General features: G+C 63.9%; 106 protein-coding genes and 1 pseudogene (1 of these 107 only partly in view). 49 read left to right on the top strand and 58 right to left on the bottom strand.

Features of this window, described 5'->3' with window-relative positions; genetic code table 11:
• The 3 genes from UB31_RS15935 to UB31_RS15945 form a co-directional block, all read right to left on the bottom strand.
• On the bottom strand, positions 1–231 hold a 231-nt coding region (locus UB31_RS15935; protein ID WP_045011530.1), incomplete at its 3' end, for an IS110 family transposase.
• Between the two features lie 318 nt (positions 232–549).
• Positions 550–978 carry a SufE family protein gene (locus UB31_RS15940; protein WP_045006463.1) on the bottom strand — a complete coding sequence of 143 codons (429 nt, stop codon included), beginning with the start codon at positions 976–978 and terminating at the stop codon, positions 550–552.
• Positions 979–1045: 67 nt separating this feature from the next.
• The gene (locus tag UB31_RS15945) at positions 1046–1480 is read right to left on the bottom strand and encodes a DUF5330 domain-containing protein (protein WP_045011531.1); all 435 of its coding nucleotides are present in this window, start codon (positions 1478–1480) and stop codon (positions 1046–1048) included.
• 384 nt (positions 1481–1864) lie between these two features.
• On the opposite strand from UB31_RS15945, the gene UB31_RS15950 reads away from it, so the two are divergent.
• Genes UB31_RS15950 through UB31_RS15960 form a run of 3 tightly spaced genes read left to right on the top strand, consistent with a single transcriptional unit; the run spans position 1865 to position 4843 of the window.
• Positions 1865–3745 (top strand): PAS domain-containing sensor histidine kinase, encoded by a 1881-nt coding sequence (locus UB31_RS15950; RefSeq protein ID WP_156175365.1) that lies wholly within the window; start codon positions 1865–1867, stop codon positions 3743–3745.
• The gene (locus UB31_RS15955; protein ID WP_045011533.1) at positions 3738–4442 is read left to right on the top strand and encodes a peptidoglycan-binding domain-containing protein; all 705 of its coding nucleotides are present in this window, start codon (positions 3738–3740) and stop codon (positions 4440–4442) included. Before UB31_RS15950 ends, UB31_RS15955 begins: the two co-directional genes overlap by 8 nt.
• A gap of 56 nt (positions 4443–4498) precedes the next feature.
• Entirely contained in the window at positions 4499–4843 is a 345-nt protein-coding gene (locus UB31_RS15960; RefSeq protein ID WP_045011832.1) for a DUF1491 family protein, read from the top strand.
• Here the strand turns inward: UB31_RS15960 and UB31_RS15965 are convergent.
• Positions 4840–5817 carry a DUF2336 domain-containing protein gene (locus tag UB31_RS15965; protein ID WP_045011534.1) on the bottom strand — a complete coding sequence of 326 codons (978 nt, stop codon included), beginning with the start codon at positions 5815–5817 and terminating at the stop codon, positions 4840–4842. The genes UB31_RS15960 and UB31_RS15965 overlap by 4 nt on opposite strands.
• Before the next feature lie 253 nt (positions 5818–6070).
• Here UB31_RS15965 and UB31_RS15970 point away from each other — a divergent pair, with 253 nt between their 5' ends.
• A complete protein-coding gene (locus UB31_RS15970) occupies positions 6071–6259 on the top strand; it encodes a hypothetical protein (RefSeq protein ID WP_045006458.1) in 189 nt (62 codons plus the stop codon).
• Between the two features lie 14 nt (positions 6260–6273).
• Positions 6274–7035 (top strand): hypothetical protein, encoded by a 762-nt coding sequence (locus UB31_RS15975; protein ID WP_045011535.1) that lies wholly within the window; start codon positions 6274–6276, stop codon positions 7033–7035.
• Here the strand turns inward: UB31_RS15975 and UB31_RS15980 are convergent.
• Positions 7019–7894, bottom strand: coding sequence for a LysR family transcriptional regulator (locus tag UB31_RS15980; RefSeq protein WP_045011536.1), 876 nt, complete (start codon positions 7892–7894; stop codon positions 7019–7021). The genes UB31_RS15975 and UB31_RS15980 overlap by 17 nt on opposite strands.
• A 91-nt stretch (positions 7895–7985) precedes the next feature.
• On the opposite strand from UB31_RS15980, the gene UB31_RS15985 reads away from it, so the two are divergent.
• Positions 7986–8813: an MBL fold metallo-hydrolase gene (locus UB31_RS15985; RefSeq protein ID WP_045011537.1), complete on the top strand. Its 828-nt coding sequence runs from the start codon at positions 7986–7988 to the stop codon at positions 8811–8813.
• Positions 8814–8878: 65 nt separating this feature from the next.
• Here the strand turns inward: UB31_RS15985 and UB31_RS15990 are convergent, their stop codons facing one another.
• On the bottom strand, positions 8879–9958 hold the full coding sequence (locus UB31_RS15990) for a Cj0069 family protein (protein ID WP_045011538.1): 1080 nt from the start codon (positions 9956–9958) through the stop codon (positions 8879–8881).
• Positions 9959–10212: 254 nt separating this feature from the next.
• On the opposite strand from UB31_RS15990, the gene pdxR reads away from it, so the two are divergent.
• The 8 genes and pseudogenes from pdxR to UB31_RS16025 all read left to right on the top strand — a co-directional run bounded on the left by pdxR (position 10213) and on the right by UB31_RS16025 (position 17554).
• Positions 10213–11715, top strand: a complete 1503-nt coding sequence (gene pdxR / locus UB31_RS15995; RefSeq protein ID WP_045011539.1) for a MocR-like pyridoxine biosynthesis transcription factor PdxR — start codon at positions 10213–10215, stop codon at positions 11713–11715.
• A 62-nt stretch (positions 11716–11777) separates the two neighbouring features.
• The gene (locus tag UB31_RS16000; RefSeq protein ID WP_045011540.1) at positions 11778–12407 is read left to right on the top strand and encodes an FMN-binding negative transcriptional regulator; all 630 of its coding nucleotides are present in this window, start codon (positions 11778–11780) and stop codon (positions 12405–12407) included.
• 33 nt (positions 12408–12440) lie between these two features.
• Positions 12441–12889: pseudogene (locus UB31_RS40445) on the top strand (DMT family transporter).
• Between the two features lie 209 nt (positions 12890–13098).
• Entirely contained in the window at positions 13099–13299 is a 201-nt protein-coding gene (locus tag UB31_RS42575; RefSeq protein ID WP_082078531.1) for a GDCCVxC domain-containing (seleno)protein, read from the top strand.
• A gap of 91 nt (positions 13300–13390) precedes the next feature.
• Complete coding sequence (locus UB31_RS16010) at positions 13391–13708, top strand: ArsR/SmtB family transcription factor (RefSeq protein WP_045011833.1); 318 nt, start codon at positions 13391–13393, stop codon at positions 13706–13708.
• Between the two features lie 51 nt (positions 13709–13759).
• Positions 13760–15130: an NAD(P)/FAD-dependent oxidoreductase gene (locus tag UB31_RS16015; protein ID WP_045011542.1), complete on the top strand. Its 1371-nt coding sequence runs from the start codon at positions 13760–13762 to the stop codon at positions 15128–15130.
• A complete protein-coding gene (locus UB31_RS16020) occupies positions 15127–16347 on the top strand; it encodes an MFS transporter (RefSeq protein WP_045011834.1) in 1221 nt (406 codons plus the stop codon). Before UB31_RS16015 ends, UB31_RS16020 begins: the two co-directional genes overlap by 4 nt.
• 28 nt (positions 16348–16375) lie before the next feature.
• Positions 16376–17554: an MFS transporter gene (locus UB31_RS16025; RefSeq protein WP_045011543.1), complete on the top strand. Its 1179-nt coding sequence runs from the start codon at positions 16376–16378 to the stop codon at positions 17552–17554.
• 331 nt (positions 17555–17885) lie between these two features.
• Here UB31_RS16025 and UB31_RS16030 read toward each other — a convergent pair whose 3' ends face one another.
• The 3 genes from UB31_RS16030 to UB31_RS16040 are packed head-to-tail and all read right to left on the bottom strand — an operon-like array spanning position 17886 to position 21346.
• The gene (locus UB31_RS16030) at positions 17886–18470 is read right to left on the bottom strand and encodes a DUF1254 domain-containing protein (RefSeq protein ID WP_045011544.1); all 585 of its coding nucleotides are present in this window, start codon (positions 18468–18470) and stop codon (positions 17886–17888) included.
• A complete protein-coding gene (locus tag UB31_RS16035) occupies positions 18467–19045 on the bottom strand; it encodes a DUF1214 domain-containing protein (protein ID WP_045006445.1) in 579 nt (192 codons plus the stop codon). The genes UB31_RS16030 and UB31_RS16035 overlap by 4 nt, the downstream gene beginning before the upstream one ends.
• A 9-nt stretch (positions 19046–19054) precedes the next feature.
• Entirely contained in the window at positions 19055–21346 is a 2292-nt protein-coding gene (locus UB31_RS16040) for a transglycosylase domain-containing protein (protein WP_045006444.1), read from the bottom strand.
• 293 nt (positions 21347–21639) lie between these two features.
• On the opposite strand from UB31_RS16040, the gene UB31_RS16045 reads away from it, so the two are divergent.
• Entirely contained in the window at positions 21640–22155 is a 516-nt protein-coding gene (locus tag UB31_RS16045; RefSeq protein ID WP_045011545.1) for a YcgN family cysteine cluster protein, read from the top strand.
• Between the two features lie 156 nt (positions 22156–22311).
• Positions 22312–23898 (top strand): MDR family MFS transporter, encoded by a 1587-nt coding sequence (locus UB31_RS16050; RefSeq protein WP_045011546.1) that lies wholly within the window; start codon positions 22312–22314, stop codon positions 23896–23898.
• A gap of 6 nt (positions 23899–23904) precedes the next feature.
• Here the strand turns inward: UB31_RS16050 and UB31_RS16055 are convergent, their stop codons facing one another.
• The 8 genes from UB31_RS16055 to ku form a co-directional block, all read right to left on the bottom strand.
• Positions 23905–25605, bottom strand: a complete 1701-nt coding sequence (locus UB31_RS16055) for an alpha/beta hydrolase (protein ID WP_045011547.1) — start codon at positions 25603–25605, stop codon at positions 23905–23907.
• Between the two features lie 20 nt (positions 25606–25625).
• Positions 25626–27593, bottom strand: coding sequence for a GAF domain-containing sensor histidine kinase (locus tag UB31_RS16060; protein ID WP_045011548.1), 1968 nt, complete (start codon positions 27591–27593; stop codon positions 25626–25628).
• A 95-nt stretch (positions 27594–27688) separates the two neighbouring features.
• Positions 27689–29323: a thiamine pyrophosphate-requiring protein gene (locus tag UB31_RS16065; RefSeq protein ID WP_045006439.1), complete on the bottom strand. Its 1635-nt coding sequence runs from the start codon at positions 29321–29323 to the stop codon at positions 27689–27691.
• A 584-nt stretch (positions 29324–29907) separates the two neighbouring features.
• Positions 29908–30318 (bottom strand): hypothetical protein, encoded by a 411-nt coding sequence (locus UB31_RS16070; RefSeq protein ID WP_045011549.1) that lies wholly within the window; start codon positions 30316–30318, stop codon positions 29908–29910.
• Positions 30319–30748: 430 nt separating this feature from the next.
• A complete protein-coding gene (locus UB31_RS16075; RefSeq protein WP_045006437.1) occupies positions 30749–30913 on the bottom strand; it encodes a Flp family type IVb pilin in 165 nt (54 codons plus the stop codon).
• A gap of 237 nt (positions 30914–31150) precedes the next feature.
• A complete protein-coding gene (locus UB31_RS16080) occupies positions 31151–31294 on the bottom strand; it encodes a hypothetical protein (RefSeq protein ID WP_245305995.1) in 144 nt (47 codons plus the stop codon).
• Positions 31295–31521: 227 nt separating this feature from the next.
• Positions 31522–31758 carry a ubiquitin family protein gene (locus tag UB31_RS16085; protein ID WP_045006435.1) on the bottom strand — a complete coding sequence of 79 codons (237 nt, stop codon included), beginning with the start codon at positions 31756–31758 and terminating at the stop codon, positions 31522–31524.
• Between the two features lie 59 nt (positions 31759–31817).
• Complete coding sequence (gene ku / locus UB31_RS16090; protein WP_045011551.1) at positions 31818–32816, bottom strand: non-homologous end joining protein Ku; 999 nt, start codon at positions 32814–32816, stop codon at positions 31818–31820.
• 234 nt (positions 32817–33050) lie between these two features.
• Between ku and UB31_RS42185 the strand changes: the two genes are divergently transcribed.
• The 13 genes from UB31_RS42185 to UB31_RS16150 all read left to right on the top strand — a co-directional run bounded on the left by UB31_RS42185 (position 33051) and on the right by UB31_RS16150 (position 48975).
• Positions 33051–33206 (top strand): hypothetical protein, encoded by a 156-nt coding sequence (locus UB31_RS42185; RefSeq protein WP_195799075.1) that lies wholly within the window; start codon positions 33051–33053, stop codon positions 33204–33206.
• Positions 33207–33454: 248 nt separating this feature from the next.
• Positions 33455–34126 (top strand): response regulator transcription factor, encoded by a 672-nt coding sequence (locus UB31_RS16095; protein WP_045006433.1) that lies wholly within the window; start codon positions 33455–33457, stop codon positions 34124–34126.
• 91 nt (positions 34127–34217) lie between these two features.
• On the top strand, positions 34218–35594 hold the full coding sequence (locus UB31_RS16100; RefSeq protein WP_045011552.1) for an ATP-binding protein: 1377 nt from the start codon (positions 34218–34220) through the stop codon (positions 35592–35594).
• Positions 35595–35755: 161 nt separating this feature from the next.
• Positions 35756–37159 (top strand): hypothetical protein, encoded by a 1404-nt coding sequence (locus tag UB31_RS16105; RefSeq protein ID WP_045011553.1) that lies wholly within the window; start codon positions 35756–35758, stop codon positions 37157–37159.
• Positions 37160–37257: 98 nt separating this feature from the next.
• A complete protein-coding gene (locus UB31_RS16110) occupies positions 37258–37527 on the top strand; it encodes a hypothetical protein (RefSeq protein ID WP_045011554.1) in 270 nt (89 codons plus the stop codon).
• 171 nt (positions 37528–37698) lie between these two features.
• A complete protein-coding gene (gene ccmI, locus UB31_RS16115) occupies positions 37699–38811 on the top strand; it encodes a c-type cytochrome biogenesis protein CcmI (RefSeq protein ID WP_045011555.1) in 1113 nt (370 codons plus the stop codon).
• Positions 38812–38848: 37 nt separating this feature from the next.
• Positions 38849–39358, top strand: a complete 510-nt coding sequence (ccmE, locus tag UB31_RS16120) for a cytochrome c maturation protein CcmE (protein WP_045006429.1) — start codon at positions 38849–38851, stop codon at positions 39356–39358.
• Complete coding sequence (locus tag UB31_RS16125; RefSeq protein WP_045011556.1) at positions 39355–41337, top strand: heme lyase CcmF/NrfE family subunit; 1983 nt, start codon at positions 39355–39357, stop codon at positions 41335–41337. The genes ccmE and UB31_RS16125 overlap by 4 nt, the downstream gene beginning before the upstream one ends.
• A 5-nt stretch (positions 41338–41342) precedes the next feature.
• The gene (locus UB31_RS16130; RefSeq protein ID WP_045011557.1) at positions 41343–41825 is read left to right on the top strand and encodes a cytochrome c-type biogenesis protein; all 483 of its coding nucleotides are present in this window, start codon (positions 41343–41345) and stop codon (positions 41823–41825) included.
• A gap of 209 nt (positions 41826–42034) precedes the next feature.
• Positions 42035–43609, top strand: coding sequence for a Do family serine endopeptidase (locus UB31_RS16135; protein WP_045011558.1), 1575 nt, complete (start codon positions 42035–42037; stop codon positions 43607–43609).
• A 272-nt stretch (positions 43610–43881) separates the two neighbouring features.
• The gene (locus UB31_RS16140; RefSeq protein WP_045011835.1) at positions 43882–44562 is read left to right on the top strand and encodes a response regulator transcription factor; all 681 of its coding nucleotides are present in this window, start codon (positions 43882–43884) and stop codon (positions 44560–44562) included.
• Entirely contained in the window at positions 44546–46006 is a 1461-nt protein-coding gene (locus tag UB31_RS16145; RefSeq protein ID WP_045011559.1) for a sensor histidine kinase, read from the top strand. The genes UB31_RS16140 and UB31_RS16145 overlap by 17 nt, the downstream gene beginning before the upstream one ends.
• Positions 46003–48975: a bifunctional [glutamine synthetase] adenylyltransferase/[glutamine synthetase]-adenylyl-L-tyrosine phosphorylase gene (locus tag UB31_RS16150; RefSeq protein WP_045011560.1), complete on the top strand. Its 2973-nt coding sequence runs from the start codon at positions 46003–46005 to the stop codon at positions 48973–48975. Before UB31_RS16145 ends, UB31_RS16150 begins: the two co-directional genes overlap by 4 nt.
• Here UB31_RS16150 and UB31_RS16155 read toward each other — a convergent pair.
• From UB31_RS16155 to UB31_RS16180, 6 genes are all read right to left on the bottom strand, one after another.
• A complete protein-coding gene (locus tag UB31_RS16155) occupies positions 48972–51287 on the bottom strand; it encodes an FdhF/YdeP family oxidoreductase (protein WP_045011836.1) in 2316 nt (771 codons plus the stop codon). The two genes, UB31_RS16150 and UB31_RS16155, sit on opposite strands and share 4 nt — an antisense overlap.
• A gap of 159 nt (positions 51288–51446) precedes the next feature.
• Positions 51447–51662, bottom strand: coding sequence for a formate dehydrogenase subunit delta (locus UB31_RS16160; RefSeq protein ID WP_045006424.1), 216 nt, complete (start codon positions 51660–51662; stop codon positions 51447–51449).
• A complete protein-coding gene (gene fdhD / locus UB31_RS16165) occupies positions 51649–52479 on the bottom strand; it encodes a formate dehydrogenase accessory sulfurtransferase FdhD (protein ID WP_045011561.1) in 831 nt (276 codons plus the stop codon). Before fdhD ends, UB31_RS16160 begins: the two co-directional genes overlap by 14 nt.
• Before the next feature lie 3 nt (positions 52480–52482).
• Positions 52483–55356: a formate dehydrogenase subunit alpha gene (gene fdhF, locus UB31_RS16170; protein WP_045011562.1), complete on the bottom strand. Its 2874-nt coding sequence runs from the start codon at positions 55354–55356 to the stop codon at positions 52483–52485.
• A 10-nt stretch (positions 55357–55366) separates the two neighbouring features.
• Entirely contained in the window at positions 55367–56923 is a 1557-nt protein-coding gene (locus UB31_RS16175) for a formate dehydrogenase beta subunit (protein WP_045011563.1), read from the bottom strand.
• Positions 56920–57408, bottom strand: a complete 489-nt coding sequence (locus UB31_RS16180; protein ID WP_045011564.1) for a formate dehydrogenase subunit gamma — start codon at positions 57406–57408, stop codon at positions 56920–56922. The genes UB31_RS16175 and UB31_RS16180 overlap by 4 nt, the downstream gene beginning before the upstream one ends.
• Positions 57409–57633: 225 nt before the next feature.
• Here UB31_RS16180 and UB31_RS16185 point away from each other — a divergent pair, with 225 nt between their 5' ends.
• Positions 57634–58527: a LysR family transcriptional regulator gene (locus UB31_RS16185; protein WP_045011565.1), complete on the top strand. Its 894-nt coding sequence runs from the start codon at positions 57634–57636 to the stop codon at positions 58525–58527.
• 1 nt (position 58528) lies between these two features.
• Here the strand turns inward: UB31_RS16185 and UB31_RS16190 are convergent, their stop codons facing one another.
• From UB31_RS16190 to UB31_RS42190, 15 genes are all read right to left on the bottom strand, one after another.
• Positions 58529–60859, bottom strand: coding sequence for a PAS domain-containing sensor histidine kinase (locus tag UB31_RS16190; RefSeq protein ID WP_045011566.1), 2331 nt, complete (start codon positions 60857–60859; stop codon positions 58529–58531).
• Positions 60860–61085: 226 nt separating this feature from the next.
• Entirely contained in the window at positions 61086–62459 is a 1374-nt protein-coding gene (locus UB31_RS16195) for a cation diffusion facilitator family transporter (RefSeq protein WP_045011567.1), read from the bottom strand.
• A 109-nt stretch (positions 62460–62568) separates the two neighbouring features.
• A complete protein-coding gene (locus tag UB31_RS16200; protein ID WP_245305996.1) occupies positions 62569–63576 on the bottom strand; it encodes an alpha/beta hydrolase family protein in 1008 nt (335 codons plus the stop codon).
• A complete protein-coding gene (locus UB31_RS16205) occupies positions 63576–64544 on the bottom strand; it encodes a zinc-binding dehydrogenase (RefSeq protein WP_045011568.1) in 969 nt (322 codons plus the stop codon). The genes UB31_RS16200 and UB31_RS16205 overlap by 1 nt, the downstream gene beginning before the upstream one ends.
• Positions 64545–64569: 25 nt before the next feature.
• Positions 64570–65565 carry an NAD(P)H-dependent flavin oxidoreductase gene (locus tag UB31_RS16210; RefSeq protein ID WP_045011569.1) on the bottom strand — a complete coding sequence of 332 codons (996 nt, stop codon included), beginning with the start codon at positions 65563–65565 and terminating at the stop codon, positions 64570–64572.
• Positions 65566–65896: 331 nt separating this feature from the next.
• Positions 65897–66547 (bottom strand): hypothetical protein, encoded by a 651-nt coding sequence (locus tag UB31_RS16215; protein WP_045011570.1) that lies wholly within the window; start codon positions 66545–66547, stop codon positions 65897–65899.
• A 53-nt stretch (positions 66548–66600) separates the two neighbouring features.
• The gene (locus tag UB31_RS16220; RefSeq protein WP_045011571.1) at positions 66601–66804 is read right to left on the bottom strand and encodes a hypothetical protein; all 204 of its coding nucleotides are present in this window, start codon (positions 66802–66804) and stop codon (positions 66601–66603) included.
• Positions 66805–66977: 173 nt separating this feature from the next.
• Entirely contained in the window at positions 66978–67694 is a 717-nt protein-coding gene (locus tag UB31_RS16225; RefSeq protein ID WP_045011572.1) for a hypothetical protein, read from the bottom strand.
• 48 nt (positions 67695–67742) lie between these two features.
• Positions 67743–69182, bottom strand: a complete 1440-nt coding sequence (locus UB31_RS16230) for a coiled-coil domain-containing protein (RefSeq protein WP_245305997.1) — start codon at positions 69180–69182, stop codon at positions 67743–67745.
• A 233-nt stretch (positions 69183–69415) separates the two neighbouring features.
• Complete coding sequence (locus tag UB31_RS16235) at positions 69416–70189, bottom strand: fumarylacetoacetate hydrolase family protein (protein WP_045011838.1); 774 nt, start codon at positions 70187–70189, stop codon at positions 69416–69418.
• A gap of 11 nt (positions 70190–70200) precedes the next feature.
• Positions 70201–71220, bottom strand: coding sequence for a 2-dehydropantoate 2-reductase (locus tag UB31_RS16240; RefSeq protein ID WP_045006560.1), 1020 nt, complete (start codon positions 71218–71220; stop codon positions 70201–70203).
• Positions 71221–71325: 105 nt separating this feature from the next.
• Entirely contained in the window at positions 71326–71751 is a 426-nt protein-coding gene (locus UB31_RS16245; RefSeq protein ID WP_045006410.1) for a CBS domain-containing protein, read from the bottom strand.
• 192 nt (positions 71752–71943) lie between these two features.
• Positions 71944–73260 carry an oxalate/formate MFS antiporter gene (gene oxlT / locus UB31_RS16250; protein WP_045011839.1) on the bottom strand — a complete coding sequence of 439 codons (1317 nt, stop codon included), beginning with the start codon at positions 73258–73260 and terminating at the stop codon, positions 71944–71946.
• Positions 73261–73520: 260 nt separating this feature from the next.
• Positions 73521–74810 (bottom strand): oxalate/formate MFS antiporter, encoded by a 1290-nt coding sequence (gene oxlT, locus UB31_RS16255; RefSeq protein ID WP_045006408.1) that lies wholly within the window; start codon positions 74808–74810, stop codon positions 73521–73523.
• A gap of 248 nt (positions 74811–75058) precedes the next feature.
• On the bottom strand, positions 75059–75199 hold the full coding sequence (locus tag UB31_RS42190; protein WP_197087376.1) for a hypothetical protein: 141 nt from the start codon (positions 75197–75199) through the stop codon (positions 75059–75061).
• A 260-nt stretch (positions 75200–75459) separates the two neighbouring features.
• Here UB31_RS42190 and UB31_RS16260 point away from each other — a divergent pair, with 260 nt between their 5' ends.
• Entirely contained in the window at positions 75460–76785 is a 1326-nt protein-coding gene (locus UB31_RS16260) for an Hsp70 family protein (RefSeq protein ID WP_045011574.1), read from the top strand.
• Between the two features lie 146 nt (positions 76786–76931).
• Here UB31_RS16260 and UB31_RS16265 read toward each other — a convergent pair whose 3' ends face one another.
• The 3 genes from UB31_RS16265 to UB31_RS16275 form a co-directional block, all read right to left on the bottom strand.
• Positions 76932–77375 (bottom strand): SRPBCC family protein, encoded by a 444-nt coding sequence (locus tag UB31_RS16265; protein WP_045011840.1) that lies wholly within the window; start codon positions 77373–77375, stop codon positions 76932–76934.
• 157 nt (positions 77376–77532) lie between these two features.
• Entirely contained in the window at positions 77533–78222 is a 690-nt protein-coding gene (locus UB31_RS16270; RefSeq protein ID WP_045011841.1) for a hypothetical protein, read from the bottom strand.
• A 199-nt stretch (positions 78223–78421) separates the two neighbouring features.
• The gene (locus UB31_RS16275; protein ID WP_045006405.1) at positions 78422–78619 is read right to left on the bottom strand and encodes a hypothetical protein; all 198 of its coding nucleotides are present in this window, start codon (positions 78617–78619) and stop codon (positions 78422–78424) included.
• Between the two features lie 393 nt (positions 78620–79012).
• Here UB31_RS16275 and UB31_RS16280 point away from each other — a divergent pair, with 393 nt between their 5' ends.
• From UB31_RS16280 to UB31_RS16285, 3 genes are all read left to right on the top strand, one after another.
• Complete coding sequence (locus UB31_RS16280; protein ID WP_045006404.1) at positions 79013–79222, top strand: cold-shock protein; 210 nt, start codon at positions 79013–79015, stop codon at positions 79220–79222.
• Between the two features lie 94 nt (positions 79223–79316).
• A complete protein-coding gene (locus UB31_RS40455) occupies positions 79317–79559 on the top strand; it encodes a transcriptional regulator (RefSeq protein ID WP_082078533.1) in 243 nt (80 codons plus the stop codon).
• Between the two features lie 54 nt (positions 79560–79613).
• Complete coding sequence (locus UB31_RS16285; protein ID WP_045011575.1) at positions 79614–79838, top strand: hypothetical protein; 225 nt, start codon at positions 79614–79616, stop codon at positions 79836–79838.
• A gap of 15 nt (positions 79839–79853) precedes the next feature.
• Here UB31_RS16285 and UB31_RS16290 read toward each other — a convergent pair whose 3' ends face one another.
• From UB31_RS16290 to UB31_RS16305, 4 genes are all read right to left on the bottom strand, one after another.
• Entirely contained in the window at positions 79854–80036 is a 183-nt protein-coding gene (locus UB31_RS16290) for a hypothetical protein (RefSeq protein ID WP_045011576.1), read from the bottom strand.
• Between the two features lie 328 nt (positions 80037–80364).
• A complete protein-coding gene (frc, locus tag UB31_RS16295) occupies positions 80365–81642 on the bottom strand; it encodes a formyl-CoA transferase (RefSeq protein WP_045006401.1) in 1278 nt (425 codons plus the stop codon).
• A 65-nt stretch (positions 81643–81707) separates the two neighbouring features.
• Positions 81708–83441 (bottom strand): oxalyl-CoA decarboxylase, encoded by a 1734-nt coding sequence (gene oxc, locus UB31_RS16300; RefSeq protein WP_045011577.1) that lies wholly within the window; start codon positions 83439–83441, stop codon positions 81708–81710.
• Between the two features lie 67 nt (positions 83442–83508).
• Positions 83509–84201 (bottom strand): GntR family transcriptional regulator, encoded by a 693-nt coding sequence (locus UB31_RS16305; RefSeq protein ID WP_502691261.1) that lies wholly within the window; start codon positions 84199–84201, stop codon positions 83509–83511.
• Positions 84202–84548: 347 nt separating this feature from the next.
• On the opposite strand from UB31_RS16305, the gene UB31_RS16310 reads away from it, so the two are divergent.
• The 8 genes from UB31_RS16310 (at position 84549) to UB31_RS16345 (ending at position 94736) form a co-directional block, all read left to right on the top strand.
• Entirely contained in the window at positions 84549–86678 is a 2130-nt protein-coding gene (locus UB31_RS16310; RefSeq protein WP_045011578.1) for an acetate--CoA ligase family protein, read from the top strand.
• Between the two features lie 89 nt (positions 86679–86767).
• Positions 86768–87607, top strand: coding sequence for an IclR family transcriptional regulator (locus tag UB31_RS16315; RefSeq protein ID WP_045011579.1), 840 nt, complete (start codon positions 86768–86770; stop codon positions 87605–87607).
• Positions 87608–87715: 108 nt separating this feature from the next.
• The gene (locus tag UB31_RS16320; RefSeq protein ID WP_045011580.1) at positions 87716–88510 is read left to right on the top strand and encodes an NYN domain-containing protein; all 795 of its coding nucleotides are present in this window, start codon (positions 87716–87718) and stop codon (positions 88508–88510) included.
• An 85-nt stretch (positions 88511–88595) separates the two neighbouring features.
• Positions 88596–90398 (top strand): adenine deaminase C-terminal domain-containing protein, encoded by a 1803-nt coding sequence (locus UB31_RS16325; RefSeq protein ID WP_045011581.1) that lies wholly within the window; start codon positions 88596–88598, stop codon positions 90396–90398.
• A gap of 151 nt (positions 90399–90549) precedes the next feature.
• On the top strand, positions 90550–92340 hold the full coding sequence (gcl, locus tag UB31_RS16330) for a glyoxylate carboligase (RefSeq protein WP_045011582.1): 1791 nt from the start codon (positions 90550–90552) through the stop codon (positions 92338–92340).
• Between the two features lie 11 nt (positions 92341–92351).
• On the top strand, positions 92352–93137 hold the full coding sequence (hyi, locus tag UB31_RS16335) for a hydroxypyruvate isomerase (protein ID WP_045006392.1): 786 nt from the start codon (positions 92352–92354) through the stop codon (positions 93135–93137).
• Positions 93138–93351: 214 nt separating this feature from the next.
• On the top strand, positions 93352–94239 hold the full coding sequence (locus tag UB31_RS16340; RefSeq protein ID WP_045011583.1) for a 2-hydroxy-3-oxopropionate reductase: 888 nt from the start codon (positions 93352–93354) through the stop codon (positions 94237–94239).
• A gap of 113 nt (positions 94240–94352) precedes the next feature.
• Entirely contained in the window at positions 94353–94736 is a 384-nt protein-coding gene (locus tag UB31_RS16345; RefSeq protein WP_045006390.1) for a DUF1236 domain-containing protein, read from the top strand.
• Between the two features lie 40 nt (positions 94737–94776).
• Here the strand turns inward: UB31_RS16345 and UB31_RS16350 are convergent, their stop codons facing one another.
• The 3 genes from UB31_RS16350 to UB31_RS16360 all read right to left on the bottom strand — a co-directional run bounded on the left by UB31_RS16350 (position 94777) and on the right by UB31_RS16360 (position 96417).
• Complete coding sequence (locus tag UB31_RS16350; protein ID WP_045006389.1) at positions 94777–95154, bottom strand: VanZ family protein; 378 nt, start codon at positions 95152–95154, stop codon at positions 94777–94779.
• A 77-nt stretch (positions 95155–95231) separates the two neighbouring features.
• Positions 95232–95828: a thiamine pyrophosphate-dependent enzyme gene (locus tag UB31_RS16355; RefSeq protein ID WP_045011584.1), complete on the bottom strand. Its 597-nt coding sequence runs from the start codon at positions 95826–95828 to the stop codon at positions 95232–95234.
• 22 nt (positions 95829–95850) lie between these two features.
• Positions 95851–96417 (bottom strand): thiamine pyrophosphate-binding protein, encoded by a 567-nt coding sequence (locus UB31_RS16360; protein ID WP_045006387.1) that lies wholly within the window; start codon positions 96415–96417, stop codon positions 95851–95853.
• A 258-nt stretch (positions 96418–96675) separates the two neighbouring features.
• Here UB31_RS16360 and UB31_RS16365 point away from each other — a divergent pair, with 258 nt between their 5' ends.
• Complete coding sequence (locus UB31_RS16365; RefSeq protein ID WP_045011585.1) at positions 96676–97725, top strand: hydroxyacid dehydrogenase; 1050 nt, start codon at positions 96676–96678, stop codon at positions 97723–97725.
• Between the two features lie 14 nt (positions 97726–97739).
• On the opposite strand, the gene UB31_RS16370 is transcribed toward UB31_RS16365, so the two are convergent.
• A complete protein-coding gene (locus UB31_RS16370) occupies positions 97740–98021 on the bottom strand; it encodes a helix-turn-helix domain-containing protein (RefSeq protein ID WP_045006385.1) in 282 nt (93 codons plus the stop codon).
• Positions 98022–98220: 199 nt separating this feature from the next.
• Here UB31_RS16370 and UB31_RS42195 point away from each other — a divergent pair, with 199 nt between their 5' ends.
• Positions 98221–98433, top strand: a complete 213-nt coding sequence (locus tag UB31_RS42195) for a hypothetical protein (RefSeq protein WP_045006384.1) — start codon at positions 98221–98223, stop codon at positions 98431–98433.
• Positions 98434–98436: 3 nt separating this feature from the next.
• On the opposite strand, the gene UB31_RS16380 is transcribed toward UB31_RS42195, so the two are convergent.
• The 3 genes from UB31_RS16380 to UB31_RS16390 all read right to left on the bottom strand — a co-directional run bounded on the left by UB31_RS16380 (position 98437) and on the right by UB31_RS16390 (position 101965).
• The gene (locus UB31_RS16380) at positions 98437–99015 is read right to left on the bottom strand and encodes a GNAT family N-acetyltransferase (protein WP_045006383.1); all 579 of its coding nucleotides are present in this window, start codon (positions 99013–99015) and stop codon (positions 98437–98439) included.
• 6 nt (positions 99016–99021) lie between these two features.
• A complete protein-coding gene (locus UB31_RS16385; protein WP_045011586.1) occupies positions 99022–101379 on the bottom strand; it encodes an Orn/Lys/Arg family decarboxylase in 2358 nt (785 codons plus the stop codon).
• A 106-nt stretch (positions 101380–101485) separates the two neighbouring features.
• Positions 101486–101965 (bottom strand): Lrp/AsnC family transcriptional regulator, encoded by a 480-nt coding sequence (locus tag UB31_RS16390; RefSeq protein ID WP_045011587.1) that lies wholly within the window; start codon positions 101963–101965, stop codon positions 101486–101488.
• A gap of 142 nt (positions 101966–102107) precedes the next feature.
• Between UB31_RS16390 and ald the strand changes: the two genes are divergently transcribed.
• Positions 102108–103223: an alanine dehydrogenase gene (gene ald / locus UB31_RS16395; protein WP_045011588.1), complete on the top strand. Its 1116-nt coding sequence runs from the start codon at positions 102108–102110 to the stop codon at positions 103221–103223.
• Positions 103224–103235: 12 nt separating this feature from the next.
• Here ald and UB31_RS16400 read toward each other — a convergent pair whose 3' ends face one another.
• On the bottom strand, positions 103236–105146 hold the full coding sequence (locus UB31_RS16400) for a flavin-containing monooxygenase (RefSeq protein ID WP_045011589.1): 1911 nt from the start codon (positions 105144–105146) through the stop codon (positions 103236–103238).
• A gap of 281 nt (positions 105147–105427) precedes the next feature.
• Between UB31_RS16400 and UB31_RS16405 the strand changes: the two genes are divergently transcribed.
• Together UB31_RS16405 and UB31_RS16410 are read left to right on the top strand one after the other, a co-directional pair.
• The gene (locus UB31_RS16405) at positions 105428–105646 is read left to right on the top strand and encodes a hypothetical protein (protein WP_045006378.1); all 219 of its coding nucleotides are present in this window, start codon (positions 105428–105430) and stop codon (positions 105644–105646) included.
• A gap of 111 nt (positions 105647–105757) precedes the next feature.
• On the top strand, positions 105758–106816 hold the full coding sequence (locus UB31_RS16410; protein ID WP_045006377.1) for a YeiH family protein: 1059 nt from the start codon (positions 105758–105760) through the stop codon (positions 106814–106816).
• 174 nt (positions 106817–106990) lie between these two features.
• Here the strand turns inward: UB31_RS16410 and UB31_RS16415 are convergent, their stop codons facing one another.
• The 5 genes from UB31_RS16415 to UB31_RS16435 all read right to left on the bottom strand — a co-directional run bounded on the left by UB31_RS16415 (position 106991) and on the right by UB31_RS16435 (position 111628).
• Positions 106991–107863, bottom strand: a complete 873-nt coding sequence (locus tag UB31_RS16415; RefSeq protein ID WP_045006376.1) for an ABC transporter ATP-binding protein — start codon at positions 107861–107863, stop codon at positions 106991–106993.
• Entirely contained in the window at positions 107860–108771 is a 912-nt protein-coding gene (locus UB31_RS16420; protein ID WP_156175373.1) for an ABC transporter permease, read from the bottom strand. The genes UB31_RS16415 and UB31_RS16420 overlap by 4 nt, the downstream gene beginning before the upstream one ends.
• Positions 108768–110189 carry an ABC transporter substrate-binding protein gene (locus UB31_RS16425; protein WP_045011591.1) on the bottom strand — a complete coding sequence of 474 codons (1422 nt, stop codon included), beginning with the start codon at positions 110187–110189 and terminating at the stop codon, positions 108768–108770. The genes UB31_RS16420 and UB31_RS16425 overlap by 4 nt, the downstream gene beginning before the upstream one ends.
• Positions 110190–110354: 165 nt before the next feature.
• Complete coding sequence (locus tag UB31_RS16430) at positions 110355–111131, bottom strand: Crp/Fnr family transcriptional regulator (RefSeq protein ID WP_045011592.1); 777 nt, start codon at positions 111129–111131, stop codon at positions 110355–110357.
• Positions 111132–111322: 191 nt separating this feature from the next.
• Complete coding sequence (locus UB31_RS16435) at positions 111323–111628, bottom strand: gamma-butyrobetaine hydroxylase-like domain-containing protein (RefSeq protein ID WP_045011593.1); 306 nt, start codon at positions 111626–111628, stop codon at positions 111323–111325.
• Between the two features lie 204 nt (positions 111629–111832).
• Between UB31_RS16435 and UB31_RS16440 the strand changes: the two genes are divergently transcribed.
• On the top strand, positions 111833–112606 hold the full coding sequence (locus UB31_RS16440) for a ferredoxin--NADP reductase (RefSeq protein ID WP_045011594.1): 774 nt from the start codon (positions 111833–111835) through the stop codon (positions 112604–112606).
• Between the two features lie 104 nt (positions 112607–112710).
• On the top strand, positions 112711–113067 hold the beginning of the coding sequence (locus UB31_RS16445; RefSeq protein ID WP_045011842.1) for a fumarate reductase/succinate dehydrogenase flavoprotein subunit. The gene runs 1386 nt beyond the window's last position; only the first 357 of its 1743 coding nucleotides appear in the window; the start codon lies at positions 112711–112713; its stop codon lies beyond the right edge, outside the window.

A 113067-nucleotide genomic window follows, 5' to 3' on the forward strand; every position in this document is an offset into this window, starting at 1 on the left:
GACGACCACAAGCCGCTTGCGTCGCAGTTCGGCAACCACCGCCTGCTCATAGCCGCCGCTCGCCTCGATCCCAACCCGCTTGACCTTGTGGCGTTGCAGCCATTCCAGCAGCTCCGTGTAGCCTTCCGGTGTGTTCTCGACCTGGATCCGCTCGGAACTGCCATCGAGCGCCACATCGAGCTTGTGTTTGCCGGTATCGATCCCGGCACAGATCATGATACGCTTGGCCATCTTCCTCGACCCTCCCTTGTGAATGCGAACCTGAAGTTCGTTCAACCATGCGGGTCCCGATGAAGTGCCGACCGCGATCTTGCTACGAAACGCAGCCCTCAAGGCTTCGGTGGGCATCGATCCGATCGATCGGCGGCCCAGCTCGGGCGGCCACCCGGGCTGGGCCATTCCTCACGGAACGAGGCCATTCTAATCCGGCGCGCTAATACAAGGGTGGGCAAAGGCGCACTTGCGCCGTGCCCACCAACTTTCTTCGATCGCACTCGGAATGGTGGGCACGCTTCGCTTTGCCCACCCTACGCAGCTGAAGTTAGCGCTTCACGAGGCTTCCGCGAGCGCCTCTTTCGCATCGGTCTTGATACGTTCGACCATCGAGCGCAGGCCGTTGGAGCGCTGCGGCGTCAGATGGTCGCGAAAGCCGAACTCGTCGAACACCGCGAGCGCGTCGGTCGCAAGGATCTGCTGCGGCGTGCGGCCGGAATAGAGCGAGAGCACGATCGCGACCAGCCCGCGCACGATATGCGCGTCGCTGTCGCCGCGATACTTCAGGATCGGCGCGCCGTTGCCGCGGTCGACATGCTTGGACAGCCAGACCTGGCTGACGCAGCCCTGCACCTTGTTCTCGGCGGAGTGTTCCGCCTCGGGCATCGGTTCCAGCGTGCGACCGAGTTCGATGACGTACCGGTAGCGGTCGTCCCACTCGTCCAGAAGCTCGAAATTGTCCCTGATTTCGTCGATCGTCGTCATGATGGCCCGTGTTCCCGTTCAGGCCAATATAGGGACGCAAGGTCTCGAAATCGATAGGATTTGAACCCTAATTGGCGATTTGCGGACCGTGCCATTCCAGCGCGAGGTCGTCCTGGGTCAGGGTGTCGCGCACCGCCTCGCTCGCAGAAGTATCGCCTTCACCGGCGACCGCGATCGAGCCGGTGTGGTCGGGCACCTTCTTCTCGCTCTTCTCGTTCTTCTCGTTGGTGATCTGCTCTTTTTTGTCGTTGATGATCTGGTAGATCTTCTTCGCGCCGTCCTGGGCGCGCTGGCCGATGATGGTCGCGGCCTGTCCGCCGACCTCGCAGGCCGCCGGCTGGCGTTTGCAGAACTGGGTCATGTCGGAGACGGCCGCGGTCGCAGCCTGCACCGCGTCGGCAGCGCCGATCTGCGGCAGCTTGTCCGATTCGGGCGTCTTGTCCCGCGGCAGGAGCACCAGTACCAGCCCGAGCCAGAATGTGATGCGGAGCAGAAAGCGCATCTTGCGAACCTGTATGTTAGATCCCGCCACGGCACTCCCGCGCGCGTCGGACCTAGCAACTCTCGATAAATCGCAAGTGATTGCCTTCCGCTTAATTCGCGGAAAATTTACGCAAAAATCTTCGCAAGTCGCGGTCTCGTAAATTTTCGATTGACGCCCATGCCCGTGATGTTCCGGCCCCGCGCATCCACCAATTCGAAACCATGAGGGGGAAGGCGAAACCCTGTGTTCACCATCACCAATGATGACATCGCCAAATCGCCTAAAAATCTCTGCGATGACACGGTGTCCGGCAGCGGGCCGGGTCGCCTTAGCACTCGTTTAAGGTCGCTCTGACACGGTGGCTCAACGATAAGGAGGCGTTCCGGCGCGTCTTTTCGACGAATGAGCCGAAGCGCGAGACCCGTGACAGTTTTGAGTATCATCCGCGATTGTCTCGATGCGCTGCTGCATCCCTCCGCGCGTTACGATGCGCTGACGCGAGCGCGCCATCGTGCCTTCATGGCGCCGCGGCTTCTGGGAAGCCTGGCTGCCTTTGCCGCATTTCCCGTTTATCTCGCCATGCGTGGTGCGCCGAGCGCGATCGAGGTCGCTGCCTTCGCGTGGCTGATCGCGCCGATCCTTCTGTCCTGGTTCCTGTCGCGTACCGGACGTTACGAGGGCGCACATGTGCTGTCCTCGCTGGCGCTCGCCGGCCTGATCATGGCGATCGCGGCCACGACCGGCGGCATCGAATCATTCGCAGCAATCTGGCTTGTCGTGGTTCCCCTGGAAGCCGCGCTGTCGGCCTCGCGCCGCGTTGCGGCATTCGCGTCACTGCTCGCGTTGTCCTGCGCGGGAATCCTGATCCTCGTCAGCCAGCTCGGCTGGCTACCGCCCGAACATGTCAGCGCGGCGCAACGCGGCGTGTTGATGGCTTTCGGCGTTGCCTCGGCGACGCTCTATGCTGCGGGCCTCGCCTTCGGCGCCGAGTCGCTCGCACGCACCAGCGTCGCGCTGCTGTCACGCGAAGAGGAACGCTATCGCCTGCTGGCGCGCAACATGAGCGACGTGATTTCGCGGCATCAGCGCAACGGCGCGGTGCAGTTCATCTCGCCTGCGGTGGAGGCGATGCTCGGCATGCCGTCCGCGCAACTCCATGGCCACGGCCTGTTCGATCGCGTCAATGTCGCCGATCGTCCGGCCTATCTCACGGCGCTCTCCGATGCCGCGCGCGGTGACGTCCGCAGCGTCGAGTTCCGGCTGCGGCGGGAGCCGACTGGCTCCGAGCGTGGCCAGGTCGACTTCATCTGGGTCGAGATGCGCTGTCGGCCGCTCGATCAGGACCAGCGCCGCGACGTAACCGCCGAGCTCGAAGTCGTCGCCGTAATGCGCGACGTCACCGATCGCAAGTTCCAGGAGCAGGCGCTCGATCAGGCCCGCAGTGATGCGGAAGCCGCCGACGCCGCCAAGACGCGCTTCCTCGCCACCATGAGCCATGAGCTGCGCACTCCGCTCAACGCCATCATCGGCTTCTCCGAGATGATCGCGCAGGAGCAGACCCTGATGTTGGGGGCGGCCCAGCGCAAGGAATATGCAGAGCTCATCAACGATTCCGGCCAGCATCTGTTGTCGGTCGTCAACGGCATCCTCGACATGTCCAAGATGGAATCGGGCAATTTCGAGATTGCGTCGGAGCCGTTCGCGCCGCGCGCCGCACTGATGCACTGCTGCAACCTGCTGGCGCTGAAGGCGCGGGAGAACGGCGTCGATCTGATCACCGATGCGCCGCAGGATCTGCCGGTCATGACCGGCGATCCGCGCGCGTTCAAGCAAATCGTGCTCAACCTCGTCGCCAATGCCGTCAAGTTCACCGAACGCGGCGGCCAGGTTACAGTGACCGCGTCCGCGTCCGCCTCGCAGCTCACGCTGCGCATCAGCGACACCGGCGTCGGCATCGCGCCGGACGATCTCAAGCGCATCGGCTCGCCGTTCTTCCAGGCCGGCAAGACCTACCAACGCCGTCACGAAGGCACCGGTCTCGGACTTTCAATCGTGAAGAGTCTTGTAGCGTTGCATCTCGGCGAATTGACGGTACAAAGCAAGCTCGGCGAGGGCACCACCGTCACCGTCAAGCTGCCGCTCGTCTACACGCCGGCGCAAGCCAAGCCTTCCGGTAGCAGGCCTTCCGATAGAATGGCGGCGGAGAGCAAGATCGCGACGCTGACGCCGGTGCTGCGCCAAGAATCTCAGGACCAACCTGCTCTGGTGAAGAAAAGTGCCTAGAAAGTCTGCAAAGGACGAAACCGCTCCGCGCCGCCGTGGCGCCAAGGCCGCGGTCGTGGATGTCGAGACCGAGCGCAATCTCGTGATGCGCGTTCTCCTGCACAGTCCCAAGGACACGCTGGCCGGGCTTGTCGCCGTCGCGGCCATCAGCGCGATCGTTGCGAACGCGCTGTTCCTCCAGACCGGGCGGCATCCGGCGCCGATGTTCGGCACCGTGATCGATCTTCCCGCGCCGTCGGCGATGCCGCTGTCGAATCCCATGCCGCGCCCGCGCCCCGTCGGCGCCGATACGTCGCCGCTTGAGCCGAAGGCAACCGAGTTTCGCGTCGAGCCGAAACCTGCCGAGAAGGCGCCGGAGAAGCCCGCCGAGACAACCGCATCGACGCCGCGCGCGAGCGATCCCATGACCAATCTGGTCATAAAGGCCACGACGCCGGCACCGTCAGCGATCGCCGTCGCGCGCCCGCCGGCGCCGATTCCGGTGCAGCAAACTCCCGCGGCGCGCCGTCTCTCCGGCGTGCAGCGCGCGTTGTCGGAATACGGCTATGGCCAGTTGAAGATCACGGGCACGATGAGCGGCGAGACCCAGTCCGCGATCCAGAAGTTCGAGCGCGAGCACAAGATGGCGGTCACCGGCCAGGTGTCCGATCGCCTGCTGCGCGAGCTCGGCGCCGCGATCGGCCATCCCGTCGAATAATCGTCACGCGTGCGTAGAGGCTGGTGCTGATTGCGGCACTGGCCTATCGTGCGTCCATGCGGTTGAAATCAAACATATGGGTCGCGGCGTATTTGCGCCGGTGTCAGACCGAGGGCGTGTACGGTGCCGTGCGCCGTCGCGGCGCCGAAGAGGCCGGTGCGGTGTTCGTCAAAGTCGCGCTGCTCGACGGCAATGCGATGCTGTACGTGCCGGCGCCGCAGACTTCTTATGACGACGGTCGCCCGGTCGATCGCTTCTTCGTGCCGCTTGCGCCGCAGCCGATGCCAGAGCCGGTGGTCGAGGAGCGCCTGACCAAGGAGGTCCGCTTCGATCCGGACGCCTGGATCGTCGAGACTGAAGACCGCAAAGGCCGTCACTTCCTCGAACTGGCGAAAACCTAGCGGTCCGACGATCCGTCGGTGCCTGTCCGCACCGCTGGGCTCGAGCCCGGCTGCACGCCCGGCCGCGACTGGCTTGCGCCCGCGCGTGCGCGCTGCCGTTCGTTGTCATGCAGCGACGACTGATACTTCGCGCGGGTGACGGCGAGCGTCGAGCCGCGCCAGGCCGCCAGCATCACCAGCGCGGAGCGGTCGTTGAGGCGGTCATAGAGCCGCGACAGCCGGTAGACCATGTCCACGGACGTGCCGATCTCCGGCTTGAAGAACAGCAGGATGCGCTGGAAATTGGGGCTCGGCATGTCGAGCGCGCGGGCCGCAACCGCGAGCGCCTCACCGCCGGGATCGTCGACGATCTCTGTCGCGACGCGCGAGGGCAGGATCAGGCTGTCGCCGAGTTCGTATGTAAAGTTCTCGACATCGCCTGCGATCGCCGCCATCTCCAGGATCTGGATGGCGCGCTTGGCGCGCACCGTGGGAATCCGCGGCGCGGCCTTGAGCGGCGTCTGCGACAAATTGTGCAGGATCAGAGCGCGCTCGCTTGAGCTGGCGCGGAAGAACATGTCGTGGATCTCGGCCGCGTCCTTTGGCTGCATCGCCATGTTCGCGGCCATGCGCTGCTGGGCGTCGGTCGGCGCGCGGACCGGGGAGGGAGCCTGCGGAGCAACGGGAATCTCGCGTGCGAGCGGAACCCTGCGGCCTTCCTGGGCTGCGACCAGCCCGAGCTTCTGCAGGATCGGGACGGGCGTCGACGGATAGATCGCAAGCTTCGCCTTGACGGACGCGCGCGTCGCATCGTCGACCTGGTCGATCAGTCGCGTCGCAAGCTCGACAAACTGGCGCTGCTCGTCATCGCTGTGGACGCGCGTCTGCACATAGAGGTCGGTCAGCACGCGCAACAGCGTCGGACGAACATCGACGCCCTCGCGACGGGAGAGTGTCATCAGCCCGTCGAATCCGGGAAACAGCGACTTGGTCATGGAGAGGTACGCGACCTGGAAGAGATACTCACCGCGAGCCTAGCGCAGGGTCCTTTAAAGGCTCGTTAAGGAAAACGAGGTGTGAAGCGGACCGTGGAATTCTGCCCTGGCCGTGCCGCAACGGGACGTCCCCGGCACGGCCCGTGCGGTTACGGTCCGATCGCCGCGTTTACACCCCGTTAACCATAAACTGATCCTAATGCCCTCATGTTGCTGGGGCGCGCTTGTTCGCGCGGCAATTGAGAGAACTGACATGGGGACCATCATCGAATTTCCGGCCGGTCGCCGGGTGGGCTCGTCGGGGGACGTCACACCGCGCGCGGACATGGGGATGATCCTGATCCTTCCCGTGATCCGCATCGAGCGCGAGGCGGACGAAACCAGCGGCGATCGTGGACCGGAAGCGGGCACTGCGCCGGGGCGCCGTCGTCGCCGCCGCTAGCATCCGGCTTTGCAATGCCGGACACCATCCGCCAGATCCGGCCTTTTGTATCGGCCGTCCTGCTCGCCCTAATGGGCGCGAGCCTCGCCGCCTGTAGCGGCGGCGATTTCGGCCGCACCCGCGCCGACATGCGCAGCGACGACATGCATCGCTGGCTCGGCACCGAGGTCACCTCCAGCGTCGGTCTGAAACCGTCGCAATTCCAGCTCACCGACGAAGAGCGCCAGCTTCGCGACCTCGCCTATCCCATGATCGAGCCGCCGCTGTCGCGGCCGGCCTGGAAGAGCGTGTTCGGCGATTACAAGACGATACCCTCGCCCTGGCACCAGAAGATCGTGTTCGACCGCACCATGTACGGGCGCACGCTGATCGACGAGCCGCATCGCTCGTTCTCCTCGCGCTATGCGCAGCTGATGGAGGACGTGCGCAACGACATCACCCGCTTCGAGCCGTTCTTCGGCTCCGCGATCCGCGTCATCGATCTCGACAAGAAGCGCGAGGCCAGCATGGCGCGCGTCTCCGAGATCTCGCCGAAGGAGAAGGCGGATGCGGTCGAGCGCATGCAGGAGAACTCGCTGATCATCCAGTGGGTGCAGCAATCGCTCGAGCAGCGCGTCTCGTCCTATCGCTGGGCGCTCGAGCGCCTCGTGATCCAGGCGCCGGACAACATGGCCGCGGATGCCGATCGCCTGATCGGCGAGCTCGCATCCCAAACCACCAATCCGCCGGTCGCGGCCCAGCCGTTGTACCAGCGCCCGGTCATCTCGAAGGGCTAGGCGTTTTGCGCGCACTGCGCCGGCGCGGAGTCTGATCCGGCTTGCGCCGCTGTTTCTGAAGCTTCGCCACAAAATCCTTCAACGCATCCGGCAGCGGCGCGGACGTGCGGTAGGCGAGCCCGACCTCGCGCTTGACCTTGACCTCGATCTCTCTGATAGCGACGTCCGGATTGGCCTTGGCCACGCCTTCCGGAACGATGGCGATGCCGATTCCGGCGGCGACCAGCGCCATGGCCCAATCCTCCGATTGCGCGATCGCTGCGGACTGATGCCGCTTCGAAGCGCGGCCGAAGAATTCGCTCTGCTCGCAATGGCAGCGGTCGATCATGGGGACATTGGCGAGATCACTGACGCGGAGCCTGTCCTTCAGTGTCAGCGGATGCGACGGCGGCAGTGCCGCGACGTAGCGTTCGCTCCACAGCGCGACGAAGTGCTCGTCACTGCGCAGCATGCTCTTCGAGATGATCCGTGCATCGGCGCGCTCGTCATGGCCGACGAGGCGAAGCGCGATGTCGGCACGCGCCGTCAGCGGCTTCAGCAGCGCGATCGTCCGCGGCACGTCGAGCGTGCGCATCAGGCCGAGCGTCAGCGCGGTCCTCGTGCTCGGCTTCCTGAACAGGCTGCGCGCGGCATCGGTCTCGTCGATGATGCGGCGGGCCAGCGCATGAAACTGCTCGGCCGAAGCGGTCGGCGCGACGCCCTTCTTGTGCCGGATGAAGAGCGTGGTGCCGAGCTCGGCCTCCAGATGGGTGATCGCGGTCGAGATCGAGGGCTGCGACACGAAGCATGTGCGCGCCGCGGCGGTGAGGTTGCGCTCGCGGTAGACGGCGGCGAAGTAGCGGAGCTCGCGGATGTCCATAGGGTAAACCTAGAGATGCTATCAATAGTCGGTATTTTACCTATGGATCGGATGATGACAAGAATGCTCGTCACGAAAGGCGAGGTCATCCATGAAAATCCAGCATCTCAACACCGGCACGATGTGCCCGATGGGCCGCCGCCTGGTGAACGGCACCGGCAGCCTGTTCCAGCGCGCCCGCATGGTCTGCCACTGCCTGCTGATCGAAACGGGTGACGGGCTCGCTTTGGTCGATACCGGCATCGGGCTCGGCGACATCGCCACGCCTGACCGGCTCGGGCGGCGGTGGCTGCGGCAGACCGCACCCAGGCTCGATCGGTCCGAGACAGCGGTGCAGCAGGTGCGCGCGCTCGGCTATTCGCCAAGCGACGTGCGTCACGTGCTGCTGACGCATCTCGACCGCGACCACGCCGGCGGCGTGCCGGACTTTCCTCATGCCAAGATCCACGTCCACCGCGCCGAATACGACATGGCGGTGCTGCGAAAACCCGCGCCGCCCGCGGGGCGCTATGTCACCGAGCAGTGGAGCCACGGACCAAGCTGGAAATTCTATGAGGACGCCGGCGAAGACTGGTTCGGCTTCAAGGGCGTGCGCGCATTGGGTGACCGGGAAGGGGACATCCTGATGATCCCGCTCGCCGGCCACACGCTCGGCCATTGCGGCATCGCGGTCCGCTCAGGCGACACATGGCTGCTGCATGCCGGCGACAGCTATTTCTTTCACGGTCAGCTCGATGCATCGCCGCGCATGCCGCTGGTGCTCAGCTATTTCCAGCGCAAGGTCGACATGGATCGGAAGGCGCGGATCGCCAACCAGGCCCGGCTGCGCGCGCTGAAGCTCGACCACGGCGACCGCGTGAGGATCTTCAATAGCCATGATCCGGTTGATTATGAAAGCTGCCGGTGTGGAAGGCATTAGTCGCGTCTGAGCACCGTCCGGATCGTGCGAGCGCGCCTTTGTGTTTGCGCGCTCACGATGGTCGTCTATGTGCCGGATGCAGCCCTTTGAGTCCGCAGGAGGCGTTGCTTCACTATCCGCGCGATCGCCGCCGGAGCCTCCTCTGGAAGCGCAAAGCAGGAGCTCGCATTGATCTCGCACAGAACGTAGGTGTCTGCACCGGCTGCGTCGCGCGGCCCGTACAGGAAGTCCGCGTCCCAGATGACCGGTAGCGAGGATTCATCGATGTCGAGCGTGTCCATCATCCGCGGCGTCCATTCGTCCTCCATCGATCGTCGCAGCGCCTGAAATTGCGGCGCATCGGGCCCGTGCATGATGCGCGGGCCCGGCTGCGCCTCGGGCGCGTCCGGGCCTTCCGGCGGCGGAGGAATCAAGGCCTTGATCAATTGGTGCCCAAAGCCCGCAACCTCTGAGCCGCTCATGTAGCAGCGGATCATTCCGTCGGGCAGGCGAGGCTGAAACGCCTGGTCGATGATGCAGCCGCCCCAGCCGAAATACGGTTCACATCGCGCGATCAAGGCTTCGAGCGGCATGTCCTCGGGCATGCTGCCGCGTTGCGCATGGAGCACACGAACCTTGGTGGCCTCATTCGGCAGTGCCTCCACCTTCCAAACGCCCTGGCCTCCGTTGCCGCGATTTTGCTTCAGCACGCGGGGACCGTTCGTTTGAAGACGCGGTGGAAATTCGGCGCGGAAGCTTGCGGCGGTGTCATAGCGATGTGTGTCGGCGCCCCAGCCGAGATGACGTGTTCGGTAGAGCACCTCCTTGACGCCCATCTTCAGAATGACATCGGGGTGCGCGCTCACCCACGGCCCCTGCGCCGCAACGTCGCGAAGCAGGACATCGAGCTCGGCGCGCGTCTTGCCCTGATGGATCGGATCGACCCAGACGAGCACGCCGTCGACTGCGCGCAATTGATCGCGGACGGCGTCGGCGAAGGTCTCGTCGTAGATGACCGGCCGGGCTTCGATGCCGGCAGCAGCGAGTGCTTCGAAGACGCGGACGAAGCGGCTGTTTTGCGCCGTCACATCCCGGCGCGCGGCAGCGTCTCCGCGTGAGAGAACGGCGACAGCATTTTGGAGAGAGGAGTGTCGTTCGGTGTCCATGCGCAAGCTCCACGAATGGCGTGCTGCGCAGAGCTTGGACCGAGGTCTCACGGGGAGTCTGCTTTGTCCCCATGGGATGAGTTTACGTGAGGTGGCGCCCACATTTCAAGACGGTGATTGGCGAGGTTTCGTTCTGGCGGCGGAGGGGCGACTGGGCGCGGGTGTCCTTTGCCCATCTCGACACGCACCACTTGGCTTTCGATCCGCGTCGCAGCACACTGGCACAGGAGATCAATGGTTTTTGCGGATATCGAATGGTCCAGACAAGACGTCGCTCGGCGCGAATGGGCGCTCGGCAAATCTACGATACGCTCAAGGACCAGATCATGGCGCGGGTGTACGGCGTTGACGGCCTGCTGCCGTCCTCCCGCGCCCTTGCCGGCGAGCTGGGCGTCTCGCGCACGACCGTGACGGTCGCCTATGAGCAGCTCGCGGCGGAAGGATTCATTGACATTCGCCACGGCGCGCGGCCACGCGTTGCCCGTGCCGTCGTCGAGAGAGGACAAGTTCGCACCATATCCAGGCCGTCGTCGCGCAATCTGCGGCTTTCGAAATTTGGCGAGCGGCTGCAGCAAGACCTGCCGCGCTGGACCGAACCGCCGCGCGGCCTCCTTGCAAACTTCAGATACGGCGATCTGTCGCCGGCGGACTTCCCAATCCTCGCGTGGAAGCGAGCCATGGTTGCGGCGCTGAACCGCAGGTCCGAGAGATTGGCCTACGGGGACCCCTGCGGATCACTGCGGCTCCGGACGGCGCTCCAGGGCTATCTCTGGCGTTCGCGGAGCGTGCGTTGCGACGTCGAGCAGATCATCATCGTGAACGGATCGCAGCAAGGGCTCGACCTGTGTGCGCGGCTGCTGCTCGACGCCGGCGACCGCTTCGTCATGGAGGATCCGGGCTACCTGATGGCGCGGCACGCCTTCTCGGCCACCGGTGCTGTCGCCGTTCCGATTTCGGTCGACCGGGACGGTCTGGAAACCGAGCGCCTTGCGACGGTCGAGGCCCGGCTCGCTTACGTGACGCCGTCGCATCAATATCCGCTGGGCGGAGTCTTGCCGATCGGACGCCGGCATCAGTTGCTCGCTTGGGCGGCACGGGCAGATGCCTATGTGATCGAGGACGATTACGACAGCGAGTATCGATACGATACCAAACCAGTGCCGCCGCTTCATGCGCTGGAAGGCAGTGGCAACGTCGTCTATCTCGGTACTGTTTCCAAGACGCTGTCGCCGACGTTGAGGATCGGCTATTTGGTGGTGCCTGCGGGATTGCGACCCTTGTTCGCCGCGGCCAAGCAGACCATGGATCGGCACACGCCTCAGATCGAGCAGGAGGCGCTTGCCACGATGCTGGAGAGCGGCGCCTACGAGCGCCATGTCAGGCGCGTCCGCCGGCGCAACGCCGAACGCCGGCAGGCTCTGCTCGATGCGTTGCATCGCTGGTTCGGCGATCGGGTCCAGATCGACGGCGCGGATGCCGGCTTACACATCGTCGCCTGGTTTCGCGATCTGACCCGCGACCACGAAGCAGCATTGGTCGAGGCCGCTCGGTCAAAAGGCGTGGGCGTCTACCCTGTCTCGGCGCTGTTCGACCCGCGCGGGCAGGGGCGGCGCCGCCGTCTGGAGGCCGTCGGTCTCGTCATGGGGTTTGCGGCGCTCGACGTGCGGCAGATCGAGCGGGGCTGCAAGCTTCTCGCCCAGGCTGTCGACGACATCGTACCGCGAAGGCTTCGAAAACTGGACCAGAATAAAGTCTGAAAACTGGCAGTTCTTCGTATGCCAGATTCAGGCTATCTCCGGGGCAAGAACGGAGACAAGCGATGTACATCCCCCCTGCCTTCAAGGACGACGATGTCGAGAGCATCCGGACGACCATCCGCAACGCGCGGCTGGCCAATCTGGTGACGGCCACTGCCGATGGCCCGGTGGCGACGCCGATGCCGCTCTTCCTCGACGACACCGAGGGCGAGCACGGGACGCTCTACGGGCATCTGGCAAGGGCCAACCCGCAGTGGCGGCTGCCCCCGATCGGAGACGCCCTTGCGATCTTCTCGGGTCCGGAATCCTATGTGACACCGTCCTGGTACGCGACCAAGCAGGAGACCGGAAAGGTGGTGCCGACCTGGAACTACATTGCCGTGCACGCCTACGGTCCGGTCGAGTTCTTTCAGGAGACCGAGCGTCTGCTCGATGTGGTGACGCGCCTGACCAACAAGCATGAAGGATCGCGCGCGAAATCCTGGGCCGTCACGGACGCTCCCGCCGATTTCATCGCCGCGCAGCTGCGGGGCATCGTCGGCGTGCGCATCCCGGTCGTGCGGTTCCAGGGCAAGCGCAAGATGAGCCAGAACCGCCCCGAAGCCGATCGCGTCGGCGTCGCGGCAGGGCTTGCGGCGAGTGACAGCCCGCAGGACCGGCAAGTCGCGCCTTTGATTCCGGTCCCGGTGTGACGTATCTCTGCGCCGGAGAACGCGGGGGATGAGATGTTGAAGCTGGTGTTTCCGATGATGCTGGCCGCCGCGGCCGGGATCAGTCTGGTCGTGCAACTGGCCCTCAACGCGAACCTCCGGACGGCACTGGGCTCGGCGGCCTGGTCGGGCTTCATGAGCTACTTCATCGGCGTCATCTGCATGGCCGCGCTCGCGCTCCCCTTGCAGGATCCCGTCCCATCGGCATCGATCGCTGCCCGCATCCCCTGGTTCGCCTGGAGCGGCGGCCTGTTCGGCGCGCCATCTTCATTGGGCTCGGAATCTTCCTGGTCCCTCAGCTCGGCGCCGCGACCTTCTTCGCGCTTCTCATCGCGGGGCAGATGCTCGGCTCGATCGCATTCGACCATTTTGGCTTGCTGGGTGTTCCCGTTCACCCGATCAGTGCGGTGAGGGTCGCCGGCGCAGCATTGCTGGTGGGCGGAGTCATCCTGATCCGGATGTAGAAGATCAGAATGTCTCAGATCCATCGCGTCCGCCATCCTTGTCCTCCCCGAGGATCGTGTCCGACGGCAGCGCAGCCGCTTTCTGGAGTGGAGCGATAAACCGATCCCAGCTCTTATCGGTCGGCGGAGGTGTCTTTTCGTCAGTTTAATTTCCGCGTTGGCGTTGAATAGCTAGAATGGGTCTTATCTCGCGATCGAGGAAGCCGGCCATGCAAACGCAATCGGTCATTACGTGTCCGGTCTGTCATCACGCATCAGCCGAAACCATGCCGACTGACGCCTGCCAATTCTTCTATGATTGCAAGGGGTGCGGGACTCGGCTCAAGCCCAAGTGCGGCGATTGCTGCGTCTACTGTTCATATGGGTCAGTTGCTTGTCCGCCGATCCAGCAGAACGGAAGGTGCTGTTGAGGCCAGCATGAGACGGCGTCGACTCAATCTGTATTTCCAATATTCTAGAATTACGGTTGACAGCGAGGACGGCCCGGTGCAATATGTGGTCATGAAGATCGACGACGCAGCAACACGTTTGGAAGCCTTGGGTAACCGGACACGGCTCCAGATCTATCGGGCCCTGGTCCGGGCTGGGCGATCGGGCATGCCCGTCGGTCGTTTGCAGGAAAAGCTGAAGATCCCGGCATCGACGCTGTCCCACCACATCAAATCTCTGGTGGCTGTCGGGCTCGTCAGTCAGGTCCGGGAATCCACGACGCTTGTCTGCCATGCGAACTACGACTCGATGCAGGGTCTGGTGGACTTCCTGGTGTCGGAATGCTGCGCAGACGAAACCGAATGCAAGGATACTAAATCGGCGGCCTGATCTTTTTTTGGCCAAATAATTCGATGATTCTAGAATGATGGGATAAATGAAATGAGCGATAAGAAGACGGTTGCCGTCATCGGGGCGGGGCCCGTTGGCCTGGCAGCCGCAGCGCATGTGCTCGAACGCGGAATGCTGCCCGTTGTGCTGGAGGCCGGGCCCGAAGCAGGGCACGCGGTTCGTCAATGGCAGCACGTCCAGCTCTTCTCGCCTTGGGAATACAACGTCGACAAGGCCGCCGCACGCCTGCTCGCGCCCACGGGATGGAATTCGCCAGACCCTCAGACCTATCCGACCGGCGGCGAATTGCTCGATGGATACCTCATGCCGCTTGCGACAAGAACGCCGCTGCGCGAGGCGATCCGGACGTCAAGTCGCGTCTCGGCCATCAGCCGCGTCGGCTTCGACAAGGCGAAGACCAGGGGCAGGGCGCTGGCGCCTTTCGAAGTTCGCTACCAGAACGGCAAAGGACCCGAGGTCCTGCGTGCCGACGCAATTATCGATACGTCAGGCACATGGTTCTCCGCCAATCCGGCCGGCGGCAACGGCTTGCCCGCGATTGGCGAGCGTGAGTGCGTTGAACGTGTGGCCTACGGCATGCCGGATGTGCGAGGTGCCCGTCGTGCCAGATATGCCGGCAAGACCGTTGCTGTCTTGGGCGCCGGCCATTCCGCGGTCGGCACGCTGATCGAACTCGTACGTCTCGCCGACGAGGTGCCCGGTACGCAACCCGTCTGGCTCTTGCGTGGTGCCGATCCTGCGAAGGCTTTCGGCGGTGGCCGCAACGATAAACTCGCCGCACGCGGTGAACTTGGCGCCGTCTTTGCTACGCTTGTTACGTCGGGTAAGATCAAGGTAGAGACCGAATTCGGCGTCACGGATATTTCGGAAGCCGAAGGTCGCCTGAAGGTCGCGACCGGCTCGTGCTGCGGTGCTCGAAGCGTGGTCGTGGACGAACTGATCGTGTCGACGGGTTTCCGTCCCGACTTTTCGTTTCTCTCCGAACTGCGACTGCGACTCGATCCGGCCATCGAGGCGCCGGTCGCCCTCGCGCCGCTCATCGATCCCAACGAACATAGCTGCGGGACGGTGCGCCCGCACGGCGCGCGTGAGCTCTCGCATGATGAGCCGGGCTTCTACCTCGCCGGCATGAAGTCGTACGGTCGTGCTCCGACCTTCCTCATGATGACGGGCTATGAGCAGGTCCGATCGATTGCCGCCGGTATCGCGGGCGACAGGGAGGCGGCTGCGAGAGTCGAACTTGTGCTGCCGGAGACGGGCGTGTGTACGCGCGGCGGGGTCGAGTCTGCCGATACCGCGTCAGGATGTTGCGGCGGCCCGGCAAAGGAGGAACCATCGGCATGCTGTGCCGCCGACGAAACAGCCAGGAAGGCCGGCGCTTCGGGCTGTGGCTGCTCATGAGGCAAGTTCTTACGGGCGGAGCTTCGGGTTCGCTCGCCGTCGTGCTCGCTCTCGGCACCACCCAAACCATTGCGTGGGCGTCGAGCTACTATCTTCCGGCCGTGCTTGCCATTCCGATTTCGCGGGATCTCGGTCTCGCGCCGACCTACGTATTCGCCGTGCTGTCCGGTGCGCTCGTCATCTCCGGACTTCTTGGCCCGCGTGTCGGTCATGCGATCGACAGGTTTGGCGGGCGTCGGCTGCTTGCTGTATCGAACGCCATCTTCGCAGCAGGCTTGCTGATGCTGTCCGCTGCCCATGGCGTGGTGTTGCTGATCGCCGCGTGGATGGTGCTCGGAGTCGGCATGGGCATGGGTCTTTACGAGGCGGCGTTTGCGACGCTTGCGCGCATCTACGGAACGCGCGCTCGAAAGTCGATTACGGGCATTACCTTGATTGCCGGCTTCGCGAGCACCGTCGGCTGGCCGCTCACGACATGGTTGGATGCTGAGTACGGCTGGCGCGCGGCCTGCCAGCTCTGGGCGGTCGTCCACGTCTGCCTCGCTTTGCCGCTCAATCTTTTGTTGCCGCGTGCCACAGCGCTTGAAGAGGTTTCTCGACCGTTGTCAGGAATGAGCCCGCATCCCGAACGCCAGAGCGAAACGTTTGCGATGGGCGTTCTGACTTACATGTTTGCGGCAACGAGCTTCGTCAGTTCGGGTGTGTCGGCAATTCTGCCGTCGATGCTGGTCGCGTTCGGCGCGACCCCGGCCGAGGCCCTGGTCGCAGGAACACTGGTCGGCCCCGCCCAGGTCTGCGCCCGCCTTCTCGAGGCAGGATGGCTCAACCGGTTTCATCCGCTGTTGTCGGCGAGGCTCGCCGCGCTGATGAATCCGATCGGTGTTGTCGCGCTGATCGCTGGAGGCTCATTGTTTGCGCCGGTTTACACCGTCCTCTACGGGGTGGGTAACGGGATCATCACGATCGCACGTGGCACGCTGCCCTTGTTTTTGTTCGGGCCGGTGGGGTTTGGAAAGCGCGTCGGCATGATTTCGCTCCCCGCCCGGCTAACGGGGGCCGCCGCACCGCTGGCACTGGGGCTGATGGTGGAGCACATGGGGCGCGGTGCGCTGTGGATCAGCGCGCTGGTCTCTGTCTCTGCGTTCTTTGCGCTTCTCCTTCTTCGCGCGGACCCGTCATCATCAGCGCCCCTCCATGTGGGAGAGCAAAATTCGTAGCTTGAACGGTCGGTCTCTGATTGTGGTGATGTGCATCGGACAGGTCGGTAACCTGCTGCCGCATGTGACGTTGTCCGCAAACCTCGCGCAGCACCTGATGCCAGCGTGGGGACTCTCTGCGGCCGAAGGCGGGTTGATGGCGAGTGGTTATGCGTTCGGCTACATGCTTGCCGTGCCATTGCTGACGACGTTGACCGACCGGATCGATGCGCGGCTCGTGCTTCTCTGGGGCTCAGTCGTCAGCGGGCTCGCGACCGCGGCTTTCGGCATCTTCGCTCAAGGGTTCTGGTCGGGTACGGCGATCTGGTCCCTTGCAGGACTTGGATTTGCTGGCGCCTACATGCCGGGATTGAAGGCGCTGACGGACCGGTTACCCGCCGGCGATACGTCACGGGCCGTCACTCTGTACACGTCGAGCTTTTCGGTCGGTGTCGGCCTCTCGTTCCTGGTGGCGCAAGTCATTGCTGACAGATGGGGGTGGCGCAGCGCTTTCCTTGTGACCGGATTCGGTCCCATCGCAATGGTCGTCGCGTGCCTTCTGATGGCGGGGCAACGTCCTGTGCCGAAGGCGGGGCGAATGCTGGATTTCGCTCCCGTCTTCGCCAACCGCGAGGCGCTCGGATACATCTTCGGCTATGGCGCGCATTGCTTCGAGCTCTATGGCATCCGCACCTGGCTGGTAGGCTTCTGGACGTTCGTCATCGCTCATCAAAGCGCGCCCCCATGGTTGAGCCCTGTCGTGATGAGCTTTTGCTTTGCGGTGATCTCGATGCCCGCAAGCATCCTCGGCAACGAAGCGGCGTTGAAGTTCGGCCGCCATCGCGCGATCACGATTGTCATGATTGCGTCGGCCTGCGTAGCGCTGATCATCGGCCTCAATGCGACAGCCCCGGCCTGGCTGCTGGCGCTGCTGCTGATCATCTATGGCCTGACAGTGCCGGCGGATTCAGGGGCGTTGACCGCTGGCATGTCGGCTGCGGCTGTGTCCGAACATCGCGGTGCAACCCTGGCCCTGCATTCGACGATTGGCTTCGGGCTGTCAGCGCTCGGGGCCTGGGGAACAGGTGCTGCGCTCGACGCGGCCGGCGGCCCGCAGAGCGCGACCGGCTGGCTGCTGGTTTTCATAGTGCTTGCGGCGGGCATCGCGGTGGGACCGCTCGCGTTGCTTTGGGCACGGAGGGCTCGTTCGAAGCACCAATTGTCGTGAGGGCGAAGCGCCTCAAGAACGCGACGGCACGCGACTTAGAATTCGTACGCTCGCGGGCGGCATTGCTTGCCACTGCGGGCGACGGCGATCCTTTGATCATGGCTCTCTGTGCTCCGGCATGAAAAAACCCGCGGCGGATGGCTCCGCGCGGGTTTTACGAACTTTCGATGTTGCCATTCTGCCAGTGTTTTGCCCGACGGGTCAAACGCACACACGCGCAGCCGATCCGTCTCGCCGAGCGAAGAGAGTTAATCCAACAATTTCAATGCCCCCGCTACTGTGCATGGGGTTGTTTTTTCAGGTTGTGTTTTGAGCTCGCCGAAACGCCCGCTCACCGCCGGCCGCGCGGCGCCTCGGCCTTGGCCGGCTGCTCGGTCTGCGGCCCGCAGCTCGCAGCCGCGAGCGAGGCCTGTGCCTGCGGCATCAGGCCGGGCTCGGCGGCGAGTGCCTTCATCACGATCAGGCCGGTGGTGCTTGGGGAATCGATGATCAGGCGGTCGGCCGCGGTGATCTCTTCGTCCTCGGGCAGCTCGTTGTGCTGCGGCTCCGTCATCAGGTCGAGCTCGATCACCTTCTTGCCCGCCGAACGGTCGTTGATCGCGTAATAGGCGATCTCGTTGCGGGTGTAGAACGACACCGAGGTGTAGGCCTGGCTCACCGGCACCATCAGCTTGATCGGCCCGCCCGACAGATCGTAGCGGCAGATCGCGAGCGCAAAGGCCGGGTCCATGAACGGCATCGGCGAGGTGTTGGGGTCGGCGAGGGGAAGCTGGGTGACGCCGTTGAGCTTGGTCATCGGCGTCAGCCGCGAATAGGCGTCCTGCGTCGCGATCCGCGGCAGCGCCAGCACGCTGACGAGATGGACGACGAGGCCCAGCACGACACCAGCGACGATGGTGAACAGCAGCCGGATCATGAGCAGCCCACCGTCGTGATGGTGGGCATCGGCGCGTCACGCTGGGTGCGCGTCGCAACCCCGACGGGGGTGTCGTAGAGGCGCAGCATCAGCGCGTAGCGCTCGATGCCGCCGGTCGGCAGCCAGTTGCCGGCGCGCGAGCGCGAGGCGATGCGGATCTCGAACGAGCCGTCGGACTGGCGCAGGATCTCCTGGCTGGTGAAGCCGTAGCGCTGGAGCGAATTGGCGACAAGATGACCCTTGCGGTCATAGAGCGTCAGCGTCCAGAACCGCGCCGGCGGGGTCACGCCGGAGACCACGATGTCGCAGCGGCCGTCGAGCGCCTTCTTCTTGTCGTCGGCGGTCGCCGTGAAGGCGACGCCGTCACCGGTGCCGATCGGCAGCTCGCCGTTGCGCACGATGGTGGCGCGCGAATAGGGATCGACGTCGGCGGTGCCGGTGCGCGGGCGCGCGGTCCAGGGCCCGATCGTCAGCGCGCCGATCTCGGTGCCGCGCGTCGTCGTCATCCAGGTCGCGCCGACGCCGACCACGCTCGCGAGCAGAAGGGCCGTCAATGTGATCAGGATCAGCCGCACGGGATACGATCAGTTCTTGCGAGGGCCGGACGAGTTCGCGTTGTCCTCCGCCGCATAGTTCTGCGGGAAGGCGAGCGCGCTCGATGCCGCCGTCGGCTTGGCTTGCTTTGAATCGTCGGCGGCCGACTTGGTCGCGGTCTTGGCCGCATCATCCAAAAGTTTCTCGACGCGCACCAGGATGTCGGCGCCGCGCTTGGTCAGCACGGGCGGCGGACCGGGCTTGGTCTCCAGCACCTTCGGCGCCGCATTGGCCTGGGCGTTGGCAACGCGTTCCGGCGGCAGCTTCTGGCCCATGCCGATGCCGGCAATTTCCCGGACCTCGACGCCCTGATGCGCCGCGACCATGATGTCGTGCCAGGTCTGCGCCGGCAGCGAGCCGCCGGTCATGCGGTTGGTCGGCGAATAGTCGTCGTTGCCGTACCAGACCGCGCAGGTGAAATTGCCGGTGTAGCCGACGAACCAGGCGTCGCGATACGCATTGGTGGTGCCGGTCTTGCCCGCGGTCGGAATGCCGTCGAGCGCTGCGCGGCGCGCGGTGCCCTCGCTGACGACGTGGCTCATCATGCCGGCCATGTCGGAGGCAACGGAGGCCGGGATCGCCTGCCGCGGCTTCGGGCCGTCGCGGTCCCAGCGCCAGACCAGATCGCCGGCGCCGGTGCGCACTTCCAGCACCGAATGCGGTGTCACCGACTTGCCCCGGTTGGGGAAGGTTGCGTAGGCGACGGCGTGCTCGATCACGGTGACTTCGTCCGAGCCGATCGGCAGTGACGGCGTGTCGGGCAAGGGCGCCTTGAGGCCGAAGCGGCGGGCGACCTCGACGATCTTGGCGCGGCCGATCTTGGCCGGGTTCGGCGCCTTCGGCTGTTCCTTCTGGCCGATCGCGATCGACAGCTTGACCGGCACGACGTTGATCGAGCGCGTGATCGCCTGCGTCAGCGTCACCGCGCCGGAATAGGAATGACCATAGTTCTGCGGACACCAATTGCCGATGCAGACGGGACCGTCGACCACGATCGAGTTCGGCGTGAAACCGTTCAGCAGCGCGGTGGTGTAGACATAGGGCTTGAACGACGAGCCGGGCTGGCGATAGGCGTCAACCGCGCGGTTGAACTGGCTCGCGCCATAATCGCGGCCGCCGACCATGGCACGGATGCCGCCGTCGAGATCGGACACCACGGTCGCGGCCTGCGTCGCGTGATAGTCGCGGCCGAACTGGCGCAGCTGGTTCTCGATCGCGTCTTCGGCGGCCTTCTGCACGTTGGCGTCGATCGCCAGCCGTACCACGAAGACGCGCTCGGTGTAGGATTTCGGGAAGGTGTCGACCAGCTTGCGCATCTCGTCGAAGGCATAGTCGAGATAATAGTTCGGCGAAGCCTCGTCGCGGCGGTCGACGGCGAAGGCAGGATTACGGCGGGCGCCGAACACCTGGCCCTCGGTCATGAAGCCGGCATCGACGAGGTTGTCCAGCACGACGTTGGCGCGGGCACGCGCCGCAGGCAGGTTGATATGCGGCGCGTATTTGGTCGGCGCCTTGAACAGGCCCGCGAGCATTGCGGCTTCCGCGAGCGTCACGTCGCGCGCGGATTTGTTGAAGTAGAAATGTGCCGCGCCATCGACGCCGAAAGTGCCGCCGCCCATATAGGCGCGGTCGAGATAGAGCTTTAGGATCTCGTTCTTGGTCAGGCGCCATTCCAGCCAGACTGCGAGGAAGGCCTCGTTGATCTTGCGCTCGATGGTGCGCTCGTTGCTCAGGAACAGGTTCTTGGCGAGCTGCTGGGTGATCGAGGAGCCGCCCTGGCGGACACCGCCGGCCTGGGCGTTGGTGACGAGCGCGCGCGCGGTGCCGGCGATGTCGATGCCGAAATGCTCGTAGAAGCGGCGGTCTTCGGTGGCGAGCGTCGCCTTGATCAGCACGTCCGGAAAATCTTCCAGCGGGATCGAGTCGTTGTGCTTGATGCCGCGGCTGCCGATCGGGTTGCCGTAGCGGTCGAGGAAGGTCACCGCCAGATCGGACTTCTTCAGCCAGTCCTCGTCCGCGGTCTCGCGGAAGGCTGGAATGGCGAGGATGAGCATCAGCACCATGCCGCCGAGGCCGAGCGTTGCGGCTTCCGACAGGGGCTCGATGAACACCCAGCGCTTCCACCGTCCGACATAGAAGCGGTCCATGAAGGTCGAGTAGCGCTCGTAGAGCTCGCGGATGCCCTTGGCCGAGGAGAACAGCGAGGAGTCGATGCGCGCATCGAGGTCCAGGAAGAAATTCCGGACCCTGGCCTTCCAATGCGGTGGTATGATCTGGCGCACCTAGAACCCTTGAGGCTCGGTTCGAAAGCGTTCAAGCACCCGGCCGGGGCGGCATCGAGACGTCTTGCGGGAATGTTGCGGCAAACCCAAGGCGCCCGGTTCGCGTCCGAGGGGACTTGCTGTTTCTTCTAGCCGAGCGGGGCCTATAAACCAATGGTCACGCTCGCGATTTTGAACGACAGGCCTAATTGACCCCGGTTCATTACGGGTCTCACGGGGGCGTTGCTTGCAGCTTCACCGCTGCGCGCCCTAGATGGCGTTAGCCGTAGCTCTTTCGAATCTTGTTGAGGCGCATGACCGCAGCTCGCAAACGACCTTCAGGCCAGGAGGGATTCTTCTGGAAAACCAAGACGTTGGAAGAGATGTCTGGGGACGAATGGGAAAGCCTGTGCGACGGCTGCGGCCGCTGCTGCCTGAACAAGCTCGAGGAAGAAGACACCGGTGAGATCTATTTCACCCATGTCGGCTGCAAGCTGCTCGATGGGGCGACCTGCGGCTGCAAGGACTATGCGAATCGCTCCGCCAAGGTTCCGGACTGCGTCCGGCTGACCCCTGCCAATGTCCGCACCCTGAACTGGCTGCCGCCGAGCTGCGGCTACAAGCTGGTTGCCGAGGGGCGCGACCTCTATTGGTGGCATCCGCTGGTATCCGGCGATCCCGACACCGTGCACGAGGCCGGCGTCTCCGTGCGCGGTCGGGTCGAGGGCAGCGAGATCGAGATCCCGGATGAGGAGCTCGAGAACCACATCGTGCAATGGCCGGCGCAGCTGCCGAAACGGGCACGCCTGAAGCGACGTCCGAAGGACTGACCCGCCTACATTTTCAGTCAATTGTTCGGGATGACCCGGGGGTGGGATGCACCCATGCGCCGCGGTGCCTGCCTGAGAAGAACTTTGCTGTCTAAATTGGACTGCATAGAACGAATCCTTCGCGGCATTGCGCCCGCCCCACCACGTCCGATCGAGATGAACAAGTTCGAACGGCAGAGCGAAACTGCCGACACCCAGACATTGTCTGACGACATCGCCGAGGAATTGTCCCGCCTTCCGTCCGAGGTCTTGAGCGTCGATGACGCACCCTCGCTCGCGCCGCCGGCGCCACTGTCGCAGGACGAGGTGCGGACCATCGTGATCAGCCTGATGCTGACGATGTTCCTGGCCGCCCTCGACCAGACCATCGTCGCCACCGCGCTGCCCACCATCGGGCGTCAGTTCCATGATGTCTCGAACCTGTCCTGGGTCATCACGGCCTATCTGCTCGCCTCGACCGCGGTTGCACCGGTGTTCGGGACGCTGAGCGACATCTACGGCCGCAAGGTCATGATCATCGTCTCGTTGAGCCTGTTCATCGCGGGCTCGGTGCTGTGCGCGATCGCGCCGAGCATGCCGATGCTGATCCTGGCGCGCGGTCTCCAGGGGCTTGGCGGCGGCGGCATCATGCCGGTGGTGCAGACCGTGATCTCCGACGTCGTGAGCCCGCGCGAGCGCGGCCAGTACCAGGCCTATTTCTCCAGCGTGTGGATGGTCGGCGGCATCCTCGGCCCCGTCATCGGCGGCGTGTTCGCCGAGCATCTGCACTGGTCGATGATCTTCTGGATCAATTTGCCGCTCGCAGCCGCAGCCCTCGCGCTGCTGCTGCCGAAGATGAGCAAGATCCCGGTGTTCCACCGCAAGCGCAAGGTCGACTGGCTCGGCGGCGTGCTGCTGATGGCCTCCGCGGTGGTCTTCATGCTGGTGCTGACCTGGGGCGGCACGCGCTTCCCGTGGCTCTCGCCGACCGTTCTGGCGATGGTAGGCGGCGCTGTCGCGCTCGCGGTGACCTTCGTCTGGCACGCGCTGCGGGCGGATGAGCCGTTCCTGCCGCTGCCGCTGCTGAGCGGAAAGATCGCGCCCTTCGCGTTGACCGCCGGCGGCTGCGGTCTCGGCGCCATGACCGGCCTTACCGTCCAGCTTCCGCTCTATTACGAGTCGGTCTATCACCTCAGCGCCAGCGAGGCGGGGCTTGCGCTGATTCCGCTCGCGGCGGTCTCGACCTTCGGCGCGGCGATTGCCGGCCGCACCATGGCGCGCGCCAAGCACTACAAGCGCGTCGCCATCATCGGCACGTCCTGGGCCGCGTTATGCGCGCTGGGTCTCACGCTGACGACGCTGCCGCTGTGGGGACTGCTGACGCTGATGGCCGCGTTTGCGCTCGGGCTCGGTACGACCTTTCCGGTCTGCGTGGTCTCGCTGCAAAATTCGGTTGCCCGTCCGCAAGTCGGCACCATCACCGGCGCGATGAATTTCTTCCGCTCGCTGATGTCCTCGTTCACGGTGGCGGCGTTCGCGGCCATCTTGCTGATCGCGCTCGGCGCCGACGTCCCGCTCGCCGGCGAGCATCACGCCGCAGGCAGCATCCCTGCGATTCCCGCCGACGACATGCGGCACGCGTTCCGCTACGTCTTCGGCGCCGCCACCGCGTTGATGACCACTGCCTCGCTCTGCCTGATCGCGATGGAGGAGCGGCCGCTGGCCGGTCCGTCCGTCACCCAGCCGGTCGAGATGGCGGAGTAGCGGCCTCTAGCCGCCGCGGTCGGGGTCGTCGTCGGCACTGCCCTGAGTTGGCTTCCGTGCCGCCGCCGCAAGATGGCTCTTGAGCTGCGCGAGTGCATCGGCGGACCAGTCATTGACATCGGTGACGGCGACCCAGGCATCGACGTAATGCTCGGGCGCGTAGACATGGCCAAAGCCCATCGGCGTATTGGTCGCCACCGCCATGTCGAGAGCGAGCTGGAGCATCGTCACGATTGGATACCATCGCAGCTCCGGTGATACGTCCGGCCCGCGCGGCGCATTCATCCAGGCCGGGGCCCGGTAGGCGTCGCGGTAGGCGAAGAAGGTGATCGCGTCACTGGCATATTGCAGATAGACCACGCGCATCGGGCCCCAGGGCGTATCTGGCGGCACCGTCGGCCCGTTCTGATTCATGAAGCGGACGAAACGCCCGTCGCGGAATTCCGGCAGCCAGGCCGGCGAGCCCGGATTGCGGTTGTCGGTGATCGAGCGCCAGATGCGGCTCTCGAACGGCGCCCCGCTCCACAGCGCGCCGGCAATCGGATCGCCGATCGTCTCGAATAGCTCCGCGGACTTTTCCGAGTTCATCGCGCCGAGGCTGAGCCCGTGCAGATATAGCTTCGGCCGCTTGTCCTTTGGCAGCGTGGTCCAGTAGCCGTAGATTTCCGCGAACAGCGCGCGCGCAGCTTCCGCGCCGTACTCAGGCTGAAACAGCAGCGACAGCGGGCTGTTGAGATAGGAATACTGCATCGCGACGCTCGCGACGTCGCCGTGGTGGAGATATTCAACTGTATCCATCGCTGACGGATCGATCCAGCCGGTGCCGGTCGGCGTGATGACGATCAGGACCTTGCGGTCAAAACCGTGCTGACGCTTGAGCTCGTCGAGCGCAAGCCTGGCGCGCGACTGCGCCGTGTCGCTGCTGCCGAGGCCTACATACACACGCACGGGGTCGTGCGCGGGCCGTCCCGTGACGGCGCCGATCTCCGCTCCGGTCGGGCCCGAGGCAACGAACCGGCGCCCCATGCGACCGAGTTCCTTCCACTTCACCAACGATTCCGGGCTTCCCGTTCGACCGGGAGCGGTCGGCGCCGGCCGCTCGGGCTCGTGCAACGCGTTAAGCTCGCGGAAGGACGAATCGAGTGCGCGAAATGCCGAGCTGATCAGGACATTGCTGGCAATGGACCAGAACAGCAGGCCCGCAACGAGCACGCCGATGACGTTCGCGATCTTCCGCGGAATGAGCCGCCTCGTGCGCGCGGCGAGGAAGCGGGCGACAAGCACAAACAGCCGCCCCAGCACCAGCAGCACGACGAACGTAACCAGGGCGATGGCGCAGACCTTGAGCGGATGCGCGGTCTCGACCGGCGCCATCTTCATCACGGTGCGGATCGAGTTCTGCCATTCGGCCGTGCGCCACAGGAAGACAATGACGACGAGCAGGCAACCGGCTGCGGCCAGCGCGTTCGCGATCGATCTCGCACGCGCCGAAGGCTCAGGCAATTCGAGATAGTGCCACAGCCGGCGCCACAGCACGCCACAGAGGTAGCCGATCGCAAAGCAGCCGCCGGCGAGGACGCCTTGCGTGAGATAGCTCCGCGGGATCAGCGTCGGCGTCAGCGCGGCCGCGAAGAACAGCGCGCCCAGCATCAGGCCGACGCCGGACAATGAGAGCAGTTGTCGCCGAATGAGCCGCGCCAGATTCATGAAGCACCCACCGCGTGAGGCTAACCCTTGTCTATGAAACTACTCTTGCGAGGTAATCGGATCGTGAACTCGGTGAATTCACCGGGACGCGTATCGACGTCGATCGTGCCGCCGTGCTGTTTCACGATGATGTCGTGGCTGAGAGAAAGGCCGAGCCCGGTGCCTTCACCGGCGGGCTTGGTCGTGAAGAAGGGATTGAACATCTTCTCCTTCACGTCGGGGGGAATGCCGGTGCCGTTGTCGCGGATCCGGATCTCGACTTCAGTGCCGCGGTCGTGCGTCGTGGCGCTGAGCAGGGGAGCGGAGCCGTTGCCGCGCCTGGCCAGCGCATAGAAGCCGTTGGAGATCAGGTTCAACAGCACCCGTGTGATCTCCTGCGGAAACAATTCCGCCGTGCCAGCCTTGGGATCGAGCTCGCGCTTAACGGTGACGTCGAACTGCGGCTTCTCGGCACGCGCGCCGTGATAGGCGAGGTCGAGGCTCTCCTCGACCAGCGCGTTGATGTCGGTCAACCGGTGCTCGCCGGTGCCTGCGCGCGAATGCAGCAGCATGTTCTTGACGATCGAGTCGGCGCGCCTTCCGTGCTGCACGACCTTGCCCAGATTGTCCTTCAGCAGCCCGGTCAGTTCGTCGACCTCCGCGCGGATATCGTCCGCGAGCGGAACGGGCGCGAGGGCCTCGTTCAATTCGTCCGTCAGATCGGCGGACAGCGCAGCGAAATTGTTGACGAAGTTGAGCGGGTTCTTGATCTCATGCGCGATGCCGGCGGTCAGCTGGCCGAGCGAGGCAAGCTTCTCGGTCTGGATCAGCCGGTCTTGCGCTGCGCGCAAATCGTCGAGCGATTTGGTCAGCTCCACCGTGCGGGTCTGCACCTCGTTGAACAGGCTGACATTCTTGATGGCGATCACGGCCTGGTCAGCAAAAGTTTGCAACAGCCGCACATGATGCTCGCCGAACGCGCCAGTCGTGCTGCGTGTGACGATGATGACGCCGATCGCCTCGCCCTCGCTCATCAGCGGCGCGAACAGCATGCTGCGGAAGCCGCGGGCGCGCGCGATGTCGCGTGCGGCCGGCTCGAGCTCGGTGTCGGGGAGCTGCGCCGATTCACCATTGGCCACCAGCTGGTAGGCCGGGAACTGGGCGAGCGGCACCGGGAACGACGCCTGGAGCACGCGATCACCGGCCGGGTCGCCCGGCGTGAAGGCGGCAAGGTGCGCGGCGCCGTCGAAGTAGCGCAGCACGGCGGTGGAGAAGCCGCCGATCAGCCGCTTGGCATTGGCGGCGATGGCGTCGAACACCGGCTGCACGTCGGATGGCGACGCCGCCATCACTTTCAAGATGTCGGCTGTCGCCGTCTGCCGCTCGAGTGTACGTTGTGTCTCGTTGAACAGCCGCGCATTCTCGATTGCGATCACGGCCTGATCGGCAAACGTCTGGAGCAACTGCACGAGGTCGGGTGCAAACGCGCCGGGCTCGGCGCGCGTGACGCTGATCATGCCGACCGGCGTGCCCTGATTCATCAGCGGCATGAACAGCACGCTGCGGAAGCCGCGCAACCGCGCTAGATCCCGATTCAGCACGGGAACGTCCACGGCCTCGCTGTCGGGAAACTGGATGGTCTCGCCGCCGCGGACGAGGGCAAAAGTCGGAAAGTCCTCGATCCGCCGCGGGAACGTCGCCTTCAGCCCTTCGTCCGCGTCCGGGCTGGTCGGCGTGAACGCCACGAGGTGCAGTTCGTCGCCGATGAACTGAAGCACGGTGGCGGAGAAAGCGCCGAGCAGGTGCTTCGAGCTGGACGCAATCGCCGCGAAGACCGGCCGGGCATCGGAAGGGGAGGCCGCGATGGTGCGCAAAATCTCGGCGCTGGCGCTTTGGTGATCGCGCGCGGTCGCAAGCTCGCTGCGCAGCCGCGCGTTCTCGTCCGCTGCGGACTGCAATTGCCGCTTGAACTCGTCGATCCCGGCGACGTCGTTGGAAAGGGTGGTCATTTGCATTCCGGCTCAATGCCGCGACATGCGCGGCACCAAGCCGGATTATCACATCTTCTGCGGCCGGAGCCAGCACCCGTGGCGCGGCGGCCGGCTCACATACCCGGCCGGGACACCTCCGTCTCCTTGCTGGTAATGAACTCCAAGAGCACCGGCACGCCTTCCTTCGTCTTCTGGATCCCGCGTCTGATCGCAGGCACGATGTCCTCCGGCCTTGTCACCCGCTCGCCATAGCCGCCGAAGGCGCGCGCCATCGCGGCATAGTCGCCGGAAATGTCGGTCGAGCGATATTTTTCGGTCGAGATCGGCATAACCTTCAGCTCGATCGCCATCGAGAAATTGTTGAGCAGGATCGACATGATCGGGATGCGTTCGCGCACCGCGGTCTCGAAATCCATGCCCGTAAAGCCGATCGCGGCATCGCCCCAGACATTGATGCAGAGCTTGTCGGGCTTTGCGAGTTTTGCGCCCATCGCAAGCCCGAGGCCGTAGCCAAGCTGCGTCGTCTTGCCCCAGCCGAGATAGGAGAGGGGCTCGACTGCCTTCCAGAACGGCGAGAGCTGGTCGCGCGGGCTGCCGGCATCATGGGTGATGATGGTGTTGCCGATGTCGACGGTGTGCTGGAGGTCCCAGAGCACGCGATACGGGTTGAGCGGCGCGTCATTGCTGGTGAGCTTCGGCATCCATTTGGCGAACCACTCCTTGTGCGAGGCCGCGATCTCGGCTGCGACCGTCGCGGCGTTGCGATCCGCGGTGACGGTCTTGCCGATCTCGTCGAGCAGCGCATCGAGCACGAGACCGGCATCGCCGACGAGGCCGATCTTGGCCTCCACGTCCTTGTTGAGATGGTTCGGATCGAGCGTGGAATGGATGATCGTTTTGCCCTTCGGCATCGCGATGCCGAAGCTGGTCTCGGTGAAGGAGCAGCCGATCCCGAAGATGACGTCGGCCTCAGCGAGGAATTTCGGCACCGCGCGCGGCACCGCGAGGCCGCCGGAGCCGAGCGAGAGCGGATGCGTTTCCGGAAACGACGACTTGCCGCCGAGACTGGTGGTGACGGGAATGGCGAGCCTCTCCGCAAGCCGCTTCAGCTGCGGCCACGCCTGCGCGTAATGCACGCCCTGGCCGGCATAGATCACCGGCCGCTTGGCATTGACGAGCAGGGCGGCTGCTTCCTTCACATGCACGGGGTCGGCGCCGTAACGCGTGCGCAGCACCGGCGTGTAATTCAGCGGCTCCGGCACCTCCTCGTTCCACATGTCCGCGGGGATCTCGACAATCACCGGCCCGCCGCGGCCGTTCTTCAATTTTGTAAATGCGCGGCGGAAGATGTTGGCGACTTCGGCGGCCAGGATGATCGGCTCGGAGGATTTCGAGAATGCCTTCATCACCTCGCTGGAATTGAAGTTCGGCTCGATATGCGAGAGCCTGCGCTGATAGCCCATCGGCAGCACCAGCACGGGCACGGATTCGCCAAAGCATTGCGCGACGCCACCCATCGCATTTTCCGCGCCGGGCCCGTGCTGCATGCAGAACGCGCCGATCGTGCGTCCCGACGTCACGCGCGAGATCGCGTCCGCCATGTGTATCCCGACGCGCTCCTGCCGCACCATCACGGGCCGGATCTCGGCCTTCGCCGCATGCTCGATCAAATGGTTGACGGGATAACCGCAGAGGATCTCGATCCCCTCGCGCCGCATGATTTCCGCAATAGCGGTGCCGAGCTTCATGGCGTCTCTCTCCCTGGCGTGTGCCGGTTGGTCCCGGCTGATTAGGGAGAGAGGATCAGGAATCGAGCAGGGGGTAAAGCGCCGCTTTGTGCGCAGAGGGCTGCTATGCAGCACGAGCGCGCATCTGGAAAGGGGCCGCGCGGCCTATCCCACCAGGACCAGTGCGAGCAGACCTGATCCCAGTAACGCGACACCGGCTATCGTTACGGCCAGAAAAGCGAGCGATGTGAATTCTTCGCGCATGGACGTTAACCTGACTTCACCACGCTCCGACCATCACCAGAGTGGCGATGCTCAACAGCGAGCAACAGAGGATGATTGTCGGAGCGACGAAAGCCTGATGCGACCGCATTGTTGTCTCTCCCAACCAGAACAACGCGAACTGTAGCTCGGCGATGTTTTGCGGTGACTTCGTGGTCGATGGAAACCGGCTTCAATCCGAAAGTCGATTGTTTCGTTCCGCGCGGTCGACGAAGTCTCTTCACGGGTTCGCGAGCGGAAACTCAGCATCAATGGGCTTCGCAAGAGTTCAAGCCATGCTGCGAGCTTGCCAGCCGTAGGTCGACATAACCAACGGGAACCGCCTATTTGCAGCTTTTGCAGATCGTCAGCTTGCGCTTCAGCGCCTCATCTTCCTGATCGATCGCTTCCTGTGCCGTGCTGCCTTTTGTATCCGGATTGGGCTTGGAGCCCTTTGCTGCACGTGGCCTCGTCGGTCGCGTCGCCTGATCGGGGGTGTCATTGTCGTCGACGGTGCCGACGCTAAAACCATCGTAGTCGACGGCCGGATTCGGCAACGATGGAGATCCGCTGGTCGCCGGTGTCGACATGCTGTCAGTCGCTGCCGAGGAGTTTTTAGCGCCTGCACGTGGCGGCGACGCCTTGGGTGGAGCAAGTGAAACCGGCGGCGCGACCGAAGTCTGACCTCTCGCGCTGTCCTGCGACCACGCGGCAATAAACACGAAGCTGAGAGCCAAGAGCGTCGCGCGTTTCATCCGCATCCTTCAAACGGCTTTGGTTCAACGATTGATAGCATGGCTCTCCGAGCCAGGCGGTCTTGGAAAATATTAGCACTCACATGGCGATCAAAGTTGACGGAAATGGGGAGCGGAAACCCATCCTACCGGCTACCCGGCGGGCAAAACACGCCCGCGCTGGGTCAATCAGTGGCGACATAAATATTCGCATCTACAGAAATTCTGTTCTGGCGTATTGGCTAAATCGCCTCAGCCCCCACAAGGGGCGTTTCGCGATCGTCACGGGGTGCGGGCCGGGGTGCGGGCAAAGAGCAGGCTGCAGGAGCGCCGTTGCCCACACTCCGTCGTTGCGAGCGCAGCGAAGCAATCCAGAATCCCTCCGCGGAAGGACTCTAGATTGCTTCGCTGCGCTCGCAATGACGGGATGGCGGAGAGCCGGGAGCGGCAGCTACTTCGTGGCCGCGCTGATCGAGGCGAATTTGTTGCTGAGGAGGACGCTGCCCGTGTTGGTCACAATCGTCACGATGGCGAGCGCGATACCGGCGGCGATCAGGCCATACTCGATCGCGGTGGCGCCAGTTTCATCGACAAGAAAAGACCTGAGCAAAGTCATCGCCAACTCCTATTCATCCGGGTCAATGTATGCTCGCGCCGTTATCAAATCGGTAAATCGATCGGCTCGGTTTCTGCGTGTGTCAAAAATGCAGGCTCGGACGACCTTGCTGACTGTGTCTTATCGTAACAGCCGTTAAACGAAGGTTTCATTATCCAATTCAAATGAGCGGAAGCCGGCGGGGCCTCGGGACATCGTGGGGCGTGAAGGGCATAGGCGCCGTCCTGACGCCGCGCCTCAAGGCGTGGTCGCGCGTCCCGGCGCGCCCTTGCGCGGGCGTCCCAGCACTTGTGCAAGGCGTCCGACCAGATAGCTCATCACATGCGGCTGCGAGCGCACCGCCGTGTCGGCGATCCGCTCGTCCTCGGTCGTGTCGCTCACGATACCGATGTAGTTCTTTCTGGCGTCCTGCTGCGGCACGGTCGTGCGAACCTTGGCTCAATCGATGCCGGGACCATGGTGCGCGCAAGCGGAATCGACGGTTAATTTTGTCTCCCGTAGGAATACTCGGATGCGGTGCCACGGCACGGCGTGCGGAATGAGGGGGCTGCTTAACGGATTTTTGAGGCTGTTCGTCAACCGATCGGCAAGCATGCCGACCATCGCTGTCATTCGCGCCGGTCGTCCGCGTTCAGCGCCCGCAGCATGCCGATGCGGGCAAACATCAGCCAGCCGCCGCCATTCTCCGCCGCGTTGATCAGAGTCTCGATTGCCGTTTGCCAGCGCGCTTCATGCTGCTCGGCTTCGGGCAGTTGCATGATGTAGTCGGCGGCCTCTTGCAGCGTGCGCAGCCTGCGTCCGCCGCGTAACGCAATCGGATCGTCGAACGGCGTCGACCAGGGCATGTCAGGCCGCCCGATCGATGAGGAGAGACATCACGACGCGATCGATGGACGTGATGCCGTCAGCCGGCCTTCTTGGTCCGCGCCGGCGCGCGCGCCGGCTTGTCGGCCCTCTTGGAAGTTTCCTTGGAAGTTTCCTTGGGCGCCGCTGCCCTGGCGGCTGCGTCCTTGCCGCCCTTGCCCGAGATCGGCAGCAGCATCTCGCGCTGGCCCTCGACACGCTTCTTCGGCTTCTTGCCCTTGACGGTCTCTTTGGCGACCTTCGCCGCGGGCGCTGCGTCCTTCTCGTTGGCGATGCTCTTCTTCAGCGCGTCCATCAGATTGATGACGTTGCCGCCCGTCTTCGGCGCAGCCTTCGCTGCGATCGGCACACCAGAGCGCTTCTTGTTGATGAGATCGATCAGCGCGGTCTCGTAGTGATCCTCGAACAGCTCGGGTTCGAACGCGCCGGACTTCTTCTCGACGATATGCTTGGCGAGGTCGAGCATGTCCTTGGTCAGCTTCACGTCCTGGATGTCGTCGAAATAGTCCTTCTCGCTGCGCACCTCGTAGGGGTAGCGCAGCAGGGTGCCCATCAGGCCGGTCTCGAGCGGCTCGAGCGCGATGATATGCTCGCGGTTGGTCAGCACCACGCGGCCGATCGCGACCTTGTCCATGCTGCGGATGGTCTCGCGGATCACCGCAAAGGCGTCGTGGCCGACCTTGCCGTCCGGCACGAGATAATAGGGACGGATCAGATAGCGGTTGTCGATGTCGGTCTTCGGCACGAACTCGTCGATCTCGATCGTATGGGTCGAGTCGAGCGCGATGTCGTCGAGTTCGTCCTTCGTGACCTCGATATAGGTGTCGGTGTCGACCTTGTAGCCCTTGACGATGTCCTCGGAGGTCACCTCGTCACCGGTCTCGGCGTCGACCTTCAGATACTTGATCCGGTGGCCGGTCTTGCGGTTGATCTGGTTGAACGAGACCTTCTCGGTATCCGACGTGGCCGGATACAGCGCGACCGGGCAGGTCACGAGCGAGAGGCGCAAAAAACCCTTCCAATTGGCACGGGGGGCCATGGGTTACTCCAAACGCAACGGGGACAGCTGACGAGGATACCATCGGGGAACAGCGAATCATAGCAAGGCGGGATGCGGAATCTTGCAACTGCGTTAACCGGCCGCTGGGCGCGCGGTTGCAGCTCAAGCCGTCCGCAAAAGCCGGAACATCGTATCCGATCAGGCGTTGCACCGGGACACAAGGCCGCGAGAAGTCGCGGCAATCGGAGGCGACAGCCAGAGATTGAGGTCACCATGGCAACCACGCGAGAGCAGCGCCAGATCGTCGAAACTGCAACCGAGGCACGCCAGGGCGAGCCAGGACCGTCCGTGGCAGCGCTGCTCGCCATCTCGACCGGGCTGGCAATCCTGATCCTCGCCGTCGTCTGGTTCGTGTTCTTCCGGACCTGACGGCCAGATCGACAGGACGCTCCCGGATCTTTCGACTCGCCGCGTAACGCGGCACATTGCGCCCGCCACGCCACCGGCTCGTCCAGTGGCCTGGCGGGCGCAGTCGCATCAGTGCGAGAGCGGGTCGTAAATGACCAAAAAGTAACGTAAGCCGGTTCCCGGCGTTCATACTCAGTTCACGCCGGAATTGATCATCTGAGGCTGTCATTCATGCGGCCTATCCTTGCAACCTATCTTTGGAGAGAAGCGTGCGCCTGCTTGTTGTTGAGGACGACCCGGATCTCAATCGCCAGCTCACCAAGGCGCTGACCGACGCCGGTTACGTCGTCGATCGCGCCTTCGACGGTGAGGAGGGGCACTATCTCGGCGACAACGAACCCTACGACGCCGTGGTGCTCGATATCGGCCTGCCGAAGAAGGACGGCATCTCGGTGCTGGAGGCCTGGCGCCGCAACGGCCGCACCATGCCTGTCCTGATCCTCACCGCGCGCGATCGCTGGAGCGACAAGGTGCAGGGCTTCGATGCCGGCGCCGACGATTACGTCGCAAAGCCGTTCCATCTGGAGGAGGTGCTGGCGCGACTTCGTGCCCTGCTGCGCCGCTCGGCCGGCCATGCGCAGAGCGAACTGACCTGCGGACCGGTGACCCTCGATACGAGAACCAACAAGGTGACCGTCTCCGGCAACCCCATCAAGATGACCTCCCACGAGTATCGGCTACTGCAATATCTGATGCACCATTCCGGCCGCGTCGTCTCCCGCACCGAGCTCGTCGAGCATCTCTACGACCAGGATTTCGACCGCGACTCCAATACGATTGAGGTCTTTGTCGGCCGTATCCGCAAGAAGCTCGACGTCGACATCATCCAGACCGTCCGCGGTCTCGGCTATCTCCTGACCCCGCCAGCCGCGGGCGCCTGAAGGGTGTGGGCTTGACGGGCGGCCCGACACGCGCCTTGGTCCGGTCATGACCGCCGACGCCATGCCACCTCGCGCCTCCGGGATCATTCCGATGCCCGCCAGCTCGCTTGCGAACCGCCTGTTCCTGTCGGCGACCGCCTGGCTCGTGGTGATCCTGGCCATCACCGGCGTCGTGCTGTCCTCGGTCTACAAGAATGCCACCGAGCGCGCCTTCGATCGCCGGCTCAACCTCTATCTGCGCACGCTGATCGCCGAGGTCGCGACCCCCGACGAGCCGCCGGACCGCCAGTTCCAGTCGCTCGGCGAGCCGCTGTTCGAGCTGCCGCTGTCCGGCTGGTATTGGCAGATCACCCGCACCGACACCGAAAAGCCGGAGGTGCGCTCGTCGCGCTCGCTCTGGGACAAGAAGCTGCCGAAGCTGGAAGAGCAGGGCGCCGAGCTCACCGCCGCCGGTATCCGGCTCGCTTATGTCGACGGGCCCGAGGGCCAGAATCTGCGCATGGTGGAACGGCCGGTCGATCTCGGCGGCGACGGCAAATTTCTCGTCAGCGTCGCGGGCGACGACACCGAGATTTTCGACGAGACGCGGAGTTTTGACTATTATCTCGGCAGCACCTTCACAGCGCTCGGCATCGTGCTGCTGCTGACCACCGTGTTCCAGGTCCGCTTCGGTCTCGCACCGCTCAAGCGCATCTCGGAGTCCATTGCCGACATCCGCTCCGGGCGGGCCGAGCGGCTCGAGGGCGAATTCCCGGTCGAGATCGCGCCTTTGGCGCGCGAGACCAACGCGCTGATCGACGCCAATCGCGAGATCGTCGAGCGCGCCCGCACCCATGTCGGCAATCTCGCGCATGCGATCAAGACGCCACTCTCGGTCATCGTCAACGAGGCCGGCATCCACGCCGCCGATCCGTTCGCGGCCAAGGTCATGGAGCAGGCGGACGTGATGCGCGACCAGGTCGCCCATCATCTGGAGCGCGCCCGCATCGCCGCCAGGGTCTCCGTCGTCGGCACCGTGACGGAGGTCGCGCCCGCCATCGAGGCGTTGCGGCGGACCATGGAGAAGATCCACCGCGGCCGCGGCATCATCGTCGAGGCCAAGGCCGATCCGTCGGCAAAATTCCGCGGCGAGCGGCAGGATCTGGAGGAGATGGTCGGCAATCTCGTCGACAATGCCTGCAAATGGGCGGCCTCGCGGGTCTTTATCGAGGTTTTGGTGGAGGCCCCGCAGCAGGCCGGCGCTGGCCCGCGGCTACGGCTCATCGTCGATGATGACGGCCGTGGGTTGTCGGAGGCCGAGCGCGCCCAAGTCTCCCGGCGCGGCCAGCGCCTCGACGAGTCCAAGCCGGGATCGGGCCTCGGCCTCTCCATCGTGGTCGACCTCGCCGCACTCTATGGCGGCAGCCTCTCGCTCGGTCCGGCGCCGATCGGGGGTCTGCGCGCCGAGCTGGTGCTGCCGGGAATATGATCCCTTGTTCCGGCGCGATTTTCTGCCCTGGCCGACGTCGATCCGGACGAATTCGGGGGCATTGCGCGCGACTTCCTCAACGGCTTCTTAAGGCGCGCGCCTCTATGATCGCGCCCGGACGCATCCCACGTCCGCCACTTTACCGTGCATTACCCGGGCGCATGAGCCAGACATCGATCGAGCGGCTGAGAGAATATCTCGCGCAGCTCCCGCCGCAGGCGCAGGCGCTGCTGATGCGGGAGTTCGAGCGTGCGCTTGAGCGCGGCCAGGACACGGCTGTCGCGACCCTCGTGCTCGACCAGCTGCGCAAGATCGTGCGCAAGACCGAGGCCGACGAAGCCCCGCCGCCGCGTACCGACGATCTGTCACGGCTGCTATTCCAGGTGCTGGAGCCGTTCCTGGTCGAGGCCGGCGCCCCGACCCGGGTCGGCCAGATCCGCCGCTCTTCGCTGCATCCGATCTGGCAATGGCTCGGCCGCGACGGGGCCCCGGACAAGCTGAACGAATTCGAGACGGCGCTGGCGCATATGCCGGCTGCCGACAGTGCCGGCCAGGTCGAGGCCCTCGCGCAAAAACTCCAGGCGACGGCCGCGGACGCCATCTTCGAGCTGACCGGGCCGGGCGGTGGCGACAAGTCGCGTGCGCTCGCCCGCGTCGGCCCGCCCAACGTGATCGAGGATCTCTATTCGATCGGCGCGGTGCTCGGGGTTCGCGAGGCGCTCGGCACGCTCAACGAAAAGCTCCCGCGCTTCCTGCGCGCGTTCGGCGATCCCCAAGTCGTCGCGGTGACGGCTGCGCTCAACATTCCCGTGCTCCAGACGCCGCAGATGCTGCCCTTCGCGCTGTCGGTGGTGGTCCAGCGCATGACCGCGCCATGGCAGATCATCCGCCTCGCCATCAAGATCGCCGCATCCGACGACGAGATCCGCGTCGCGGCAACGCCCTATGGCGTCGCCGTCACGATGGCGCTGCACGATTTGTCCTGCGTTGCCGCCAATTTGCGCATGGACATCAAGCGCAGCCGCTTCGACACCGTCGCCGACAATCTGAAGGCGCTGCATGACGGTGTGCGCGGCCTGCGCACCGAGCTCGACCTGCGCAACGATTCCACCTGGGGCAAGCAGCTGACCTCGATCCGGGCCGACATCTCCAATGCCCTGCAATCGGAGATCGACAGCGTTCCCGGCCGCGTTCGCCGCATCCTGCGCCAGCGCGCCGAGAAGGATATTCCACCGGGAGCGCGGATCGACAGCACCGAGGTGGAGGAGACCGTGGCGCTGATCGATTTCGTCGCGACCTGCCGCAATTATGCCAGCGAGCTCGCGATCAACGAGGTGACGCTGCGCACCTATTCCGACCTCCAGCAATATGTCGAACGGTCGACGGAATCGCTGGTGCAGTCGCTGCGCGGCGCCGATCACAAGGTTCGCACCTACCGACAGCAGCAGGTTCAGGCCGCGATCCGCTTCTGCGAAGTGCTGTTCGGCGATGACTACGCCTCGCTGATGAGCCGCGCCGCAGAAAACGCGGCGACGGGCGAGCGCAAATCGACGCGCGCCAGCTGATTCAAACGCATATTTTGTGATCACAATTTGTAGTTGACGATGCCGGTCGTGGGCCCTACGGTCCCGTGCAAGTCCGGGGAATTTCTATTTGTAGGCGCATGAAACCACTTATCAGCTTCGTTGAAATTGAGAACCGCATCATTGTTGCGAATTATCAAAGACTGATGGTCAGCGCGAAGGTGGTGCTGGTCGAGAAGGCAAGCGGCCAGCAACTGCCCGAGACGGCCACCAGAATCGCATCACCGGTTCCGGTCGGGGCGGTGCGCATCAGGCTGCCGGACGCAATTAGACCAGGAACGTACTTCCTGAAGGCCCTCAACGGGCGTGGCGAGGACGCCGCCCAGAGCGCGGACTTCGAGATCGGCTAAGTCGTTGGATTATCACCGTTTCGGGACCGCATTGCTCGCGCCGAATTGACAATTGTCAATTGCCGCCTCATCCGGCCGTGGTGTAAAGCCACGTGGTGTAACGCCACGTGATGATGCCACGTGATAAGGCCACTCTTGGGCGCGGCTCGCGCGCTGCCGGAAGCTTGCCAGATGACGCTATGGTTCGTGTTCGCGCTGATGACGGTCGCGGCGATATTCGCCGTGCTCTGGCCGCTCGGCCGTGGCGGACGCGCAGAAAATCAGGGCAGCGAGGTCGTGGTCTACAAGGATCAGCTGGCCGAGATCGAGCGTGATCTCGCCGCAGGACTGATCGCAGCTCCCGAAGCCGAGGCCGCACGCGTCGAGATCAGCCGCAGGCTGCTCGCCGCGGCCGGCAGCGAGCCTGTGTCGGAGCCGAAGTCCAATCTCAAATGGCGTCGCGCGGCCGCCGTGCTGGCGCTCGTCGGTCTGCCTCTGGTCGCGGCTGCGATCTACGTTCCGCTCGGTTCGCCCGCGCTTCGCGACTTCCCGCTGGCGCAACGGGAGCGCGGGGCCGGATCCGGCATGGCGCAGTCGCTCGACAATCTCGTCGTGCAGGTCCAGCAACATCTGGAAAAAAATCCGACCGACGGGCGCGGCTGGAATGTGCTCGCCCCGGTGCTGGAACGGCTCGGCCGCTTCGACGATGCCGTGCGCGCCTATCGCAATTCGATCACCTATAACGGCGAGAGCCCGGAGCGCAGGGCCGATCTCGGCGAGGCGATCTCGGCCGCCGCCAGCGGCGTGGTGACGGCGGAAGCCAAGACCGAATTCGAGCGGGCGCATGCGCTGAACGCCGACGATCCCAAGGCAAACTACTTCCTCGGGCTTGCCGCCGAGCAGGACGGCCATAAGGACGATGCCGCCAATATCTGGCGCGCGTTGCTTGCGAAGGCGCCTGCCGATGCACCGTGGCGCCCCCTGGTGCAATCCTCGCTGGCGCGGGTCGGCGGCGGCGGCACGATGCCGACACTGTCGGACGAGACGATCTCAGCTTCCAAGGACATGAGCGAGGGCGATCGCGGCACGATGATCCGCGGCATGGTCGAACGTCTGGCCACCCGCTTGAAGCAGAACGGCGACGATGTCGACGGCTGGCTGCGTCTGGTGCGCGCCTATCTCGTGATGGGCGCGCGCGACAAGGCGATGGGGGCCTCAATCGATGCCCGTCAGGCGGTCGCCAACGACGCCGAGCGGCTGCACCAGCTCAACGAGGGCCTGAAGAATCTCGGGCTCGACGGATGACGATTTTGGGACGAGACGAGCAGAGAGTGGATACGCCATGACGCGCAAGCAGCGACGTATGACCATCATCGGCGGCTCGCTCGCCGTGCTTGCGCTCGCGGCCGCGCTGGTGCTCAACGCACTGCGCGACTCCATCGTGTTCTTCTCGACCCCGACCATGGTTGCCGAAAAGCACGTCCAGCCCGGCAAGCGGTTTCGCCTCGGCGGCCTGGTGCAGCCGGGCTCGCTTCAGCGTGGCGACAATCTCGCGGTGACGTTCGAAGTCGCCGATGGCGGTGCCAAACTTCCCGTCGCCTTCAAGGGCATCCTGCCTGATCTGTTCCGCGAAGGGCAGGGCATCGTCGCCGAGGGTGCGCTCGACGCCAACGGCGTGTTCAAGGCCGACACCGTGCTCGCCAAGCACGACGAGACCTACATGCCCAAGGACGTCGCCGATGCCCTGAAGAAGCAGGGGCACTGGAAGGACGATTACGGTGCGAAAGCTTCTGATGGCGTCAAGCCTGCGGCCACGACCGCGCAGGGCAATTCGCAGGGAGCGGTGCGGTGATCGCAGAAGCCGGACATTATGCGCTGGTGCTCGCGCTCGCGCTGGCACTGATTCAATCCGTCGTGCCGCCGATCGGTGCACGCTTGCACGATGCCGCGTTGATGAACGTGGCGCGCTCGACCGCGCTGGCGCAGCTGCTGTTTGTCGGCGCGTCGTTCGTTGCGCTCGTCACGTTGCACGTGACCTCGGATTTCTCCGTCGCCAACGTCTACGAGAATTCGCACTCCATGAAGCCTCTGATCTACAAGATCACCGGCGTGTGGGGAAATCATGAAGGCTCGATGCTGTTGTGGGTGTCGATCCTGGCGCTGTTCGGCGGGCTGGTCGCGGCCTTCGGCAACAATCTGCCGCTGTCACTGCGCGCGCATGTGCTTGCCGTGCAGGCCTGGATCGCCAGCGCCTTCTATCTCTTCATCCTGATGACCTCGAATCCGTTCCTGCGCATCGTCAATCCGCCGATCGAGGGACGTGATCTCAATCCGGTGCTCCAGGATATCGGCCTCGCCGTGCATCCGCCGATGCTCTATCTCGGCTATGTCGGATTCTCGATCTCGTTCTCCTTCGCGATCGCAGCGCTGATCGAGGGGCGTATCGATGCGGCCTGGGCGCGCTGGGTGCGGCCGTGGACGCTGGTGGCCTGGATCTTCCTGACGCTCGGCATCGCGATGGGCTCATACTGGGCCTATTACGAGCTCGGCTGGGGCGGCTGGTGGTTCTGGGATCCCGTCGAGAACGCCTCGCTGATGCCGTGGCTCGCCGGCACCGCGCTGCTGCATTCGGCGCTGGTGATGGAGAAGCGCAACGCGCTGAAGGTCTGGACTATCCTGCTGTCGATCCTGACCTTCTCGCTGTCACTGCTCGGCACGTTCCTAGTGCGCTCGGGCGTCATCACCTCCGTGCACGCCTTCGCCAATGATCCGACCCGCGGCGTGTTCATTCTCCTGATCCTCTGCCTGTTCATCGGCGGCAGCCTGTCGCTGTTCGCGGGGCGCGCCACGTCGTTGAAGCAGGGCGGCCTGTTCGCGCCGATCTCGCGCGAGGGCGCGCTGGTGCTGAACAATTTGCTGCTCACCGTGGCCTGCGCGGTCGTGCTGTTCGGCACGCTCTATCCGCTCGCCATGGAAGTGCTGGCCGATTTCAAGATGTCGGTCGGGGCGCCGTTCTACAATCTCAGCTTCGTGCCGCTGTTCGTCCTGCTGCTGCTCGCGGTGCCGTTCGGGCCGCTGCTGGCGTGGAAGCGGGGCGATCTGCTTGGCGTCACCCAGCGCCTGCTCACGGCCGGCGTTGCCGGGCTCGTTGTGGTCGCCATTGTCTGGGCCTGGACGCGCGGGGGCAGTGCGCTGGCGCCATTGGCGATCGGGCTTGGCGTCTTCGTCATCGGCGGTGCCCTAACGGATCTCTCCGAACGGACCGGCCTGTTTCGCCTGCCGTTCGCGACGACGCTGCACCGTGCCCGCGGCCTGCCGCGCTCGGCGTGGGGCTCGGTGTTCGCTCATGCCGGCCTCGGCGTCGCGCTGATCGGGATCGTCTGCGAGACCACCTGGAACAGCGAATATATCGCGACCATGAGGCCGAACGACGTCGCACAGGTCGCCGGCTACGAGCTGAAGCTCGACGGCCTGCTTGAACGCCAGGGACCGAACTACCGCGAGATGATTGCCCAGTTCAACGTCAGCCGGGACGGCAGTGCTCTCAGCGTCATGACGCCGTCGAAGCGCAGCTTCACCACCCGCGGCTCCTCCACCACCGAGGCTGCGTTGCTGACGCGTGGTGCCAGCCAGCTCTACATTTCGCTCGGCGACGTCACCGCCGACGGCGCCATCGCGGTACGCATCTATCACAAGCCGCTTGTGCTTCTGATCTGGTGGGGACCGGTGCTGATGGCGCTCGGCGGCATGCTGTCACTCTCGGACCGGCGCTTGCGGGTCGGCGCGCCAAAACCGGCGCGGGCCAAGCAGCGCCTGCAACCGGCGGAGTGATTTTGATGCGCCGGATGATGGCCGCGATCGTTGCGCTCGCGCTGTTGGCTGTGCCTGCGGCGCATGCCGTGCAGCCGGACGAGATCATGTCTGACCCGGCCAAGGAGGTGCGCGCGCGCGACTTGTCGCGCGAGCTGCGCTGCATGGTCTGCCAAAACCAGTCGATCGACGATTCCGACGCGCCGCTCGCGCGCGATCTGCGGCTTCTGGTGCGCGAGCGGATCGCGGCCGGCGACAGCAACGCGCAGGTGCTCGACTTCCTGGTCGCACGCTACGGCGAGTTCGTGCTGCTGAAGCCACGCTTCGAACGTCAAACCTTGTTGTTGTGGCTGCTCGCGCCGCTGCTGCTCACCGGCGGCGGCATTGCACTGTGGCTGCAACTCCGTCGCCGCTCGCGGAATGGTGCAGACGTACCTGGTCCGCCGCTGACGCCCGACGAAAAAGCGCGGCTCGCCGCATTGATGTCCGACGACGCGACCTCGCGCTAGCGGCGGTCGACAGGTTTTCGGGAACTCCATTAAGTTCCTGTCAGACAACAACTTTCAGCCTGCGATAAACTGCCGCATGCGGGGCGCGCCTTCATTACAAAAGTTTAACCCCACAGCCAGCGCGCGGTAAGGCGGAAGTCCCCATCTTCAGGACCGTAAGGTGTCGCCCATCGGCACCAAATGGATTTCAAGGCCCTGGAGACCTCCGCATGACCGACCGTCCCGATCTTACGAACCTTCCGTCCTACCGGCAGCCCCGCCGGTCGGTTTTTTCGGCCCGCAAGATCGCGCTGATGGCTTCGGTCGTCGCCGGCTTCGGTATTGCCGTCCACGGCTTCAGCCCGTCGACCTCGCCTGCCGACCTGTTCTCCAGCCCGGCGCAGGCGCAGGTCAACAATGAGGTCCGCAAGGTTGAGCGCCCGATCGGCTTCGCCGATATCGTCGAGCGCGTGAAGCCGTCGGTGATCTCGGTGAAGGTCAACATCAAGGAGAAGGTTGCCAGCAACGACAGCGATGATGATTCCTCGCCGTTCCAGCCGGGCTCGCCGATGGAGCGCTTCTTCCGCCGCTTCGGCGGACCGGACGGCTTCCCGGGCCAGAAGGGTGGTCGTGGCCGCGTCGTGCAGGGCCAGGGCTCCGGCTTCTTCATCTCGGCCGACGGCTTTGCCGTGACCAACAACCACGTGGTCGACGGCGCCGACAAGGTCGAGGTCACGACCGACGACGGCAAGACCTACAGCGCCAAGGTGATCGGCACCGATCAGCGCACCGACCTCGCTCTGATCAAGGTCGAGGGCAGCTCGAACTTCCCGTTCGCCAAGCTTGCCGACGGCAAGCCGCGGATCGGCGACTGGGTGCTGGCGGTTGGCAATCCCTTCGGCCTCGGCGGCACTGTGACCGCCGGCATCGTCTCGGCGAGCGGCCGCGACATCGGCAACGGTCCCTATGACGATTTCATCCAGATCGACGCGCCCGTGAACAAGGGCAATTCCGGCGGTCCGGCTTTCGACACCAATGGTGAAGTGATGGGTGTCAACACCGCGATCTACTCGCCCTCCGGCGGCAGCGTCGGCATCGCATTCTCGATCCCGGCCTCCACCGTGAAGACGGTCGTTGCCCAGCTCAAGGACAAGGGGTCGGTCAGCCGCGGCTGGATCGGCGTGCAAATCCAGCCGGTGACATCCGACATCGCCGACAGCCTCGGCATGAAGAAGGCCGAAGGCGCGCTGGTGGCGGAGCCGCAGGCGAATGGTCCGGCGGCCAAGGCCGGCATCGAGTCCGGCGACGTGATCACGTCGGTCAACGGCGAATCCGTCAAGGACGCCCGTGAGCTCGCCCGCACCATTGGCGGCCTGGCGCCCGGCGCGACCGTGAAGCTCAACGTGCTGCACAAGGGCCAGGACAAGGTCGTGAACCTAACCCTCGGTCAGCTGCCGAACACGGTCGAGGCCAAGGCTGATACCGATAACGACAGCGGCAAGGGCGCGAGCAAGGGCACCGACGTGCCGAAGCTCGGCATGACCGTTGCGCCCGCCAATTCCGTGGCCGGTGCCGGCAAGGACGGCGTCGTGGTCACCGAAGTCGATCCGAAGAGTGCTGCGGCCGAACGCGGCTTCAAGGAAGGCGACGTGATTCTCGAAGTCGGCGGCAAGAGCGTGAGCACTGCCGGCGATGTCCGCGACGCCATCAACACGGCGCGGACCGACAACAAGAACAGCGTCCTGATGCGGGTGAAGAGCGGCGGCCAGTCGCGCTTCGTCGCAGTGCCCCTCGCCAAGGGTTAAGCCTCAGGAGGCTACGAAATGAAGGGTGTCGCCGGCATCAGTCGCCCCCGCCGACGGCGCCCTTCGGGGGAGCAGCGTAACGTTCGCTTCCCCAGTCTACCTTCCGGTGGAATTACGCCCCCCTCCGTCGGAAGGCCTAGGGCGGTGAGGTCCCCCCAGCTTCACCGCCCGCCTTTTTCTCGATGCCAGAGTCCCTCACTCGGCTTGCATGCGATTGCCGCTCGCGCCATGTTTAGAGAAGGTTGACCTCCTTGACCGCCGCCGAACGCACAATGCGCCTCCTCATCATTGAAGACGACCGCGAATCCGCCGACTATCTCGTGAAGGCGTTTCGCGAAGTCGGACACATTGCCGACCACGCCGCCGACGGCGAGGAAGGCCTCGCCATGGCCGAGAACGGTGATTACGACGTGCTCGTGGTCGACCGCATGCTGCCCAAGCGCGACGGCCTGTCGCTGATCGGCGCGCTGCGCGACAAGGGCGAATCCACGCCAGTGCTGATTCTCTCGGCGCTCGGGCAGGTCGACGACCGCATCAAGGGCCTGCGTGCCGGCGGCGACGATTATCTGCCAAAACCCTATTCCTTCGCCGAGCTGCTGGCCCGCGTCGAGGTGCTGTCGCGCCGCCGCGGCGGTCCGGCCGAGGACACGCTCTACCGTGTCGGCGATCTCGAGCTTGACCGGCTCTCCCATCGCGTCGCCCGCGGCAAGGACGAGCTGACGCTCCAGCCGCGCGAATTCCGCCTGCTCGAATACCTCATGAAACATGCCGGCCAGGTGGTGACGCGCACCATGCTGTTGGAGAACGTCTGGGACTATCATTTCGATCCGCAGACCAACGTGATCGACGTGCACATTTCGCGGCTGCGCTCCAAGATCGACAAGGGTTTCGAGCGGCCGCTGCTGCACACGATCCGCGGCGCCGGGTATATGATCCGTGACGGCGTTCGGTAAACTCGTCCGCACCACGGCATTCCGGCTGACGCTGGTCTACCTGTTCCTGTTTGCGATTTTCGCAGCCTCGCTGCTTGGCTATTTTGCCTGGAATACGCGGCGGCTGATCACCGAAGAGATCACGCAGACGGTCAATTCCGAGACCTCGGAGATCAACGAGATCTACGGCCGCCGCGGTCTCTACGGCCTCGTGCGCACGATCGAATATCGCGCGCTGCGTCCGGGCGCCAATCTCTACCTCGTGACCACGCCGACGGGGCAGGCGGTTGCCGGCAATGTCGGCTCGCTGGCGCCGGGCGTGATGGCGACGGCGGGCTGGACGGAGACGGCCTACAAGCGGATCGAGGACGCCGACGACCGCGACCATCGTGCGCTGGTGCGGGTCACTGAACTCGAAAACGGCTTCCGGCTCCTGATCGGCCGCGACCTCGACGAGCGGCGGCGCCTGTTCGGCATCGTCGCCAAGGCGGCACAATGGTCGATCCTGATCGTCGTCGTGCTCGGCCTCGGCGGCGGCGTCTTCGTCGCCCGCAGGGTGCTGACGCGCATCGACGCGATGTCCGGCACGGCGCATCGCATCATGACCGGCGATCTCAGCGAGCGGTTGCCGGTCGGGCGCAGCGGCGACGAGCTTGACCGCCTCGCCGAAAACCTCAACGCCATGCTGGAGCGGATCGAGGCGCTGATGGCGGGGCTGAAGGAAGTCTCCGACAACATTGCCCACGACCTCAAGACCCCACTGACACGGCTCCGTAACCGCGCTGAGGAGGCGCTGGCGAAGTCGGGCTGCGAGGCCGACTACCGCGCGGCATTGGAGCGAACCATCGAGGAATCCGACGGGCTGATCCGCACCTTCAACGCGCTCCTGATGATCGCGCGCGCGGAGTCCGGTCAGGCGCGCGGCAATATGGATGATTTCGATGCCGCCGAGGTCGCCAGCGGCATCCACGAGCTCTATGAGCCGCTCGCCGAGGACGACGGCATGACCTTGAAGGTCAAGGCGGAGGTAGCGCTGGTTCACGGCAATCGCGAGCTGATCAGCCAGGCGCTCGCCAATCTGGTCGAGAACGCCATCAAATATGGCAAGCCGGCGACGCAGGCGGCGGGAACCGTGGTCAGCATGGACAGCCGTCAGATCACGATCGAGGCCAGGCGCGAGGGCGACCAGGTGCTGCTCAGCGTCACCGATCGCGGGTCCGGAATTCCGGAAGGCGACCGCAAGCATGTCGTCGAGCGCTTCGTGCGGCTTGAGGCGAGCCGTACGCTGCCGGGCTCCGGCCTCGGCCTCAGCCTCGCTTCGGCTGTTGCCACACTGCATGGTGGTGAATTGCGCCTAGGCGACGCCCTGCCCGGCCTCGTCGCCACGCTGGCGCTGCCGGCCCGCGCGGGCGCCGGCGACAGGGTTGCTCCTCCAATAGCGGATGTGCCACAGAAGGTGGCATGAACCATTCCGCGCCGGGAAACGCGGACAAGCATGGTGAGAGCCTGGCCGCGCGCTTCGCGGAGGCTCCCCATATTGCCGCTTCCGCAACCGACGAACCACGTTTCGAAAATTGGCTGGCCGAGCTTGAGCCGTCACAATTGGCCCGTCTCGAAGCGCTGCTGATTCATGCCTTCGTGCGGGATATCCTGGCCGGCATTGCGGAATTCTCGCCCTATCTGTTCGAGCTGATTCGCGCCGATCCGTTGCGGCTGATCCGGCTGCTCGAATCCGATCCGGATACGCATTTGGCGGCGCTGATCGCAGAAGCGAGGGGCGCGGTGCTCGCAGCTACCGATGAGGCCGAGGTGATGCGGCTGCTTCGCCGCATGAAGGCGGAGGCGGCGCTTCTGATCGCGCTGAGCGACATCGGCGGCGTCTGGCCGGTGATGCGGGTGACGGCTGCGCTGACCGATGTCGCCGTGTCCTCGGTGCAGGCGGCGCTCCAGTATCTGCTGCGGCAGGAAGCCGCACGCGGCAAGCTTATTCCGCCTGATCCCGAGGCGCCGGAGATCGGCTGCGGCCTGATCGTGCTCGCGATGGGCAAGATGGGCGCAGGCGAGCTGAACTATTCCAGCGACATCGACCTCATCGTGTTCTTCGATCCCGACAACACGACGCTCGCGCCCGATATCGAGCCGCAGCCGTTCTTCGTCCGGGTGACGCAGGGGATGGCGCGCATTCTCCAGCAGCGCACCTATGACGGCTACGTCTTCCGTGTCGATTTGCGGCTGCGTCCGGATCCATCTTCGACACAGGTGGCGATCTCGCGCGACGCCGCGCTGCACTACTACGAGCGGGAAGGGCGGACCTGGGAGCGTGCCGCGATGATCAAGGCGCATGCCTGTGCCGGCGATCCCAGGGCGGGCGAGGCGCTGCTCGCCGAAATCTCCCCCTTTGTCTGGCGCAAGCATCTCGACTTCGCAGCACTTGCCGACGTCCATGACATGAAGCGGCAGATGCAGACCTATCGCGGCCAGAGCGAGATCGCGGTCGAGGGCCACAACGTCAAGGTCGGCCGCGGTGGCATCCGCGAGATCGAGTTTTTCGCGCAGACCCAGCAATTGATTGCCGGCGGCCGCCATCCGGAATTGCGGGTGCGGCCGACGCTCGCTGCGCTCAACGTGCTTGCCGCCAGGGACTGGATCACGTTCGAAGCGCGCGAGGAGTTGACCAGGGCCTACGAATTCCTGCGCCGGGTCGAGCACCGCCTCCAGATGATCGCTGACGAGCAGACTCATGCGCTGCCCGACGACAAGGAGGCGGTCGAGCGCTTCGCCTGGTTCTTCGGCTATGAGAGCCGCGAAGCATTTGCGCGCGATCTGCTGCGCCAGCTCGAAATCGTTCAGGGGCATTACGAAAAGCTGTTCGAGGGCGACGACCCGACCGGAACGGCAAGCCTGCCGGCCCTCGACTACCGCGCCGGTCCGGAAGATCCGCGCCTGCTCCAGCACCTGACGACGCTCGGCTTCAAGAAGCCCGCTGCCGTCGCGCAGACCGTCTCTGACTGGATCACCGGCGACTACCGCGTGTTCCGCGTTGAGGCGACGCGAAGCGCCTTTGTCGAGTTCGTGCCGGCGCTGATCGTCGGCCTCGCGCATGCCGAGGAACCGGACCGCGCGGTCGTGGCGTTCGATCATTTCCTCAGCGCGCTTCAACGTGGCGGGCGATTGATCACGCTGCTCGGCCAGAATCGCAATCTCGTCGCGCTCGTGGCCCTGGTGCTGGGCGCCGCCCCGCGGCTTGGTGAGATGCTGGCGCGACAGCCGCAGCTCATGGACGGGCTGATCGATCCGCGCTTCTTCGGTGCGATGCCGGACAGGCGGGAATTGTCGGCCCGGCTTGCGACCACCGTGCAGGACGCGGGGTCTTACGAGGAATTCCTCGATCGCCTGCGTCTGTTCGGGCAGGAGAGCCTGTTCCTGATCGGTACGCGCATCCTCTCCGGCACCGTCTCGGCGCAGCAGGCGAGCACGGCCTTTGCCGACGTCGCCGAAGGCATCGTCCACACCGTGCATGGCCTGGTCGCGGATCGCTTCGCCGCCCAGCACGGGCGGATCAAGGGGCAGGAGACCGCGATCATCGCCATGGGCCGGCTGGGCGGCCGTGAGATGACCGCGTCCTCGGATCTCGACCTGATTCTGCTCTATGATTTCGACAGCGACGATCCGGACTCCGATGGGTCGAAGTCGCTCCAGGGCGCGCATTATTTCGCCCGCTTCACCCAGCGCCTGATCAGCGCCTTCACCACCCGCACCAATTACGGCGTGCTCTATGACATCGACATGCGGCTGCGTCCCTCCGGGCGCGCCGGGCCGGTGGCGTCAAGCCTTGCCTCCTTCGCCGACTATCAGGCCAACGAGGCCTGGACCTGGGAACACATGGCCCTGACGCGTGCGCGCGTTGTGTCGGCATCGCCCGAATTCGGCGCGCGGATCGAGAGCATCATCCGCGAGGTTCTGACCCGGCGACGCGATACCGTGGTCATCGCCAACGATGTCGCCGACATGCGCCGCGCGATTGCGCAGGAGAAGGGCGAGACCGACTATTGGGATCTCAAATATGCCGCCGGCGGCATAGTCGACATCGACTTCATCGCGCAATATCTCCAGCTCGTGCACGCGCATGACAAGCCGGGGATTCTCGACGTCAGCACGGTGCAGGTGCTGGACAATGCCGCCAAGCTCGGCGTGCTCCCGCACTCAGAGGCGGAGATATTGCGTGCGGCTGCGCGGCTCTACCAAGATTTGACGCAGATCCTGCGGCTGTGCGTCAGCGACCGCTTCAAGCCGGAAACCGCGGGCGTGGATCTTCAGCGTGTCATGGCGCGCGCTGGCGATGCCCCCGACTTCTCGTCGCTCGAGGCGCGCGTGAAGGAGACGCAAACCGAGGTACGGCGCGTGTTCCTGGCCTTGGTCGGCAATCGCGGCTAATTCGGCTTTGTCAGCGCTGGCGCGTTCGCGGCCGGCTTGATCTGCACCGGTATGGATTTGTAAGACGGTGTTCCCGATTTCTCGTCGTAATGATCGAGCGCGACCAGCACGTTGGCCTCCGGGTAATAGGCTGCGACCGATCCCTCCGCGATCTTGTAGGCGACCGCGGTCACTCCGCGCAGGATGCGCTCGCTCAGGCCCGCCTCGGCCGCATCATCGACGCTGACATCGACGACGTCACCATGGCTCAATCCGCGCTTCGCAAGATCCTCCGCGTTGACGAAGACAACGTCGCGGCGTCCCTTGATGCCCCGATAGCGGTCGTTCAGCCCATACAGTGTCGTGTTGTACTGGTCGTGGCTGCGGATCGTGGTCAGCGTCAGCGCGTCCGCGTTGGGCGGATCTTCTTCGAGGCCAGGATAGATCAGGAAGTTGGCTTTCTTGCTCGGCGTCAGCCATTCGCGTTCGGAGGCCGCGTTGCGCAGGCGGAAGCCGCCGGGATGCAGGATGCGGGCGTTGAAATCCTTGAAGGCAGGAAATACGCCTTCGATGCCGTCGCGTATCCTGTTGTAGTCCGCGATCATCTCGGACCACTGCACCCTGGTGTTTGGCAGCGTCGCCATCGCCATTTCGGCGATGATTGCCGGTTCGGATTTCAGGTGCTCCGAGGCCGGTTTCAGGCCGCCGCGGGAGGCATGCACCATCGACATCGAATCTTCCACCGTGACCGCCTGCGGGCCCGTCGCCTGCGTATCGATTTCAGTGCGTCCCAGGCAGGGCAGGATGAACGATTGCTTGGCCAGCAACAGGTGCGAGCGATTGAGTTTCGTCGCGATATGGACGGCGAGATCAAGTCCACGCATGGCCTCGAAAGTCGCCTTGGGGTCCGGCATGGCGACGGCCAGGTTACCGCCGAGGCAGATCAGTGCCTTCGAACGACCGTCCCGGATGGCTTCGACGGCCTCGACCGCGTTATGTCCCTTCGCGCGCGGCGGCTCGAAGCCGAACACACGGACGATCCCGTCGAGCAGGGCGTCATTTGGAATTTCGGTGATGCCGACGGTCCGGTCGCCCTGCACGTTGGAATGGCCGCGGAGCGGCGAGACGCCGGCCCCTTCGCGCCCGATATTGCCGCGAAGCATCAGCAGATTGGCGATCTGCTGCACGTTGCCGGTGCCGTGGCGGTGCTGGGTGATGCCCATACCGTAATTGATGATGACGCGATTGGCGTTGGCGTACACGGTGCCGATGGCTTCAATATCGGATCGCGGCAGACCGGAAGCTTGTTCGATCGCATCCCAGTCCGTTGCTTCGATATCCGCCAGCAGGGCCTCGACGCCCGAGGTGTGGGCCGTGATGAATTCGCGGTCGAGCACGCCGGGGCCACCCTCCGCGAGGCTCTTGGCGTCGAGTGCAAGCAGGGTCTTCATCATTCCCTTCAGCACCGCGATGTCGCCGCCGACCTTGACCAGATAGTAGGAGGATGCGATCGGCGTGGAATCGAGTGTCAACATCTCCACCGGACTCTGCGGCGATGTAAATCGCTCCAGGCCGCGTTCGCGAAGCGGATTGATCGCAATGATCGGCACGCCGCGTTTGGAAGCCTCGCGCAGCGTCGTCAGCATGCGCGGATGATTGGTGCCGGGATTGTGGCCGATGCAGAAAATGCAATCGCTGTGGTCGAAATCTTCCAGCGTCACGGTGCCTTTGCCGACCCCGATCGATTCCGGCAGGCCGACGCTGGTGGCCTCGTGGCACATGTTCGAGCAATCGGGAAAGTTATTGGTGCCGTATTCGCGAACGAACAACTGATACAAAAATGCGGCCTCGTTCGAGGCGCGGCCCGATGTGTAGAATTCCGCCATGTTGGGATCGGGCAGGGCGCGCAGCGCCGCGCCGATCTGGCTCATCGCGTCCTGCCACGAGATCGGCAGATACCGATCGGTGGCGCGGTCGTAGACCATCGGATGGGTGAGACGGCCTTCATTTTCGAGGTCGAAATCCTGCCAGCTCCATAGCTCGCTGACGGTGTGGCTTGCGAAAAACTCGGGCGTGGTTCGCTTTGCCGTCGCCTCCCACGACACCGCCTTGGCGCCATTTTCACAGAATTCGAACGAGGAGGTGTGCTTCGGGTCCGGCCAGGCACAGCCCGGGCAATCGAAGCCGTGGGGCTGGTTCATGGTCAGAAGGCCATGGGTCTCCTTGCCGACGGCCATCTGCCCCCGAACCGCGTCGGCGACAGCTTTGAGCGCGCCCCAGCCTGCGGCTGCGCCCTGGTAGTCTTCAATGCCTTCGAGCTTCTTTTTGGTCATCGGCCGTCCTGTCGTCGTCTGAAGCGACAGGATAGTGCCGGCGCGCGCCGATGAGCCACGCAATAATTTGCGAGCTGACATGTGGCCGCGCCGCATATCAGAGGCTGCGGCGAGATAATCGTGCGATTTTGATAGAGTGACGCTGCGCGGCGCCTGCGCTCAGGGCTGCTTCAGCGAGGTCAGGGCTTCGAGCACGTTCGGCTCAAGTCCGGCGCCGCCGGCGTCGAGGTGAGCGAAGATCGCGCGCTTCATCCGGGGGTCCCAGAACTTCTTGATGTGCTCGGCGATCCCCGGCACGGCCTTGTCGTGGCCCTGGCTGCGGAAGAATGTGCCGATCTGGTTGGCCATGTAGACGAGGCGGTCAGGCGACGACATGGATAATCTCCGAAGCACGATGAGCCGTGACGCGGCCCTGGTGCGTGAACACTTCAAACCCGTCGCTGCGAGCAATCGCGATCAGCGTGATGCCGGCGGCCTCTGCGGCGCGGACTGCGAGCGCGGTGGGTGCGGAGACCGCGACCAGCACAGGCGCGCCGATTGCGGCCGTCTTCTGCACCATCTCGACCGAGACACGGCTCGTCAGCAGCACCATCCCGACGCTCGCGTCTGTCCGGCTACGCGCCAACGAACCTGCGAGCTTGTCGAGTGCGTTGTGGCGGCCGACATCTTCGCGCAGGGCTACGATGCCATGCGATGGCGACCAAAATGCCGCTCCGTGGACCGCGCGGGTCTGGATATTGATCGATTGCAGGGGAGCAATGGCCTGCATCGCCGCCATGATCTGTTCGGGCGTGAAGGTCTCCCCCTGCGGCACGATCGCCGCGGGCCGCACGGCTTCCGCAATGGAGTCGATGCCGCAAATGCCACAGCCGGTCGGGCCCGCGATGTGACGACGGCGCTCGCTGATGCGTCCGGCTTGCTCCGAGGCCAGCCACATCCGCAGCTCGATCCCGTCGTCGAGGCGGACCACCTCGAGCGACCGGATCTCGTCGACGGATTTGACGATACCTTCGTCCAGGCTGAAGCCGACCGCGAAGTCTTCGAGGTTCTGCGGCGTTCCCATCATGACGGCATAGGTGCCGCCATTATAGGTTAGCGCCAGCGGCGTCTCCTCGGGGATCAGGCGCGTGCCTTCAGACGCAACACCGTCGCGCCAGATTTCGCGGTCGATGGCCTGGACCGGCACGTGCATGCGTTACTCCGCAGCCTCAGCTGGCGCGATACGGCGGGAGTGCCGCGCCTGCTCGTCGTAGGTCTTCTGCCAGTCGGACGGGCCGTTCGACGGCGAGATCTGCACTGCCGTCACTTTATACTCGGGACAGTTGGTCGCCCAGTCCGAATATTCGGTCGTGATCACGTTGGCCTGTGTGTCCGGGTGGTGGAAGGTGGTGTAGACGACGCCCGGCGCGACGCGGTCGGTGATCTCCGCGCGCAGTGTGGTCTCGCCGGCACGGCTCTTCAGCCGCACCCAGTCGCCATCGCGTACACCGCGCTGCTCGGCGTCGTGCGGATGGATCTCCAGCCGGTCCTCGGCATGCCAGACCACGTTGTCGGTGCGCCTTGTCTGCGCGCCGACATTGTACTGGCTGAGGATGCGCCCCGTCGTGAGCAGCAGCGGGAAGCGCGGGCCGGTGCGCTCGTCGGTGGCGACATATTCGGTGACGACGAACTTGCCCTTGCCGCGGACGAAGCCGCCGATATGCATCACCGGTGTGCCCTCCGGCGCCTTCTCGTTGCAGGGCCACTGCACCGAGCCGAGCTCGTCGAGTTTGGCGTAGGACACGCCGGTGAAGGTCGGCGTCAGTGCCGCGATCTCGTCCATGATCTCGGACGGGTGGTTGTAGGGCATGTCGTAGCCCATGGCCTTGGCGAGGGCGATGGTGACCTCCCAGTCGGCCATGCCGTTCTTCGGCGTCATCACCTTGCGGACGCGCTGGATGCGGCGTTCGGCGTTGGTGAAGGTGCCGTCCTTCTCGAGGAAGCTCGAGCCGGGCAGGAAGACATGGGCGTAGTTCGCAGTCTCGTTCAGGAAGAGGTCGTGAACGATGACGCATTCCATCGACGACAGCGCCGAGACCACATGCTTGGTGTTCGGATCGGATTGCAGGATGTCCTCGCCCTGCACGTAGATGCCCATGAACGTGCCTTCGATCGCGGCATCGAACATGTTGGGAATGCGCAGGCCCGGCTCGGGGTTGAGCTTGACGTTCCACAGCGCCTCGAACTGATCGCGCACGGCGTCGCCCGAGATGTGGCGATAACCAGGGAGCTCGTGCGGGAACGAGCCCATGTCGCAGGCGCCCTGAACGTTGTTCTGACCGCGCAGCGGGTTCACGCCAACGCCGGGACGGCCGATATTACCGGTCGCCATCGCCAGGTTGGCGATCGCGATCACGGTGGTCGAGCCCTGGCTGTGCTCTGTGACGCCGAGGCCGTAATAGATCGCGGCATTGCCGCCGGTGGCGTAGATGCGGGCCGCTTCGCGCAGATCCTGCGGATCGACGCCGGTCAGGATTGCGGTCGCCTCCGGGCTGTGCTTCGGCTGGGCGACGAAGGCGGCCCATTCCTCGAACTCGGTCCAGTCGCAGCGTTCGCGCACGAAGGCTTCGTTGGCGAGACCCTCGGTGACGATGACATGCGCCAGCGCCGTCACGACCGCAACGTTCGTTCCGGGCATCAGCGGCAGATGCAGCGCCTTCACATGGGGTGATTCCACCATTTCGGTCCGGCGCGGATCGATCACGATCAGCTTGGTACCCTGGCGCAGCCGCTTCTTCAGGCGGGAGGCGAAGACGGGATGAGCCGAAGCCGGATTTGCGCCGATGATCAAGGCGACGTCGGTATTCTCGACCGAGTCGAAATCCTGCGTGCCGGCGGAGGTGCCGTAGGTGACGGACAGCCCATAGCCGGTCGGCGAGTGGCAGACGCGGGCGCAGGTGTCGACATTGTTGTTGCCGAAGCCGGCGCGGATCAACTTCTGCACCAGATAGGTTTCTTCGTTGGTGCAGCGGGAGGAGGTGATGCCGCCGATGGCGTCGCGGCCGTATTTTTTCTGGATGCCGCGCATCTTTGCCGCGGCAAACGAGAACGCTTCGTCCCAGGAGACCTCTTGCCAGGGATCCTCGATCCGCTCGCGGATCATCGGCTTGAGGATGCGCTCCTTGTGGTTGGTGTAGCCCCAGGCGAAGCGGCCCTTGACGCAGGAATGGCCGCGATTGGCCTTGCCGTCCTTGTACGGCACCATGCGCACGACTTCCTCGCCGCGCATCTCGGCCTTGAAGGTGCAGCCGACGCCGCAATAGGCGCAGGTGGTGACGACCGAATGCTCGGGCTGGCCGATCTCGATCACCGACTTTTCCGTCAGCGTCGCGGTCGGGCAGGCCTGCACGCAGGCGCCGCAGGAGACGCATTCGGAGCCGAGAAAACTCTCGCTCATGCCGGGGGAGACGCGGCTGTCAAAGCCGCGGCCCGAGATCGTCAGCGCGAAGGTGCCTTGTACTTCTTCGCAGGCGCGGACGCAGCGCGAGCAGACGATGCACTTCGAAGGGTCATACGTGAAGTAGGGGTTGGATTCGTCCTTCGGCATCCAGGCGGCGTTGATCTCGCCGTGGGACTTGGCGAAGACGTGGTTCTCGCCCTCATAGCCGTAGCGGACGTCGCGCAGGCCCACCGCGCCCGCCATGTCCTGCAATTCGCAATCGCCATTGGCGCCGCAGGTGAGGCAGTCGAGTGGATGGTCGGAGATGTAGAGCTCCATCACGCCCTTGCGCAGCTTCTTCAGCCGCTCGCTCTGGGTGTGCACGACGAGGCCGGGCATGACAGGCGTGGTGCAGGAGGCCGGCGTGCCGGCGCGGCCCTCGATCTCGACGACGCAGAGACGGCAGGAGCCGAAGGCGTCGACCATGTCGGTCGCGCAGAGCTTTGGGATCTGGTGGCCGGCGTCCATCGCGGCCCGCATGATCGAGGTGCCCTCGGGCACCGTGACTTGGTTGCCGTCGATGGTCAGCGTCACCATCGTTTCCGATTTGGAGCGCGGCGTGCCGTAGTCGATTTCTTCGATCAGAGACATCGTTGTTCTCCTATTCCGCGGCCTGAAGCGTGGTCGGGGCCGGGACGAAATCCTCCCGGAAGTGCTTCAATGCGCTCAGCACAGGGTACGGCGTGAAGCCGCCGAGTGCGCAGAGCGAGCCGAATTTCATGGTGTTGCAGAGGTCCTCGACGAGCGCGAGGTTTTCGCTGACGCGCTCGCCGCGGATGATCTTCTCGATGGTCTCGACGCCGCGGGTCGAACCGATCCGGCACGGTGTGCACTTGCCGCAGGATTCGACCGCGCAGAACTCCATCGCAAAGCGCGCCTGCTTGCGCATGTCGACGCTGTCGTCGAACACGACGATGCCGCCATGGCCGATCAGGCCGTCGCGTGCGGCGAAGGCTTCGTAGTCGAACGGTGTATCGAACAGCGCGCGGGGGAAATAGGCGCCCAGGGGACCGCCGACTTGCACCGCGCGAACGGGACGGCCCGTAAACGTGCCGCCGCCGATGTCATCGACGAGCTCGCCGAGCGTCACGCCGAACGCGGTCTCGAACAGCCCGCCCTGGCGAATGTTGCCGGCGAGCTGGATCGGCATCGTGCCGCGCGAGCGGCCCATGCCGAAATCGGCATAGGCCCTGGCGCCTTCGGAGAGTATGAAGGGGATGGCTGCGAACGACAGCACGTTGTTGATGACGGTCGGCTTGCCGAACAGGCCGTGATGCGCCGGCAGCGGCGGTTTTGCGCGCACGAGGCCGCGGCGGCCTTCGAGGCTTTCCAGCAGCGAGGTCTCTTCGCCGCAGACGTAAGCGCCGGCGCCAACGCGGACTTCGAGATCGAAACTGTACGTGGAGCCGCCGATTTTGCTGCCGAGATAGCCGCCGCGCTCTGCTGCGATGATCGCAGCTTTCATCGCCTCGATGGCGTGCGGATATTCGCTGCGAATGTAGATGTAGCCCTTGGTCGCGCCGACAGTGATCGCGGCGGTCGTCATGCCCTCGATGACCAGGAAGGGATCGCCCTCCATGATCATGCGGTCGGCGAAGGTGCCGCTGTCGCCTTCGTCGGCGTTGCAGACGATGAATTTGCGGTCGGCCTTCGTCTGCGCCACCGTCTTCCACTTGATGCCGGTCGGGAAGCCCGCGCCGCCGCGGCCGCGCAGACCGGATGCGGTGACCTCGGCGAGGATCGCGTCGGAGCCGAGCGACAGCGCGCGCTCCAGGCCCTTGTAGCCGCCATGGGCGCGGTAGTCGTCGAGCGAGCGCGGATCGATCACGCCGCAACGGGCGAAGGTGAGGCGGGTCTGGCGCTTGAGCCAGGGAAGCTCGTCTGCGACGCCAAGCCGCAGCGGATGCGGCCCGTTGCTCGCCATGGACTCGAATACGGAGGCGACGTCCTCCGTGCTCACCGGGCCATAGGCAACGCGGCCCTCAGGGGTCGCGACTTCGACCATCGGCTCCAGCCAGCAAAGCCCGCGTGAGCCGGTCCGGACGATCTCGATCGGCAGGCCGCGCTTCTGTGCGATCTGCTCGAACGCTGTTGCAACTTCATCGGCGCCGACGGCGACGGCAGCCGCATCGCGGGGAACGAAGATTTTCATCTTCATCGCTGCGCCTCCGCAACCAGTGCGTCGAGGCGCTTCTCGTCGAGCCGCCCGACGAGGCGGCCGTCGAGCATCGCGGACGGCGCGGTCGCGCACAGCCCGAGGCAGTAGATCGGCTCCAGCGTGACGCGATCATCCGCCGTGGTATTTCCAAGGGAAACGCCGAGCTTCGCTTCCGCGCGCGCAGCCAGCGCATCGCCGCCCGCAGCCTGACAAGCTTCGGCGCGACAGAGCTTCAGCACATGGCGGCCGGCCGGCTTGTGGCGGAAATCATGGTAGAACGTGAACACGCCATGGACCTCGGCGCGCGACAAATTCAGTGCCTGCGCCACCATGGGAATTGCCGCCTCCGGGATATAGCCGAATGCCTCCTGGAGCGCGTGCAGGATGACCAGCGTCGCACCCTCCTGCCTGGCGTGTTCGGCGATGATCTCGGCGCCGCGCGTCTCGTCCCAAGGCTCGTAACAAGGCTCGTAAACCGCTGTCATTCTTCGTTCTCAACCAGAGCGTCCCTGCCTCGCAAACTATTTGGAATCGTTCAAAGATCAATAAAGCTGTCTCATGCTGCGATTGCGAATTCAGATCGATTGACGGATGCAATCGGACGATATGAAACTGCAATCGACGGCCTTTCCACCGCCCGGTTTTTACGTGTTGGCAGGGGTGGGCCGTGCTAGCTTGTATGCCACGACAGAATCCGAGGGGACGACCGGTTGCTCGACAAGCTTGAACTGCTGCTGGCGCTCGCAAAGGAGCGGCATTTCGGGCGCGCGGCGGAGGGCTGCGGCGTGACCCAGCCGACGATGTCGACCGGGCTGAAGCAGCTCGAGGAGATCCTGGGCGTGATGCTGGTCCAGCGCGGGTCCCGGTTCCAGGGTTTCACGCCTGAAGGCGAGCGGGCGCTGGATTGGGCGCGGCGGATCGTGGGCGATGCCCGGGCGATGCGCCAGGAGATCAACTCGCTCAAGGACAAGCTGTCCGGCGAGATCCGCATCGCAGCGATCCCGACCGTGCTCGGCATGGTCGCCGCGCTGACCACGCCGTTCCGCGCCAAGCATCCTGAGGTGCGCTTCCGCATCCAGTCCACGACGTCTTCGGAAGTGCTGGGGCTGCTCGAAAATCTCGAGGTCGATGCGGGGCTGACCTATATCGAGAACGAGCCGATCGGCAAGGTGCGCACCATTCCGCTCTACAACGAGAGCTATCGTCTCCTGACCGCACCGGATGCGATGTTCGGCGACCGCGAGTCCGTGACCTGGACCGAGGTCGGGCAAGTGCCGTTGTGCCTGCTGACGCCCGATATGCAGAACCGCCGCATTATCGATCGTGCGCTGCGCTCGGTCGGCGCGGAAGCGACGCCGACCTTGACCTCGAACTCGCTGCTGGTGCTGTACACGCATGTGAAGACGGGGCGGTGGGCCAGCGTGATGCCGGCGAAGCTCGCCGAGACGCTCGGCCTGTCCGACAAGGTCCGCTCGATCCCGATCGTCGATCCCGAGGTCAATTACAGCATTGGCCTGGTGATCCCGCAGCGCGATCCGATGACGCCGCTGATCGCGGCGCTGGTCAATATCGCGCGCGAAGTGGCGCCGACGCTGCAATCGTGACTTAAGCGGCTGCGGATATTCCGGCCGCCGCCTTGATGGCGTCGCGCGGCAGGGTCACGCGCACGACCGTGCCGACTTCGAGCTTGGAGCGCAGCCGCATACTGCCGCCGTGCAATTGCGCGAGCGAGCGCGCGATCGCAAGCCCGAGGCCGGAGCCGTGATAGGTCTTGGTGAGCTGGCTCTCGACCTGCTCGAACGGACGCCCCAGCCGCGCCAGCGAGTGCTGTGCAATCCCGATGCCGGTATCGGCGATCATCAGCACAATCTTGTCCTCAAGCTGCCGGCTGCGCACCACGATGCGTCCGCCATCCGGCGTGAACTTCACCGCGTTGGAGAGCAGGTTGACGATGATCTGTTTGGTGGCGCGGCGGTCGGCGACGACCGAGATGGATGTCTCGATATCGGCATCGAGCGTCAGATTCTTGTCCTGTGCCCGGCCGGTGACGACCCGCAGGGACTCCGCCAGCGTCTGCGCCAGATCGAGCTCTTCCATGTCGAGCTTCATGCGGCCGGCTTCGATCTTGGACATGTCGAGGATGTCGTTGATGACCTCGAGCAGATAGTGGCCGCTGGTCAGGATGTCGTGGCAGTATTCCTGGTACTTCTCTGAGCCCAGCTCGCCGAACATGCCCGAGCCCATGATCTCGGAGAAGCCGATGATAGCGTTGAGCGGCGTGCGCAGCTCGTGGCTCATATTGGCGAGGAATTTCGACTTGGTCTGGTTGGCTTCCTCGGCCCGGGTCTTTTCCCGCTGATACTTTTCGGCGAGATCGGCGAGCTCGATGGTCTGGCGTTCCAGCGCCGCCTGCGACCGCTTCAGGTCGATCACGGTGGCGCGCAGGCGCAGATCGTTATCGACGAGCTTCTGCTCGTGCTCCTTGATCCGGGTGATGTCGGTGCCGACCGAGACGTAGCCGCCGTCCTTGGTGCGGCGCTCGCTGATGTGCAGCCAACTGCCGTCGTCGAGCTGAGCCTCGAAGGTGCGCGCGCCCGGGCCCTGGCTTGCGGTCTCGTTGTGGCGGGTGCGGACCTCCGGCATGCGGCCGACTTCGAGCACGGTCTCATAGGACGTGCCCGGGATGACGGCCGAGTCGGGCAGCTTGTGCAGACGCTGGAAGTGCGAGTTGCAGAGAACCAGGCGGTCGCTCGCGTCCCACAGCACGAAGGCTTCCGGAATGGTCTCGATCGCGTCGCGCAGGCGTAAATCGGCCTCCACGGTCCGCTCGGCGAGGCTCTTCTGCTCGGTGATGTCGACCGCGATGCCGATCAGGTGCATGCCGGAATCGCCCGTCGCGTGCGTCCGCTCGCAGCGGACGCGAAGCCAGATCCAGTGGCCGTCGACATGCTGCATGCGGAAGGTCTGGTCGATATGGTCGATCTTCTCGGAGATGAGCTGGTCGGCGATCGCGAACAGGTCGATGTCGTCGGACTTCACCAGCGCGTTGACCTCGCCGAAGGTGAGGAGCTCGTTGCGGCCGTCGAGGCCGAGCATCGAGAACATCGATTGCGACCAGAAGATTCGGCCGCGCGACAGATCCCAGTCCCACAGGCCGCAGCGGCCGCGGTTGAGCGCGGTGTCGATGCGGCCGCGCACGGCGTCGTTGATGAGGTCGCCCTCGCGGGCACGGGTCGACTGCCAGTGGAAGGCGAAGCCGAGGATCAGGACGACGAAGCCGGTGGTCGCCGACAGCGTCACCGAGAGCGCCGCATCCGAGCCCCAGATCGGCTCGTTGCGCTCCTGGATCACGGTGACGAGGCCGGGCAGCGACTTGATCGGCCGCGCGGTCGCCATCGCGGCGTTGCCGTTCGGCAGCGTCATGTCGGAGATGTTGCCGTCGTGCGGCGGCGCCGCCAGCAGCTGCGCGGTGGTGATGGCATCGAGCAGGCGGTCATTGCCGGCCGGATCGCTGTCGATCGGAATGCGGGCGAGGATGCGGCGGTCGACGCCGGCCGAGGTGACGATGACGTGGCGGCCTGAGGCGGTGCCCCAGGACGGGATCAGGTCGGGCAGCAGCGTCGGCAGGTTCTCGATGTTCTTCAGCCGCTCCTGTCGCGCGGAGGTGAGGCGGTCGAGACGCTCGGCGAGCAGGTCGGCAAGCGCCGAAATGTCGTGCCGGATCACCAGGCGCTTCTGGCGCGTCTGATCGACGACCTGGACGAAAGCGCCGAGGCAGATCGTGATCAGAAAGGCAATGATGAGCGTCGGCACGGCGCGTCGCAGCGCCGGCTCGGCGATCAACAGCCGATGATAGGCAGGTTTCGCGATCGATTGCGCCAATCCTTTGATCGAATCGGATTGGACGCACGCGTTCGCGGCGTCTGCGCGCGCCATGCCTTCGGCCCCCTGAAACCTGCTTGCAACTTAAGTTCGGAAGCAGCCCCACGTCGCTTCCGAATCAAGCCGATTTGAATCCAGTTTTCGCAGGCTGTCGAGAGTCAACGAATCGTTAATGCGGATTTATTCTTATCCAATGCAGAGTTTGCGCGTCGGTCGCCCGCAACATTACGTACTGCAATGAGTCCGAAACGAGAACGTGTGACTCGTCGCACGTTCTGCATCATGCGCGCGGTGGTTCGGCGTGACTGATGACGCGCTTCACGCTCGGGAACGCGCGGCGCAGCGCGCGCTCGATCGCATCGACATGCTCGTGCACCCTGATCACGCTCATCGACGGCGCGGCGCGGCAATGGAAGTTGACGATCTCGCCGCCCTCGGTGTCGCGTACGCGCACGTTATGAATGTCGTGGATCTCGCCGCCGGTGGCGTATTCCGTGAGAGCGGCGGCGATGGTTTGCACCCGTTCCGGTGCGGCATCGACACCGAACGGCAGTTCCGGTTCCAGGGGTTCGATATGGACGTCGACCTCGACGTCCGCGCCGAACTCTTCCTGGATATTGCGCTCCAGCGTATTGGCGATGTCATGGGCAGCCTCGAGCTGCATCTCGGCGCCAACCTCAAGGTCGATGCCGACGATCAGCTTGCCGCTGAGGTCGTGGACCGTGACGTGATGGATGGCGAGGCCCGAATTATGCGCGATCACCATGATACGGTCGCGCACGGTCTCGTTGTCGCGCGCGACCGGCACCGCGGTGAAGGTGAGGTCGGTATCGCCGAATGCCTTGTCGACGGCTGCCTGCGCGTTGCGCTTGATCTCCTCGACGCGGTCGATCGGGTAAGTCCGCGGCACCTTTGCGATGGTGTCGATGAACGTGGTCGCCCCGACCATGCGCACCCGCAGCCGCTCGACGTCGATCACGCCGGGCACGCTGCGGATCGCGTCCGTGGCTTTTTCCTGCGCGCCTTCCGGCGCACGATCGAGCAGCGTCTGCACGGTGGAGCTGGCCATGCGCAGACCGAGCAGCGCGATCATCACGGCAACCGCGGCGGCTGCGGCGGCGTCACCCCACCAGAAGCCGAGGGCGGCGAGGATCAAGCCGATGATCACGGCGAAGGAGCCGAGCACGTCGGAGGCAAAATGGAGGGCGTCCGCGGCAAGCGCCTGGCTCCTGGTTTCGCGGGCGGCACGGTGCAGGGCGCGGGCGCGCCAGAAATTGACGGCGATGTCGATCACCAGGACCACGAACGGCACGGCCGAGATTGTCGGCGGCGCGGTTCCTTCACGAAGGTGACTGTAGGCCTGGACCAGGATGCCGCCGGCGAGCACGTAGAGCAGGGCGGTGACGCCGAGCGCGGAGATGCTCTCCAGCTTGCCATGGCCGTAATGGTGCTCGTCGTCGGCCGGCTTGTCGGACACCCGCACAACCGCCCAGGTGATGATGGTCGCGACCAGGTCGATCGAGGAGTGCAGGGCTTCGGAGATCAGCGCCAGCGAGCCGATCGCGATGCCGACCACGAACTTGGCCGCCGCCATGCCGCCGCTGGCGAAGATCGAGATTGCCGCGACCGATGTCTTGTTGTGCTGTGCGCTCATGGCGGGGGATGTAGCAGCCCGACCGTGAACATCAAGCGATGATCCACAGGTGTAGTCGCTAGTGATTTGCAGGAGCGGGCTGTTGCGAATGCTTCCGAGTTTCGTGGGCTCAATGGTCGCGTGCTTCGTTCAAGGTCCTGCGGAAGAAGGCAATCATCTCGGGTTGGAATCGCTCGTGAAAGGCCGCGCGATCGAAGCCCGAAGGGGTGGCGCAAATCCTGGGCGCGTCCAGCGCCAGTTTCGGGGAGCAGACCGCGAGAAATGCGAAATGGTTCGCGTTTTCGACGAGATGCCATTCGGGCTTGGATGCCAGCCCGTCCCTGATCATGGCTGCGCAACAGCCGGATACGCCGTCGGACTCATGTGCCGGATCCGAGCTCCACAATTGAATGGGGATGGTCACGCCCGACAGATGATCGGCGGGGAGCAGGAATGCCGGCCAGGGATCGATGATGACCGCAGCCTTGATGCGTGGATCATGCGCGGGGGCCTCACGCGGAAGCTCGCCGTTCTCCAGTTGCGCGCAGACCGGCAGGGCGCGCAGATCGGTTCGCGCACAGCGTGGCAGGCCCTTGCGGAAATCGGGGGCGCCGCCAATGACGACGAGGCCGGTATAGCCGCCGACCGAGAAGCCGAACAGGCCGATGCGCTTGCTGTCGATATGGCCGGCGTCTGGCCAGTCGGCGAGCATGAAATCGACCAGCCGCTTGATGTCGCCGGAACGGCCAGCGAAGACCTCGAGGCCGTCGGTGCCGCTGTGGTTGCGCTCGTTGTCGTTGGGGTGGTCGATAGAAGCGACCACGAAGCCGGCGTCTGCCAGTGCAGCCGCGATATCGTGACCGCCGCCGAACCATCCCATCCTGCCGTGCGACATCACGATGAGCGGGAGTTTCTCGCCGGCGAGAGGACAATCCTTCACACCCGACAGCGCGACGTTGCCGTCCCCCGCATCTTGCACCGATGTCGCGCAGGGGTACCAGACCGCGCCGACGATCAACGGTCCCGTCGCGCTCCCTTCGATCCTGATCCGCCTGATGCCGGCCGCCTGCGTCTCGCAGGCGGCAACGAGCAGCAGAAATGCGATCGCGAGCCCGAGCAAGCGCATCGGGGCCGGCATCAGAGGGTCACGACGATCTTGCCGAGATGCTTGTTCGCCTCCATGTGCTCGAACGCTCGGTCGATGTCGTCGAACGCGTACACCTTGTCGATCGGCAGCTGCAGCTTTCGGGACTCGACCGCGCCCCAGATGTCCTTCCTGACCTCGTCGAAGATCTCACGGATCTCCTCGATGGTGCGGGTGCGGAAGGTGACGCCGATATAGCTGATGCGGCGGGCGGCATGCAGGTCGAAGTTGAAGTCCGCATGGGTGCCGCCGAGCCGGCCGACATTGACGATGCGGCCCAGGATCTTCGTCGCGGCGAGGTTCTGGTTGGCGACCTTGCCCGAGACCTGGTCGACGATGAGGTCGACGCCTTCGCCGCCGGTCGCCTTCAGGACTTCGTCCACCCATTTGGGATCGGAGGAGTCGACCGCGAGGTCGGCGCCGTACTCCTTCAGCCGGCCGCGGCGATAGGCATCGGTCGACGAGCCGATCACGAGCTTGGCGCCCTTGAGTTTGGCGATCTGCATCGCCATCAGGCCGACGCCGGAGCTTGCGCCCTGGATCAGCACGGCTTGCCCGGGCTGCACGCCGCCGACCATGATGACGGCGTTGTACATGGTCGCGAGCGCGACGGGGAGGGTGGCGGCCTCCTCGAAGTTCATGTTCGAGGGCGCACGGAACAGCCGGCCGTGGTCGGCGAGTGTGTATTCGGCGAAGGCGGCGCCGCCCGAGCCCATGATGCGGTCGCCGACCTTGACGCCCTTGGCATCTGGTCCGAGCTCGGCGACTTCGCCGGCCCATTCCATGCCGAGCACGGTACCGACGCCGCCGGCTGCGCCATGGGCGTGACCCTTGCGCATGCCGGTGTCGGCGCGATTGAGCCCGCAGGCGCGGACGCGGACCAGCACCTGGGTGCCTTTAGGTTTTGGTTGAGCGACGTCGGAAATCCGAGCGCCCTCAGCGCCATAGACATAAGCCTTCATGAACTACTCTCGCTTCTTGCAGTGATTATTCAGCGGCTTGCGCGCTCGGATGAGCGATCATGCCTTCGAGCCGGCTGCGGATGATGGCTTCGGCTTCGCGCACGATGCGGGAGATGAGCTCGCCGCAAGTAGGGATATCCTGGATCAGGCCCTGCACCTGGCCGGCCGACCAGATGCCTTCGTCGGAATTGCCGGTCGCATAGACCATCTTGCCGCGGGCGCCGGCGACCAGTTCGCGGATGTCCTCGAACTTGGCGCCTTCCTTCTCCATCGCAACGACCTTGGTCGATATCTCGTTCCTGGCGACGCGCGAGGTGTTGCGCATGGTGCGGAAGATCAGCTCGGTCTCGCGCTCGTCATTGGCGACGATCTTCTCCTTGATGAGTTGGTGGATCGGGCTCTCTTTGGTGGCCATGAAGCGGGTGCCCATGTTGATGCCCTCAGCGCCCAGCGCCAGCGCGGCGACGAGGCCGCGGGCGTCGGCAAAGCCGCCGGAGGCGATCATCGGGATCTTGATCTTGTTGGCGGCGGCCGGGATCAGGATCAGGCCAGGGGTGTCGTCCTCGCCGGGGTGGCCGGCGCATTCGAACCCGTCGATCGAGATGGCGTCGACGCCCATGCGCTCGGCCGAGAGCCCGTGACGGACGCTGGTACATTTGTGCACGACCTTGACGCCGTGCTTCCTGAACTCGTCGACGTGCTCCTGCGGCTTGTTGCCGGCAGTCTCGACCACGGTGATACCGCTCTCGATGATGGCGGCGCGATATTCGGCGTAAGGCGGCGGTTTGATCGCGGGCAGGATGGTCAGATTGACGCCAAAGGGCTTGTCGGTGAGGTCGCGGCAGCGCGCGATTTCCTTCCGGAGATCCTCTGGCGTCGGCTGCGTCAACGCCGTGATGAAGCCGAGCGCGCCGGCGTTCGCAACGGCCGCAACCAGCTCGGCGCGCCCGACCCATTGCATGCCGCCCTGGACAATGGGGTGCTCGACGCCGACGAGTTTCGTGAACCGTGTCTGCAACATGACCTGTTTCCCCCGCCCGCGTGGCCCGCTGGCTCTGTTATCGGTTGATGCCGGCAGGATGCCGCTGGGGTCGGGAAAAGTCTATTGCGGGGACGTGCGGGGCGATCATGCGGAGCGCGAGGGGGATTCCGCGGGACGGATAATTGGCATCTCACTCCGTCATCCTGAGGTGCGAGGCATGGGACGTAACGCGTCCCATGGGGAGCCTCGAAGGATGGACGGCCGAGATGCGGCCGGGCTGTCGCCCTTCGAGGCTCGTCCTGCGGCAGGCCGCAGGACGAGCACCTCAGGGTGACGGTCTTAAGATTACATGCGGCCTACAAGGCTTCCGCTACTCCGCCGACAGCCGCACCATCTGGCGGCCGCCGTTGATTTCCTTGAGGCTGTTGACGAAGTTCTCCGGGCGCTGCCAGCGGTAGGGGACCTTCAGGCCCATGTACTCGGCGATGTCGCCGATGAAGCCGGTGCAATTGGTGGTTTCGGCGTTCCAGACCGGCGAGCTCTCCTGCAACTTCTTGATGTAGGCGAAGACGCGCTTGGCATCGGATTCGTTCAGATAGACGCGATAGTTCGCGGTCAGATAGTCCGGATCGAGATCGCCGTAGCTCGCGCCGGTCTCGGATGGCACCCAGGTCAGGTGACCGAGCACGTAGGTCCAGGTGTCGCCCTTGGGCGTCAGGCCCGCGACCTCGACGGCGCGCTCGCTGGTCTTGCCGTACCAGACGAAGGCATGGCCCCAGCTCGCCGCCGTCCGCGCGCGGAAGTCGACGTAGTAGGGACCTTTTTCCGCGCGCGCGACAGGCCGCCTGGTGGATTGCGGCGGCGGTCGTGATGCGGCGTCGTTCGAGACAAGCGCGTTCGCGTCGGCGACGCGCTTGTTCGCTTCGTGGGCCGAAGCCGCTTGAATCGTGGACGAGAGCACAACGGAGAGGGTGAGCGCCGCAAGCAGGCGGCGCCCCAATCGTTCAGATCTGCTTGTCACGCTTGGCCCCTCGACTGTCCGCTGCTCAACGCCGATTCAACGATGACTTAACGTCAGTAGCGCGCCGCGACCGGGCCCGGCGCCTTGCCGATCGGAGCCTTTCCAATCGGGCTCTTGCCAATCGGCATCTTGCCGATCGGCGCCTGCTCCGCCGGATAGACCGCCACGGGCTGCCGGCGCGGCAGATCCGCAGCGTTCGCAGCCGTCACCAGAGCAAGCGTAGCACCCACGACAAATACAATCTTCTTCACAGTCATACCCCTAGAAGGTTTGGTCCAAACACGGCAGAGCCGTGCCCCCAGACACGCCTCACAGATGGGCGTCGGAATGCGTCCACAGTGCGGCACCCGCGCGACATGTTGGCGGCATCTATCGGGCGCGCGGGGATGTGATGTGTGTCAAAATGTTTCGACGTCACGCCGCGCCTTCGTCAGCGATCGGCGCTGAGGCGGAAATGCATCTCGATCTTTGTGGGCGAAGGTTCGCTCGCAACGCGCCAGGGCGAGAAGCCGGGCGTGGGATCGGGATCGGAAGGAAGATCGATCGGCCAGCTCTGTGTTGGCACGCCCGGGAGCGTCAGGCTGACCGCGCGTTGGCGCGTCTTGTAACTCAACGAGGCAGAGGCAATGATCGCTTTGCGGTCGCCATCATGGGCGCGCCAATTCGCAGGCAGCAGCGCGTTCGCATATCCCCGCGCTTCCTCGACTACGATCTGCACATCCTCTTCCTTGTCCGGCAGGGTCATGCCGGCGGGGAGGCGAAACTCGATTGCGAGCGTCATGTAGCCATGGCTGAGATAGGGCGAACGGATGAGTTCGTACCACCCCCAATAGCCAAGGATTGCCACGGTGAGCAGAACGGTGACGGCAAAAGGCGTGGAGAGCCGCGTGGCCCGGTGAGGCGCGGCGTCGGAGGTTTCCGTGGCGGGCTGTGGCGTTGCGTTCCGAACGATCCCGAAACGCACGAACAGCCAAATGCCGGCGATCAGGCCGGCCGCGCCGCCGATCGGGCCGATATTGAAGAATGCCCCCATGGCGATGCCGCCATCGCGGTCCGGCCCGGCCAGCATGATTACCAGCGCGGCAAGGCCGGACCAGCCGGCGAGCGCACCGAGCAAGGCAGAGAGGAGGCCGAGGATGAAGCGCATGCGTTGTTGGTCGCACCGATAAAGATCGCGGTTCGAACCTGATGCGGCTCACCCGATCCGGTTCAGGCTATTCCGGATCGTCGAGAAGATGCCGCCGATGTCCTTGCGCAGGCCATCGAGTGCATTGAAATTGTCGAAGATGCGCGCGAGCCGGTCTTCGACCTCGCGCTTGCTCTTGGTAAGCGCATCCACCCGCGAGGCGAGCGGCACGCCGCCGTTTGCCTCAATCTCGCCGACGGTCTTGGCGAGGAGATCGCGGGTGCTGCTCACGTCCGCGATCAGGGCCTCGATGCCGAACACGGGCGCCTTGAGCGGGACGAGATCGGCCTGCGACTTCGATAGCTCCGCCTTGAATACGTTCAGCGTCGCCAGCGTCTCCTGCAAGGCGCCGAGGCGCTGACGCGACTGGATGACAAAATCGTTCAGCGCGTTCTGGCGGTCGGCAAGCGTCTTGCCATCGGGGTCGGTTTCGACGTCGGCGAGCGAGCGCTCGAGCTGGGCCTGGCGCTGGCCGAGCTCCTCGAAATCGAGCCGGATCGCCTTCAGGATGTTGGCGCTGTCGTCGATGCGGGCGAGGCGCTGCTCGATCTCGATCTTGTTCTGCGACAGTGTTTCGACGCGTGCGCTGAGCGGCGCCTCGCCGCCGGTCTCGAGCTCATCGACGGTCTTGGCGAGGCGTTCATGGCTCAGGCCCAATTCGCCGATCAGGGCGTTGATGCCGGCATCAGATGAGCGCAGCGGCACCAGCTCTGCGTGGGATTTCGCCAGATCTTCCTTGTACTGGTTGAGCGTGGAGAATGTGTCTTGCACCACGCCGACCCGCGACAGCAGCGTCGATACGTCGCGCGCGATGTCCTTCAGCCGGTCAGCGAGGTTGTTCTTGCGGTCGTCGGTCTCGAGGTCGAGCAGCGAGCGCTCGAGCTGGTTCTGGCGGTCGCGGATCTCGGTGAAGACCGGCTCGACCGCGCGGCGCTGATCGGCGACCTTGCCGACCATCTCCCGCAACGCCTGCTGGCGGCGGCGGATTTCGGCAAGCTGGTCGTGCATGTCGGTGGACTGGTTGCGGCCTTGCTGGAGCAGCGCGCGCTGCTCGGTCTCGCCCAGCTTGTCGTGGAGGGCGGAAACGGCCTCCCGCGGGTCGCTCTCGATCAGGTGCTGGACCGTCGCATCCAGGTGGTTTTGCAGGGCGTGGGCAACGACGACGTCTTCCCGGGTCTTCTTGAGGCGATCGCGGAGCGTCTTCAGGCTGCGGTCCTGGCGCGAAAGCCGCCAGGTCGCCGCGCCGATCAGCGCCAAGGCCGTGGCCAGGAGCGCGCCGGTTGCGATGCGCTGCGGCACGGGCAGGCCCGCGAACAGGGCGGGCAGATGGGCGACGTCGTAACCGAACGCCTGCGGGGCGAGAAGCGCGATGGCGGCGAGCAGCACAAACCAGGCAACCAGGAAAAACAGCCACATCGTGACGCCCTCACGCCGGCACAATCTCGCCATGATTGCTATTGGAGAGCGGAACCGAGATCAAGGGGCAGGGGGTGCGGGTGTGTGCGGGGCGCGCGCGGCGGCCGGGCCGACGGTGGATGGCCGTGCCGGGATTACCAGGTTTTCCCGAGGCTAGGGGGAGTCTCGTAGCCCGCATGAGCGCAGCGACATGCGGGACTTTTGTTGTGGATGCGAGTTTTCCGGATGTCGCTACGCTCATCCGCGCTACGGCACCGCGCTTGCTGTTACAGCCGAAACTCGTTCGTCAGCTCGCCGATGCCGTCGATCGAAACCGTCACAATATTCACCGGCTCCTTCATCACGCCGACGCCGACGGAGGTGCCGACGGCGATGAGATCGCCGGGGAGCAGGGTCATGTCGTGCGAAATCTTGCTGACCAGCTCTTGCGCGCTGAAGATCATGTCGGCGATCGGATAATTCTGCCGCTCCGCACCGTTGAGGATGGTGCGGACCACGAGCTTGGCCGGATCGAGGCCGGTCGTGATCACCGGGCCGAACGGGCCGTAATCGTCGATGCCCTTGGCGCGGGCCCATTGGGGGAAGGTCGGGTCGCGGGTCAGGATGTCGTTGGCGGTGATGTCGTTGACGCAGGTGTAGCCGAAGATGAAGCTATCTGCCTCCGCCGGGGACACGCGGGCGCAGGTCCTGCCGATGACAATGCCGAGCTCGCCCTCATAGGTGGTCTTGCCGTCATAGGACGCCGGAGGGCGGATCACCGAGCCGGGCGTCGTGATGCTCGTGGTGGCCTTTAACAGGTAAAGTGGCTCCGGCGGTTCGGGCTGGTTCAGCTTGGCCGCGAGCGCGTGAAAATTATTCCAGAGCGCGACGATCTTGCTGGGCGCGCACGGCGCCAGCAGTTCGACCTCCGACAGTGCGAGTGTCTTGCTGTTCGGCGCATTGCGGCCGAACATCTCGCCGTCATGCACGCTGATGCCGGATAGCGTCAGTGTGCCGAAGCCGGTTGTGCCGGCGTGGCGGAAGCGGAGCCATTTCTTCATCTCGCCAGCCATCACGCCACCGCCAGTGCGCGGGGATCGGAGGGCGCGGTGACGCCGTCATAGAGGCCGGCGATGCGGGCGCGCTGGGTGACCATCGCCAGCACCGAGTCGAGCGCAGGCGTCGGGATTTTGGTCAAGCGGCCCATCTCCTGCACCACGGTAACGAGCGGATCGATCTCCATCGGGCGGCCGCGCTCGAGATCTTGCAGCATCGAGGTCTTGTGCGCGCCGACCTTGCGGGCGCCCTCGATGCGGCGCTCGACATCGACACGGAATTTGACGCCAAAGGTCTCGGCGATGCCCTGCGTCTCCATCATGATCGCGCGCGACAGGGCGCGCGTGGCCGGATCGGTGCAGATCACGTCGAGCGTTGCGTGCGTCAGCGCGCTGATCGGGTTGAAGCAGACATTGCCCCAGAGTTTCAGCCAGATCTCGTCGCGAATGCGGTCGAGCACAGGGGCCTTCAGGCCGGCCGCGACGAACAGGTCGGCGAGACGCTGCACGTCGGCGGTGATTTCGCCCGAGGGCTCGCCGAGCGGAAAATTGTTGCCGTAGACGTGGCGGATCACGCCGGGCGCCTCGATCTCGGTCGCGGGATAGACGATGCAGCCGATGGCGCGCTCGGCGCCGAGTTCGCGCCACTGCCGCCCGCCGGGATCGATGCTCTCCAGCGTCGCGTTCTCATAAGCGCCGCCGTGCTTGTGGAAGTACCAATAGGGAATGCCGTTGACGGCGGTGACGATGCGGGTGTGGGGGCCCAGGAGCGGCTGCATCTTCTCGATCACGCCGGTGATCGAATGCGCCTTCAGCGTGATGATGATGTAGTCCTGCACGCCGAGCTCGGCGGGGTTGTCGGTGCAGCGCGGATGAACCGTATGCTTCTCGTCGCCGGCGAGCAGCGTCAGGCCATGTTCGCGCATCGCGGCCAGGTGCGCACCGCGCGCGATGAGGCTGACGTCGGCGCCAGCGCGCGCGAGCTGCACTCCAAGATATCCGCCGATCGCGCCGGCGCCGTAGATGCAGATCTTCATGAAATCCTCGAAGGGCAAAAACCGGAATTTCGGGACGAAGGATCCGGTCCGGCTCGGAAGGATCCGAGCCGGGGCCGGCAGTCGCAGGGGAAAGGTCTTGTTGCTTTAGGCTGCTTGCGGCGTGCCGTTGATCGCTTCGTCGACGACAGCGGCGATGTCGCGCATGCTGATGACGGAGACGAGGCTGTAATCGTCGATGACCGGCAGGTGCCGAATATGATTCCGGTTCATCAGGTGCCGGACATGCTCGATCGTGTCGCTCGAGGTGCAGGAGACGAGCTGCTGCACCGAGACGAGCTGCGAGACTTTTACATTCACGCCGTTGGCGCCGTGCTCGGCGACCGCGCGCACCACGTCGCGCTCGGTGAACATGCCGACGGCGGTGTTACCCTCCGAGCGGACCACATCCTTTACCACCAGCGCGCTGATATTGTTGGCGCGCATCAGCTTGGCGGCGATACCCACCGTTTCGTTCATTCGCACCGTAACAACGCGCGGCGTCTTCTTGCGCAGAATGTCTCCGACCAGCATTGCAACCTCCCTAGGTGAATGATGAGGGCAAGTGTGGTATACATTATGCCAATCGTCAAGCGCTGGATTTGGCCGATCCGAAAAATCTTGCGACAGCAATGCTGACGTGTGCGGCAAGCCAAAAAGAACAAGCCAAAAAGAAAGGGCGCATCGCTGCGCCCCTTCTTGATGGATGCGGTTGTTGCGCGGAGGCTATGCCGCCTTGGTGCTTCCCGCCGCCGTCTCGGCAACCGTCGCTTCCTTGCCGAGGATGAAGGAGCGGCGCAGCGGCTTGATCACGAACAGCGCCATCAGCGCGGCGGTCGCATTCAATGCGACGGCCACCACGAACACGGCCTTCCAGCCATAGGCGGCCGAGATCACGCTTGCGAGCGGGACCAGCAACGCGGCGGTGCCCTTCGCGGTGTAGAGCATGCCGTTGTTGGTGGTCGCATACTTCGAACCAAACGTGTCGCCGCAGGTGGCGGGGAACAGCGAGTAGATCTCGCCGAACACACCGAAATAGACCGCGGTCGCGAGCACGAACACGATCGGGATCTGGCCATAGGCCGACAGCGTCAGCAGCATGACTGCGGCGGTACCGAAGGCAATGAACATGGTGTGCTCGCGGCCAATCGTATCGGAGACCCAGCCGAAGAAGGGGCGGCCGAAGCCGTCGAAGATGCGGTCGAGCGAAATCGCGAAGGTCAGCGCCGCCATCTGGAAGCCGAGAAGCGTGACCGGCGTGTCGGCGATCTTGAAGTCATGCGCGATCGGGGCGATCTGCGCCGCGGTCATCAGGCCGCCGGAGGCGACCATGACGAAGACGAGGTACATGACCCAGAAAATAGGCGCACGCAGCACCTGGGGCGGGGTAAAGTCGATCTTGGTCTGCGGCAGATTGAGCTGCTTCTTCTTCGGCGGGATCGAGATCCGTGGTGGCTGAATGAAGAAAGCGAGCACGAACACGATCAGGCCCTGGCCGATGCCGAACTTCAAGAACGCGGTCTGGTAGCCGCTCGATGCGATCATCATCGCGATCGGCACCACGGTCAGCGCGGCGCCTGCGCCGAAACCTGCGGCTGTCGCGCCGGCGGCGAGACCGCGGCGATCGGGAAACCATTTCAGGGCGTTGCCGACGCAGGTGCCGTACACCGCGCCCGCGCCCATGCCGCCGACGACCGCGGCCGCGTAGAGCAGGGGAAGCGTGTCAGCATAGGAGTTGAGAATCCAGGAGAGCGCGATCATCACGCCGCCGAACATGATGACGATGCGCGGGCCGTATTTGTCGACGAACCAGGCTTCGATTGGCACGAGCCAGGTCTCGGTGACGACGAAGATGGTGAAAGCGAGCTGGATCGCGGCGCGTCCCCAATGGTGGGCCGCATCGATCGGATCCACGAACAGCGTCCAGCCGTATTGCAGGTTGGCAATCATCGCCATGCAGACGATGCCCATGCCGAGCTGGAACCAACGAAAACCTGTGCGAAGGGGCGCCGCGGTCACGGCGCCATCCGTGCTGGACATCATCAACAACCTCCCAAGCGCCTGTCTGGTCGACATCAATTGCCAAGATGACCTGATGTCGCAAACATTGTGTCTTATCGTCGCAAGCGCAGAGGCAAGCTTGGTATACGATATTCCAGAATGCAAGCCCTATCTTGCGGGCGGGCTCAAGAAAAGTGCGCGGTTCCCTTCTGATTCCAAGAATTATCCGGGCTTCGCGCAAAACGAAAACGCCCGGCCACGAGGGCCGGGCGTCACGCGCGAGATCGCGTTCGCGAAGCGTGTCAGACGGTCGATTGCGCGACCACGACCTTGCGCCAGGGTTTCAGCACGAGGATCGCGAGCAGCGAGGCCAGGATGTTGGCGCCGGCCGCGAGGATGAACACGTTGTCCCAATGGCCGGAGGTCTGCTGCACATAATTGGCGAGCGGCACCAGAAGCGCGGCCGTGCCCTTGGCGGTGTAGAGCAGGCCGGCATTGGTGGTCGCGAATTTTGCGCCGAACGTATCTGTGCAGGTCGAGGGGAACAGCGAGTAGATCTCGCCCCAGGCAAAGAACACGAAGCCTGACAGGATCACGAACCAGATTGGATCCTGGCCCCAGAGGTAAAGCATCCAGATGCCAAAGCCTTCCATGCCGAAGGCGATGAACATCGTGTTCTCGCGGCCGATCATGTCGGAGATCCAGCCGAAGAACGGACGCGTCAGGCCGTTGAGCACGCGGTCGATGGTCGCTGCGAACGTCACCGCGGTCATGGTCATGCCGATCAGCGTGACCGGAACGCTGTCGACCTTCCAGTCGACCGCGATCGGCTTCAGGTTCGCCGTCACCATCAAGCCGCCAGCACCGACGATCACGAACATGAAGTACATCAGCCAGAAGATCGGCTGACGCAGCACCTCGGTCGGCTGGTAGTTGCGACGCGTCTGCACGAGTGCTGCATTCGCCACCACGTTCGGGACCTGCCCCGGCTTCGGCGCAAGCAGGAAAAACGCGAGGATGCAGATGATGATGCCTTGTCCCAGGCCGAAATAGAGGAAGGTGGTCTGGAAGCCACTGTCCTTGATCATGGCCTGGATCGGCGCGACGGTGAGGGCCGAGCCCGCACCGAAGCCTGCGGCGGTGATGCCCGCGGCAAGGCCGCGCTTGTCGGGAAACCATTTCAGCGCGTTGCCGACGCAGGTGCCATAGACGCCGCCGGCGCCGATGCCGGCGACGATCATGCCGAGATAGAAGCCGTTGAGCGTGGTGGCCTGCGCGTTGATCGCCCAGCCGATCGCGCAGAGCACGCCACCGACGAGCACGACGAGGCGCGGACCGTATTTATCGACAAACCATCCTTCGACCGGCACCAGCCAGGTCTCGAACAAAACAAACAGCGTAAAGGCCCACTGGATCGAGGCGCGATCCCAACCGAAAGTCTTCTGGATGTCCGGGACGAAGAACGTCCAGCCATATTGGTAGTTCGCGATCATCACCATGGCCGCTACGCCGATCGCCAATTGCGCCCAGCGATACGTGTCGCTGACGCGCGCGGCTGTAGGGGCTGTTGTTGCCTGCACCATGTCCGTCATAAATCCTCCAATAAGCGCTTCTGTTTTTTTGAGCGAGCGTTGGCTGCATTGTTGTATTCATTATGCCAAGCTTCAAGCGCACGCCGGCCTATTGTGCGCTTATGACGCAACCTCTTTGCGAGGTGGCGTGAATGAGCCGATTCCCAAATAGAAATGGCCCCGCTGAGCGGGGCCATTCTTCAAAAGTAGGAATTCGCTTGTTTTACAACCGGCGCGACAATTCGACGCGCCGGACTCTGATCTCGCCTTTACAGGCCGAAGCGGGGCAGGTCGCCGTTGTGGCTCGAGATCTCGGCGCTGGCCATCAGCAAGCGATCAAGCGCGGCCATGAAACGGGCGAACAGCGAGGTGGAGGAGGGGGCGAGCGCGACGGAAGCGGTCTTGGACATCGGAATTCCTTTCTCGAGACGGTCAGTATCGCTGTCTCATTTCAAGGGCAACGTATGTATACCAGATGCCAAAGTCCATGCATTCCATTGCATGGCAGCATTTAACCTACCGCATTGCAGCATAATGATGCGTTAAAGCAGCCGTTTTGGGCGTAAACGGGTGCGGAATCCGCCCGGTATGCCACGGGACCGGTCTTGGCACCGCAGTGCAAAACCGCTAGTGGTCTGCCCCCTTTTCCAATCATCTCGCAGAGTGGTTCATGTCGAGCGCCTCGCCCGCCGTCTCGATCGGCATCGATTTTGGGACCAGCAACACGGTCGTCGCGATCGCGGCGGACGACCGCCGGGTCGAGGCCATCCGCTTCGACCATGGCGGGCAACGGCACAGCGTCTTTGTGTCGGCCCTGTGCTTCTGGGAGGACCGGCCGGGAGCCGGAGCCCAGGCCGAAGGCGGCCCGTGGGCGATCGAGCAGTTTCTCGAAGGACGCCACATCTACCGCTTCCTGCAATCGTTCAAGACCTTCGCCGCGAGCAGCAGTTTCAACACCACCCAGGTGTTTCGGCAGCGCTACAAGTTCGAGGATATTTTAGCGGCGTTCCTGCGGACGCTGGCGCGCCATGGCGGTGACAAGTTCGGCTTCGAGGCCGCAAACATCACGGTCGGCCGCCCCGTGCGCTTCGCCGGTGGCAATCCCGACGAGATGCTGGCGATGCAGCGCTACCGGGCCGCGTTCGAACGCCTCGGTGCCGGCCACGCGCGTTACGTTTATGAGCCGGTCGGGGCGGCGTTCTCCTTTGCCCGCCGGCTGGAGCGCGATGCCACCGTACTGGTTGCGGATTTCGGCGGCGGCACCAGCGATTTCTCGGTGATGCGTTTCTCGCGTACAGGCGGTGCTTTGCGCGCCGAGCCGCTTGGACACGCCGGCATCGGGATTGCGGGCGACACGTTCGATTACCGCATCGTCGACCACGTCGTCTCGCCGCGGCTGGGCAAGGGCTCGAGCTTCCGCTCGTTCGACAAGGTGCTGCCGGTCCCGAGCGGCCACTACACCAACCTCGCGCGCTGGCATCAGCTCGCGCTGATGAAGAGCAACGGCGATCTGCGCGAGCTGCGCGAGCTTGCGCGAACCGCGCTGAAGCCGAAGCTTCTTGAAGATTTCATCACCATCGTCGATCTCGACCTCGGCTTTTCGCTGTATCGCGCGGTGTCCGACGCCAAGGTCGCGCTGTCGGGCCACGACGAGGTGGACTTCCGCTTCAAGGGCGGCGGCGTCGACATTGGTGCGACCATCACACGGAAAAACTTCGAAGCCTGGATTGCCGACGATGTGGCCCGGCTCAGTGCCACCGTCGACAAGGTGCTAGGCGAGGCCGGCATCACCGCACGCGAGGTGGAAAAGGTGTTTTTGACCGGCGGCACTTCGTTCGTGCCCGCCGTACGAAAACTGTTCGCCGAGCGGTTTGGCAACGAACGGCTGATGTCGGGGGACCAGTTCGAGTCGATCGCCTATGGCCTCGCCTTGATCGGACACAGTCCCGATCCGGATCGCTGGACCGCGGACGGCGGGCTCAAGTCTAGAGCATGATCCGGAAAAGTGTGCAGCGGTATTCCCTCGCGTCAAACGCGGAACGCGTTTGCGCGGAGATCATGCTCAAACAAAAATCCTGAAGCGCGATGACGCGCTTTAGGCAGGCGCGTAGGCCTATGGCCGCGCGCCCGCCTATCCTCGCGCTATTGGTTGATCTCGGGCTCGACGAGCCTTGCGAGATTCCGCAGCGATTCCTGCCAGCCGAGATAACAGGCTTCCGCCGGAATGACGTCCGGGATACCTGCCTGCGTGATGTCGAGCTCGGTGCCCACCAACACTTTCTTCAGCACCACAGTCACCTGAATCTCGCCAGGCAAATTGGGATCGTCGAATCTGTCCGTGTATCGCAGGCGTTCGCCCGGGACCAGCTCGACATATTCGCCGCCAAACGCGTGGCTGTGGCCCGTCGTAAAATTCCGGAACGACATCTTGAACGTGCCCCCGACCTTAGGCTCCAGATGATGCACGGTGCAGGCAAAGCCATTGGGCGGAAGCCATTTCGCAAGCGCGTCCGCCTCCAGGAAGGCGCGATAGAGTTTCTCCGGGCTGGTCGTCAGAACACGGTGCAGGCGTACGGTGCTGGGCATAATCGTCATCCTCATCAATTGGCGGGCTCGACGTTGACGTCTGCTGCCCATTCATGTCCAGAGGACGAACGTGACGCCGCCGATCCGACACAACATCTCGATTTTCTTGCCGGCTTTTTGTTGGCAATGCCTGCGGCGGATCGTCTGGCCGGAACCGCTAGACCACCGTCGCATCCTGCGGCGTCATCGTGAACGCAAGCCGATAGCGGCCCGGCGTCGGATTGTCGCGCGCACCCGCAGCGCGAAGCCCGGATGGTGAGAGTTGGTCGGCCGTCACGCGCTCGATTGCGTCTGGATCGTAACCGGACAGCAACACGATCCAATCGGCGACGCCGTCGGCCCCCCGGATCTGCTGCTCGGTCGTCGGCGATTTCGTCCTGGGCGTGTCGGTGAGGAGGAGGTGGGCACCCGTCACTCCCGGCCTCTGTGCCAAGGCACCGAGCGTCTCCGAGAGGTGTGCCTGCAACTCCGTCTCCCGTCCGGCATCCGGCGAAAGCCTGATGGTCGCAAGCGACGTCGCAATGCCGCCGCCAAAACTGGCTGCGATCCGGCTCTGGCTGCGGACCATGCCGAGATGATGCGGCATCATCTTGGTCGACAATGATATCGGGGAGTTGAGCCGGTCGAGATATCCCCGCGATGTAAGCACGTCGTATTGCTCCAGCTCGTAGAGCACGAAGAAACCTTCCGCATTCTCGGTGCTGGCCCAGCGCGATCCGCGCCGGAAGCCGGGAATGCTCATCCGCTCCGGAAAATGCTCGTGCGAATGCCAGTCGCCGAACTCTGCACGCTGCTCTGGACGCACGTTCCACCACATTGCGACGGCTGCCTTGCCCAACAGTGACATGCTGACCTCGATCTTTTTCCGTCGTTGGCCGGAAGTCGCGTCGTCGTCCCGCGAAAGACGCCACTTGGTGATGGGGCTCAACCGGCCTGCATGTGGCGTGTGTCGTGATGTGGCGACATGCATACCATACGCAGGCTGCGCCTGCTCACGTGCCACGCGCGCAGCTCTGGATAGATCGAGGCCACAATTCCGCTGTCGTTTACGTCGGCGCCCTCAGGCCCGGTGAGCTGATCCACGCATCGATCTGGATAGCTGTCTCGTCCTGCCGCACCTTTTGCAGCAAGACCTCGCGGCGATGACCTGGAGGAAGCGAGTGCACCTCTTCGCGCAAACGTTCGACCTCTTCGGCGAGCCGTTGCTTGAGAGATTGGGTCTGCTTGAAACGACGCTGTTCCATAGCGCACCTCCCTTGCTGATGAAGCGGGAGCGCAATCGGCGTTCTCGTCACCGACAAAAGCCAGGTGCCCCGCCGGTGATGAGGAACTCTAGCATGAATCCGCGACGTGTATGTCCACAAGGGTACGTTACTGGTCCGGAACTCCTCGAGGAGGCCTCGCCTCGTCGAGGCCGCCTCAAACCCGTAAAACCCTCCGCCGGCGTCCTGGGGCCAATTAACTCCCTGGCAAGCCTTGCGCGGAAACACGATCAGGTATACCCTAAAGTTGTTCGTTCAGCCGCTGTGCCTTGTTGAATGTGCCCGCGGGCTCCTTTTCCATCGACATCGACGAATTGAAACGGTTCTGCGTGAGCGTCACGCGGAATGCACATATGTGCTCTTTGGAGAAGAAAAATGACGACAGGTACTGTGAAGTGGTTCAACGGCCAGAAGGGCTTCGGATTCATTCAGCCCGACGACGGCGGCAACGATGTGTTCGTTCACATCAGCGCGGTTGAGCGGGCTGGTCTTGCGGGTCTCGCCGAGGGCCAAAAGGTCACCTTCGAGGCCAAGACCGACAAGATGCGGGGCAAGGTCAGCGCTGAGAATCTCTCGCTGGCTTGAGCTATCTGCGCCGTTTCACGGATGTACTGAAACGGCAACGTTGCCCGCTCGATCCCTGGATTGAGCGGGTTTTGTCTGTTGAACAGGGTGAAAGATGAGCGCCAAGAGATCGGCAGAACCGTCACCCGAAGGCATCGCGCGTTCCAATCGTCAACGCCTGGCTGCTGAAGAAGGTGCAAAAGCGATGGCGGATGCCGAAAAGCAGGCCGCCGATGTTCGCAAGAACATGGCCCGACTTCGAGAGCTGCGCGTAGCGAAGGAAGTCGCCGACGCGACCCTCCAAGCATCGTTGCCGGCGCCCACCCCGACGAAGCGCAAGAAGAAGCAGGCGCAATAGCCGACTTCGATAGCGCCGACGAAAATCTGGAGAGGGCCGGTCACATGCCAAAGAGTGCGGGTCTTGCCTAGAGTCAAATCGGACGGCGGTGGCACAATCACGTTCTTTCTCGCGCTTGGCGCGGGCCGACAGATGTGCCGACTTGCGACCACGTTTGCGACCCAGAAGCAGGCCTTCAGCTATCTTCAGAAATACCGGACGGAGTTCGAGCGCATCGCGCGGACGCGGCTGGCTTCGGGGGAACTCGAAGACGGGATCGTCGTGCTTTCCATGCTCTAGGTCGAGCGTCGATTCCTATTCCGAGCGGCTTCCCGGCTTGTCCTCGCGGGCCAAGCGCTCCGCTTTCAGGCGCTCGCGGTTCTCGTTGAAGGATTGCTGGTCCTTCGCGTAGTCATTCATCGGCTTCTGCGTTTTGGCAGGTTTGAACGCCTTGTTGGCTTCACGCTTGGTGCGATCAGAGGGTTGATCTTTCAACATGTCGACCTCGATACGAGATGCTTAATGGCTCGCTGCGGAGGCGCTACATTTGCAGAGCTCACCGGTTAAGTAGACAACTGACGTCCATCGCGTCGGTTCCTCGGAATCCTGCCGCCTCTTTTCGAGCAATGGCATAATACCCCTGTTTTGCCCGACGCGTCAAAGTGGATTCGTAAAATACGAAATACTTTTGCGGCCAGTGAGTTAGCTACTGTGCATGGGGTTGTTTTTCAGTTTTAGTTTGGGCCTGCGACCGCACGGCTCTTCTGATGCAAAAAGGGCCGCCTGATCAGGCGGCCCTTTCGTCTTGGCTTAAAACCAGATCCGCTTACTCGGCGGCCTGCTTCTGCGGCGGATCGAGTGCGCCGGACTTGTGGATATCGGCGACCTGGTGATCGCTGAAGCCGAGCACGCTGCGCAAGATTTCGTCGGTGTGCTCGCCGAGCAGGGGGGAGCGCTCCACGTCGCTGGGAGAATCCGACAGCTTGATCGGGTTGCCGACCGAGATGTACTTGCCGCGGGTGGGATGGTCGACCTCGACCACGGTGCCGGTCGCGCGCAGCGACTGGTCCTCGGCGATCTCCTTCATCGACAGGATCGGGCCGCAGGGGATGTCGTCCTTGTTGAGGATCTCCATCGCCTCGAACTTCGTCTTCGTCATCGTCCACTGCTCGATGCGGCCGAAGATCTCGTTCAGGCGCGGCAGGCGAACTGCGGGCTTGGCGTAGTTCGGATCGGTCTTCCAGGTCGGCTCGCCGATCACGTCGCAGATCTTCTCCCAGACCGGGGCCTGGGTGATGAAGTAGATGTAGGCGTTGGGATCGGTCTCCCAGCCCTTGCACTTCAGGATGCGGCCGGGCTGACCGCCGCCGGAATCGTTGCCGGCGCGCGGCACGGCATCGCCGAACGGAATGCCTTCGCCGAACTGGCTGTATTCCTTGAGTGGACCGCGTTCGAGACGCTGCTGGTCGCGCAGCTTGACACGCGCGAGGTTCAACACGCCGTCCTGCATCGCGGCGGTGACCTTCTGGCCCTTGCCCGAATGCGTGCGCTGATAGAGCGCGGTGACGATGCCGAGCGCCAGATGCAGGCCGGTTCCGCTGTCGCCGATCTGCGCGCCGGTGACGAGCGGCAGGCCGTCGCGGAAACCGGTGGTGGAGGCGGCGCCGCCGGTGCACTGCGCGACGTTCTCATAGACCTTGCAGTCTTCGTACGGTCCGGGACCAAAGCCCTTGATCGAAGCGACGATCATCTTCGGGTTGATCGCCTGGATCTTCTCCCAGGGGAAACCCATGCGGTCGAGCACGCCGGGGCCGAAATTCTCGACCAGCACGTCGCACTTCTTGATCAGCTCGGTCAGGACTTCCTTGCCCTTGGGGTTCTTGGTGTCGAGCGTGATCGAGCGCTTGTTGTGGTTGAGCATGGTGAAATACAGGCTGTCCACGTTCGGGATGTCCTGCAACTGGCCGCGGGTGATATCGCCGACACCCGGCCGTTCCACCTTGATCACGTCGGCGCCGAACCAGGCGAGCAGCTGCGTGCAGGTCGGTCCGGACTGGACGTGGGTGAAGTCGAGAATGCGAACGCCCTCGAGCGCTTTGGTCATCGTGTTGCTCCGTATACTCTGTCTGCCCCCGCAAACCGCAGGGAATAAGGGTTGAAGGGGAGGACTTACTTTTTCTTCTGCAGGACGCTCTGCGGATTGAGATTGCCGATGCGGCCGCTTTCAGAGCCCGCGGCCGGATCGATCACCGCGTTGATCAGCGTCGGCTTGCCCGAGGCCATCGCTTCGTTGACGGCACGCTTCAGTTCATCCGGGGAAGTCGCATTCACGCCGACGCCGCCGAAAGCTTCCATCATCTTGTCGTAGCGCGCGCCCTTGACGAACACCGTCGTCGCCGGATCGGCGTTCACGCTGTTGACGTCGGTGCCGCGATAGATGCCGTCATTGTTGAAGATGACGATGCAGATCGGAAGGTTGTAGCGGCAGATGGTCTCGACCTCCATGCCGGAGAAGCCGAACGCCGAGTCACCTTCCACCGCGAGCACGGGATGGCCGGTCTCGAGCGTGGCGGCAATCGCCTGGCCCATGCCAATGCCCATCACGCCCCAGGTGCCGACGTCGAGACGCTTGCGCGGCTTGTACATGTCGATGACGCCGCGGGCGAGGTCGAGCGTGTTGGCGCCTTCGTTGACCAGGATCGCCTCGGGATGCTCCTTGATCACGTTCTTCAGCACGCCGAGCGCGCCGTGATAATCCATCGGCGACTTGTTGTTCATGAGCTTCGGCGCCATCTTGGCGACGTTCTCGTCCCGCTTGGACGCAATGGCCTTGGTCCATTCGGCCGGCGGCGCGGTCCAGCCCGCAGCTATGGCCTGGTTGAAGGCTGCGACGACGGAGCCGATGTCGCCGACGACGGGCGCAACGATCTCGACGTTGGAGTCCATTTCCCTCGGCTCGATGTCGACCTGAATGAATTTCTTGGGCGCTTCGCCCCAGCTCTTGCCCTTGCCGTGCGAGAGCAGCCAGTTCAGCCGCGCGCCGATCAGCAAGACGACGTCGGACTCTTTCAGCACCGTCGAGCGGGCCGCACCGGCGCACTGCGGATGCGTGTCGGCGAGAAGGCCTTTGGCCATGCTCATCGGCAGGAACGGCACGCCGCTCTTCTCGACGAAGGTCTTGATCTCTTCGTCGGCCTGCGCGTAGGCCGCACCCTTGCCGAGGATGATGAGCGGACGCTTAGCGCTTTTCAAAACATCAAGCGCGCGCTTGATCGAAGCGGGCGAGGGGATCTGCGCAGGCGCAGCGTCAATCACCTTGACCAGCGACTTCTGGCCGGCTTCGGCATTCATCACCTGGCCGAACAGCTTTGCCGGCAGGTCGAGATAGACGCCGCCCGGACGGCCCGAAACCGCGGCGCGGATGGCGCGCGCAAAACCGATGCCGATGTCCTGGGCGTGCAGCACGCGATAGGCCGCCTTGCACAGCGGCTTGGCGATCGCGAGCTGGTCCATCTCTTCGTAGTCGCCCTGCTGGAGGTCGACGACCTCCCGCTCGGACGAGCCCGAGATCAGGATCATCGGATAGCAGTTGGTGGTGGCGTGGGCGAGCGCGGTGAGACCGTTGAGGAAGCCGGGCGCGGAGACGGTGAGGCAGACGCCGGGCTTCTTGGTGAGGTAGCCGGCGATGCCCGCGGCGTAACCGGCGTTCTGCTCGTGGCGAAACGAGATCACGCGAATGCCGGCGGCCTGCGCCATGCGGCCCAAATCCGTGATCGGGATGCCCGGCACATTATAGATGGTGTTGATGCCGTTCAGCTTGAGCGCGTCGATGACGAGATGAAAACCATCCGTCAGTTCCTGCTCGGTGCCCGGTGCTTCGGACTTGGTCGCGGTATTCAGCATGGGCCTTGTCTCCCTGGTCTCAAGGTCTTGGAGGCGAATTGCTCGCCCTTCTGGTGAACGTTGCTAGTTAGAACAGTTCCTGGCCGTGCGCTTCGACGTAGGCTGCAAGGCCAAGGGTGTGGTCGCGGGCGCGCTTCTCGGCGAGATCGGTATCGCGCGCTTCGAGCGCTTCGATCATGCCGAGATGCTCGGGCAGCGAGGTCGCGGTGCGGTCCTTGCGTCCGATCGTCAGTTGCCGGTAGCCGCGCACGTGCAGCAGCAGATCGTTGGTGAGATCGACCAGCACAGGAGATTCCGACAGCGAGATCAGCGCCTGGTGGAAAGCGATGTTGGCGCGCGAATATTCCTCGACGTGATCCTGCGGCAGGCGGTCCTTGCTGAAGTCCTTGAAGAAGTCGCGCAGCGCCGTGATGTCCTTTTTGCGCGCGGTGGCGGTGATGAGGCGCGCGGCCATGCTTTCCAGCGCCGCCCAGGCGCGGATCATGTCGACGATCTCGCTCTTGGTCCGGCGCACCACCATGATGCCGCGGCGCGGCACTGTCTTCACGAAACCGTCCTGCTCAAGCATCGCGATCGCTTCGCGGATCGGCGTGCGGCTCACGCCCAGGCGTTCGGACAACGCGCGCTCGTCCAGCATCACCGGCTCGGGCGTCGAGTAGATGTCCATCTTGAGAATGGCTTCCTTCAAGGCGTCATACGCCTTGTTCTTGAAGCTGCTCTCCGGGGCAATACGAACGATTGCGATGTCTGCCTCGGCCATGTTCGGCAACACCTTGGTTGGTTTCCGCAGTGACACGACGATTCTCCTCCAGTGGGAGTCGTCTTTTACAGGAATATTAACCGGAAAGTTTTTGGCATACCAAATACCAGTATGTCAAGCTGCCTATTTTTTGCAGCGTTCTAACCTACGACTTGCCTTGACAAGTTGGCTTCTGGCATACCAAATGCCATCACTGGCCATTTTTGATCCAAGCCGGCGGAGTAGTCTGGGCATTTCTGCCTCTCCGTTCCGCGGTACGGAACAGAGCGCGGCGATGGCAAGTGTCACGGGCAGCCGCAATACACGCGCTTTGCAAAGCAAGAACTGAAGGTCAAGGGAGAAGCCACATGTCCAATTCCAAAGATGCCGTCCGGAAGGTCCTTGACCAGGTCAAGACGGACAACCGCACCAGCCTGACGGCGCCGGAAGGCAAGCTGGTCTGCGACGCCTACGGCATTCCGGTGCCGAAGGAGGGCGTGGTGAAGTCGGCCGGCGAGGCCGGCAAGATCGCCGCTTCCATGGGTTTCCCGGTGGTGATGAAGATCGTCTCGCCGGACATTCTCCACAAGACCGAGGCCGGCGGCGTCATCGTCGGCGTCAAGACGGCCCAGGATGCCGAGAAGGCCTACGAGACCATTCTCGGTAACGCCAGGAAGTACAAGGCCGATGCCAAGATCGAGGGTATCCAGGTGCAGCAGATGCTGACCGGCGGTACCGAGGTGATCGTCGGTTCGATCACGGACGGCTCGTTCGGCAAGCTGGTCGCCTTCGGCCTCGGCGGCGTGCTGGTCGAAGTGTTGAAGGACATCACCTTCCGCCTCGCGCCCGCGACCAAGGAAGAAGCGCTGTCGATGCTCGACGGCATCCAGGCGCATGAGATCCTCAAGGGCGTGCGCGGCGGTGAGCCGGTCAACCGCACGGCGCTTGCCGAAATCATCGTCAAGGTCTCGCAGCTCGTCACGGATTTCCCGGAAATCATCGAGCTCGATCTCAACCCGGTATTCGCGACGGCGAAGGATGCGATCGCCGCCGACGTGCGCATCGTTGTTGATTTCGCCTACAAGCCCAAGCCGAAGCCGCGCCCGACCGAAGAAATCGTCGCTGCGATGAGCCGCATCATGCAGCCGAAGGCGGTTGCGGTGGTTGGCGCCTCTGCCGAAGACGGCAAGATCGGCAACTCCGTGATGAAGAACCTCATCAATGGCGGCTACAAGGGCGACATCTATCCGATCCATCCCAAGGCCGCCGAGATCCTCGGCTACAAGGCCTATAAGAGCGTCAAGGACGTGCCGGGCGTGATCGACACCGCGGTGTTCGCGATCCCCGCGAAGTTCGTCGCCGCGGCGCTCGTCGAATGCGGCGAGAAGAAAATCCCCGGCGCGGTGCTGATCCCATCGGGCTTTGCCGAGGCCGGCGCGCCGGAATTGCAGGCCGAGATCGTCGAGATCGGCCAGAAGTACAATGTCCGCCTGATGGGGCCGAACATCTATGGCTTCTATTATACGCCCGCCAATCTTTGCGCGACCTTCTGCACCGCCTATGACGTCAAGGGCCACGCGGCGCTGTCATCGCAGTCGGGCGGCATCGGCATGGCCATCATCGGTTTCTCGCGCTCGGCGAAGATGGGCGTCTCCGCCATCGTCGGTCTCGGCAACAAGTCTGATATCGATGAGGACGATCTGCTCGCCTTCTTCGAGCAGGACCCGAACACCAATTTGATCGCGCAGCACTGCGAAGACCTCAAGGACGGCCGCGCCTTTGCGGAAGCCGCCAAGCGCGTCTCCAAGAAGAAGCCGGTGATCGTGCTCAAGGCCGGCCGCACCTCGGCTGGCGCCAAGGCGGCCTCGTCGCACACCGGCGCGCTTGCCGGCAACGACAAGATCTATGAGGATGTCCTGGCGCAGTCCGGCGTGATCCGGGCGCGCAGCTTGCGGCAATTGCTCGAATTCGCCCGTGGCGTGCCGGTGCTGCCGACGCCGAAGGGCGAGAACGTGCTGATCATCACCGGTGCCGGTGGCTCGGGCGTGCTGCTGTCGGACTCGTGCGTCGACAACGGCCTGTCGCTGATGTCGATGCCGCCGGATCTCGATGCGGCCTTCCGCAAGTTCATCCCGCCATTTGGAGCTGCCGGAAATCCCGTGGATATCACCGGTGGCGAGCCGCCGATCACCTACGTCAACACGGTGAAGCTCGGCCTGTCGGACGAGCGCATCCATTCGCTGATCCTCGGCTACTGGCACACCATCGTCACGCCGCCGATGGTGTTCGCCCGCAACATGGTTGAGGTGAAGAAGGAGATGGAAGCCAAGGGCTTCGTCAAGCCGATCGTCGCCTCGCTCGCCGGCGACGTCGAGGTCGAGGAAGCCGCCGAATATCTCTACCAGAACGGCATCCCGGCCTATGCCTACTCGACCGAGCTTCCGGTCGAGGTGCTCGGCGCCAAGTACAAGTGGGCGCGCGGGGCAGGGCTGCTCTGAGACGAGACATTCATCTCTCCCCGCGCTTGTCCGCCGAAGCCTTGGCGAAGGCGGCGGATGCGGGGAGAGGTGAGAACAGTCAGGTCGCGATGAGCAAGAACGTGATCCGGCGCAAAGCACTCGAGCCTCGATCGCCATCGGAGGCCGACCGTGACGGCGGCGTGCAGTCCGTCGACCGCGCGCTGTCGATCCTCGAGACGCTGGCCGAGGATGACGAGGGCTATCGCCTCAGCGATCTCGCGGTCCGCACCGGCCTGTCGGCCTCGACCGTGCATCGCCTGCTGGCGACGCTGGAAAGTCGCCGCTTCGTGCAGTTCGACCGCGCCGAATCCAAATGGCATGTCGGCGTCCGCAGCTTCACCGTGGGGGCGAGCTTCGCGCGGCGGCGCAATTTCACCGCGCAGGCGATTCCTTACCTTCGCAAGCTGCGCGATCTCACCCGTGAAACCGCCAACCTCGCCGTGGTCGACGACGAATTCATCATCGTGCTGACCCGCATGGAAAGCCGCGAGATCATGCGCTCGCTGACCAAGGTCGGCGGCCGCGTTCCCATGGTGACCTCGGGCGTCGGCAAAGCGGTGCTCGCGACCTATTCGGACGAGGACGTCGGCGCAATCATCCGCCATCACGGCATGCCGCGCTTGACCGAGAGATCGATCGTGCGGCCAAGCGACCTGTTCAAGGAGCTCGCGGCGATCCGCAAGCAGGGCTTTGCGGTGGATGACGAGGAAGCCGAGATGGGCCTGCGCTGCGTCGCCGCTGTGGTCTACAACGCGCTCGCCGAGCCGCTCGCCGCGATCTCCGTGTCCGGCTTGACGAGCCGCGTCACCGACGCTCGGTTGCCGGAGATCGGCCGGGTGGTGCGCGAGGTGGCCGCGGAACTGACGGCTGCGCTCGGCGGCGTGACGCCGGTGGCGAAACCAGCCTGAGCCGGGTCTGCGGTCCGTCGTGACCATTGAAAGAAATCAGGTCTGGCGGCAAGAGCCCCGACATCGGTATATCCTTCCACCGTTGTCGCGTCCTTTTTGGGGAATGTCATGCCTTCTGAGCTTCGTTCGCCCCGTCTCGCCGTCCTGATTGACGCCGACAACGCATCCGCAAAAATCGCCGATGGGCTGTTCGAGGAGATTGCCAAGATAGGCGAGGCCAGCGTCCGCCGCATCTATGGCGACTTCTCCAATGCGCGATCGAGGGGCTGGGCCGACATCCTGTCGAAGCACGCCATCATCCCGCAGCAGCAATTCGCCTATACGACGGGAAAGAATGCCTCCGACATAACTCTGGTCATCGACGCAATGGATCTGCTTCACAGCGGCCGGTTCGATGGCTTTTGCCTGGTATCTTCCGACAGCGACTTCACCCGGCTTGCCGCCCGTATCCGGGAGCAGGGCGTCGATGTCTTTGGGTTCGGCGAGCACAAGACACCGGAGAGTTTCAGGCAGGCCTGCCGAAGATTCGTCTATACGGAGAACCTGCTTGCCGCCCCGGCGAACACCCAGGACGCCGCCTTAAGATCGGCATCGCTCCAACCACCTGATGCCGCCACGCCCATCATCAAGAAGGTCATTACCCAGATGGAGAGCGAAGATGGCTGGGTCACGCTTGGAGATGTCGGGCGCCAGCTGGCCAATTTGGCTTCCGATTTCGACCCGAGGACCTTTGGCTTCCGCAAGCTGAGCGACCTCGTGCGCAAGACAAATTCGTTCGAGATTGATGAGTCAAAGGGTCGGTCTATGCGGATTCGGGTCAAACCCGCTGCCGCACCAGCGCCGAGAACGCGGAACTCGCGCAGGCCTGCAAGGGCGGCGGGCGGTTCGCCGCCTAAGGCGTAAGCAGGGCGTGCCGTTATATTTGAGCTTGCCCCGGTTGGCGCAGGGCGTAACCATCGCCCGGCCGTAACGCCACGCGAGGGTTCTAATGACCAAACTTACCCGCTTTGCGGTCGCGCCGCTGCATGCGATGACGCGGCGCTTGGCCGATGTCGCCTCGGGACGTGTTGTGCCGGACCTCGTCATTACGGGCGCGGCGGTGCTCTCGACCTATTCAGAGCGCATCCATCCCGGTCGGGAGGTCTGGGTCACCGGCGGCCGCATCGCGGCGGTGAAGCCGGCGGGCGCGGCCACGAAGGCCTGGAGTGACGTGGTGATCTACGACGCGGCTGGCGGCATCATCGCGCCAGGTCTGGTCGACCCGCACATCCACATCGAATCCTCCATGGTGACGGCCTGCGCCTATGCCGAGGCTGCCCTCCTCAACGGCACTACCACGATCTTCTGTGACAGCCACGAGATCGGCAACGTCATGGACGTCGCCGGCGTCGAGGCGATGCTGGAAGATGCGCGCGAGGCGCCGCTCTCGATCTTCTTGACAGTGCCGTCGACCGTGCCTGCAACCTCGGCCGCGCTGGAGACCGCCGGCGGTGATCTGACGCCGGACAAGATCGCCGGGCTGTTCGACCGCTGGCCGGAAGCGGTCGGGCTCGGCGAGAAGATGGATTTCGTGCCGGTCACCATGGGCGACGAGCGCAGCCACGCGATCCTCGCCGCCGCCTTGAAGCGCGGGCGGCCGGTGTCCGGCCATGTCTACGGCCGTGAATTCGTCGCGGCCTATGCGGCATCTGGCGTCACCGACACACACGAGGCGATCGACCGCGACATCGCCGACGATCTGCTTGATGCCGGCGTCTGGGTATTTTTGCGCGGGGGACCGCCGACCACGCCCTGGCACTCGTTGCCGCAGGCGATCCGCACCATCACCGAGCTCGGCGCCTCGCACAAGCGTACCGCCGTGTGCACTGACGACCGCGATGCCGACGACCTCCTGCTGTTCGGTCTCGACTGGGTGGTGCGCGAGGCGGTGAAGGCCGGGATGTCGCCGGAGCAGGCCTGGTCGATGGGTTCGCTGCATGGCGCGACGCGCTTTGGCATGGAGGGTGACATCGGAGGGCTCGGCGGCGGCCGCCGCGCCGACCTGGTGCTGATGGACGATCAGCTCAAGCCGCAATGCACCTGGTATGGCGGCGAGCTCGTGGTCGAGCGCGGCAAGATCACGCCGCGGCTCGATCAGGCATTGTCGCAGCGCTATCAATATCCGAAGGCAGCCTATGTGACGGTGAAGCTGCCCGAGAAGCTGAAGCTGACGCCGGAGCTGCCGGCGAAGGCCTGCACGGTTAATGCGATCAAGACGGCGCTGCCCGGCATCATGCTGATCCACGAGAAGATTGCGATCGAACCGGCAACGGACTGGCCGTCGCTGTTTGCGCGCTACGGCCTGTGCTTCGTCACGGTGGTCGAGCGCCACGGCAAGTCGGCCGGCAATGTTGCCTACGGCCTGCTAAAGGACTTTGGCCTGAAGCGCGGCGCGGTCGCCTCCAGCGTCGGGCATGATAGCCACAACATCATCGTCGCCGGCACCAACGAGGGTGACATGCAGGTCGCGATCGCTGCCATCAAGGAGCAGCAAGGCGCTGTCTGTGTCGTCGCCGATGGCAAGGTGAGGGCGCTGGTGCCGCTGCCGATCGCCGGGCTCTTGTCCGACAAGCGCGTCACGGAGGTGGCGGAAGAGGTCAAGGTGCTGAAGAAGGAATGGACGGAGGCCGGCTGCACCATTCCCTACATGGGCTTTAATCTGATTCCGCTATCGGTCATTCCGGAAATTCGCATCACCGACAAGGGCCTCGTGCTGGTGCCCCAGATGGAGCTGGCGCCGCTGTTCGAGTGATCGCTTTCACACATTTCTCGATCTAACCGATTGAGACAACCGCATTTTTTTCTACGGCTGCCGCATCGTGGAAAATAAAATCGATCTCGTTGAGATCGTATCCTGCACACCTGATGATCTCGCTCGCTGACTTAACCGAGCGAGGTCTGATATGGCGAAGATGCGAGCCATCGACGCGGCTGTGCGTATCCTGGAAAAAGAAGGCATCTCTACCGCCTTCGGCGTTCCCGGGGCTGCGATCAACCCGCTTTACTCTGCGCTGAAGAAGCGCGGCTCCATCCGCCATATCCTGGCGCGCCATGTCGAGGGCGCCTCGCACATGGCAGAGGGGTATACGCGGGCGAAGGCCGGTAATATCGGCGTCTGCATCGGCACCTCGGGGCCGGCGGGCACCGACATGATCACGGGACTCTATTCGGCGATCGCTGATTCCATTCCGATCCTTTGCATCACGGGCCAGGCGCCGCGCGCGCGGCTCTACAAGGAGGATTTTCAGGCGGTCGACATCGAGTCAATCGCAAAGCCCGTGACCAAATGGGCGGTGACGGTGCGCGAGCCGGCGCTGGTGCCGCGCGTGTTCAGCCAGGCCTTTCACGTGATGCGCTCCGGCCGGCCGGGGCCGGTCTTGATCGACATGCCCCTCGACGTGCAGCTCGCCGAGATCGAGTTCGACGACGAGACCTATGAGCCACTGCCGGTCTATAAGCCCACTGCGACCCGCAAGCAGGTCGAGAAGGCGCTGGAGATGTTGAATGCCGCAGAGCGGCCGCTGATCGTGGCGGGCGGCGGCGTCATCAACGCCGATGCCTCGGATCTGCTGGTGGCGTTCGCCGAGATCACCAACGTGCCGGTGGTGCCGACGCTGATGGGGTGGGGCGCGATCCCTGACGACCACGTGCTGATGGCCGGCATGGTCGGCCTCCAGACCAGTCACCGCTACGGCAATGCCACGATGCTGGAATCCGACTTCGTGCTCGGCATCGGCAACCGCTGGGCCAATCGCCATACCGGTTCGGTCGAGACCTACACCAAGGGCCGTACCTTCGTGCATGTCGATATCGAGCCGACCCAGATCGGGCGCGTGTTCAATCCCGATCTCGGCATCGTCTCGGACGCGAAGGCTGCGCTCGAGCTTTTCGTCACCGTCGCCAGGGAGTGGCGGCGGTCAGGCAGGTTGCGCGAGCGCCAGGCGTGGCCCGCGGCCTGCCGCGATCGCAAGCGCTCGATGCTGCGCAAGAGCCATTTCGACAATGTCCCGATCAAGCCGCAGCGCGTCTATGAGGAGATGAACAAGGCGTTCGGCCGCGACACCACCTATGTCACCGTGATCGGCCTGTCGCAAATCGCCGGCGCGCAGTTTTTAGGCGTCTACAAGCCGCGCAACTGGATCAATGCCGGGCAGGCGGGCCCGCTTGGATGGACGCTGCCGGCGGCGCTCGGCGTGCGCGCGGCGTGCCCCGACCGCGACATCGTCGCGCTGTCGGGTGACTACGACTTCCAGTTCCTGATCGAGGAACTCGCGGTCGGCGCGCAGTTCAATCTGCCTTACATCCACGTCGTCGTGAACAATTCCTATCTCGGCCTGATCCGCCAGGCTCAGCGCGGTTTTGACATGGACTATCACGTCCAGCTCTCGTTCGAGAACATCAACGCCCCCGAACTCGGCGGCTATGGTGTCGACCACGTGGCAGTCGCCGAAGGCCTTGGCTGCAAGGCAATCCGTGTCACGGATCCAAAGGACTCGCAGGCGGCATTCGCGACCGCGCGCGAATTGATGGCGAAACACCGCGTGCCCGTGGTGGTCGAGTTCATCCTCGAGCGCGTCACCAACATTGCGATGGGGACCGAGATCGACAACATCGTCGAGTTCGAGGAGGTGCTGGATCTGCCGCTCGACGAGGTCGGGACCGCGCGGCCCGGCGTGCTTCAGCCGGCGGAATAGGGGACAGCATCATGCCGAAATTCGCCGCCAACCTCACCATGCTCTTCAATGAGATGCCGTTTGTCGACCGCTTCGCCGCGGCGAAAGCGGCGGGCTTCAGCGGGGTCGAGTATCTCTTTCCCTATGATTTCGACAAGGCGCTGCTGCGCGAGCAGCTCGACAGCCACGGGCTCACGCAGGTGCTGCACAATCTGCCCGCCGGCAATTGGGCGGCGGGCGAGCGCGGCATCGCGATCATGCCCGATCGCGTCGCCGAATTCCGCGACGGCGTGTTCCGCGCCATCGACTATGCCAAGGCGCTCGACTGCGAGCAGCTGAACTGCCTCGTCGGCATCGCGCCAGTGGACGCCGATCCGCGCGAACTTAATGAGACGCTGGTCGGCAATTTGCGCTTCGCGGCTTCGACGCTGGCGCGCGAAAACATCAAGCTGCTGGTCGAGCCGATCAACACGCTCGACATTCCCGGCTTCTACCTCAACGGCACCGAGCAGGCGGTGCAGCTGATCTCGGAGGTGCGGTCGAACAATCTGTTCGTCCAGTACGACATCTATCACATGCAGATCATGGAGGGCGATCTCGCCCGCACCATGCAGGAATATCTTCCCCAGATCGCTCACATCCAGCTTGCCGATAATCCCGGCCGGCACGAGCCCGGCACCGGCGAGATCAACTATCCCTTCCTGTTCCGCCACCTCGACGCCATCGGCTATCGCGGCTGGATCGGCTGCGAATACAAGCCGCGTACCACCACGCTGGAAGGCTTGTCCTGGCACGCGGCGCAGACGTTTGAGACCTGAGAATGTAGCCACAGCGATGGTGCGCTCCCTCTCCCGCCTGCGGGAGAGGGTTGGGGTGAGGGTATCTCCTCAACGGGGCTCGAGAGATGCGTCGAGGATCCCCAAGAGGAAAGAACCCTCACCCGGCGCTTCGCGCCGACCTCTCCCGCAAGCGGGCGAGGTGTACCGAGTGCGCGGAGGAAGATTCGCCAATGCAACTGAGAGAAATCACACCATGATCGACATCGGCTTCATCGGACTTGGCACCATGGGACGGCCGATGGCCGGCCATCTCCTTAACGCGGGCCATCGCGTTCTCCTGCATGACGTTGCGCCGGTCGCGCCGGAGCTGATCGCAGCCGGCGGCGTCGCCTGCAAGTCGAGCAAGGAGGTCGCGGAGGAGGCGGATGCCGTCATCATCATGGTGCCCGATACGCCGCATGTGGAAGCCGTGCTGTTCAGCAAGGACGGTGTTGCGGCCGGCATCTCGAAGGGCAAGATCGTCGTCGACATGAGCTCGATCTCGCCGCTGGCGACGAAAGAGTTCGCGAAGAAGATCGAGGCGCTCGGCGCGGACTATCTCGATGCGCCGGTGTCGGGCGGCGAGGTCGGTGCCAAGGCTGCGAGCCTCACCATCATGGTCGGCGGTCCTGAGCGCGCCTTCAACACCATGAAGCCGATCTTCGACAGGATGGGCAAGAACGTCACCCGTGTCGGCGCCAATGGCGATGGCCAGACGACGAAGGTCGCCAACCAGATCATCGTCGCGCTGACGATTGAGGCTGTGAGCGAAGCACTGCTGTTCGCATCCAAGGCCGGCGCAGACCCCGCGCTTGTGCGGAAAGCGTTGATGGGCGGCTTTGCGTCCTCGCGAATTCTCGAAGTGCATGGTGAGCGCATGGTGAAGCGCAATTTCGATCCGGGCTTTCGCATCGAGCTGCACCAGAAGGATCTCAACCTCGCGCTCGAAGGCGCCCGCGCGCTGGGCTTGTCGCTGCCGAGCACTGCGGTGGCACAGCAATTGTTCTCGTCCTGCACCGCGCATGGCGGCAAGGGCTGGGATCATTCGGCGATGGTGCGGGCGCTGGAACTGATGGCGGGCCACGAGATCGCCGCGGCCTGAACTGTTACGCGGTAACAGTCTCCGGATTTTGGTGCGTCTTTCCTCACGCGGGAACAGGAACAATGCTCCGGCCCCGCGGTTGATGGCGCGCAACAACACTGGAGAGTGTGGACATGAAGACTCGTCTTGCAATTTTGTTGGCTGCCGCGTCGCTGCTGGCGTCGAGTGCAGCCTTTGCCCAGTCGACGACCGAAGAGGGCGCCAGGAACGGCGCGCGCGCGGGCGGCGATATCGGCGGACCGGTCGGCGCGATGGTGGGCGGTACCGTTGGTGCGGCCGTCGGCGCTGGCCTGGAAATTCCGAATGCGATTCTCGGCGGAATCCCGCGCGATGATTCCGTCGTAGTGCAGGAGCGCGTCGTGGTCGGCGAGCCGCTGCCCCCGACCGTGGTGCTGCGCCCAGTGCCGAACTACACCCAGTATCGCTATGCGGTCGTGAACGAGCGCCGCGTGATCGTGGATCCGCACACGCGTCGCGTGGTCAAGATTATCGACTGATCGGCCCGAGTTGAGCCTTGAGAGGCAAGGCCCTGCGGAGTTACGCCGCGGGGCCTTCGCTTGTTGCGACCGAGTATGCGCGAAGGCGCGTCACGGCCCAATCGGCCGCGGCTGCGAGTGCAAAGCCGACGCAGGCCGTGGCGGCATCGACCAGGAAATCCTCGAGCCGCGCATGGCGTCCCGGCGCCCAGAATTGCATCAGCTCGAGCAGACCGATCAGGGCCACCGCGATGGCCGCGACTGCAAGGCGGCGCTGCCGGTAGGCGAGGCCAAACGCCAACCCGACCAGGATGAAGGCAAGCGCATGTTCGCCGTCCTGGCCCAGATCGGAATGGGGCCGCAGGCTCGGCGGCCCAAGCGTTGCGAAGGTGACGGCGGCGGCGAGCAGCCAGGCGAAGGAGCGAACCAAAAGGGACATCCGCACCGCTTAGCACGGATATGCAGGAGCCTGTTGTGAGGCTGGGATCAGATCGTCGTGTAGTTAATGACGAAATGTTAAAGTGGCTCGCGCACGCCGAGGCCGTGCATGAAGCGCTCCCGGATCTGCACGGGATCCCTGCGGGTGGTCCCGACGCCCGGTTTGTCGTCAATGCGGAGGGCGATCAGGCTGGGCTCGGAGGCGGACATGGCCGCATCGACCAGACGCTCGAAGTCCTCCTCGTCTGCGGCCCAGGCGCTGTTCGTAAGTCCCGAGCCCGCGGCGATCGCAACGATGTCGGCGATACCAGCGGCAGGTGTCGGCTGTGCGCCGGTGATCTGATAGATGCCGTTATCCATCACGATCATGATGAGGTTTTTCGGCTTCAAGGCAGCAATGGTCGAGAGCGCGCCGAGCTGCATCAAGAGCGAGCCATCGCCCTCGAGCGCAAAGACGCGGCGGTCGGGCTGCGCCAGCGCCACGCCAAGCGCGATCGGGAAGGCGAGCCCCATGCTACCCAACATATAGAAATTCTGCGGGCGGTGGCCGGCGGCCCAGAGGTCGAAATTGGTGTTGCCGATGCCGCCGATCACGGCTTCCTCGTGCTTGAGCTTTGCGACCAGGCGCGACGTCACATCGAACCGGTTCATCACCTTGGTGTTGCGCGTGTTCATTTTTGAGTTCATTTGGCTGACCTCACTTGTCGAAAGTCTTGCCGCCAGTGAGCAGCGGGTTGAGGATCAGCGCCACCGGCGCCTGCGTGGTGACGGCCTGCTTGATCGAGCGGTCGGCGATGAATTCGAGCTCGTCGAGCCGGGTGATGGTGTGGTGCTCGAGGGCCAGCGAATCCAGTACCGGGCGCATGGTGCGGCAGACCAATGACTGGCCGTAGTTGAACTCGCCGAGCGTACCGCGTTCGGAGACGAACATGATCAGGGGGATCTGGTAGGGCACCGCGAGCGAGGCGAGCGTGTTGGCGAGCGTGGCAAAGCCGGAGGTCTGCATCAGCACCGCACCGCGTCGTCCGCCCATCCAGGCGCCCGAGACGATGCCGACGGCTTCCTCCTCGCGGGCGGTGGCAAAGGTGGTGAAGAAGGGATCGGCGTGCAGATTCTTGATCAGCGGCGTCAGCACGCGGTCCGGCACGTAAGGGATCAGGCTGATCTCGTTCCGCTTCAATGTTTGCAGGACAATGTCGTGCCAGCTCTTGTCACTGGAGGCGTGTGTCGCCTGGGACGAAGTCTGCTGTTCCGCAATCGCCACTGCGTTCTCCCTTCAGCCGCGCATGCTTCTTGGTCTTGGCCATTGTTCTGACCGTCGCGGCGGTCTGCCGAACTTGACGGAGCGGGCGGGATTGTCAACATGTCCTGGCCGGCACTGTGATCTGCGCCAGAGGGCCTGCCGTGGCCGGCAACGCCATGACATAGGTGGCGGTAATGAAAAATACGGGAGGGACGCATAGGCGGGGCGCACGTTGCGCTTGGCCTTGCGGGTCTCCTCGGGAGAGCCGGAAGGGTCCTGATGTCCGTCAACAGCAAGCGCGTCTTCTACGTCAAATATCTGGCCAATCCGATCTACATCGACATCCTGAAGGCACGGCCCGACGTGCGGCTCGATCGCATCGAGAATGACAGCCTCGAAGACTTCTACGCCCCGATCCTGGATGCGGCCCATGTCTACCAGGTTGGCGCAGCCCGCGATGAGCTTGCGCCGCATTTTCATGTTGATGCCGCCTTCCTGAAGCGGACGCCGAATCTCTTGCTCGTCTCCAGCAATGGCGCTGGCTTCGATCCCGTCGACGCCGAGGCCTGCACGGATGCGGGCGTGCTGGTGGTCAACCAATCCGGCGGCAACGCGCATTCCGTTGCGGAACATGCGCTGGCGATGATGCTGACGCTGTCCAAGCGCATCATCCAGTCCGACCGCCGGATCCGCCGCGAGCGCGACGTCAACCGCAATGAGCTCGTTGGCAACGAGGTCGAACACAAGACCGTCGGCATCATCGGGCTCGGCAATGTCGGCCGCCGTATCGCCGCGCTGTGCAAGGGCCTGCTCGGCATGAAGGTGCTGGCCTATGATCCGTATCTGTCGGCCGACGTCATGGCCGAGCGGGGCGGGGAGAAGGTCGAGCTCGACGAGCTCTTGCGCCGCGCCGATTTCGTCTCAATCTCCTGTCCGCTCAACAAGGGCAGCCGCAACATGATCAGCGTGCGCGAATTTGCGCTGATGCAGCCGCATGCCTATTTCATCACCACGGCGCGCGGCTTCATCCACGACGAGGACGCGCTGCTTGGGGCGTTGCGCGACAAGCGCATCGCGGGCGCCGGCCTCGACGTCTGGTCCAAGGAGCCGCCTCCGCCGGAGCATCCGCTGCTCCAGTTCGACAACGTGCTGGCGAGCCCGCATACCGCGGGCGTTACCATCGAGGCGCGCCAGAACATGGGCCGCATCGCCGCCGAACAGGTGCTGGACACGCTCGACGGCAAGCGCCCGCCCCGCATCATCAATCCCGAGGTCTGGCCGGTTTATGCCGAGCGATTCAAGCAAGCGTTCGGCGTGACGCCGGGGTAGGGGCGCAACGTCGATCAGGCCGCGTCTGAGACACGAACTTCGACCTTCAGTCCAGCGGCGACTGCCATATTGACCAGAGTATCGATACCGAACAGTTCGATCTTCCCGCGCATCAGGTCGGAGACGCGAGGCTGGGTGACGCCAAACAGCTTCGCGGCTTCCGACTGGTTGAGCTTCATCCCGGTGATATGATCGCGCAGCGCCAGCATCAGCTCCGAGCGCAGCTTCATGTTCGCGGCTTCCGCCGGCGTATCCTCAATCGCGTCCCAAACACTGGTGAAGCGCTTCTTGGTCATCGGTTCAGTTCCTTCAACAAATCCCGGTAGCGTAGTCGCCCTCTGAACTCGATCGGCTTCATGATTTAGATATACAAAATATTGTATAGGCTTGCAATCCCGCCTTCGGGACAATGTTGACCTTGATCCGTATCAAAATCTCCCTCCCCGATTCGGGCGAAATGGGATTAGATTGCTTCCGGGGCAGCAGGGAGGTCCCATGTCAACTTATGTCGTCAGGTTCATGAAGGACGTGCTCGGCCAGTACGGCCGGCAGATCGAGGTCTGCCAGGGCGCGCTCGAGATCGACGCCTCCGACGAGGCCGAAGCCAGGGAACGGGCGAAGGCGAGGTTTTGCAAGGATCAGGCGTTGCATCACTGGTCGCTGCATGCCGACCGCATCCAGGTCAGACCGGCTGACTGTCCCTCGTAGGGCCTAGCGGCCGGGCGCCGCGACCGGCGGCGGCGCGGTGACGCCCGCGCCGAGCGAACGCTGCACCATGACGGTATCGGACCATCGGCCGTGGCGATAGGCGACCCCGGATAACAGGCCGGCGCGCGCGAAACCGAACTTTTCGTGCAGCGCCAGCGAGGGGGCATTGTCGGCATCGATATAGCCGATCATCTGGCGGAAGCCGGCCGCCGCGCAAGCGTCGATCAATTCCTGGAGCAGCAGCCGTCCGACACCGCGCCCGAGATGTTCGTGGTGAACATAGATCGAGTGCTTGGCCGTGTAGCGATAGGCCGGGCGCTTGCGGAACAAGACCACATAGGCGTAGCCGACGACCTCGCCGCGATAGGTTGCGACCAGATGCGGCAGCCGGGTCTGCTTCAAATTCTTGCGCCGGTCGCGTAAGTCGTCCGGTTCCGGCGCGCCGGTTCCCTCGACGTCGCGGGGCACGCCGTTGCGGACGTGATGGCGATAGATCGCCAGCATCGCCTCGATATCGCTTTCACGTGAGGGTCGGACAAGGACCGGCTCGTCATCCGTGTGCATCACGGCTGTTTCGCTCATCGACGCCTACTCGGTAACGACGTAGGTATAGAGCCCGATGCGGCCCTGGGCATCGACCTCTTTGTAAACGCCCTGAATTTCGACGTCGAAGCCGGGAAACGTATTGAAGCAGGTCTCGAACATCTTGAGATAATCGACCATGGGCTTGGCCCGCTCCGTCAGCCGCTCGCCGGGCACGATGGTGGCGATACCGGGCGGATAGACCACGAAGGGCGTGGTGGCGATACGGCCCGCAATTGCCTCGATCGGCAGATAGTCGACATCGTTCTTGAACAGATAGCGCGCGGCATCGCGCGGTGACATCGCAATCTCCGGCATGTGCTCGGGCATGAATTGCCGCGCCTGAAGTGCACTGACATCGGCGGCGCGGAAGAAGCGGTGCATCTCGCCGCAGAGGTCGCGCAGCCGCACGCCGGCATAGCGCGCCTGCCGCCGCTGATAGAATTCCGGGATCGCGTCGGCGAGCAGCGCATTGTCGTCGTGCAGCCTCTTGAACGCGACGAGGCCGGAGATCAGTGTGCCGGCCTTGCTGGCCTCGACGCCGGGCGTGAGCAGGAAGAGCAGGGAGTTGAGGTCGTTCTTCTCTGGCACGATGCGGTTTTCGCGCAGGTACTGCGCGACCACCGGTGCGGGGATGCCGTGCTCGGCATAGGCGCCGGTGGCGCGATCGAATCCGGGCGTGAGCAGCGTCAGCTTGTTCGGATCGGTCATGGCAAAGCCTTCCGTGACGCCGGGAAAGCCATGCCAGTTGGTGTCAGGCGAGAGCTGCCAGAGCGCAGGATTGGTGGCGAGCTCGTCGGTGGAGAGCGTTTCCCAGGCGACATTGTGCGCGGCGCCGGGGCGGCTGACATCGGGGATCGCGACGCGATCGGGCACGAACGGTTCGAAGAACCAACGGCGGTCCGGATTCTGCTCCTTCTCCTCGAACTCCCGGCGCATCGCGCGGATCTTCTTGCGCAGCTCGATGCCGAGCCGGATCGTGTCGTCCCACAGCACCTCGCCGGAGCGGCCCTTCATCATCTGCGCGCCGACATCGAGCGAGGCGAACAGCGGATAGAACGGCGAAGTGGAGGCGTGCTGCATGAAGCTCTCGTTGAAGCGGCGGTGCTCGACACGCCGCTTCTGGCCGCGGATGTGACGATCCTTGATGTGGATTTGTGACGCCTGTGAAAAGCTCGCGAGCTGCTTGTGGGTCGACTGCGTCGCGATGATGCCCGGTGCTTCGGGGGGAAGATTAGCCAGCCCCATGGCGAAGCGGCCAGCATAGAGCGGATGGAATTTCATGAAGCCGGCCCAGGCCTCGTCGAACAGGATGTACTCGCAGAGATGACCGATGCGCTTCAGGATCATTTCGGCATTGTGGATCGTGCCGTCATAGGTGCACTGCTCGACCACGGCGACGCGGAACGGCCGCTCCTTGCGCCAGGCGTCCTTGTCCTCGACCAGCGGATGGTTGCGGATCGCCTCGCGCAAGGCCTTCTCGTCCAGCGCATCCCAGCGCATCGGGCCGATCAGGCCCCAGGCGTTGCGGATGGTCGGCACGTAGACCGGGATGCCGCCATTGATCATCAGCGCGCCGTGATGGGCGGCCTTGTGGTTGTTGCGGTCGAACAGCACGAGGTCGCCGTCGGTGACGAGCGCACCAAGCGCGACCTTGTTCGAGGTCGAGGTGCCGTTGAGCACGAAGTAGGTTTTTTCCGCGCCAAAGATCTGCGCGGCTTCCTTCTGCGCCTTCAGCGCCGGGCCCTCATGGGTGAGGAGGTCGCCTAGGTCGAGCACGGAATTGTCGAGATCGTCGCGGAACACGGATTCGCCGAGATGCTCGACGAAGACACGGCCGATCGGGCTGCGGTTGTAGAACACACCGCCGTTATGGCCCGGACAGGTCCAGAGCTGGTTGCCTTCCTCGGCGTAGTCGACCAGCGCGCCGAAGAACGGCGTCTTCAATGTCTCGGCATATTGCTTAAGCCGGCTGATCAAATTCTTGGCGATGAAGGTCGGCGTCTCCTCGGACAGGAAGACATAGCCGTCGATGAAGTCGAGCACCTCGACCGGTAGATCCTCGAAGCGCTTGCGCCGGATCAGCAGAATGATCGGGAAGTCGAGGCCGCGGCGCCGCATCAGATTGATCAGCGCCGAGGTCTTGCCCTCCAGGCCCTTCTTGCCCCAGTCCACCACCATGCAGCCGATCGCGGCATCGGTCTGCACCGCCATCTCGGCGTCTTCCAGCTTGCGGGCCCGGACCACCTCGAAGCCGGAGCGCTGGATCTCCTCGATGATCTGGTTGAATCGGACGCCCTCGAGATCGTCGGCGTCGAACACAGGTGCGGCGAACAGGAAGTTGAAGCGCTTAAAATAGTCCATGAGGTGTCCCGGATGTGCAAGACCAACACGTCTCGGCACATTCGATGACAGTTATATGACGATGGCGCAGGTTGGCCTTCGCCGCGTTTGTGAGGCGAGGGAACTGCTAGCGCTTCGCCTCGCCGAACACCACCGTCGGCACCGCGCGGTTGACGACATCGCGCAGTGCGAAGCTCGACTGCACCCGCGCCACGCGCGGCAGGCGCGACAGCTCGGTGCGGTGGATGCGCTCGAAATCCTGGATGTCGCGGGCAAGCACGATCAGGATGTAGTCGTCGTTGCCCGACATCAGGAAGCAGCGCACGACGGAAGGGCATTTCACTACCTCCGCTTCGAACGCCTTCAGCGCGTCGTCGCTCTGGCTCTCCAGCGCAATACGCACCAGCACCGTCGTGGTGAGGCCGAACTGCGCCAGATCAAGCGCGGCCTGATAGGCCTGGATATAGCCGTCGTCCTCCAATGCCTTCTGCCGCCGCGCGAGCGCTGTGCTTGATAGCCCGACCTTGGTGGCAAGCTCGGTGTGGCTGGCCCGCGCATTGGTGGTGAGTTCCGCGAGGATGGCGAGATCTTTCCGGTCGAGGGCCAAGGTTTTGTTTCCAGCGTGAAAGGGCACTTCTGCGCTCGAAACCAGCGCGCGGGTGGCGAAACTAGCGGATATTTGCACGAAACCAAACTGGCCCCGTCGCTACGATGACACGGTGAATCAGGACGTTGGAAGGAGCCCTAAGATGCGCGTCGGTGTGCCCAAAGAGATCAAGGTGCAGGAATATCGCGTCGGGCTCACCCCGGGCGCCGTCCGCGAATATGTCGCGGCTGGGCATCAGGTGACGGTCGAGACCGGCGCCGGCAGCGGCATCGGCGCGTCCGACGAGATCTATCGGCGGGCAGGGGCCGCGATCGCCGGGAACGCCCGCGACATCTTTGCGAACTCCGAGATGATCGTGAAGGTGAAGGAGCCGCAGAAAAGTGAATGGGCCCAGCTCCGCGAAGGCCAGATCCTGTTTACCTATCTCCACCTTGCGCCGGATCCTGAACAGGCCAAGGGCCTGCTTGGCTCCGACTGCACCGCGATCGCCTATGAAACCGTCACCGACGCGGCCGGTCACCTCCCCCTGCTCGCGCCGATGAGCGAAGTCGCCGGCCGCCTCGCTATCGAGGCCGCCGGCGCCGCGCTCAAGCGTTCGGCCGGCGGCCGCGGCTTGCTGCTCGGCGGCGTGCCCGGCGTGCAGCCGGCGCGTGTCGTCGTGCTTGGCGGCGGCGTGGTGGGCACACAGGCCGCGCGCATGGCGGCGGGTCTCGGTGCCGAGGTCACGGTGATTGACCGTTCGTTGCCGCGGCTGCGCGAGCTCGACGATCTCTTCAGCGGGCGGGTGCGCACCCGTTTCTCGACCATCGAGTCGGTCGAGGAGGAGGTATTTGCGGCCGACGTCGTGATCGGCGCCGTGCTGGTGCCCGGTGCGAGCGCACCAAAGCTCGTCACGCGTGCGATGCTGAAATCGATGCGGCCTGGTGCCGTGCTCGTCGACGTCGCGATCGACCAGGGCGGCTGCTTCGAGACCTCGCATGCGACCACGCATACCGATCCGACCTACGAGGTCGACGGCGTCGTGCATTACTGCGTTGCCAATATGCCAGGCGCAGTGCCGGTGACGTCGAGCCAGGCGCTGAACAATGCGACGCTGCCGTTCGGCATGATGCTCGCCGGCAAGGGCTTTGCGGCGGTGCTGGAAAATCCGCATTTGCGCAACGGGCTGAACGTTCATCGCGGCCGGATCACCAACAAGGCGGTGGCGGAAAGTCTCGGGCTGGAGTTTGCGCCTGTTGGGAGCGGGCTGGCGGCGTAAGGCGCGTCCGGCTCACGCCTTCGTTAGCCGGTACTGCCCGAAATCCGGGTCATGCGTCATGCGCCAGTAATCCACGAAGCGCCATGGCATCGCCGAAAACACGCGTCCACTCGAATTGCGGTAATAGGTGCTCATGCCCGGATGGGTCCAGATCATGCCCTCGTGTTCGGCGTCAACCTTGCGGACATAATCGTCGAGCACATCCTGGCGGACGTCGATCGCGGCGACGTTGCGCTCGATCATGTCGACGAGGCAGGCCGAGATATAGCGACTCTGGCATTCCGACTGGAAGATGACGCTGCCGCCGTGGGCGGGACCGGCGTTGGGGCCGAGCATGCAGAAGAAATTTGGAAAGTCCGGCACGGTGAGACCGAGAAACGCGGTCGGATTGTCGTTGCCCCAGGCCTCACGCAAATTCTTGCCGTCGCGGCCGCTGATGTTGAGGCGGGCGGCCATCTCTGTGACCTTGAAGCCGGTCGCGACAACGATAATGTCGGCAGGGCGGTGCTCGCCGTCGGCGGTGACGATGCCGTCGCGGTCAAAATGGTCGATCGTGTCGGTGACGAGGTCGACATTGTCCCGCCTCAAGGTCTTGAACCAGTTGTTGTCGAGCAGGATGCGCTTGCCGTAGGGCGGATAGGTCGGCACGCATTTCGAAATCAGGTCGGGCCGGTCCTTCAGTTCGGTCAGGATGAAGTCGGTCAACTCCTGGCGATGCCGGTCGTTGCCCTTGTTGACGGCGCGCTCGGGGTGCGGCCAGGCCGGGTCCTTGCGCAGGAACGGCAGGAGGCCGTCGCCATAGCGCCAGAACATGTTGAAGCGGTACCACTGCACATAGAACGGCAGATGCGCCAATAGCCATCGCGCGCCATCGCTGATCGGATCGGCATAGCCCTTCACCGGCCGTGCCCATTGCGCGCTGCGCTGGTAGACCGTGACCGAGGCAACGCGGCCGGCAATCGCCGGTACCAGCTGCATCGATGTCGCGCCGGTGCCGATCACGGCGACATGCTTGCCTTCGAGGTTGATGTCGCCCGACCACAGCGCCGAATGCAGGATCGTGCCCTTGAAATTCTCTTCGCCCTTGAAGCGGGCGCGGGAGGGATCGTTGAGCTGGCCGATGGCGGAGACCAGCGCCGTCGATTCGCATATCTCCTCGCCGTCCTTGGTCTTGAGCGTCGAAATCCAGCGCCGCTTCCCTTCATCCCAGCGCGACGAGGTCAGCTCGGTGCTGACGCACAGATGTTTTCGGATACCGTATTCGTCCGCGACCTTCTGCAGATAGCCGAGCAGCTCCTCGCGCTGACAAAAATAGCGAGTCCATTCATTGTGCGAGCCGAAGGAGTAGGAATAGGAGTGGTTCGGCGTGTCGACGCCGCAGCCGGGATAGCGGTTGATCCACCAGGTGCCGCCGAGCTCGGCGTTCTTCTCGACGATGGTATAGGGGATGCCGAGATGGCCGAGCGCCACGCCGAGCGCGATGGCGCAGACGCCGGCGCCGACGATCAGCACGTGCTGGTCCGCGAGCTTTCCGTCGGAAGGACGACTGGTCCAGCGCGGCTCGCGCGCCACAAAACCCATCTCCTCGCGCATCAGCGGCGCATATTCCGGTGCGACGTTCTCGCCGAGGCAGGCGCGCATCATCTTCAGCAGCAGTTCTTCACCGGGATCGGTGATGACCGGCTTTGGCGTGCCGTCGGCAAAGAGATTGACAACCGCGGCGCGGATTTCGTCCTGGATCTCCTTCGGGACCCCGGCCTCGGGATCGGGGATGAGGCGGATGTCGCGCTTGGGCAGATAGGGCGGCTCGAGCCAGCGCTCGTCGCCGGTCATGTGCACCAGCACCATCAGCAGGCAGCGGATGTCGCCTTCCGCGATGGCCGAGGTGAGGTCGAGGGGCTTACGGGGAGATGCGATGTTCATCGTCTTCTTCTGATCTCCGACGGTCCAGTACGTTCGATTCTGGAGGAGGCGAACGAGCGACTTGCGGTCATGAGACGGTAGTCGACAAGCACTGGGTCGTCTATGCGGCCGGTATCCGGCCGCGTTCCGGTGCCAAAACCGGCCAAAAGAAGAAAACTATTGCCTCAGGCTCGCCCGGCGGAAGGAGTTTCCCCTCCAAGGGGCAAATACGCCAATCGCTTCCATTGCTGTTTGGGGCCGAAACAACGACATTTCTGTCAGAAATTGATGGATTGACTGCTATGGAACGCACCCGATTTGAGCCCTTCGGCGAGCAGCTGGTGTCCGCGACGGACACCCAGCCGACGTCGCGTGCTGCAAGGCTCGTGTTGCGGGCCGGCACCGGCCTGTTCTGGTCGCTGGTCGCCGCGATCGTGCTCGCGCGCGCGGCCTTCTTCGAGCCGGGCGTCTATGACAGCTTTAGCCACGTGGCCTCGCTCGCCAAGAGCCTGATCTTCTAAGCGCAATTATTCCGGGCTGAGGATAGGACTTCCCTAAGCCCGGATATGTCGAAAACTTATTTCCCAATCGGGCGGCCCTGCGTATAAATCCTTCTCCTCCGGGAGAGATTTGTGTCGCAGAATCAAGCATCCAGCCCGACCGAAACCAAGCCGACCACCGCCGCCAGCCGTATTGTGGCGCTGATTCCCGGCATTCTCCTCTGCATCGCCGTGGCCGGCGTTTCGGCCCTGCTCGAACGGTTCGAACTCGGCATCTTCGAGCACCCCTATGTCGAGGCGCTGGTGATGGCGATCCTGCTCGGCATGGCGCTGCGCAGCTTCTGGAAGCCGGCGCCGCGCTGGCAGGCCGGCATTGCCTTCAGCGCCAAACAACTCCTCGAAGTCGCGGTGATGCTGCTCGGGGCCTCCATCAGCTTTGCCGCCATCGCGGCCTCCGGCGTCGCGCTCCTCCTGTCGATCGCAGCCGTCGTCGTGATCGCGCTCTCCGCCTCCTTCGGCCTCAGCCGTCTGCTCGGCCTCTCGACGCGGCTGTCGATCCTGATCGCCTGCGGCAATTCCATTTGCGGCAACTCCGCGATCGCGGCGGTGGCGCCGATCATCGGCGCCAACAGCGACGAGATCGCGTCCTCGATCTCCTTTACCGCCATCCTCGGCGTGATGATGGTGCTCGGTCTGCCGCTGCTGATCCCGCTGTTGCAGTTGACGGCCACGCAATACGGCATCCTCGCCGGCTTGACCGTCTATGCGGTGCCGCAGGTGCTCGCGGCGACGGTGCCGGCCGGGCTCGTCTCGACGCAGATCGGCACGCTGGTCAAGCTGATGCGTGTGCTGATGCTCGGGCCGGTGGTCGTCGGCCTCTCCCTGGTCGCCTCGCGCTGGCAGACCGGCGCCAAGAAAACCAATGTCGGCTTCTTCCGACTGGTGCCTTGGTTCATTCTCGGCTTCCTCGTGCTCGCGACCTTGCGCTCGCTCGAGGTTGTGCCGTCCACGGTGGTTGCTCCGATCACGCGGATCACGGGTTTTCTCACGGTGGTGTCGATGGCCGCGCTTGGCCTCGGCGTCGATGTGAAGGTGCTTGCCAATGTCGGCGGCCGGGTGACGGCCGCAGTGACGTTGTCACTGATGCTGCTGCTCGGCATCAGCATCGCGTTGGTGCATTGGTTCAAGTGATTAGAGCGAAACTGCCGCAGGGTGGGCAAAGGCGCGAAAGCGCCGTGCCCACCATGTATCCACATTCGTGATGAAAATGGTGGGCACGCTTCCGCCTTCGCTCTACGAGCTACGGCGGACAAGTCGCTTTGCCCACCCTACGAGATCGTCTGTCTCTGCAAGCGTCGAGTTGAATCAAATCACATCCGCCAGCGAATGCCCGTGCAGCTCGATGTTCAGCCCCTGCATGCCCAGATCGGTGATCTCCCCGCCCATCGCCTTGATGCTCTCCTCACGGATCAGCGACATCAGCCCGCGGCGCAGTGCCAGAAATTCCGATGACATCATCATTGCTTGCTGCCGTGGCCGCTCCAGCGGAATCGGAATTTCGGCCTTGATCGAGCCGGGGCGGGCGGTCATGCAGTAAACGCGATCGGACAGGAAGATCGCCTCGTCGATGTCGTGGGTGACGAACAGCACCGAGATCTTCAGCCGTTGCCACATGTTGGTGAGGATCTGCTGCATGATGACGCGGGTCTGCGCGTCGAGCGCGCCAAAGGGCTCGTCGAGCAAGAGCACCTTCGGTCCCGTCGCAAGCGCGCGGACAATACCGACGCGCTGCTTCATGCCGCCTGAGAGTTTGTCCGGGTAGTGCTTCTCGAAGGCCTCCAGCCCCGCGAGTCCGAGCAGCGTGCGCGCGGCGCGCTCACGCTGCGAGCGCGCCATGCCGCGCATCTTCAGGCCGAACTCGACATTCTCCCGCACCGTCTTCCAGGGAAACAGCGAATATTGCTGGAACACCATGCCGCGTTCGGAGCTGGGTCCGTTGACGCGCTCGCCGTCGACGGTGACGACGCCCGTGGTCGGCTTGAGGAAGCCCGCGACCGCATTGAGCAGCGTCGATTTCCCGCAGCCTGAGGGCCCGACGATCGAGACGAACTCGCCGGGCTTCACATGGATCTGCGTATCGGTGACGGCCTGAACCGGTCCTTCGATGCTGTCATAGCTGAGCGAGAAGTTCCTGACCTCGATATGGCCCTGCGGTGCTTTGGTCAGGATCTCGTTCACTTCAGCCTCCACGGCATCACCAATTGCCCCGCGCCCCTGATGAGCAGGCTCGATCCCAATCCGAGCACGCCGATCGCGATCATGCCGAGCGCGATGTCGGGATACTGGACCAGCGAATAGGCCTCCCAGGTGAAATAGCCGATGCCGTACTGACCGGAGATCATTTCAGCCGCGATCAGCGACACCCAGGCGACCCCCATGCCGACGGTGAGGCCGGTGAAGATGTGCGGCAGCGACGCCGGAAAATACACCTCGCGGAAGATCGAGCGTTCCCTCGCGCCGAGACATTGTGCCGCGCGCACCAGCACGGGATCGACCAGCGACATGCCGTGCAGCGTGTTGACCAGGATCGGGAAGAACGAGCCGAGGAAGGTGATGAAGACGATGCTCTGCTCGTTGGTCGGCCACAGCATGATCGCCATCGGCACCCAGGCGATCGCCGGGATCGGCCGCAGCACTTCGGCCACGGGGAAGATGATCTCATGGACCAGCTTGAAGCGGCCCATGACGAGGCCGAGCGGTACGCCGACAATCGCCGCCAGCGAGAAGCCGACGAGGATGCGCCGGCAGCTCAGCAAAATGTGCATCAGGAATTTTGGATCGTGGATCGCCTTGGTGAAGCTCGCATAGACTGCGAGCGGCGATGGCACGTTGGTGAAGCGCACGAAGAACACGACGCGATAGGTCGTGAGCAGGTGCCAGACCAGCAGGAAGACGAGCAGCGAGATGATGCCGATCGCAGTCGCGCGCAGGCCGTTGCGGTTCAACTTATACCAGCGCAGCGCGAGCGTACCGAATGATGTGGGTTTTGCGGGCGGCGCGGCGTCCGACGCGGGCTCCGTTTCCGTGGTGGCAACGGCCATTGGCGTGCTGTCCTCGGAATGTCTGAGTAGGGCGGGGCTGCTCACGTCTTGCCCCCGCTGACTGCCGCCTTCACCGCATCGTCGAAGCCGAGCACCTTGCCGCTGATCTTGGCCGCGTAAGCTTCCGCGTCCTTCTTCAGCAGGAACGGCGCGACGTCACCATTACCGACGGCAAAGAAGGCCTGGTCGGCGAACAGCTTGATGCCGCGCGTGGTGTCGAAGACGTAGGCGACGTTGATCTTCTTGCCCTTGGCCTTGTAGTCGGCATAGGCGCCGAGCGTGCAACTGGCGGACGCGAACGGCAGGATGCCGGCCTCATCGACCCAGACCTCGCCGGCCTTGCGCGGATCGGTGATCGGCTTCTTGCAGAAGCTGTCTTCGCCTGAAATCTCGTAATTCTTTGTGCTGCCGAGCTGGGCGTCATAGTCGAGCTTCATCTCGGCATAGGCCTTGCGGATGTAGCTGTCGTCGACCCATTTCTTCGGATCGAATTCCTTCATGCGGCCGAGATTCTGAAGAACCTTGACGTCGGTCGCCGCCGCATCGATCAGCGCCGGTTTCACGGTCGGATCGGTGGTCATGTTGCCGCTGGGGCCGAGGAAAATATAGACCACTTCCTTGTTGATCCCGGTCCATTCCTGGATCTTTTCGGCGGCAAGCTTCGGGTCATCGCGCAGCCACTGGTTGGCGGCGATCAGCGCCTTCATGTAGGCGACGACGACTTCAGGATATTTCTCGGCAAAATCGGTGCGGACCACGATGCCGTGGAAGGTCGGTAGATTGGTCTCGACGCCGTCAAAGATTTTTCGCGCAAAGCCACGGAACGGCAGCAGCTCGGCGAAGGGGACGAAGTCGGCATGCGCGTCGATCTTCTTCTCCTGGAGATTGGTCGAGCCGACCTCTGGGCTCTGACTGACCAGCTGGAAGAAGTCGGACGCGTAGCCGCGGTCCTGCATCGCCTTCAGCACCATGCCGTGCGCGGCGGAGCCGAAGGGAACGCTGACGAGCTTGCCCTTGAGATCGGCGAATTCGTAGTAGGGCGAATCCTTGTGGACGACGATGCCGTTGCCGGAGCCGGACAGGCTGTAGGCGGCGATGCCGATCAGCCGGCTCTTGCTTTCAGGATTGGTCTCGAAGGTGAAGCCGTTCACGATCAGCGGATAGTCGCCCATCATGCCGATTTGGAGCTTGTTCGCCATCATCGCATTGGTGACGGGCGGACCGGACGTAAAATTCTGCCACTCCAGCTCGAACTTGGTGTTGGCGTATTTGCCGTCCTTCGGCAGGTATTTTTCGAGGAGATGCAGCTGACGGATGACGACGCCGGCGGTCACCGTGTTGGTCGTGGTGTCCTGCGTTCCGATGCCGAGCGTGACGGTTTCCGCCGAGGCCGGTTGCGCCAGAAGGAGCGCCAGCGACGTCACCGACATCGCGATCGAGAGCGTGGGAAGATGGCGGACCATTCTCATCCTCATTCGGTTGGATGTGCTGTGGTTGCCATGATTGGGTGAGGGCGCGGGCGGGGCAAATCCGGAATGACCGTCGCAGTCGATTAGTTGCCGGGAAAAGCTGATTGCATACTCCTTGGGCAGCCCTGCACTATAAAGCCGCTTGCCTGTGCACCTGCGTTAGTCGGCGCCTTGACCGCGCATCTCTTCCAGCACGTCGGTCCGGCACACCACGATCTGCGAGCGCTTGGTCACCACGATGCCCTTCTCCTGCATGCGCTTCAGGCTGATCGTGACCCATTGCCGGGTGGCGCCAACCATGTGGGCGATGTCGGCGTGGGTGAAGGCGGCCGCAATCACCCGGCCGTCGGCATCCTCGACGCCGTAGAGGTCGACGAGATGCAGCAGCAGATGCGCAAGCCGCTGCGTGATCGAGCGCGTTCCCAGCATCTGGGCCAGCGCCGAATAGCACTTGCCCTTGAAGGTGAGGCCTTCGATCAGGCCGATCGCGAGGTTCGGGATCTCCACGGCGAGCGCGCGTAGTTCCTTTCCGGGCAGGTGCACCACGCTGCAATTGCTGGATGCGACGCCGGACCATTGATGCACGGTGCCTTCGAACACTTCGGGCCCGCCGACGAAATTGCCCACATGCCAGTAAGCCAGCGTGATCTCGCGTCCGAGCGGAGAAGTATAGAACACGCGGATGCGGCCGCTCTCGATCAGCCAGATGCCGTCATGCTTGCCGCCCTGGCTAAACAGCGTCTGGCCGCGGTTGAGTACTTTTCGCCGGCCCTGCTTCAGCACCAATTCCCGCTCGCGCGGCGTCAGCTTGTCCATCAGCGGTGGCGGTCCGCCGATCCATTGCTGGTTCTCGGTGAGCAGCAGCGAGGAGCCGCCGGCAGGCCGAACCGCTCCGGGAACAGCTCCGCGAACCACATTGGCCGCCTGCAACATCATCCGCCTCCGGAACGTTGAAATCGTTCTAAAGAGGAGCAATGTCCGTGCCAATCACTCAGCTGTCATCGCCCGCGAGGGCGGGCGATCCAGTATTCCAGAGAAGGCAATGGGATACGGAGAAGCCGCGGCGTACTGGATTCCCCGCTTCCGCGGGGAATGACAGCGGAGTTTTGGGGACGGTCCGCGTGCGCCTAGCGCCCCGCCAAGCTCAGCAAATACGGCTTCGGGTAAATCCCCCGATTATGCCCGTCCGAAAACGAGATGTTCAGCCCATAACCGAGATCGCCGATCTCGGTGATCGCGATGCCCGGAAACGCTTCAGGAAAGCGGTCGTCGAAGCGGGCGCGGGTGCAGTGGGCGCATTTGCAGGAGAGGCGTAGCTGCTCGGCCGCAATCCTGACCACGTCGTTTTGCGTCGTGCGCACGACGAGCGTCGCGAGATCGGCGCTTGCTTCATAGTCGGCCACCGTCGGCGCCACCAATGCGGTCATGGTCATGACGAATCTCCGACTCTCTTGTACGCCGGCGCGGTCGGGCGCGAATAGCAACTAATTGCCAGGGTGAAGGCGTGGCGTCGTTGCCTGCTATTCAGCCACCGCTGGGGAAATGTGAAACTAATCGACCGGGAATTTCACTTCCGCATTGCTGGACTCTCCCTTCTCTCCGAAACCTTGTGCGCCATCGTAGGCCAAGGAGAGACAATGAGTGCCTTTCAGAAGGAAACGGTTCTGTCGGTCAGGCATTGGACCGACTCCTTGTTCAGCTTCACCGCCACGCACGATCCCGGCTTCCGTTTCCAGAACGGCCAGTTCGCGATGATTGGGCTCGAGGTCGAAGGCAAGCCTTTGATGCGGGCCTACAGCATGGCGAGCGCCAATCACGAGGAAGAGCTGGAGTTCTTCTCGATCAAGGTACAGGACGGCCCGCTGACCTCGCGCCTCCAGAAGATCAGGGAAGGCGACATCATCCTGGTCGGCCGCAAGGCGACTGGCACGCTGATCACCGGCAATCTCATTCCGGGAAAACGTCTGCTGCTGCTCTCGACCGGCACCGGGCTTGCGCCGTTCGCCAGCCTGATCAAGGACCCCGACGTCTACGAGAATTACGAGACCATCGTGCTCGCCCATGGCTGCCGCCAGGTTTCCGAGCTCGCCTATGGCGAGCACCTCGTCGATGGACTGCGCAATCACGAATTCTTCGGCCCGCTGATCCGCGACAAGCTGGTTTACTACCCGACCGTGACCCGCGAGCCGTTCAAGAACCGCGGCCGTATCACTGATTTGATCGCCTCCAACCAGATGTTCGACGACATCGGGCTATCAGACCTCGATATCGAGACCGATCGCATCATGCTGTGTGGCAGCCCGGCGATGCTCGAGGAGCTCCCCGCGATGTTTGCCGCGCGCGGCTTTGTCGAGGGCAACCACAGCCAGCCCGGCCATTTCGTGATCGAAAAGGCCTTCGTCGAGCGGTGAGGCGCAAATCGGTCTCCGGCGACAACTAATTGCTATCGCCGGGACGCCCCCTGAACAAATCTGATGCAAAGGCGCCGGATCTGCCGGCGGACCAGGAGCAAGCGATGGCACTAGATCAGATCGTCGACGGACTTTCGGAGGTTTCCTGCGACGTGCTGGTGATCGGCGGCGGCACGGCCGGCCCGATGGCGGCGTTGAAGGCGAAGCTGAAGAACCCGAAGGCCAATGTCGTCCTGCTCGAAAAGGCCAACGTCAAGCGCTCCGGTGCGATCTCGATGGGCATGGATGGGCTGAATAACGCCGTCATCCCCGGCTACGCGACGCCGGAGCAGTACACCAAGGAAATCACCATCGCCAATGACGGCATCGTCGACCAGAAGGCGGTCTATAAATACGCGCAGAACTGCTACAAGATCATCGAAGAGCTCGACAGCTTCGGCATCCGCTTCCTGAAGAACGAG

This window comes from Bradyrhizobium sp. LTSP849 (assembly GCF_000938255.1).
In the GTDB taxonomy this organism is placed as follows: domain Bacteria; phylum Pseudomonadota; class Alphaproteobacteria; order Rhizobiales; family Xanthobacteraceae; genus Bradyrhizobium.

Excerpts from the sequence above, each read along its gene's own strand:
- UB31_RS16235 (WP_045011838.1), bottom strand. The coding sequence starts at position 70,189 with ATGAAGAAATGGCTCCGCTTCCGCCACGCCGGCACAACCGGCTTCGGC.
- oxlT (WP_045006408.1), bottom strand. The coding sequence starts at position 74,810 with ATGACGGACATGGTGCAGGCAACAACAGCCCCTACAGCCGCGCGCGTC.
- UB31_RS16175 (WP_045011563.1), bottom strand. The coding sequence starts at position 56,923 with ATGAAGATGAAAATCTTCGTTCCCCGCGATGCGGCTGCCGTCGCCGTC.
- UB31_RS16260 (WP_045011574.1), top strand. The coding sequence starts at position 75,460 with ATGTCGAGCGCCTCGCCCGCCGTCTCGATCGGCATCGATTTTGGGACC.
- UB31_RS16015 (WP_045011542.1), top strand. The coding sequence starts at position 13,760 with ATGAGCGATAAGAAGACGGTTGCCGTCATCGGGGCGGGGCCCGTTGGC.
- UB31_RS16200 (WP_245305996.1), bottom strand. The coding sequence starts at position 63,576 with ATGCCGGCCCCGATGCGCTTGCTCGGGCTCGCGATCGCATTTCTGCTG.
- UB31_RS16030 (WP_045011544.1), bottom strand. The coding sequence starts at position 18,470 with ATGATCCGGCTGCTGTTCACCATCGTCGCTGGTGTCGTGCTGGGCCTC.
- UB31_RS15980 (WP_045011536.1), bottom strand. The coding sequence starts at position 7,894 with ATGGACATCCGCGAGCTCCGCTACTTCGCCGCCGTCTACCGCGAGCGC.
- UB31_RS40455 (WP_082078533.1), top strand. The coding sequence starts at position 79,317 with ATGAGCGCCAAGAGATCGGCAGAACCGTCACCCGAAGGCATCGCGCGT.
- UB31_RS16425 (WP_045011591.1), bottom strand. The coding sequence starts at position 110,189 with ATGGTCCGCCATCTTCCCACGCTCTCGATCGCGATGTCGGTGACGTCG.
- UB31_RS16110 (WP_045011554.1), top strand. The coding sequence starts at position 37,258 with ATGAAACCACTTATCAGCTTCGTTGAAATTGAGAACCGCATCATTGTT.
- UB31_RS16315 (WP_045011579.1), top strand. The coding sequence starts at position 86,768 with ATGAGCAAGAACGTGATCCGGCGCAAAGCACTCGAGCCTCGATCGCCA.
- hyi (WP_045006392.1), top strand. The coding sequence starts at position 92,352 with ATGCCGAAATTCGCCGCCAACCTCACCATGCTCTTCAATGAGATGCCG.
- UB31_RS15985 (WP_045011537.1), top strand. The coding sequence starts at position 7,986 with ATGAAAATCCAGCATCTCAACACCGGCACGATGTGCCCGATGGGCCGC.
- UB31_RS16205 (WP_045011568.1), bottom strand. The coding sequence starts at position 64,544 with ATGAAGGCTTATGTCTATGGCGCTGAGGGCGCTCGGATTTCCGACGTC.
- UB31_RS16230 (WP_245305997.1), bottom strand. The coding sequence starts at position 69,182 with ATGGCGAGATTGTGCCGGCGTGAGGGCGTCACGATGTGGCTGTTTTTC.
- UB31_RS16310 (WP_045011578.1), top strand. The coding sequence starts at position 84,549 with ATGTCCAATTCCAAAGATGCCGTCCGGAAGGTCCTTGACCAGGTCAAG.
- UB31_RS16380 (WP_045006383.1), bottom strand. The coding sequence starts at position 99,015 with ATGAGCGAAACAGCCGTGATGCACACGGATGACGAGCCGGTCCTTGTC.
- UB31_RS16195 (WP_045011567.1), bottom strand. The coding sequence starts at position 62,459 with ATGAGCGCACAGCACAACAAGACATCGGTCGCGGCAATCTCGATCTTC.
- UB31_RS16320 (WP_045011580.1), top strand. The coding sequence starts at position 87,716 with ATGCCTTCTGAGCTTCGTTCGCCCCGTCTCGCCGTCCTGATTGACGCC.
- UB31_RS16085 (WP_045006435.1), bottom strand. The coding sequence starts at position 31,758 with ATGCCCTGGTCGACGCCGTTCGACGATCCGATTGCGTTACGCGGCGGA.
- UB31_RS16265 (WP_045011840.1), bottom strand. The coding sequence starts at position 77,375 with ATGCCCAGCACCGTACGCCTGCACCGTGTTCTGACGACCAGCCCGGAG.
- UB31_RS16355 (WP_045011584.1), bottom strand. The coding sequence starts at position 95,828 with ATGAACACGCGCAACACCAAGGTGATGAACCGGTTCGATGTGACGTCG.
- fdhD (WP_045011561.1), bottom strand. The coding sequence starts at position 52,479 with ATGCACGTGCCGGTCCAGGCCATCGACCGCGAAATCTGGCGCGACGGT.
- UB31_RS16060 (WP_045011548.1), bottom strand. The coding sequence starts at position 27,593 with ATGACCACCCTTTCCAACGACGTCGCCGGGATCGACGAGTTCAAGCGG.
- UB31_RS16350 (WP_045006389.1), bottom strand. The coding sequence starts at position 95,154 with ATGTCCCTTTTGGTTCGCTCCTTCGCCTGGCTGCTCGCCGCCGCCGTC.
- UB31_RS16275 (WP_045006405.1), bottom strand. The coding sequence starts at position 78,619 with ATGGAACAGCGTCGTTTCAAGCAGACCCAATCTCTCAAGCAACGGCTC.
- UB31_RS15960 (WP_045011832.1), top strand. The coding sequence starts at position 4,499 with ATGCGGTTGAAATCAAACATATGGGTCGCGGCGTATTTGCGCCGGTGT.
- UB31_RS16050 (WP_045011546.1), top strand. The coding sequence starts at position 22,312 with ATGAACAAGTTCGAACGGCAGAGCGAAACTGCCGACACCCAGACATTG.
- UB31_RS16435 (WP_045011593.1), bottom strand. The coding sequence starts at position 111,628 with ATGACCATGACCGCATTGGTGGCGCCGACGGTGGCCGACTATGAAGCA.
- UB31_RS16440 (WP_045011594.1), top strand. The coding sequence starts at position 111,833 with ATGAGTGCCTTTCAGAAGGAAACGGTTCTGTCGGTCAGGCATTGGACC.
- UB31_RS16140 (WP_045011835.1), top strand. The coding sequence starts at position 43,882 with ATGCGCCTCCTCATCATTGAAGACGACCGCGAATCCGCCGACTATCTC.
- UB31_RS16100 (WP_045011552.1), top strand. The coding sequence starts at position 34,218 with ATGCCCGCCAGCTCGCTTGCGAACCGCCTGTTCCTGTCGGCGACCGCC.
- UB31_RS16325 (WP_045011581.1), top strand. The coding sequence starts at position 88,596 with ATGACCAAACTTACCCGCTTTGCGGTCGCGCCGCTGCATGCGATGACG.
- oxc (WP_045011577.1), bottom strand. The coding sequence starts at position 83,441 with ATGCTGAATACCGCGACCAAGTCCGAAGCACCGGGCACCGAGCAGGAA.
- UB31_RS16305 (WP_502691261.1), bottom strand. The coding sequence starts at position 84,201 with ATGGCCGAGGCAGACATCGCAATCGTTCGTATTGCCCCGGAGAGCAGC.
- oxlT (WP_045011839.1), bottom strand. The coding sequence starts at position 73,260 with ATGATGTCCAGCACGGATGGCGCCGTGACCGCGGCGCCCCTTCGCACA.
- UB31_RS15975 (WP_045011535.1), top strand. The coding sequence starts at position 6,274 with ATGCCGGACACCATCCGCCAGATCCGGCCTTTTGTATCGGCCGTCCTG.
- UB31_RS15940 (WP_045006463.1), bottom strand. The coding sequence starts at position 978 with ATGACGACGATCGACGAAATCAGGGACAATTTCGAGCTTCTGGACGAG.
- UB31_RS16365 (WP_045011585.1), top strand. The coding sequence starts at position 96,676 with ATGTCCGTCAACAGCAAGCGCGTCTTCTACGTCAAATATCTGGCCAAT.
- UB31_RS16280 (WP_045006404.1), top strand. The coding sequence starts at position 79,013 with ATGACGACAGGTACTGTGAAGTGGTTCAACGGCCAGAAGGGCTTCGGA.
- UB31_RS16055 (WP_045011547.1), bottom strand. The coding sequence starts at position 25,605 with ATGAATCTGGCGCGGCTCATTCGGCGACAACTGCTCTCATTGTCCGGC.
- UB31_RS16010 (WP_045011833.1), top strand. The coding sequence starts at position 13,391 with ATGAAGATCGACGACGCAGCAACACGTTTGGAAGCCTTGGGTAACCGG.
- UB31_RS42185 (WP_195799075.1), top strand. The coding sequence starts at position 33,051 with ATGGCAACCACGCGAGAGCAGCGCCAGATCGTCGAAACTGCAACCGAG.
- ccmI (WP_045011555.1), top strand. The coding sequence starts at position 37,699 with ATGACGCTATGGTTCGTGTTCGCGCTGATGACGGTCGCGGCGATATTC.
- UB31_RS16070 (WP_045011549.1), bottom strand. The coding sequence starts at position 30,318 with ATGAAACGCGCGACGCTCTTGGCTCTCAGCTTCGTGTTTATTGCCGCG.
- fdhF (WP_045011562.1), bottom strand. The coding sequence starts at position 55,356 with ATGTCTCTGATCGAAGAAATCGACTACGGCACGCCGCGCTCCAAATCG.
- ccmE (WP_045006429.1), top strand. The coding sequence starts at position 38,849 with ATGACGCGCAAGCAGCGACGTATGACCATCATCGGCGGCTCGCTCGCC.
- UB31_RS16105 (WP_045011553.1), top strand. The coding sequence starts at position 35,756 with ATGAGCCAGACATCGATCGAGCGGCTGAGAGAATATCTCGCGCAGCTC.
- UB31_RS15990 (WP_045011538.1), bottom strand. The coding sequence starts at position 9,958 with ATGGACACCGAACGACACTCCTCTCTCCAAAATGCTGTCGCCGTTCTC.
- UB31_RS15965 (WP_045011534.1), bottom strand. The coding sequence starts at position 5,817 with ATGACCAAGTCGCTGTTTCCCGGATTCGACGGGCTGATGACACTCTCC.
- UB31_RS16405 (WP_045006378.1), top strand. The coding sequence starts at position 105,428 with ATGGAACGCACCCGATTTGAGCCCTTCGGCGAGCAGCTGGTGTCCGCG.
- gcl (WP_045011582.1), top strand. The coding sequence starts at position 90,550 with ATGGCGAAGATGCGAGCCATCGACGCGGCTGTGCGTATCCTGGAAAAA.
- UB31_RS16025 (WP_045011543.1), top strand. The coding sequence starts at position 16,376 with ATGTGCATCGGACAGGTCGGTAACCTGCTGCCGCATGTGACGTTGTCC.
- UB31_RS16045 (WP_045011545.1), top strand. The coding sequence starts at position 21,640 with ATGACCGCAGCTCGCAAACGACCTTCAGGCCAGGAGGGATTCTTCTGG.
- UB31_RS16130 (WP_045011557.1), top strand. The coding sequence starts at position 41,343 with ATGCGCCGGATGATGGCCGCGATCGTTGCGCTCGCGCTGTTGGCTGTG.
- UB31_RS16020 (WP_045011834.1), top strand. The coding sequence starts at position 15,127 with ATGAGGCAAGTTCTTACGGGCGGAGCTTCGGGTTCGCTCGCCGTCGTG.
- frc (WP_045006401.1), bottom strand. The coding sequence starts at position 81,642 with ATGACCAAAGCGCTCGAGGGCGTTCGCATTCTCGACTTCACCCACGTC.
- UB31_RS16000 (WP_045011540.1), top strand. The coding sequence starts at position 11,778 with ATGTACATCCCCCCTGCCTTCAAGGACGACGATGTCGAGAGCATCCGG.
- UB31_RS15970 (WP_045006458.1), top strand. The coding sequence starts at position 6,071 with ATGGGGACCATCATCGAATTTCCGGCCGGTCGCCGGGTGGGCTCGTCG.
- UB31_RS16340 (WP_045011583.1), top strand. The coding sequence starts at position 93,352 with ATGATCGACATCGGCTTCATCGGACTTGGCACCATGGGACGGCCGATG.
- UB31_RS16160 (WP_045006424.1), bottom strand. The coding sequence starts at position 51,662 with ATGTCGTCGCCTGACCGCCTCGTCTACATGGCCAACCAGATCGGCACA.
- UB31_RS16150 (WP_045011560.1), top strand. The coding sequence starts at position 46,003 with ATGAACCATTCCGCGCCGGGAAACGCGGACAAGCATGGTGAGAGCCTG.
- UB31_RS15945 (WP_045011531.1), bottom strand. The coding sequence starts at position 1,480 with ATGCGCTTTCTGCTCCGCATCACATTCTGGCTCGGGCTGGTACTGGTG.
- ku (WP_045011551.1), bottom strand. The coding sequence starts at position 32,816 with ATGGCCCCCCGTGCCAATTGGAAGGGTTTTTTGCGCCTCTCGCTCGTG.
- UB31_RS42190 (WP_197087376.1), bottom strand. The coding sequence starts at position 75,199 with ATGTCCAAGACCGCTTCCGTCGCGCTCGCCCCCTCCTCCACCTCGCTG.
- UB31_RS16180 (WP_045011564.1), bottom strand. The coding sequence starts at position 57,408 with ATGACAGCGGTTTACGAGCCTTGTTACGAGCCTTGGGACGAGACGCGC.
- UB31_RS16190 (WP_045011566.1), bottom strand. The coding sequence starts at position 60,859 with ATGGCGCGCGCAGACGCCGCGAACGCGTGCGTCCAATCCGATTCGATC.
- UB31_RS16370 (WP_045006385.1), bottom strand. The coding sequence starts at position 98,021 with ATGACCAAGAAGCGCTTCACCAGTGTTTGGGACGCGATTGAGGATACG.
- UB31_RS15950 (WP_156175365.1), top strand. The coding sequence starts at position 1,865 with ATGAGCCGAAGCGCGAGACCCGTGACAGTTTTGAGTATCATCCGCGAT.
- UB31_RS16210 (WP_045011569.1), bottom strand. The coding sequence starts at position 65,565 with ATGTTGCAGACACGGTTCACGAAACTCGTCGGCGTCGAGCACCCCATT.
- UB31_RS16075 (WP_045006437.1), bottom strand. The coding sequence starts at position 30,913 with ATGACTTTGCTCAGGTCTTTTCTTGTCGATGAAACTGGCGCCACCGCG.
- UB31_RS16345 (WP_045006390.1), top strand. The coding sequence starts at position 94,353 with ATGAAGACTCGTCTTGCAATTTTGTTGGCTGCCGCGTCGCTGCTGGCG.
- ald (WP_045011588.1), top strand. The coding sequence starts at position 102,108 with ATGCGCGTCGGTGTGCCCAAAGAGATCAAGGTGCAGGAATATCGCGTC.
- UB31_RS16245 (WP_045006410.1), bottom strand. The coding sequence starts at position 71,751 with ATGCTGGTCGGAGACATTCTGCGCAAGAAGACGCCGCGCGTTGTTACG.
- UB31_RS42575 (WP_082078531.1), top strand. The coding sequence starts at position 13,099 with ATGCAAACGCAATCGGTCATTACGTGTCCGGTCTGTCATCACGCATCA.
- UB31_RS42195 (WP_045006384.1), top strand. The coding sequence starts at position 98,221 with ATGTCAACTTATGTCGTCAGGTTCATGAAGGACGTGCTCGGCCAGTAC.
- UB31_RS16065 (WP_045006439.1), bottom strand. The coding sequence starts at position 29,323 with ATGAAGCTCGGCACCGCTATTGCGGAAATCATGCGGCGCGAGGGGATC.
- UB31_RS16220 (WP_045011571.1), bottom strand. The coding sequence starts at position 66,804 with ATGACTGTGAAGAAGATTGTATTTGTCGTGGGTGCTACGCTTGCTCTG.
- UB31_RS16400 (WP_045011589.1), bottom strand. The coding sequence starts at position 105,146 with ATGAACATCGCATCTCCCCGTAAGCCCCTCGACCTCACCTCGGCCATC.
- UB31_RS16385 (WP_045011586.1), bottom strand. The coding sequence starts at position 101,379 with ATGGACTATTTTAAGCGCTTCAACTTCCTGTTCGCCGCACCTGTGTTC.
- UB31_RS16430 (WP_045011592.1), bottom strand. The coding sequence starts at position 111,131 with ATGATGTTGCAGGCGGCCAATGTGGTTCGCGGAGCTGTTCCCGGAGCG.
- UB31_RS16240 (WP_045006560.1), bottom strand. The coding sequence starts at position 71,220 with ATGAAGATCTGCATCTACGGCGCCGGCGCGATCGGCGGATATCTTGGA.
- UB31_RS16135 (WP_045011558.1), top strand. The coding sequence starts at position 42,035 with ATGACCGACCGTCCCGATCTTACGAACCTTCCGTCCTACCGGCAGCCC.
- UB31_RS16270 (WP_045011841.1), bottom strand. The coding sequence starts at position 78,222 with ATGTCACTGTTGGGCAAGGCAGCCGTCGCAATGTGGTGGAACGTGCGT.
- pdxR (WP_045011539.1), top strand. The coding sequence starts at position 10,213 with ATGGTCCAGACAAGACGTCGCTCGGCGCGAATGGGCGCTCGGCAAATC.
- UB31_RS16290 (WP_045011576.1), bottom strand. The coding sequence starts at position 80,036 with ATGTTGAAAGATCAACCCTCTGATCGCACCAAGCGTGAAGCCAACAAG.
- UB31_RS16225 (WP_045011572.1), bottom strand. The coding sequence starts at position 67,694 with ATGCGCTTCATCCTCGGCCTCCTCTCTGCCTTGCTCGGTGCGCTCGCC.
- UB31_RS16155 (WP_045011836.1), bottom strand. The coding sequence starts at position 51,287 with ATGACCAAAAAGAAGCTCGAAGGCATTGAAGACTACCAGGGCGCAGCC.